Raw genomic sequence first — 111,687 nt, 5'->3', positions numbered from 1 at the left:
AGTCCTAGGCCCGAAGTTGCCGGCGTCGATCAACGTGCGGCCTAGGACTTTTTTTCGATTTCACAGTAGACAATGCTGCGGTTTGAGCCGGACCAAACAGACATCTTCGCATCCGTCCCAGTCACGCTTTCACCGGCGATCAAGCCCATTTCGCGTTCTGAGCGCAACAGTAGCGCCCAGTTCATGAATGTCTCCATATAACCGTCGACATCCGTTTCCGGGGAGAAGTTGGCGAAGAGGAATGTGCCGCCGGGCTTAAGCATGCCGACGCACTTCCTGGTCAGTTTGACGGCCACCGCGTCCGGCAAATAGTCATAGAGTCCTGCGGCGTAGATGAAATCGAACATTCCCAGTGCATGCCTTCCACCGAGCACGGATTTGACCGATCCGTTCACCGCCTCGACCGACGTGCCGGCGAAATCGCGGGCGACTGTTCCGACGCTCATCGGGTCCTGATCCAAAGCGACCCAGCGTTTGATCGCGCCGGCGCCGAGCGCGCGCGACAAAGGCCCTTCCCGAAGATGCCCCGAAGCGATGGCCAGAACTTCGATGGAACCAGGCCGAGCCGAAGCGATTTCGTCGACGCGGCGCGCCAGAATGTCTCGACGCTCCCTTACCGCGACGGATGACGAAGCATTTCGAGTATAGGCGTAGATCGAACGTCCCAAGTCGCTCGATGATGCGACTGCGTTCTCGATCTCAGGCCTGCCGTAGATGAAGTCGAGAAGGCGTGCGTCGCCGGAATAGCCGCGCGGCTTCTCAAACGACCAGCGGGTCAATGGATCCTGATGCAGATAGTGAGCAACCGGATGAGATTGCGCGATCGGAACGATGACGTCCCACACGTCAGGATGAATGCGACGCCGTAGCTGATGCAGGGCCTCGGTGAGCCGCTCGATTATCGCACCTGGCTCGACACCGGATTTGAACTGGCGGATCGACACGTCAAGGCTGACGGCAAGCTCGGCTTTGGCAACTATAAAGTCGCCCGGCTTTGGCGGTGCAAACCTCCGTGCTGCCTGGCGAATTTCACCGGGCGCAACCAGACTTTCACCATCCAAGACAAGACTTCGTACCATTTCGAGACCCCCTTGACCTAGCGTTAAGCATAATCAACCTCGGAATGGGATGCGACTGGAATCTACACGGGATAAGGGTAATTCTACTATTGCGGGTCGGAACCTCCTCCTCTACGAACATTAAATAACAAGACAAACCCGTTGCAGGTTGCCGAACGAAATTTTGGAGGGCGCCGAAGCATGGCTTACAGTTTATCTTCGTTAGATCGTGGCCAGGCTGGCATCGTTACATGAGCGCGGCTTTCGATACCGTGCAGCGCGACCAATCAACCGACAGCTTTTCATTTTCCGAGGCCTGCAAGTCTCTGGAAGCTGAAAATGATGCTATCCGAAGGCAAAGCTCACGGCATGGCCTTTGGATCGCGGTCGCCGTTTATGTGGCCTTTGCACTTCCCGATCAATGGCTGATTCCCGATGTTGCGCCTGTGACAATCGCCGCGCGATTCGTCGTCGCAACGATGGCGCTGCTGACTTTCGAAGCCTTGCGACTGTCAAAAGCGAAAACCATCTGGCTCGATATTACATGCGCCTCTGCACTGATTGCGGGCTATTTGGCCTGGCTCTGCCCGGCGATTGGCACCCGTGACGTCACCGCCATGTCTTACTACATGATTTTTGGCGCCATTTTCATGATGGGCGCAAACCTCTTTTTCACTTTCACATTTCGGCTGTCGGTCATCACCTCCAGCTTCGTGCTCTGCGCATTTTTCGTGACGATCGAGGCGTATTTTCCTTCAAGTCAAATCTACAAACTGGCCTTCGGCATGTTCTACATTTCCTGCTTTGTCTTTACGTCTTCCATCAATTGGCGATTGAATGTCGAGCGTCGAAACGTGCTGCTGAATGCGGCGGAGGCTCGCTATCAGCACTGGGAAGCCTCCGAGCGCGGAAGGTCGCTGCTCGAGCTTTCAAATACCGACTATCTGACAGGCATAAACAACCGACGCGCGCTGGATCTGCGGCTTGACGAATGCTGGGCCGCCTGGAAAGACGAAGGCTGTGACTTCGTCGTGTTCCTCATCGACGTCGACTTTTTCAAACGCTTCAATGATCGCTACGGGCATCAGGAAGGAGACCGATGCCTGACTGTCGTCGCCAATGCGCTGAAGGCGGTTGTAGAGTCGTCCGGTGGCATGATCGGCAGGTACGGCGGCGAGGAGTTTATCGTGGTCATGCCGGCTGAAACTCCCTCGATCGCGATGAGCCTAGCCGAAAAGATCAGAATGGAAGTCGAGTTTCTGGCGATTGCTCATGACGAGCGACCAGATGATAGCCCGATCGTAACCGTCAGCATCGGCGTCGCTTTCACCCGCGAGGGCGTTGGAGAGAAAGTGGAGCGAATAGTGCGGGAAGCCGATCTTGCTCTCTACAATGCCAAGGCCAATGGCCGAAATTGCATTCGTAGGTTTGATCCCTCGTTGCCTCGCCCCGACGATAATGCTGGTAAACTCGTCCCGCTGCTGACGGCGGCCATTGACCGCAAACTGGTCTCGCTCGTTTACCAACCGATCTTCGACCTGACGAACGAGAGAGCAAAAGCCGTCGAGGCTTTAATGCGCCTCAGGATGCCTGATGGCACCGCGGTTTCGCCGAGGACATTCATTCCGGTTGCAGAACGAACGGGCGCTATCCTCGAATTGGGTAAGTGGGCGATCGAGACGGCATGCCGTGACATACTAATGACAGATCGAATGGCCACCGTCAGCGTCAACGTGTCGCCCATACAACTGCGGTCACCCGGCTTCGCCGCGAGCGTCGCTGATATTCTTGCTCGGTGCGGCGTCCGCGGGTCGCGGCTGGCCTTAGAAGTCACCGAGGGCCTGGACATGGATATGCAGTCGGAGGTGCTGAAATGCATTGCGGATCTGCGGGCTCTCGGCGTCGAAATTTGGCTTGACGATTTCGGCTCCGGCTTCGCGGGCCTCTCTTGGCTGAGGGCGATCGAGTTTCAGACGGTCAAGGTCGATCGGACCTTTCTGCACGACTGCTCCAACCCACGCGGGTTGACGATGCTTCAGGACATGGTCTCTCTCATCCGCAATCGTGGGAATACGATCCTGGTGGAAGGCGTCGAAACGGCAGCACAATTGTCCCTCCTCAAGGATCTTCGCATTGACCGCGTCCAAGGCTTTCATATGGGAATGCCGGTTAGCGCCGAACGTCTGAACGCGGCATAAGTCGAGCTCAATGTTTCCAGAAGACCGGTATCTTTTGCCGATCGTCTGGGATTTGGCCAATTTCGCGGATCACTTTTGTTCAAGAAGCGTCGCGGGAAAACTGCTATATCCGCCCGATGCAGAATATTTCCCAGGAACAGGCGACCGAAGCCATGCCACTCGCTGGAGCAGAGACGACGCGCTTTTGGCGCGATCCGCGCTTCGGCGGCATGGAATGCCTGAGCGCGACCTTCCTGACGCATGAGTTCGCACCGCACGCCCATGATACGTTCAGCATCGGCGCCATCGAGAGCGGCAGCCAGATCGCCACGATCTGCGGTGCTCGCGAGGCCTCCGGTCCCGGCGATCTCTATTTGATCAATCCGGGCGAGACGCATGACGGGGCGCCGACCGATGGCGGCTATCGCTATCGCATGATCTATCCCGACCTGTCGCTCTTTCGCGAAATCCTCGAGGATGTCACCGGCCGCAGCTTTCACGGCACGCCGGCCTTCGGCAAGCAGATTCTTCACGATCCCAAACTGGCCGCGGCGTTTCTTGGTGCCCACCGGACCTTGGAGGCCGGAGTCGGGGCGCTGGAGACCAGCCAGAGCATGTTCCTGGTGCTCGACGCAATGTTTCGCCAGCATGGAAGCTCGATCATCGTGCCGACCGACACCTCGGAGCGTTCGGCGGTTCGGCGCGCGCGGGATTATCTGACGGAACACTATGCGACCGATCTGGGGCTGGAAGAACTCGCCGCCGTCGCCGGGCTTAGCCGCGCGCATCTGATCCGCGCCTTCCGCAAGGAATTCCATATCACGCCGCACGCCTTCCTTACCGATGTCCGCGTCAGGAGCGCGCGCCGCAGGCTGCGGGCCGGTGACCTGCCGGCAGAGGTCGCGCTGGAATGCGGTTTTGCCGACCAGGCCCATTTCACCAGGCACTTCAAGGCGCGCACGGGATTAACCCCTGGCCAGTATCGGGCGCGATAATCACTTTCGTTCAAGACGTCGCTTCGGCACGGCTCTATGACCTCGGCATCAAGCGGAGGTTCGAACGTGCGCAAAAATGAAATCTGGGCGGAATTTTCAGGCGGAATGCGGGCGATCGCGCCACTCGTCGCCGCCGTCATCCCGATTGGGCTGGTCTTCGGCGCTGTCGCCGCAACGAAGGGGCTTTCGCCTCTTGAAGTCGGCCTGATGAGCGCGTTCGTGTTTGCCGGCGGCTCGCAATTCGTGGCGATGGATATCTGGACACATCCCGCCTCTTGGACAAGCCTCGGCTTTGCAGCCCTTCTCGTCAATATCCGCCATGTGCTGATGGGAGCATCGATCGTCACAAAGATGCAGTCGTTTTCACCGCGCGCCCGTTATCTCTCGGTGCTCTTTCTGGCCGATGAAATCTGGGCGATGGCGGAATTCCGCGCCCGTGTGGCGAGGCTGAAACCGGCATGGTTTGCCGGGCTGGCAGCGCCCTTCTACCTGGCATGGGTTCTGTCAGGGCTGGCGGGCGCCATCCTCGGCACTTTTCTTGGCGAGCCCGCAAAGCTTGGACTGGACTTTGCTTTTCCGGCCGTCTTCATCGTGCTCATTATGGGATTCTGGAAGGGACGCGAGACTGGCGCCGTTCTGCTTGCGAGCGCCGCGGCGGCCGTGCTTACCCATCACTTCATACCCGGCGTCTGGTATGTCGCGGCCGGTGCTGTTGCCGGTGTCGCCGCGGCGACCCTCAGCGGTATGCGCCGCCTGGAGGTGACGCCATGACGCTCGACCTGCAGGCCCTGCTCGCCATTCTGGCCATGGCGGCTGCGACAATCCTGACGCGTGTCAGCGGGCTCTTTCTGCTGCGCTATGTTTCGCTGGACGGCGGCAGGCGCAAAGCGATCGAATCCATTCCGCCCGCAGTGCTGATGGCCGTGGTGGCGCCGACCGCTTTTGCAACGGGGATCGCGGAGAGCGCCGCCTGTGCCGTTACTGCGCTCGCGGCCCTTCGCTTGCCGATGCTGGTCTCCGTCGCGGCCGGCGTCGTGTGCGTAGCGTTGCTCAGGGCGATCGGCCCGAACTGAGCCGTTGCGGCAAGATCTCGCTACTCCTTCACCGCCCCCGTCATCGACGACACGTAGCAGATGACGAAGAAGGAATAGAGGATGACCACAGGCAGCGAGCCGAAAGGCGCGCCCGCCATCAGCGGCCACCATTCGAAGAGGTCGCCGGACACCAGTTCGGTCAAGACGCCGACCGGAATGGTCTTGATCCAAGGACTGGATGAACGTGAGCGCATAGATGAATTCGTTCCACGACAGATTCTCTTACGCAAGCGCGTTCCGCTTCAAACGAGTGGGATATTCTCGCGAAAGATGATCCGTGGCTCGATGTTCTTCAAAGACAAGGTCGGCGTGCTTGCCGCGATCGAACCGAGGAGCCTGATGACAACCTGCTCGCCGATCAGGCGCGCATTCTGGTCGATCACGACGTCGATCAGATCTTCTGCCAGCCATGCCCGCGTCGCGTCAGTGAGGTCATGCATGATGACGAAGGGACGCTTCTTTCCTTTCGCTGCTTGCAGAACTTCGGCGATGCCGGCCCTGCCTGCCCCGACGCAATAGACGCCGACGAGATCGTCGGTGTCGCGCAGCATCCGTTCCATCGCCGGCTGGGACAGCTTGTTCTCGTCACGGGTTTCGATGGCAGGAAGGATCGTCAGATGCTTGAATTGCTCCTCCAGCAACGTCCGGAATCCATATTCCCGCTGCTGGTGTCCGTGGAGCGTTCGCGAGCCGAGGAACAGTCCTATCGATCCCTTCTTCTCACGCGACGTGAGGCCCATGATCAGCGCCGCGGTTCGCCCCGCCACCAGATTATCGACGCCGACGAAGGCAGAGCGTGGGGTCGAGAGAACATCCGTCACGATGGTCACGACGCGGACGCCGGATTCGCACAGGCGGCGGATCGCATGCCGTGTCTTCGGGTGATCGACGGCAATCACGCCGACGCCGTTGGTCCGGAGCGGAAGACCTTCCAGCGCCGCTACGAGCGCGTCAGGGTCGATGCCGTCGAGTGCCGTGACATTGCACGACGCCACCAGCGGCAGGGATGACGCGAAGCTGGTGATCTTCCTGGCGACGTCCTGCATGAATGAGTTGTGCGCAAAGGGGATGAAGAACTCCAGATGCGCGGGGCGCGTGGGCAAGGGAAGCATCCCCTCGGTCGGCAGATAGCCAAGTTCCTTCGCGGCGCGAAACACCCTCTGGCGATTGGCGGCAGTGACACCACCACGGTCGTTCAATGCTCGATCGACCGTTGCAGTCGAGAGGCCAGCCTTCCGGGCGACATCGGAAATGGTCGTTTTCTTCATGATCCTTCCCTTTGCGCAGTTGAGGGAAATGCCGTTTTGTCACATCAAAACATGAGGCTAATTACATCATATACCACCTGCAACATATTTAGGTACGGCGGAAATGAAATAAGCGTCTCAAATACAAATAATTACCAAAGGTTCTGCGAAATTCCAATCAGCAGGGGAGGAAGCAGCTGATGTGATTTGATGTGATATTGAGTTGCGAAGCTTCTATCGGCAGCCCAGTTTGGCATCAGCAGGATCATTACGGGTAGCAGACCGATCTCGCGGCGGCCCGGCGTGATGAATATGGATGTAGGGGCGAACAGGTGATGTGTCCGGAGCGATCCGAGGTGCCGGCGGCAATCCTGGTGAACGGCCTGAGCGGGACCGGTCTGTCGCTTTCAGCGCAGCATTTGTTCCCGCCACCGGAGATGATCGCATGAGCGCCAATTCGGCTAATACCGAAACATGCGGGCAGCCTGCCGCCCGCCCCCGCGACTACGGTTTGACCGGTGCTTCCGCTAGACAAGCCGTCGAGGCGGGGCTGGTGGCGGCCGAATGGTATCACACCGAGGTGCCGCGCAAGCTGATGAAGGAGTTGATGCAGCGCAGCGACCAGCCGGCGATCCGCGACACGATTTTATGGGCAGTTCTCCACGTGGCTTTTGCCGCTGGCGGCATCTGGTTCTGGGGCAGCTGGTGGGCGGTGCCATTCTGGTTTGCCTATGGGGTGATGTATGGCTCGGCCTGCGATGCACGCTGGCACGAATGCGGCCACGGCACCGCCTTTCGCACGCGCTGGATGAATGACGTGCTTTATCACATCTGCTCGTTCCAGGTGGCACGCAACCCGGTGAACTGGCGCTGGAGCCACGCCCGCCACCATACCGATACAATCATTGTCGGCCGCGATCCCGAGATCGCCTGGATGCATCCGATCGCGCTGACGCTGAAGGCGCTCGCCTATACCGGCGTGGTCGAGGTCTGGCAGAACCTCAGGACCCTGGCGCGCAATGCGGCCGGGGCCCTCTCGCCGGACGAGAAGGACTATGTGCCCGAGAGCGAATGGCCCAAGGCGGTGTTCTGGGCGCGGGTGCACATGGCAATCTACGCAGCCGCTATGCTGACCAGCATAGGCATGCTCATCGCCGGTGCCGGTTGGAAGTCGGCGATCCCGCTTCTTCTGATCGGTGGTCCGCGCATCTATGGCTGTTGGCATATGGTGATGACCGGCCTCCTCCAGCACGGCGGGCTCGCGGAGGACGTACTCGACCATAGGCTTAATTCGCGCACCGTCTATATGAATCCCGTCAGCCGCTTCATCTATTGGAACATGGGCTATCACGTTGAACACCACATGTTCCCGATGGTGCCTTACCATGCGCTGGCAAGGCTGCACGAGGCGATCAAGCACGACCTGCCGCCCGCCAACACCTCGATCTGGGACGGCTATCGCGAGATGTTTCAAGCGATCATTCGGCAGAGACGGGAGCCCGGCTATTATCTCAAGCGTGCCTTGCCGCAAGGGGCAAAGCCTTATCGCGAAGAGCTGCATGCGGCTGTGCCGGAAAGGTCCCTCGCATGATCGCCCCGCCATCAGAGATTCCGATTGAACATGGAAACGAGGACCATATGCCCTGGATTGCTGCCTGCGCCGAAGACGACATCGAAAAGGAAGACGTTTTGGGCTGGGTCCATGGCGGACGGAGTTTTGCAATCTTTCGCAGCCCTGACGACGAATTCTTTTGCACCGATGGGCTCTGTACCCATGAGCAGGTGGAGCTCTCAGACGGATTGGTGCTCGACTATCTGATCGAGTGTCCCAGACATAATGGCCAATTCGATTATCGAACGGGAGAGGCCAAGCGCTCGCCTGCCTGCGAGAACCTGCGAACCTACTCCGTTCGGCGCGAGGACGGGCAAGTCCTGGTGTGGGTCGAATGACAGAGTTGAGGAGAGAGGAGAGCCGGGGCGCCGCATCACGCCGTTTGCCGACGGTGGCGGACCTGCGCGCCTGGAAAGGCCGGCGCCAGTTGACCATGCTGCGCTATTTCAGCCTCGATGAGGCGGCAGCCGCCGAAGCAGCGGGGATCGATATCGCCTCCGTGCCGGCCGAGATCGTCCTTGATCCACGCTACCGCGCGGTTGCGCCGACGGTCTTCTCGATGACCGGGCAGACCCATCTCGAGATGGGTACGCCGGACGATTATCTCCGCTGGTGCGGCAATGCGCTGAGCCGCGGCGCCGACGCGGTCTACTGTTCGGGCTCGCTGAAGACGGTCGAAAAGCTCTCCCGTGAATATTTTCCCGTCGTTGGTCACGTCGGGCTGGTTCCTGCCCGCGCCACCTGGACCGGTGGCTTCAAAGCCGTCGGCAAGACTGCCGAGGCGGCGTTGCGGCTCTTCAAGGAGGTCAAAGCCTATGAGAGCGCCGGTGCCTTCGCGGTCGAAATCGAAGTGGTGCCCGCCGAAGTCGCAGCTGAGATCGGCAAACGGGTCGAAATCCTGTTGTGGTCGATGGGTGCCGGGGCTGGCTGCGACGCGCAGTATCTCTTTGCCAACGATATACTGGGCTACACCGAAGGCCACGTCCCGCGGCACGCCCGAACCTATCGCGATTTCGGTGCCGAATATGCGCGGCTGCAACGCGAGCGGATCGCAGCTTTCACCGAATATGCAGCGGACGTCGCCGGTGGGGCCTTCCCGCAGGATCGTCATCTGATCCGCATGGATCCGCGCGAACTGAAGAAGTTCATCGACGGGGTCGATCGGCAATGAGGAGGCCGCCCGCCGCCACGTCGCGCGTCATACAACAGCTTTCACCGGCCGGGAGGAGCTAGAGACCGGCCAAACCAAAGGGAGGAAACGGGACATGCTGAGACGGACTTTTCTGGGCGCGGTGGCCGCATTGGCGCTGATGCCGGCAGCAGCAATGGCGCAGAGTGCGGCGAACAAAACCTTTTACTGGATATCGCACGGCTCCCCGACCGATCCGGTCTGGACCTACTTTCTTCAGGGTGCCGAGAAATTCGCTGCCGATACCGGCGTGAAGGTCAACACGTCCTTCCATTCGAATGATGTACCGAGCCATCAGGAAGCCATCCGCGCCGCCATCGCCGCCGGCGCGAACGGCATCTGCACGACGAGCCCGGGGCCTGGCACCTTGGTGGATGTTGTCAACGAGGCCAACCGGGCCAACATCCCGGTCATCAACTTCAACACCAAGGATCCGGCGCCGGCCTGGAGAGCCTATGTCGGCGTCGACCTCAAGGTCGTCGGCCGCACGTGGGCACAGTATCTGGTCGACCATAAGCTGGTGAAGAAGGGGGATTTCGTCTGGATGCCGCTCGAAGTTCCGGGTGCAGGCTACGGCGAAGAGGAATCAGCGGGTGCCGACGAAGTTTTCAAGCCGCTCGGGATCACCTGGGAAATCCAGGATGCGTCCTACGACCAGGCCGAGGCCATCAACCGGATGACCGACTACGTGACCGCCAACCGTAAGAAGATCAATGCCGTCATCGGTCTCGGCGATCTCGTAACCGGTTCTGTCAAACGCGTGTGGGATCAGGCCGGCATCGCCAAAGGCGAGATTCCGGTGGTGGGATGGGGCAACTCGTTGGATACGACCACGGAGGTCAGCGAAGGTTATGTGAATGCCGGAATGTGGCAGGATCCGTTGGCAACTTCATACATGTGCCTCTCGGCGCTGATGGCTGAAGCGAACGGCATCCCGATCAACTTCGACATTATCACAGGCGCACTCTACGAGGCCGATAAGGCGCCGTTCTACGCTAAGATCATGGGCGGCAAATCAGTATGCCATCCCGGCATCCGCGGTACCTTGCCGCGGATGCCTGTTCCAGCCCCAACGCGAGAGTCAACCATGATCGAGCAAAGCAGCGACGCTCTTACTCCGCAACGTGACAGGCCTAGCCTGGTCAGGACGTTTATCGCCTATCCGGAATTCGGGCCTTTCGTCCTTCTGATCGCGATGCTGGTCGTTTTCACGGCGATCAACCCCGCCTTCCTGTCGCTGATCAATGTCGGCAATGCCCTGACTTTCACGGTTGAACTCGGCCTCATTGCGCTCGCAATGACCCTTCTGATGACCGCGGGGGAATTCGACCTTTCGGTCGGCTCCGTCTTCGGCTTTGCCCCCGTTGTGATGTGGACATTGTTCAATGCGGAGCTGCTTCCCCTGCCGCTGGCCTTCCTTGCGGGAATAGCCGTCGCTCTGGCGATCGGCCTTTTCAACGGCCTCTTTGTCACCCGTCTCGCCATCCCTTCATTCCTGGTAACGCTGGGAACGCTGCTGGTCATCCGCGGCACGGCCTTGTGGCTGACGGCCGGCTTTCCGCAGCGCACGTGGAGCGCCGGAGAGCAGTGGTTGGCGCAATTGCTGGTCGGCGACTTCTATATCGGCAACCTGCGTGTCTTCATGAGCCTGATGTGGTTCGCGGCGCTGGCATTGGCACTCCACTACGTCTTGACCCGTACCCGGTTCGGCAACTGGATACAGGCGACAGGCGGCAATCCCAATGCCGCCCGAAACCGCGGGGTGCCGACTGCCAAGGTCAAGGTGATCCTGTTCATGCTGTCGGCGGCAATGGCGGCCTTTGCCGGCATCGTCTCGTCGATCCGGGTCTCGGCCGCCAACCCGAACGCCGGGACCGGCTATGAGCTCGAGGTCATCGCGATGGTCGTGATCGGCGGTACGGTGTTGACCGGAGGGCGCGGGACGATCCTCGGGACCATGCTCGGCGTCCTGATCCTGCGACTGATGCGCAACGGGATCGTCCTGATCGGGGTGCCCGGTCTCGCCTACAATATTTTCATCGGTGCGATCATTCTGGCGATGATGGCGCTCCATGCCGGCCTCGAGCGCCGGCACAATACGGGGGTCTGAGGATGAGCGGTACCGAAACCCTCGTCGAGATGCGACACATTGAGAAATTCTATGGTCGCGTCCACGCTTTGCGCGATGTCAACCTCACCATAAGAAAGGGAGAGATCGTCGGTCTTCTCGGCGATAACGGCGCGGGCAAGTCCACCCTGATCAAGGTGCTGTCGGGCGCGGTTCCATACACGTCCGGCCAAATCTTCATCAAGGGCCGCGAAGTGCGGTTGCGCAGTACCAACGACGCGATTGCGAGCGGCATCGAAACCATCTACCAGGACTCCGCCCTGGTCCCACAGCTTTCCATCGCCCGCAATCTCTTTCTTGGACGGGAGCTCAGAACAGGCCCCCGCTTCCTCGACCGGCTGGACCAGGAGCGGATGAACGCGGTTGCCGCCGATCTTCTGAAGCGAGTCGGAATTTCAAAGAACATTCCGCCCACTACGCCGATCGGATCGCTTTCCGGTGGGGAACGGCAGGCGGTGGCAATCGCGCGCGCCATGTATTTCGACAGCGACCTGATCGTCCTTGACGAACCGACCAACAATCTCGGCGTTGCCGAAACCCAGGGTGTGCTGCGTTTCGTGCGCGAGGCACGCGACACCGGCCACTCCTGCATTTTCATCGCGCACAACATCCATCATGTCTTCCAGGTGGTGGACCGCATGGTGGTGATGCGACGCGGCACCGTCGTCGCCGATGATCTAAGCCCCGCTACCTCATCGATCCAGGAGGTCGAAAATATCATCACCGGCGGACATATCGCGGCATGATCGAGATCCGTGCCAAGGGAATCCGCTTCGGCTTCGATGCACGGACCGGTCTCCTCGACGGCTTTTCCGTGGAAGATGAGGGGCACGAAATCGCTCTGCTGCACCGTGCGCCATGGGTCGGCACGGAGGAGACAATGCCGCCCGGTACGCCGCCGCATCTGATGGCGCTCGGCGGCGATTTCTTCTGCGCACCCTTCGCAGGCAGCCAAGAGGGATCACCCCTTCATGGCTGGACCGCCAATTCACCCTGGGACGTGGTCGAACAGGAGGCCGGGCGGCTGCGGGCCAAGCTGCAGCGCACCGTCTGCGGCGCGACCGTCACCAAGGAGCTCGAGGTTGAAGACGGGCACGCCTGGGTCTATCAGCGCCATGTCTTCGCCGGCGGGAGCGGCCGCATTGCCATTTCGAACCATGCCAACGTGTCGCTGCCTCGGGGCGGACTCATCAGTTGCTCCCCCAAATCGGCATGGGAGACGCCGCCGGCGCCGCCCGAAGTCGATTCCGCCCGTGGGCGCTCCGGCCTGCGCTATCCCTCGCGGTCAACGGCGCCCGACCGCTTTCCTGGGATCGACGGATCGGTGGATCTGAGCCGGTTCCCGTGGAACCCGCGGCATGAGGATGTCGTCATCGCCATAGAAGGCTGCGAACACAGCTTGGGTTGGACCGCGGTGACGCGGCCGGCCGAGGGAGATCTGTTTCTTTCCCTCCGGAATGCCCGCCGCTTGCCCATGACTATTTTCTGGCATTCCAACGGCGGCCGCGACTATCCCCCGTGGTCGAGCCGACACTTCGGCTGTTTGGGGGTCGAAGAGAGTGCGGCCGCAGCCTTGCTCAGCCACTCCAGCGAAAACGACCTCTCAGGTCCCGGGGCACTCACCCTCGTCCGGGACGGGCAAGCCGAAGTAAGGCATGCCATAGGCGCCATCTCGTGGCCCTCCGGCGAGCGCGTCGAGGATATTCGCGTGGTGGACCGTGCCATAGAAGTTTGCGGCGATCGAGGAGGGTTCCGGCGCCTGGCTTTCCGGACGCACTTTCTCGACTGAGGCGAAGGACGCAAGTCGGTGGCCAGAGCCCTTGCCGAAAACCGCGCCACTCAGCATCGGTTGGAGCGAAAATCGCACTGATACCCGCACTCTCAGGCTGCGTGCAGAGCAGCGTCGACGGCAAGGCAAAAATGACTTGCCTTGCCCGTTGCCGTTAAGCCGGTCCGGGCGCTACTCCTTCACCGCCCCCGTCATCGACGACACGTAATAATCGACGAAGAAGGAATAGAGGATGACCACAGGCAGCGAGCCGAACAGCGCGCCGGCCATCAGCGATCCCCATTCGAAGACGTCGCCGCGCACCAGTTCGGTCAAGACGCCGACCGGAATGGTCTTGTTCTCCGAGGACTGGATGAAGGTCAGCGCATAGATGAATTCGTTCCATGACAGCGTGAAGGCGAAAATACCGGCCGAGATCAAACCCGGCACTGCAAGCGGCAGGATGATCTTGACCAGGATCTGCCAGCGGTTGGCGCCGTCGACCAGGGCGCTCTCCTCGAGTTCGAACGGGATCGAGCGGAAATAGCCCATCAGCAGCCAGGTGCAGAAGGGAATGAGGAAGGTCGGGTAGGTGAAGATCAGCGCCAGGCGCGAGTCGTAGATGCCGAGCTTGAAGACGATGAAGGCGAGTGGGATGAACAGGATCGACGGCGGGATGAGATAGGCGAGAAAGATGACGAGGCCGATCTGCCGCGAGCCGGTGAAACGCACGCGCTCGATCGCATAGGCGCCGAAGACCGATGCCACCAGCGACAGCGCGGTCGATCCCACCGCCACCAGCATCGTGTTCCACAGCCAGCCGGGGTAGGACGTTTCGAGGAAGAGGTATTTGATGTGGTCGAGCGTCGGCCCGATCACCCAGAAGGGACTGTAATTATTGTAGTCCGTCAGCTGCTCGTTCGGCTTCACGGCGGTGATCGCCATCCAGTAGAAGGGAAAGAGCAGCACGAAGACGAAGACCGCCATCGGCAGATAGAGCATCACCACGCGGCGCGGCAGCCGGTTCAGATAGCTCATGCCCTCGGCATTGTCGGTCAGGACCTGATCGGCGGTTTTGAGATTGGTCGACATCGTTATTCCCCTAATCCTGGCCACCCTGCTGCCATTTGCGGCGTTGCAGGCCGAAGAAGCTGAACATGATGGCGCCGAGCAGGAAGGGCACCATGGCGACGGCGATGGCTGCCCCTTCGCCCAGCTGCCCGCCGGGAATACCGCGCTGGAAGGAGAGTGTCGCCATCAGGTGCGTGGCGTTGACCGGCCCGCCCTTGGTCAGCACGTAGATCAGCTGGAAATCCGTGAAGGTGAAGAGCACCGAGAAGGTCATGACGACGGCGATGATCGGCGTCAGCATCGGCAGCGTCACATAGCGGAAGCGCTGCCAGCTCGTCGCGCCATCGAGCGAGGCGGCCTCCTGTAGCGAGGCCGGGATGGTCTGCAGGCCGGCGAGCAGCGAGATCGCCACGAAAGGAATGCCGCGCCAGACATTGGCGACGATGACCGAGATGCGTGCATTGGTTGGATCGCCGAGGAAGTTGATCGGCGCGTCGATCAGCCCGAGCTTCATCAGCGACCAGGAAATGATCGAGAACTGGGAATCGTAGATCCACCAGAAGGCGAGCGCCGAAAGCACCGTCGGAACCACCCAGGGCAGGAGCACAATCGCCCGGAAGAAGGATTTGAACGGCAGGTGCTGGTTCAGTAGCAGCGCCAGCCAGAGGCCGAGCGCGAATTTCAGCGCCGAGGCGATCACCGTGTAGAGAATGGTATTGAAGACCGACAGCCAGAAGACGGCGTCGTCGGCGAGGAACTGGTAGTTCTCCAGGCCGATGAAGATACCGTCACGGCCGATCCGCGTGTCGGTGAAGCCAAGCCAGACGCCGAGCCCCAGAGGATAGGTCAGGAAGCAGACAAGGAACACCGCGGCCGGCAGCATGAACAGGAAGCCGAGCACATTGTTATTCTGCATAAGCGAGGAGATCGGTCCACGCGTATCCCCGGATTTCAAGGTCGACATTGCTTGTCTCCAGATTGCATTCAGTTCTTGAGAGACGGACGGCATGCCGGCTGCCGGCATGCCGTCCGCCTGACTCTGGATCAGACGCGGTAGTAGCGGTTCGCTCGGCGTTCGGCTTCCTTCATTGCGTCCTCAGGCGACTTCTGGCCGGTAACGGCGGCGGCATACATGTCGACGAGCACATAATCGGCCATGGTCGCCGCCGAGGCGTAGCCGAGCGGGCCGGCATAGCCGTTCGGGCGCAGCCTTTCCGAAGCGCGCGCATAGGGCGCGTGGACCGGATCGGCGGCCCAGACCGGATTCTTGGCGAAGGCCTTGAGAGGCTGGCAGCAATAGGCGCTGGAGCCTTGGATCCAGGCGTTCATCTGGTCGGCTTCCATCATGAACTTGATGTAGGCCTTGGCCGCTTCCGGATATTTGGTGTGCTTGAAGAGCAGCAGCGAGCTCGTCTGGAAAAGCTCGACGCTCTTGCCGACCGGTCCGATCGGGAAGTTCGTCGTGCGCATGTCCTTGGCGATCTCGGCGAGCTTCGGGTCGTTCTTGGCCGTGTAATAGACCGAGACGCCATTTGCGATCAGCGATACCTGGCCCGCCAAGAAGGCGCGGTTGTTGTTGACGTCCTGCCAGCTTTCCGTGCCCGGAATGAAGGTTGCGTAGAGCTCCTTGGCGTAGTTGATCGAGGCGAGCGTTTCCGGGCTGTTGATCGTCACCGTGCCGCTTTCATCGACCATCTTGCCGCCATGGCTCCAGAGCAGCCAATGGGCGTAGTTGTTGCCGTCGCCGACCGCCTTACCATGCGGGAAGCCGGCGGGCGTGCCCTTCGCCTTCATGGCCTTGCATAGCTCGAGGAAGCCCGCGGTATCGTTCGGAAATTCGTTGAAGCCGGCCGCCTTGACGTGGCTGTCGCGATAGACAACCGCATTGCCGATCGCCGTCAGCGGCATGGCGATGAACTTGTCGTCGCGGGTGGCGTAACCCTTCACGCCGTCGTACCAGCCTTCATATTTGTTGCCGAGATAGTTGCCGAGTTCGGTGAGATCGACCAGCTTGTCCGGATATTGATGCGCGTCGTCGAACCAGCACATGATGAGATCGGGACCGGAGCCGACATTGGCCGCGACGGCTGCCTTCGGACGAATGTCCTCCCAGCTTTCCTTGTCGATGCGCACTTCCACGCCTGTGGCTTCGGTGAATTTCTTGGTATTGGCGATCCAGGCATCCTCATCGCCCTTCACGAAAGGCGTCCAGCGCAGGAGCCTGAGGCTCGCGCCGCTTTCCGGCGTGTAGGTCGGTTCGGCCTGCGCCAGAGATGGCCTGATGCCGAGACCGGCAACGCCGGCAACGGCTGCCGATGCGGCAAGAAATTCACGTCTCTTGATCGTCATGAGATTCCTCCTCATTGAAACAGCGGGAGCAATTCTCCGGCATCCACCTCCCGCTTGGTGAACGGCGGCCTGGCATCTCCGGGGGAGCTTTTGCTCCCGGGACGCTTGCTCTCCGGCGGCAGGGAGAACTCCTCCTCTCCCGTGCCGCCGCCGGATGGCATCAGTCGGTCAACCTCTTGCCGCCTTCGGCATCGAAGAGGTGAACATGCGCGGCGTCGATCGCCACGCGGATGGCTTCACCCGGGCGGGCATCGACACGCTCGCGGAAGACGCAGCTGACCTCGCTGCCGCCGAGGCGGACGGTCAGATGTGTTTCATAACCGGTCGGCTCGATCACTACGATCTCGGCCGGCAGCCCATTCGGATCGAGCGAGATATATTCGGGGCGCAGCCCGTAAACGAGGTCGCGGCCCACAGCACTCGCCGGCGGATTGGCGACCGGCAGCCGCGTGCCGTTGGCCGCGACGAATTGACCGGGATTTTCCGGATCGAGTCTGCCGTGGATCATGTTCATCGCCGGCGAGCCGATGAAGCCGCCGACGAAGAGATTGGCGGGACGGTCGTAAAGCTCGAGCGGCGAACCGATCTGCTCGACGATGCCGTCATGCATGACGACGATCTTGTCGGCCATCGTCATCGCCTCGATCTGGTCATGGGTGACGTAGACGGTCGTCGTCTTCAGGCGCTGGTGCAGTTCCTTGATCTCGGCGCGCATGGCGACGCGCAATTTTGCATCGAGGTTGGAGAGCGGCTCGTCGAACAGGAAGACTTCAGGATCGCGCACGATCGCGCGGCCCATGGCGACGCGCTGGCGCTGACCGCCGGAAAGCTGGCGCGGATAGCGGTCGAGCAGCTTGTCGAGGCCGAGAATACCGGCGGCATATTTCACCCGTTTCTCGGCTTCCGCCTTCGGCGCCTTGTTGAGCATGAGCGAAAAGCCCATGTTCTGCTCCACCGTCATATGCGGATAGAGCGCATAATTCTGGAAGACCATGGCGATGTCGCGGTCCTTGGGCGGCAGCGTGTTGACGACGCGCCCGCCGATCTTGATTTCGCCGCCGGAAATGTTCTCGAGCCCGGCCAGCATCCTCAAAAGGGTCGACTTGCCGCAGCCCGAGGGGCCGACGAGGATGACGAATTCCCCATCGGCAATATCGATGTCTACCCCCTTGATAACGGGATGCGCGCCGAATGATTTCCGGACATCTTCGAATTGAACGTTTGCCATACTCCCTCCTCCCAGATCATGAGCATTACGCAAGCACTGTATCTATGTCGTTTGCGGCCGGCGGCAGCCCGCCTTCTCACCCCCGCCCGACAAAAGGCATCTTCGTTGCCATCACTGTCATGGTCAGCACATTGGCGCTGAGCGGCAGGCCCGCCATGTAGACGACCGCATCGGCAATATGGGCCGGATCGATCGTCGCTTCCGCCGCGATGCTGCCGTTTGCCTGCAAGACGCCGGCCGCAATCCTCGTCGTCATGTCGCTTGCGGCATTGCCAATATCGATTTGGCCGCAGGCGATGTCGAATTCGCGCCCGTCGAGAGCGGTGGATTTCGTCAGCCCCGTTATGGCGTGCTTCGTCGCCGTGTAAGGCGCGGAATTCGGACGCGGCGTCGTGGCGGAGACGGAGCCGTTATTGATGATGCGCCCGCCGCGCGGGTTCTGGCTCTTCATCAGCCGGAAGGCCTGCTGGGTGCAGAGAAAGGCGCCGGTGAGATTGGCGGCGACGATGGCGCTCCACTGCTCAAAGGAAACCTCCTCCAGCGGCACCCCCGGCACGGTGACGCCGGCATTGTTGACCAGCAGGTCGAGCCGCCCGTGTTTTTCTGAGATGGCGTCGAAAAGAGCCCGTACCGAAGCGGGATCGCCGACATCGGCGGAAACCGCGAGGAACTCCGCGCCGGTTTCGCCGCCAAGCTCGCTCGCCGCTTCTTCAAGCACGTCGGCCCGCCGTCCTGAAATGACGACCGTGTAGCCGGCAGCGCCGAGCCCCCGCGATATGGCACGCCCGACGCCGGTGCCGCCGCCGGTGACAAGCGCGATCCTTGCCTCTCCGCTGGCCGATATGCTCATGCGATCCTCCCGTCGAGCTCATCCTCGATATGGACTTTCAGGATCTCGTCGAAGCTTGTCTCCGCCTTGAAGCCGAGCGAAGACGCTCTCTCGGCGTCGAACTGGGTCGGCCAGCCGGCGACGATGCGTTCGATCATCGGATCGGGGACGCGTTTGATGAGGGCGACCGCCTTGTCGCCAGCCACGCGGCGCAAGGCTTCGATCTCTTCGGAGACCAGCGCGGAAAGACCCGGCATGGTGAGGTTGCGCCGCGCGCCGATCCTTGCCGTATCGACCGTCGCGGCATGGACGAAGAAGCCGACGGCCGAGCGCGGACTTGCGAACCAGTGCCGCACGTTGTCGCTGACCGGCAGCACCGCTTCCTCGCCGACCAGCGGTTCGCGCAGGATGTTGGAGAAGAAGCCCGATGCGGCCTTGTTCGGTGCGCCGGGCCGCACGCAGATGGTCGGCAGCCGTATGCCGATGCCGTCGAAAATGCCGCGGCGGGAATAATCGGCGAGCAGCAATTCTGCGATCGCCTTCTGGGTGCCGTAGCTCGTCAGCGGCGTCGTGAAGAATTCATCGGGAATGACCTCGGGAAACGGCGTTCCGAAGACAGCGATCGAGGACGCGAAGACGAGGCGCGGGACATAGGCGCTGGCGGCGAGACCGGCCTGGCGGATCGCATCGAACAGCGCGCGCGTACCGTCGAGATTGACGGCATAGCCCTTGTCGAAATCCGCTTCCGCCTCTCCCGAAACGATGGCGGCGAGATGGAAGATCAGGTCCGGCCGGCCTTCGATCAGCCTGTCGGCGGCGCCGGCACCGGCGAGGTCGACCGTCAGCGCCGTTGAAACGGACCGGAGCGATTCCGGCACCGGCGGCTGAAAGGCGTCCGCCAGCGTCAGCCTGGTGACGGGCCGGCCGAAAGCCAGCGGCTCGCGCGCGATCTTCTCGATCAGCTTGCGACCGACCATGCCGGCTGCGCCCAAAATCATCACATGCATGGCGGCTCATCCTCCCGTTCGGCCGGTGTCTTCGGTAAGAACGCACCGCTCGTCGCATTGTCCTGGCGGTCACGGCCTGTCGCAGCTGGCACCGCGATCGGAATGTGTCCGATCGAATTCAGATAGGTCTACAACCTGCAGGTCAAGCCGGATTGGCTGATCAGCAGATCTTGGCAGTCAAACTTTGCTACGATGCCGGACGCCCGAAGCTTTGTCCGTCCCGTTTCTGATCCAGGTTTTGACCGCTGGTATCGATACCGGTATCGGTAACAACGCCTATTTTGAGCGCATATGTCAAGTAGTACGTGTTTTCCTTTTTTGGAAAAGAGCCTATGAATCTGGTGTTGGCCGCTGGCGAGGCAATTCGACTAAGGAATCGGTTCGATGCGTAAATCCACATTGGAAGAGGTTGCCGCCGCAGCCGGCGTCAGCAAGATGACGGCATCGCGCGCCCTTCGCGGCGCGGCCGACGTCTCCAAGAAGACGCGCGAAAAAGTACTCCAGCAGGCCGAGCGGCTGAGTTATGTCGGCAACCGGCTGGCGCTCTCGCTGTCATCGCAGCGCACGAACCTCGTCGCCGTCGTTGTTCCCAGCATGTCCAACATCGTCTTTCCCGAAATGCTGGCGGGCATCTCGGCCGGGTTGCGGGGATCCGGCATGCAGGCGGTTTTCGGCATCTCCGACTACGACATGGCGAAAGAGCGCGAGATCATCCGCGACATGCTCTCCTGGCGGCCTGCCGCCATCATCGTGACGGGTCTCGATCAGCCGGCAGAAACGGTCAGAATGCTGCAGAATGCGGAGATCCCGGTGATCCAGCTGATGGACCTCGACGGCACGCCCATCGATTTCAACGTCGGGCTTTCTCATGGCAAGGCGGGAGAGGAGATGGCAAAGGCGCTTTTGGCAGCCGGCCGGCGGCGGTTCGGCTATATCGGCAGCGCGATCGACCGAGATTTGCGTGCCGGCAAACGAAGAGCCGGCTTCGAGAAGGTGCTGCGCGAGAGTGGCCTTTCATTCGTGGCCGAGCGGATCAACGCCCCCTATTCCTCGGTGGCGCACGGCAAGCGGCTGTCGCTCTCCATGCTCGCCGCGACCCGGGATCTCGATTGCATCTATTATTCTAATGATGACATGGCAACGGGCGGCGCTTTTGCATGTCTGGAGCTCGGCATTGCCAGCCCCACGGAAATCCTGATCGCCGGATTCAACGGGTTGGATGTTGCCAGTGCCCTCCCCGTCAGGATCGCGACCTCGATTTCGCCACGGCGCCAGATGGGCGAAACCGCCGCCGCGCTTCTGCTCGCTGCGAGCAGCGGTGACGAAAGCCGCATATCCGAGAAGATTATTGCCTTCACGCCGGAGATCACCGGGATCGGCTGATGTCATTACGCCGGGTCATCGCCTCAAGCGCGTTGGTCAAGCGTCGGTGCGCGATTTGCAGTCTCTGAAAATAGAATAATGGAGCAAGGCCGCGATCATTGCTCTCTACCGAGCTGCTTGAGGAGGTCGGCAATCATTGCCCGCTGGCCCTTGAGGATCTTGATCTCCGCCTCTGCGGCTGGAAACCATTCGGCGCGGTCGACCTCGGGGAAATTCTGGATGCGGCCCGTTCGCGGTGGCCATTCGATCTGAAACTCCGAACTCCGTATCTCCTCGACACTCAGCGTGGCGTTCGCCTCCACTGACCAGACGACCACGACTTTTCCGCTGGGCTGGCGATATTCTCCGAGCCGGGCGAAGGCTCCTTGAATTTCGACGCCGAGCTCCTCCTGCGCCTCCCGGATCGCTGCCGGCAGCTCGTCTTCACCGGACTCGATCAATCCTTTCGGGATCGACCAGGCGCCCTCGTCCTTCTTCGCCCAGAAGGGACCGCCGGGATGGACGAGCAGGACTTCCAGCCGCGCCTCGAAAAGGCGGTAGATGAGAAGTCCGGCGCTACGGACCGGCATCGGCAACTCCCCGGATGATCATGGTCATTCCTCGATGACAACTTTCCGCGCGGTGGTGCGTTAGGGATGACAGCCACACAGACGCACGGAGAATATCATGCCCAAAGGATTTCGTTTCGACTTGCTTGCGAAGAGTGGTTATGTGGCGCGGGGCGCCGTATTCCTTCTTGTGGCGGGCTTGGCCCTCTTCTCCGGTGTCGCCGGGGGAGAGCCGGAAACGAAGTCGGCACTTTCAACGCTTCTCGGACAGCCCTTCGGCCGCGTTTGGGTCGGGCTCATCGGCCTTGGACTTCTTGGTTTCGTCGGCTGGCGACTGGCGCAATCCCTGGCCGACAGCGACGGCCACGGCAGCAACGCCAAGGCTGTCGCCATCCGCACCGTTCTCTTCGGTAGCGCCGTCGCCTACCTCGGGCTTGCCGGATACGCGCTGGGACACGCACTCTTCAGCGGCGGCGGAAGCGAAGGATCGGGTGAGAAGGGAATGGCCCAATGGATCATGTCGCAGCCGTTCGGCGCCTATCTCGCCGTAGCCGTCGGCCTCAGCTTCATCATCGGCGGGGTCGTGACGGCAGCCAAAGGTATCACCAAGAAATTCGAGCGCTATCTCAGACTTGCCGACGCCAGCGGCGTGGTGACCACGGTCTGCATTTACGGGCTCGTCGCACGTGGAGTCGTTTTTGCGATCATGGGAATTTTTTTCGCCTATGCCGGTTTCCGCGTCCATCCGCAACAGGCGGGCAGCATGGCGGACGCGCTTGAGTGGGTGAGACAGCTCCCGTTCGGCTCGATCCTCTATATCGCCGTCGCGATCGGACTGGCAGCCTTCGGTGTCTATAACCTCATCGAAGCGCGCTATCGCATCGTGCGCAGCCCTTCCCTTGCCGATGTCAAACATCCGATCCCGACACCTGGCCATTAGCAACGGCTTTTCAACGGAGGGGACTGCGCCATCTCTGTCAGATGATCTATTTCACCGGCGATACCCACTTTGCAGATCCGCGCGTCCTTCGCATCGACCGACGCCCCTTCCCCGACATGACCTCGCATGACGTGACGCTGATCCGGAACTGGAACGAAATCGTTGGTCCGAAGGACGACATCTGGCACCTCGGCGACGTCATGTCGTTCCGGGGCGGGGACTGCGACCAGCTGCTTTCCATGCTGAATGGGCGCAAGCACCTCATCGTCGGCAACAATGATCCGCCGACGACGACGGAGGCGACGGGATGGGCAAGTGTTCAGCACTACAAGGAGATGACGCTGGACGATCATCTGCTGATCCTGTGCCACTACCCGTTCCGCACCTGGAACAAGATGGGCAAGAAATCGATCAATCTGCACGGACATTCCCACGGCCGTCTGAAGCCCCTGCCCCGCCAGTACGATGTCGGTGTCGATCGGCAGGGCCTCAGGCCGGTGTCGCTGGAAGCCCTGTTGTCAACGAAGCGCGGGCTTTGATCTCGCCGTATCGATAGGGAATGATCGGGCCGGTGGCGCCGCCATTTCTTCATGGTGGGCGAGATGTTCGGTTGCGTGACTGGAAACGGATGGAAAGCATGGGTCAGCAGGACGAGATGAAGACCTGGTTCTCTTCGCTGAAGCCTGTCCGGCCGGTCGAGATGATCGGCTTGTGGAGGGGTTCGGGTATTCCGTCCGATCACCCGCTCGACGGCGTTCTCGAGAACCTTGGCTGGTTCGGCAAGCGGTTTCACGCGGACATGCGCGCAGACGCCCTGCTCTTTCAATGGCGTGCGGATCGGCTGGTGGCCATTGAACCCCGGTTTTTGCCAATCGGACTGGCCATCAAGGCCGCACCGTTCGGCCGCACAAGGATCGCGCGGAACTGGTTCTCCTATCTGCAGAAGGCATTGCGCGCGCGAGGCACGACCGCGTCGCTTGCACTTCAGACCTCGGGGGACGGCGCCACCGCGGCAATGCGTTACGACAAACAGCCGATCATCGATTATTTTCGCCGGATGAATGAGCAAGACCTGGCTGGAATGATGTGTGTTGAAGGCGATGCCCGTCGTTATTTCTTCAAGCTGCGAAGAATCGATGCCATCGCAGCGACGGAGAGGTAAGTCGTAAAGCGCCGGCCTGCACGGGCAACAAAAGCGATCCGACGCCGGGAACAATCTGCCATGCTGGCCGGTTGTCCGAACACGCAAACTGGGGGGCTACCATGCGTATTATCCTGATCGCAACTTTGCTCTTGCTGCCTTGTCTGCCTGTCGGGGCAATGGCGTCGGAGGTCGGTTTTTTGCAGTCTTTGGCCGGCGACTGGAGCGGGACTGGAAAGGTGCTCACGCGGATTGGCGGCACGAACCTGAACGTCTCCTGCACCCTGCGATCTGATGCGAGCGCATCCACCGTTTCGATGAACGGGAAGTGTCGTGGCCTTGCGGTTTTCACCAGAACCTTCTCGGCGACCGTCAAGGCTGCCGGAGAGCGTTATACCGGCAATTATGTCGGGCCGTCAGGACTGCCGTCGAAGCTTGCAGGCAACAGGAAAGGTACTGCCCTCAACCTGCGTGTGACCTGGGCGCGGCTGGTCAACGGTGATCGAGACGCAGTTTTGATGATCGAGAAAGTCGGGCAGAACCGGCTTCGACTGCAGACCGTCGACAAAGATCCTGCTTCCGGCCAGTCGGTCGTGACCAGTCGCATCGATCTGCAGAGGCCCTCGACGGCTGAGAGATAGCGGGCCGCGCAACATCCCGATCGCGGCCTTGGCTTCAGTGCTTTTTGGCGTGATGGTCGCCGCGATCGCCTTCTCCGGGCTTCGCATCGTTCTTCGCCTTGCGCCGCTTGTCGGCCGAGAGCGAGCGGCCGACGTCCGCCGACTCGGTGAAGCGGCCCTGATCGTCGCGGCGGACGTAGCGCTTGTCGGTGCCTGTATCGATGAGCTCACGTTTTGACATGATGTTCTCCTGCTGTTGGATCAGGGAAACGCACGAGATTCCAAAAGGATGCATTGGCCGCTGCATTATCAGGCGGCGTGCCTCGGCTCACCTATCAAGCGGCCATTCTGACGAGCGCGTCGCAGAGCTGCCGGGTATCGTAAGGCTTTGGGAAGAAAACGCCACGCTCGGGCAATTCATCTTCCCCCGGCTGCTTCATGCCGGAGACGATGATGATTTCGACCGGCGGCCAGCGGTTGCGGACGGCCTTTGCGAGTTTCAGACCGTCCATGCTGCCCGGCATGTCGATGTCCGTGAAAAGGATCCGAATGCCGGGCACGCTTTCGAAGAGGATGAGAGCCTCATCGGCATTGTGTGCTTCGAGCGCTTCCAAGCCTGCTTCCTCGACGATGCCGACCGCCATCATCAGCAGCAAAGCTTCGTCCTCGACCACGACTACCTTGGTTTTCATGTTTCGCTCGCATGCATGTCATCTTACCCAGGGTCAACTTCGCCTTTCGCAACCGGTTCCGCGATCGAAAATATAACTTCGAAGACGAGTCCATCGGGCCTGTAGTCCGAGCTGGAGCGCGCCTGCGCCTTCGCCGGGAAGGCCCGTTCTATCAGTATCGAGCCGAAGCCCTTTTTCGTCGGTGTCGAAACCGGTGGCCCACCCGCCTCCGTCCAGACGAGAAGGACGCGTCCGTCATCGTGCTTCCACTCGATGGTGACTGTTCCATTTTCGCTTCCGAGACTTCCATACTTGGTTGCGTTGGTCGCCAGTTCGTGCACCACGAGCGAAAGCGGCAGGGCGGTGTCTGCGGGAAGAACCACTTCCGGGCCATCCAGGCGAATGCGCTCGGCCTGCGAGGCGACGTGGGCGCGCAAGGCCGCGGAGACAATCTCCCTGACGGACGACGCCGATCCCTCGCGCGACAGGATGAGATCATAAGTGCCGGCGAGCGCTGCGAGCCTCTCGGCGAAGGAATTGTATCTTTCCGGATCGGACCGGGAGAAGGTTTGCCGGGCAATCGCCTGAACGAGGGTGAAGCCATTCTTGACCCTATGCGCCAGTTCGCGGACAAGGAGGCTGCGCTCCTCCTCCGCCTCCTGGCTCTGGCGTCTTCGTTCATCGAGTTCGTCAAGCAGCCGGTCGAAGGTCGCACCGACCACACCGAGCTCGTCCGGTCCTTTCATGCCGGTGCGCGCCGTCGTTTGACCGCTGCGCCACTTTTCCATCACATCCGCGATCCTGGAGATCGGCACGAGGATGAAGCGGTTGCCGATGAAGATCGCGGCGAGAAAGGCAAAAAGCGCACCGCCGACAATGGCGAGCGTATTCATCGTCGTCGCCCGATTGATCGGCGCGAAAGCTTGCTCCTTGGAGAAGCCGGCGCTGACATAGAGAGGGCTGGAGGGCAGCGCGATCGGGCGATAGCCGAGGATGCGTTCGGTGCCGTCCTGGCTCACCACATCGATCACGTCGGGCTGGTCGGCATGGATCAGGCGCTCAAGGGCATCGGGTATGACGGTGCCGACGAAACGCTCGGGCGAGGGAACGTGCGCAACGATCGTTCCATTGCCGTCGGCTATCGTCACCGCGTTGCCGGGAGCAACGCCGCGCTCGGTGATGCGGTTCTGCAGCCAGTCCAGCCGGATTCCGCTGACGATGACGGCCTTCATGGCGTCGCCCTCCATCAGGGGCATGGCGAGCGGCAGGACGGGTCTGTCGACAAGGCGGCTCTGCGTATAGTTCCCGACGACGAAAGCATTGGTCTTGAGCACCTGCTGGAAATAGTCTCGATCGGAGAACGTCACGCCCTCGGGAAAAGCCATGCTGCCGCAGACCGGCCGGCCGTCGAGGCCGACGACGAAGATGGTGCGGATGTTCGGAATGCTTTCGGCGACCGATTTGAGAGCTTCATTGCAGCCTCGGACGTCGAGGTGCCGCACGGACGGCATGGCGGCGACGGAGACGAGAAGGGCGTGCAGGCCCTCTATGATCCGTTCGACTTCCGACGAGGCTTGTCTGGCCACTTGTGCCGCGGATGCGCGCACCTCTTCATTGCGCTGGTGGCGCAGCGCGACTTCGTTGTAAACGAGCATCGCCACCACCGGCGCCAGCGCCGCGACCGCAACTGCGACCAGCTTAAGTCTCATCCTGTTTCCTCTCGGAATAAGGTAGGTAGCATGTCCGAGAGGGTCTGGCCCAGATCACGCGGTCAAACTTGTTTACAAAATATCAACGCAGGAATCCGGACGTCCGCGCGGCAGCCTTGCCGAGTTTCCGATTGCGGCTAGATAGAGCAAAGATGAATGATGCCAAAAGCATGTCCTTCGAAGGTTCTGCAGCCGGGTCCTTTTCGCCGCGGCCGCTGACCGGCGCGATGGCGGATGAGGTCGAACGCCTTTTATCGGGCCGAACCCGCGATATTCGCCTGACGGGCGAACTACAGCGCCGGTTCGACGAAAGGTTATGGCGCCAGAGGGCGAAAGTCATCCGTTCCTGGATGACTTGGGTCGCCTTCGTCGATGTTCTGACCCTGGCGCTGAATGCCATGCTGCTTCCACGTGAGGTTGCCCTGTTGATGGTCGCCCCGGCCTGCCTGCTGCCGCCGGCGGCGATTCTGACGGCGTTCATCTGGACCAAGCCGCGCCCGGTGGCGATTCAACGCGCATCGCTCCTCGGTGGAATGTGCGTCATCCTGCTGTCGGTCGCACTCGTCGGCGTCTTTGCGGGGGGCGAATTCTACGAGCGCCATTTGACCATCATGCTGTTCGTTGCCACGAGCGCTATCACCATCTTCAGCGTGCCGCTTGCCTGGACGATCGCAATCGCCTGTTATGCCCTCTGCCTCTATTTCACCTTTCAATGGTACAACCCGCTCGTGGACGCGGGCAGCGTCATAGCCGGGACTCTGTTCTTTTCCTGCGGGATCATCGCGACCGTGGTCGCCAGGCGAACGATGAACATCCTGGCGCAGAAGACATTTCTCCTCGACTGCAGGGATCAGCGCCGCGTCGCGGAATTGGCCGATGCGAATGCCCGATTGGAACGGCTGGCCAGAACCGATCCGCTGACGGGGATCGCCAACCGCCGTTGGATGATGGAAACGCTCGAGAGCCTCTGGCGGCACGGCCGTGAAACCGGCATCGTCGCCATGCTCATGTGCGACATCGACCACTTCAAGGCGTTGAACGACAAGCTTGGGCACGGTGAAGGCGACCGCTGCCTTGTGAAGGTCGCCGGCATTATCCAGAGCTGCGTGCGCGCCGATCGCGACCTCGTCTCACGACACGGCGGCGAGGAATTTCTCATCGTCCTTCCGGATGTGGATGAAGAAGAGGCTGTCGCGGTGGCGAAGCGAATACGTGAAAGCGTGGAGGCGGCCGCCCTTCCGAACCCGTCTTCCGGCGTCGGCCCGTCGGTGACGCTGAGCGTCGGGGTGGCGTTCAAATCGGCGGCCGACACCGGCGTTTCCCTGGCTAATCTCCAGCACGAAGCCGACGTGGCACTCTATCGCGCCAAGGAGGCGGGCCGCAACCAGGTCTGCGTCTTCCACCGTCCGCCACCCGCTGCCGAACAGATCGCCGCCCGCCGCTGAAGGCGCAGCTGGCGGGAAGTTTCGATCGACGCGCATCGGCGCAATCAGCTCAGCGGATCACCAAAACCGCCGCCATGGCGACTGCCGAGATGAAGCCGGCGGCGCTGAGCCCGAACGTCAGATATTCTGTCGCTCTTTGTCGGTGGCCGAGCTCGACACTTCCAAGGACGGCCGCAATGCCTCCCGCTATCCAGCTCGCCAACGTCAGTGCGCCGAAGAAAAGCGCCCACTGCGTTGCTGTCTCCATGATTTTGCTCCCTTTTCGGCCGCCGCCCGGCAGGAACATTCCTGCGCGGGTCTATCAGTAACAAAACTGGGCCTGCTTTGTTTCCACATGGCGTTGCACTTTTTCGAACCACTCGGCACACCCGCGACACCGTGCTGCTGCATCGTTCGGCAATCGCGGTCGCGGCAGAGAACGGCTGGGGAAGGAGCTGTTCGATCCGTGCGACCGCTACGCTGCCGCCGCAGCCGCTGACGACGATCGGCGCAAAGATTCATCTCGCCTGGCGCGAATGGCGCGCCGGCAGGTGTGACACAGGCTTCTAAAACGTAAGCTGTACCTTACAGGCGGCCGTCCGGTCGCCGGCCAGTGTGAAGGCTGTCGTGGCCTCTTCGAGGGGCAGGCTGTGGCTGATGATCGGCCGGACATCGATTTCGCGACTTGAGATCAGCTCGACGGCGGCGGCGAATTCCTCGTGGAAACGCTGCGTGCCGTGGATATGGAGTTCCTTACCGACGATGGCGTTGAGCGGGATCGGGATCTCTCCTGTGACACCGACCTGCACGATCGTGCCGCGCGGCCTGATGGCGGCAATGGCGCTGCGGATGGCGGGTGCGGCGGCCGAGCATTCGAAGACGAGATCGAAATAGCCCTTGCCCGTCTCGAATTCGGCAAGTGCTGCAGCCTCTCGAGACACATTGATCGTCCGGCTCGCGCCCATCGCCTCGGCTCTTTCCAGCGCCGCATCGGCAAGATCGGTCACGACGATCTCGGCCGCGCCGTGATAGCGAGCGGCGGAAACCATCAGGCAGCCGATCGGGCCGGCGCCTGTGACAAGGACGCGCTTGCCCGCGATCTCACCCGCACGCGATGCCGAGTGCAGGCAAACGGCCAAGGGCTCGCTGCAGGCGGCTTCCGCAGCCGTCGTCGCCGCTCCCACTTCGAAGCACTGCTTGGCTGGCACGACCAGCCATTCCCGGAACATGCCCTGCTCATGAGGCAGGCGCATCGCGCTGCCCATGAAGCGCATGTCGAGGCAGTGGATGGGCAGTCCCTTCGCGCAATATTCGCAATGGCCGCAGGGCTGGCTGGGGTTGACCGCCACCAGCGTCCCGGGTTTCAGGTCGACGCCCTCCCCTGCCCTCTCCACGATTCCCGAGGCCTCGTGACCGGGTATGATCGGCTCGCGCACCCGGATCGGTCCGAAGCCGCCGTCCTGATAATAATGCAGGTCGGAGCCGCAGATGCCTGCGGCTGCCATTTTCAGCAGCACCTGGCCTGAACCGGGGAGCGCAACGGTGTCGGCCTCGATCCTGAGATCGCCCTTTTGGTAAAGTCGAGCCAGACGTGTCCGCATCGGGGCCCTCCTATCTCAACAGTCCGAGCTGCTGCGGCAGCCAGAGCGATACGGCTGGGATGAAGGTGATCAGGATCAATGCGAGGAAGAGCGGCACCAGCCAGGGCAGGATCGCCATGGTGGTTCGTTCGACCGAGAGTTTCGCCACTCTGGACAGCACGAACAGCACCATGCCGAGCGGCGGATGCAGCAGGCCGATCATCAGGTTCAACGTCATGATCAGGCCGAACTGAACCGGATCGATACCGAATTTGGCGACGATCGGCAGCAGGATCGGGACGAGGATGGTGATTGCCGCGATCGTATCCAGGAAGCAGCCGACGAACAGCATCAGCAGGTTCACCAGGATCAGGAACACCCATTTATTGTCGGTGATCGAAAGGATCGCATCGGACAGCAGCTGCGCGGCCTGGCTGACCGTCAAGAGCCATGCGAAGACGGAAGCCGCGGTGACGATGAAGAGAACCGATGCCGTCGTCTCGATCGTATCGAAGCTGGCCTTGGCGAGCGTCGAGAACGTCATGGTGCGGTAGCGCACCAGGCCGAGGAACAGAGACCAGAGCACGGCGGCGACCGCGGCTTCGGTCGGCGTGAACCAGCCCATCGTCATGCCGCCGATCAGGATGACCGGGGTCATCAGCGCCATGACGGCGGAAAAGCCGAAATACCAGTCGAGTGCCAACAGCACGAGAAGGGCGATGCCCGCCGCCGCATTCATCGACAGGCCGGCCCGCATCATCAGATAGATCGCCACCGGCACCAGCAGGACGACGAGGATCTCCAATCCGGCCGACAGGAGTTGTCTGACATCGAACGGCGCGTCCGAGCCCCAGCGCTTCTTGTAGGCAAAGGCGGCGACGGTAATCATCATCAGCAGCGTCATGACGATGCCGGGTAGGATGCCGGCCATGAAGAGCGCGCCGATCGAGACGTTCGCCATCATGCCATAGATGACGAAAGGCAGCGACGGCGGAAAGATCGGGCCGAGCGTGGCAGATGCCGCCGTCACGCCGACCGCGGCTTCGACCGGATAGCCGTGATCCTTCATCGCCTTGATCTCGATCGTGCCGATGCCGGCCGCATCGGCGAGTGCCGTGCCCGACATGCCGGAGAAGATAACCGAGCCGATGATGTTGACCTGCGCCAGCCCGCCCTTCATCCAGCCGACCAGCGCGACCGCGAAGGAATAGATGCGGCCGGTCACACCCGCCGAGTTCATCAGATTGCCCGCGAGAATGAAGAAGGGCACGGCGAGCAGCGGGAAGCTTTCAACGCCGGCGATCATGCGCTGGGCGACGATAATGTCCGGAGCGATGCCGTAGAGCACGATGTAGAGCACGGAGGCGACGGCCATCGAGATGGCGACGGGCACGCCGATCAGCATCATCACCAGAAAGGAGCCAAGAAGCAGCAGCATTGGATCAACCCTCGACGGTCTGGAATTCTTCCGGGCGCTCCAGAACGGAGTAGCCGCGGCGCATATTGGCGATGAAGACGATCACCGCGCGGATCAGCATCAGCACGAAAGCGACCAGCACCGAGTAGAAGACGATGTTGCGCGGCAGTGCGATGGTGACCATCTCCTCGTCGGCGACGATGCCGACGTAACGCCACATCAGATAACAGCCATAGGCGAAGAAGCCGATCCGGATGATATCGACGAAAGTGGCGAGCACGCGGGCCAGCCCCGCCGGCATGTAGTGATAGAACACGTCGACCTGGATATGCCGCGACGTGCGCACGCACATCACGGCGCCCAGAAAGACGACGCCGATCAGGCAGTTGATGGCGATTTCCTCGGTCCAGGCATAGCTGTCGTTCAGCACATAGCGCGTGAAGAACTGCAGGAAGACGCAGCCGGCCATCAGCCAGAAGACGATCAGCGTGATCCAGTCCTCGATCGCATAGTCCGAGACTTTTGCGGTCGGCGCATGGCCTTCGAATTCGTGGCCGATTTCCTCGGCCGTAATCGGCGTGTGAATTTCTTGCGACATGATCGGCCTTGTTCCTGTTGGCGAAAGAGGAGCGGCGCTTATTCATCCTCGGCCTTGTGCCGAGGATCTGCTGCCCTATCGAACGGTGGCAGATGCTCGGGACAAGCCCGAGCATGACGAAGAGTAGTTGGCGGCCCTTTCAGTTCGTCGACAAACCTCGTTCATTGCTCGGCGGCGCCTGCCCCTCATCCGGCTGCCGCCACCTTCTGCCGTAAACGGGGCGAAGGGGATATGCCGCGACCCCTCCGTCCCTCGCCAACGTCTCGCGAGGCACGTCCCCTCTCCCGTTTTTACGGGGAGAGGGTTAGGGTGAAGGGCAGCCGTAAGCGCGAACCGAGCGGGCTGTTACTGGATCGCCCGGATCGCTTCCCAATCGGCCTTCTCGTAGCCGAAGTCCTCGAACTTGACCTTCTCCATCACAGTCTTTTCGAAATCGGCCTTATCGACCTCGGTGACGTTGATGCCCTTTTCCTTGAAGGTGGCGACGAGGCTGTTTTCCTTGCCGGCGATCGTCTTGGTGGTGCGCTCGGCGGCCTCCTGCATCACTTCGCCGAAGATCTTCTTGTCTTCGTCGGAAAGGCTCGCCCACCGCGTCTTCGAGATCACCGTGTTGAGGTGGTCGACGATGTGGCCGGTGAGGATGATGTTCTTCTGGACTTCGTAGAACTTTTTCGCCTCGATCGTCGTCAGCGGATTTTCCTGCGCCTCGACCGTGCCGTTCTGCAGAGCGAGATAAACTTCGGCAAAGGCGATCGGCGTCGTGTTGGCGCCGCAGGCGCGCGGCATTGCGAGATAGGCCGGAACATCGGGCACGCGGATCTTCAGACCCTGCATATCGGCGCATTTGGCGATCGGCTTGTTCGAGGTCGTATGGCGCGTGCCGTAATAGCTGACGGCGGCGATGTGGTTGCCGGTCTTGTCCTCATAGCCCTTGGCGAGGCGCTTGAAGACGTCGCTCTTGGTATAGGCGATCAGGTGCTCCGGGCTGCGGAAGATATAGGGGAAATAGGTGACACCGATCGGCTTGTAGTCGCGCGCCGCAAAACTCGATCCCGAGATGATGATGTCGACCGTGCCGAGCTTGAGGCCCTGGTTGATGTCGGCTTCCTTGCCGAGCTGCGAGGCCGGATACACCTCTATCTTGTAGCGGCCGGCGGTGCGCTTGTTGATTTCTTCCGCTGCCCAGACGGAATCGGTGTGGAAGGGCTCGGACGTTTCATAGACGTGCGCCCATTTCAGCACGGTCTGGGCGTGGGCGATCGCTGTACTCGCCATGATCGCGGCTGCGGTGCAAAGTATCGTTGCCAGTCTGCTCTTCATCGCTCTCTCCTCCGAGCTCGGTTAAGTCTTGGCCGTTCCTTTCGCGCGCCCCTTGTTGTGGCCGCGCTTCTCTTCTCCCGAGAACTCCTCCCCGAAGCTCTCGGAAAATCTCTTCTGCGACATGGTGAGATGGGTGCGCATGGCGGCCTTTGCGCCCGCTGCATCGCCGGCGGCGATCGCATCGCGAATGGTCCGATGTTCATCGAGAGCACTGCGCCATGTATTCGGCCCCTCGAAATGGCTGGCGAGCCTGGCGAAATAGGGGGTCATGCGCATGTCGAACATTTCGCCGGTCACGCGGATCAGCGTCGCATTGCCGACGATGGCGGCAATGCCGGTGTGGAAGGCCCGGTCGGCGGCAAGCACCGCGCTCGCATCATTGACGCCGCCGCTCATGCGCATCAGCGCCTCGTCGAGCCCGGCGATGCCGTCCGGCTTGGCGCAGCCCGCCGCTTCCTCGGCAATGGCACATTCGATAATGGCGCGCGCCTGCAGCAACTCGAAAGGTCCCTCAACCGGCTCGCGGTCGCTTGCTGCAGCCTTGGCGGCATGCTGGCGCACCACATAGATGCCGGATCCCATGCGAATGTTGACGAGGCCTTCGACCTCCAGGACGATCAGCGCCTCGCGTACCGTCGGGCGTGATACGGACAATTGCTCCGCCAGATCGCGCTCGGCCGGCAGCCGCTGGCCGACGGCAAGCTCGCCGCTCGCGATCATCACACGAATCTGGTCCGCCGCCTGTCGATAGAGGCGGCGGGATTCAACGGGCGAAAACATCATGCCTCCCTGGCGGCTTCTCCTCAAGCCGCGGCTGGTCAACTGGCCTGACCAATTAAATGCATCGATATCATCCGCCGGGTTGTGCGTCAATGCGCCGCATAAACGTAAAGCACGAGTTTTGGGGGCGCCCGGAGAATGTCGGCGGTTTTGGAATGAGGCCCTATAAGGCACGCAAATTCGGCTGGAGCGGTGCGACAGGGTTTATTCTGCTGCAGCCGGTGTACGGGCCGGACGGACGATGTCGGGCGCGCAGACGCCCGGAAGCTCATAGGCATCGGCCGCGAAAGCTTCGAGGGCAGGACGGTTGCGGATAATGACAAGGCCGCGACTGGCATAGACGAGATGTTCACCTTCCAGAATGTGTAAGGCGTCGGTGACGCTGGACCGTCTCACGCCAAGCATCGTCGCCAGATCCTCATGCGTGATCGCGATCTCCTCGCCGTCCAGCCGGTCGTGACACATCAAGATCCACTTCGCCAACCAGATATCGATCTTATGAACGACATTGGAAAGCGCGGTGTGGGCGACCTGCGCGAAGAAGGTATGGAGAAAGTGGGAAAGCAGCGGCAGGATTGCGGGGTGCTCACGCAGGTATCCTTCCAGGGCGGCAACCGTAACACGGCGTCCATGGCCGGCAATCCTCATAGTGACCTGGAAGGGAGATGGCTTCCCCTGCATTATCAGGGCCGGCGGCGACACCCCGTCCCTGCCGACCAAGCCGATCTCAGCCCTCCTGCCCCGCGGACTCGCCGCCACCATGGACGCGATGCCATTTTCCGAAAAATAATAGTGGCTCACGGCCATTCCGGCATCGACGAGATCCAGATCGCGCGGAAGCATGAGTGGCTCAAGAATAGTCTCCAGAGCCAGAAGCTCCGTACCCGTCAGATGCGATAGGATGAGATTTCGGGTTTCAAGGCGTCGCACGGCCCTGCCCCTTGTTTCGCAAGAGCACATCCTCTCCCCAGCCGCCAGCGCCGTAAAGTATGCTGACGGTAGCTGGAATTATGGACCCCTGGATCACTCTTGCAAGGCTCTTGACCCAGCCCTCCGCATCGACCATCAAGCCACCCTCCCGACTTTTGTACGCAAACGCACGTCGCAGAGAAATCGCCGTATCAGGTGGTAATGTCGGCAAAGCGAAATTCCGGGAGTGCGCTGGCATGAATCAATATGCCTTTCCGGGCGACGACACTGAAATCTATCGCCACATCGTCGAGAGTGCGCTGGACTATGCGATATTTGCCATGGATCTCGACGGCACGGTGGTGACATGGAGTGTCGGCGCAGAACATCTCTTCGGCTATTCAGCACGTGAAATCATCGGGCAGAACAGCGCCGTCATCTTTACCGTCGAGGATCAACTCGCCGGCGCGCTGCTCAAGGAGACGAGGCTTGCTCTTGCCACCGGCCGCGCCGACGACGTTCGATGGCACGTCAGGAAAGACGGCAGCCTGTTCTGGGCGTCCGGGCTGATGATGCCGCTTCGCAACGATGCCGGCCAGGTGTACGGCCTGATGAAGGTCGTGCGCGACCGGACACGAAGGCTGCAGCAAGACGAAGCGCTGCGCGCCAGCGAGGAGCGCCTGCAGCTCATCCTCAAAAGCGCGATCGACTATGCGATTTTCGCCTTCGACCGGGACGGGCTGATCATCAGCTGGAACACGGGAGCCTGCCGGATCTTCGGTTATGAGGAACAGGAGATTCTCGGGTGTGACGCGCGCATTCTCTTTCTGCCGGAGGATCGCGAAGAAGGCGCCCCGGAACGCGAGATCAAATGTGCGTTGGAGCACGGCCGTGCAGAAAACGAACGCTTTCACTTGCGCAAGGACGGTACGACGTTCTGGGGCAGCGGACTGACGATGCCGCTGCGCGCCCAGCATCATCGCGCCGGCTTTCTCAAGGTGCTCCGGGATGACAGCGATCGGCATTTTGCCCAGGAGCATCAGCAGATCATGATGCGGGAGATGAGCCACCGCATCAAAAACAGCCTGGCGCTAGTGGCGGGAATGCTTGCGATGCAGGCGCGATCGGCGAGAGAGCCGGAGGTCGAGCAGGCTCTTCGCGACGCTGAGGCGCGCGTCGGCACGATCGCCCAGGTGCATGATCAATTATGGCGGCAACCGCATATCGAAACGGTGGATCTCGCGGATTTTCTGTCGAGCCTGTGCCAACGCCTTGAACAGTCGACCTCCCTTCACACCGTCTCCGTCGATGCGGATCCATGCATGGTCGATGCGGATCGTGCAATCCAGATCGCCCTCCTGGTCAATGAGCTGGTGACCAACGCTTTCAAGCACGCCTATCCCGATGTCGGCGGCGCCGTCTGCGTCATCGCGCGCAACGACGGCGGTGACATCCGCCTCGAAATATCAGACGGCGGCAAGGGCCTGCCTCCGGAGTTTTCCTCCGACGAAAACGGCGGAAAAAGCCTGGGAATGAAGGTGGTGCGCGCGCTGGTGCAACAGCTGAAGGCCGAGCTGCAGATCGAAGATCGACGGCCGGGCACGGGCTTTGTCATTCGATTGCCGAGAGATGTCTGAGCGCCCGCTCAACACGTCATTTGCAGCTTTACTCTTAACACCTTGAATTCACACGTGTGATCACGTTCCCCTGCCCATTCGCCGGTTTTGTCAAAACCGCACAGAACCGCCCACGAATATGAACATGCCGGCTGTTTTGACGCATAAGCTGTTCATTACCGCGATCATGAAGGCTGCCGGTATGAGCACGGGCTCCCTCCCCGAAGGAGACGGTCATGGCCGCACCGGATCAGCGCCATATTCACAATCTGCTGTGAAGGCTTTGCCTGTCGTCGCCTTCGACGTGCTGCTCTCCGCAGGGCTGAGAGCCATCAGGTCGAACCGCGCGAATGGGAGGATTCAACCGGGGAGATCGTCGGCGGAAGTCACGGCGATCCCGAGCGGGCGATTGATCGGGTTGCCGATCTGGCGTCCGGTCAGACCCGGGTGATGGCAGGCTCGGACGCCGCTTGGAGGCGCCGTCGCAGGGGTGCTGAAGCTCGCCGACGATCTGGCTCAGGGCAATCCGCCGATTTGGAAAGCTCAGACGGAGGAACAGACCGAATCCCTGCGCCGGCTCTCTAGCCATCATGGCATGCGCACTGGCCGGCTTTCGCGGCTGGGCGCGAGACCGTGCCCGATGCATCTGTTGAGGTCGGCAAGTCTTTCACATCCAGGTGCATGTGGCGCATCAGGCCCGCGAGCTTATGCGGATTGCGGATGCCGCATTCGAACCAGGAGACGAGTTCCCGCGCAACATGCTGTGCCGCCGGACCGCCGATTTCGCAGGATTTTTCCCGACACCACCCTCTGAGCACGGCATGCAGCATGGCTATGTCATCGGGCTGCAGCGCGGGCTTCGTAATTCCTGAATGCTTGCTCATCTGCATTCCTCCCCATACTTGAGCCGATCCTAATCTTCGGATTTTCGTTTTCAACTACGGGTACGGAAGCGTACGGATGCGAGCGGTCCGTAGGCTTCCTGCCTCAAAGCCGTGGAACCAACGAGGTCGGATCAGGTTCGGCAGGAACGACGAATGAACGTCGCACGGCGGGCTTGAATGTGTTACGCACGAGGAAGCGGATCGTCTGGGTTTGAGTCGCCATGGAACAGCGTGAGCACCGTCCAAACCAAGGCTATTGTGGGCATCCGCCATGAAATCGCTCAGTCCGGTCGCCGGCAAAAAGATACTAATCATCGGTGAGCCGGGCTTCCTCTCGGACGACGCAAGACAGGCCTTGATAACCTGTCAGGCTTCGATTGCCGGGCCGGTCGTCGTCGCCAGCGCGATGGAATGCTTGAGTGAGGGGCTTCTGTTCGAGGCCGCGATCATCGACGTCAGGATCTCCGATCAGGCTATGCTCTGGCTGAACGAATGGTTGGAGAACCGAGGCATACCCTTTGTCTTCGCGCACGATGAGCGGTCCAAAGCGCCGCCCGGCGGCTTTACTCTCAGCGGCCGACCTGCCGATATCGAGGCGATGATCGCAGCATTATTCGGGCCGGACCTGTCCTATTATCATTGAGGGTGTTCGTTTGCGGACAATTCGTCGGGGAGAGTTGAATCGAGCTTCGTCGAGTCCCATTATTAGAGGGTGCTAATGGGACGCCCTGGCATCAGGAACGGTGCTATGCTCGACTGTCAGTCTATTCATCTGAAAGCATTGGATTCGGCCGATCTCAGTCGATTGCGGGCCATCTTGAATGTGATCTGCTCCGAAACCGGTGAACCGCTGCGCGGGGCAGCGATGCAAAAGATAGCGGTATTGCTGATCGGACTCTATCGTCATGGCGTGACGGACCATGACAGGTTGCTGTCGGTCGGTCGTCTGGCACTTACGCAGAACACGCCTGACGTGACCGCAGCGGTCATATCGGGCGCCGGCAGGCCAGAAGGCGGAATGGCCGGATCGTGACGCGGAGTGCGAGGCGGCGGCTGCGCATCGACATCAACGCGCAAGGTGCCTGCCGATCAAACGCCGATATTCATCCTCGGCTGCGCCGTAAGAGCCGTGCGCCTCTTCGATCAGTCCGCGCCGATTGAGAATGACGATCTGCCGCCGGGTGGAGCGGATCAGGCCTTTGCCTTCGAGCAGGTGCAGTGCGACCGTGACGCCGGCGCGGCGAACGCCAAGCATCACGGCCAGGAATTCGTGGGTCAGCCAGATGGTGGTGCCGTCGGTCCGGTCATGAACCATCAGCAACCAGCGGGCAAGCCGCTCCTCGAGCTTGGCGTGACCATTGGCAAGGACGGTCGATGTCGTTTGCGCGAGCAGCGCCTGGACATAGGCAAGAAGCAGGCCGCGCAGGGCGCGGCTTTCTTCCATCGCAGCAGAGAGGATACGCGCCGGCAATTTGAAGCCGTGCCCAGAGACCTGCATGAATGTGCGGTTCGCTGATTGGTCGCCGCCGAGCACGACCGAGGCGCCGGTCATGCCCTCACGGCCGACGTTCCCACTTCAATATCCCGTCCGCCCGGAAATCTCGCCACGATCGAGGTAAGGCCCGACTCCAGGAGGTAGACATCACCGACCGGGGTATCCTCCATTTCCAGGATCAAGGGGATGTCCAGGGTAACGGGCTCAAGATGAGGCAGCAGAAGCTCGCGCTCTTGCGGCCCCATGGCGCGCAAAAGTTCATTCCGAAAATTCAATTGTTCGTCTTCCATCTCCATCCACGCAACGATGATGATGCGATCGTTGTCGCGGGCGAACCTAACCATCTAGAATCGTTAAGCAATACACTGTGCAATAGCGTACAGACGTGCTCGGCGGCCTCTGCCCGCAAAGAAATATCCGCGCGGATCAGTCGGCAGCGGTGCGGCGATGACGGGAACTAACAAAGGGCCGGTGAGTTGGGCTTGGGCGGACGCAGCTTGTCATCGGGATTCGATTGTCCTGTCTGTAGCATTCCGTGCGTGCCGGAGGGCAAATAATGGCAGAAACCATGATGCGGCCGACAGAGAATCGCCTGCTGGGTCTCTTGCCGGAGGACGAGTATACGGCAGTCGCTGCTCATCTCGAACCCTGTGCCATCCCCCGCGGTCACATTATCGTCCCGGCAGATGCGGTGATCGAGCATGCCTATTTTCCATGCTCGGGCATAGGCTCGGTCATCAATATTTCGCCTGAGGGCAATCGCGTCGAAGCGGGATTATTCGGCCGCGACGGCTTTGCACCGGTCGCGGCGGCGATAGGTGCAGGCGTCAGCGTCCCTGAGGTCACCGTCCAGGTGCCGGGTTTCGCCTATCGTCTGCGGCAAACCGCACTGCTGGATCTAATGAAAACGCAGCCGGTTTTCGCCAGCCTCCTCCACAAGGCTGTTCATGTTCTAGCGACGCAGGCCGGCTTCACTGCGCTCTCCAACGCCGTCCATGAGATCGATGAGCGGTTGGCCCGCTGGATATTGATGTGCCACGATAGAATCGACGGCAATGAGCTCGCGCTGACACACGAATTCATTGCCTTGATGCTGGCGGTGCGGCGACCGAGCGTCACCACCGCCCTGCATCTGCTCGAAGGCTACCGCTTCATCCGCTCCGTTCGCGGCCTGGTGATCATCAGGGATCGTGCCGGCCTGGAGGACTTTGCCTCCGACGCCTATGGCAAGGCGGAGGACGAATATGAGCGGCTGATCGGGCCTCTCAGGAGATCGAGACGCGGTCTCACCGAGATAGCTTCCACACACCCGGCATGAACAGGCGCATCGAGGCCTGCCGGTGACTTATATCCCGGCATACCATTCGTAGCCGCGATCCTCCCAGAAGCGCCATTGCCGCCGTAGAGCTGCGCGAGATCGGCGACCGCCTCGATGCCGGTCAGATATTTCGCCTGCTTATAGCCGTCAGGGTGCGGGCTGATTGCCGTCCACCGAAGACATCGGGCCGCCCATCGATCGTCGCCATAATTGCCGCCGTTTCAGCGGCCGCGGAGACGCGAAACGCCTACTTCATCGCCTCGCAGGCCTTCATCATGTCGGCCTTTTTCATCGCATCCTTTTCCATGCCGGCCCTGTTCATGCAGTCGGTCTTGGGCCCCGATGTCTTCATGGTGTCCTTCGACATGGCGCTGCTCTGCATATTGTCCTTCTTCATCGTATCGGACTTCAAGGCGTCAGCCGAGGCGATACCGGCAGTGCAGGCGGCGAGACAGGAAAAAAGCTTGGTCATAGAACTCTCCTGAATGGATTTGTCGTGTCCGCCGGCGGCCTGCCGATGGCTCACATCCGGTATTCGCAGGGGTGCCGGGATGCGTTACAGCTTCACGCGCATGTGGTAGAGCTGTGATGCCGAAATTGTTTTGATCTTTCCTGTAACCGATTGGCCGCTTCCAGCGAATGAACTCGTGACAGCATGACAACCGCCCATTCGGAAGAAGCCCTGAAAGCATTGATGCTTCTCTCCCTTGACGGGGACGAGGCTTCCTATCGGCGTTTGCTGACGGCTTTGCGTGTGCTGCTTGTCGGTTACTACAGCCGCAGGATGGCTGCGGCGACGAAAGCGGATATGGAAGATCTGGTCCAGGAGACATTGCTGGCACTGCATTCCCGCCGGTCCACCTATGACCGGGAAAGACCTTTCACCGCCTGGTTCTTCTCGATCGCCCGCTACAAGCTGATCGACCATCATCGCTGCCGCGGCGGGCGCAGACTGGCTGAGACCGAACTGGGCGAAGAGATCGAAAGCGATTTCAGCGAGGAAGCGGTGACGGCCCGCATGGATGTCGAGCGGTTGCTCGACGGGCTGCCGCCGAGACAGCGGGAGCTGATCCGGCAGGTGAAGCTCGAGGGCCAGTCGGTCGCCGACACCGCGAACCGCACCGGCCAGTCTGAATCGGCGGTGAAAGTCGGCATCCACCGGGCGCTCAAGGCGCTAGGAGAAAGATTGCGAGGCGCATCGTGACAGAGACGGACGACATTATCGAACAGCTGGCAGGGGACCTGAAGCCGGTGCCGCGCAACGCGCTGCGGCGCCGCTTCACGCTCGGCATCGTGCTGTCCCTCGCTTTCTCTTTGCTGCTGATGCTGATCATTCTTGGGCTCAGGATCGATATGCCCGACGTGCTGATGCTGCCGGTTTTCTGGATCAAGTCGGCCTATAATGCCCTGATCGCCGCGGCCGCCTTTGCAGCCGTTTCCCGGCTTTCCCGCCCCGAGGGTTCCGAGGGAAGCTTTTTCGGTCTGCTTGCCGTGATCTTCGCCGCCATGGCGGCGGTCGCGGCCATCCAGCTCATGACGGCTCCGGTCGATGCCTATCCGGTGCTGATCCTCGGCTCCTCAGCGCTCCATTGCCCGGTGCTGATCCTCGGTTTCGCGCTGCCCGTTTATGCCGGTGTCGTCTGGGCACTGCGCCGGGCGGCACCCGCTGATCTCAGGTTGACGGGTTTTGTCGCCGGCATCGCCGCCGGCGCTGCCGGCGCCTGGGTCTATTCCTGGTTCTGCACCGAAAACGGCATGCCCTTCGTGCTGATCTGGTATTCGCTCGGCATCCTGCTCACCGCCGCGCTGGGTTCGCTCACCGGGCCCCGCCTGCTCCGCTGGTAAATCCTTTCTCATCTCGTTGAGAGGAACATTCCGCCTTTCGGCTGGTTCAAGGGTCGAAGGAGAGGAAGATGAGCCAGCAATCGGATCGCCGTGCTTTCGCAATCTATATCGGAGCCATCGTCTTGGTCGGGCTTTTGATCGTGCTCGGCGCTACGCTCTCCTGGAACGCGGGCAGCAGAAGCGATCAAAGCACACCGTTTTCACGGGAAGCCAAGCCGTGATGGAACGGCCGATGAATCGACCGTGGGGCGCTCAGTCGACGAGGTGGTTGCCGAGCATTGCCAGCAGCGACGCGCGGGCGCGGCTTACACGGCTTTTCAAGGTGCCGATGCGGCACCCGCACATCCTGGCCGCATCCTCGTAGGTCGTTCCGGCAGCCACCAGTGTGAGAGCACGGCGCCTGTCGTCGGAAAGCCGTGTCAAGGCCCGCTGCAGCTCGTGCTCCCGCAGCGTCCACTCCTGGGTTGGCGCGATCGCAACCTGTTCCATCGCCGCATCCATCCCTGCCGGCTCGCGTTTTTGCCGGCGGTAATTGGTGCAAAACGTATTTCGAAGGATGGTGAAAAGCCAGGATTTGAGCGAGGTGCCGGGCTGATAGAGGTGCAGCGAGTTCAGCGCCTTCAGCAAGGTCTCCTGGACGAGATCATCAATGTCGTCGTCACTGCGCAGAAACCTGCGGGCAAAGGCGCGCAACGCCGGCGTCAGTTCGACGATCTCACGCTCGATTGCGGACGTTTCTTTGCAATGCGACGTAGGCCGTACTGAAGACGAGGAAGTCATTTTTCTCTCCTGGAATGAGAGAGAAAGTTCCAGCAGTCCTATTCGTTGCCGTACGATATCGGACAAACCGAGCGGTTCAGCCTGGACCGGCGGCAATTGGCCGATCGGTCACGACCTCGCCCGCGGCACGCTGAGGGCCCTATTGCCCGCGCCGCACATTCGGAAGCCGGCTTTCTGCAGCCCGTGCTTTGCCCCGGCTCCTCCGGAAATCAAAGACCGAGCTGCCAGATTTCGGCGGCGATGATATTTCCCTCGGGTGCGGTCAGACGCACCGCACTCACGCCCTTGAAACCGGGTAGCCGCTTGGTGCCCGTCCAGCGGCCATCGTCGGCGAAGACCTCGATCGAGCCTGCATCGAGAAAGATCCGGATGGTCGACGGGCGCGCGCCGGCGGCGATATAGCGGGGCGATGCCTTGGTATTCGCCACCGAGAAGGGAATGCTCAGCCCGTCGTCGTTCAGCTGAACCGCGACCGTCGCCTCGGGATGTTCGAGATCGAGGCGGAAAGCATTGCCGGCCTGCCTGAGGGTGAGCAGGATTTCGACGGAGCCGTTGGCGAGATCGACGGTCCGGCCATCCAGAAGAGCTTTGGCGTCCAACTGGCGCCGACGCAGGCTTTCGACACCCGACACCGGCGGCGTGATCAGCGCATCGCTCTGCAATGCGAGCCGGCGCGGCAGGGTCATCGCCGTCGGCATATCGATCTCTTTTGAGATGTCCGTCCAGTTCGCAAGCCAGGCAATGCCGACCGGGCCGCCCTCGTCGACAAAGGCCTGGAACGCGTAGGCGTCGGTGCCGAAATCCAGTTCCTGCTCGAATTCCACGGAGAAGCCGCGGCCATCGAAACGGCCGACGGTCGCAAGCGTCATGTTGCGGCGGCCGGTTGCCGGGTCGCGGCTGGTCAGCAGACCGAAGATCAGGGCCCAGCGCGTCGCCGGGTCGTTGGCGGGACCGTCGAGCGGCAGCATGCAGGGGCACTCCGCCGCCGTCATCCCGAAGCGGTTCTCGCGGTGAAGCGTGCCGAGGAAGGTCCATCCCGCCGCTGCGGCTGGATCATCGGTCTCGTAGAGCAGGATGACGCCGCCCTCGCGGTCTCGCGTGCCGAGCAGCATCTTCCATTTGCCGTCGGGGCCTGAGAAGACGTAAGGGTCGCGGAAATCGGTCGTCAGCCCGAGCCCGGTAGGACGCGCCGGCAGGATGAGGCTCGCCGGCTCGACATTGACAAGATCGCGGCTGGTAGCGGTGAACTGAACCTGTTCCTCCGGTTCCCGGTCCTTCATATGCTCGGTGAAGAAAATGCGAAGGCCGGCTTCATCGCCGGGAAGAGCGATCGCGGAGCCGGAAAATGCCCCGCCCCGCCCGTCGGCCCGGGCGGCAAGTTCATCCGAAGGGAAAAGAAAGATCGGGAGATGCGTCCAGCGAAGGTAGTCCTTCGAGACCGCATGGCCCCAATGCATGTTATTCCATCGAAGGCTGTGGGGATAGTGCTGGTAGAAGAGGTGCAGCTTGCCGCCGAACCTTCCAAACCCGTTGGGATCGTTCATCCAGCCGAAAGGCGGGCGGAAATGATAGCTGCCCGGTACTTCGGGGGTGGCGTTGGCAGGGCGGGCATGCAGCAGCCGGATACCTTCTTCGAGAACCCGAGGCTCAAGGAAGGCGTAGAGAACCGAGACCTGGGTCGTTGCAGGATTGTAGGAGAAGGCGGCTTCTCCGCCTCTTTCAAGCGTCAGCGGCCGAAACGCGAATTCATCAGGATTTGACGTTTCGACGGCGCCGGCTAAGCCTCCATCGACATGCGCCGTCAGCCTTGCTGGGGCGCCGCCATGCGACGCCTTGAGCCAGGCGTGGATTGTGGTCCCCGCGGGCAGGACGGCGCTGATCGTCTCCAGCCGGGCTTCATCCGAGGGCGAGCTCGCTTGGCTTGTCATCAATTCAACCTTTCACGGCAGAGCCGATAAAAGAGCTCACGAACCAGCGCTGGAATGCGAGGTACAGCCCCAGGATCGGGATCATCATCAAAACGGAGGCGGCCATCGCCCGATCCCAGTAGATGCTGTCCTGTCCGAAGAAGGTGGCGATGGCCACCGCGATCGGCCGGGCATAATCGGACTGCGTCACGAGGATCGGCCAGAGATACTGGTTCCAGGTCTCGATGCCCATGAGGATCGACACGGTCGCGAGGGCAGGCAGGCTGAGCGGCAGGAAGATGGAGCGATAGGCCCGGAAAAAGGAGGCGCCATCGATCTCGGCGGCCTCAAGCAATTCCTTCGGCAGCTGCGCGAAGAACTGGTAGAACAGGAAGATGTAAAGCGGGCTTGCGACCCAGGGCACGATCTGCACCGCGAAGGTATCGGACATACCCGCTCGCGAAACCATGATCACCAGCGGCATGATGATGCTTTCCTGTGGGATCACGTAGAGCGCGATCACGACAGACAGGATAACGGCGCGGCCCCTGAGCGATCCCCAGGCCAGAACGAAGCCGGCCATCGAATTGACGATCAGGCCGGAGCAAACCGTGGTGACGAGGATGATCAGCGAGTTGATGAGATAGCGTCCGAAGGCGAGCTCGCCCGAGAGATGGCCGACTTCTGCATAATTCGAAAGCGTCGGATTCGATACCCAAAAGGCCCGGAAGCTGCCCATGTCGGCGAGAATCTGGAACCGGTCGTCCTTGAGGCTGGCAACGACCAGCAGCAGCAATGGAGAGACGATCACCAATGCGATGATGAAGATACTGACGGCTTGGATGGCGCGGAGAACCCTGGCGGCGGAACGGGGCCGTGCGGCGCGGGCTTGCGGGATCGAGAGAGCGATATCAGACATCGAAGCGCCTCAGGAGCTGGCGCTGGATCAGCGCGATGACGAGAACGATCACGAACAGGATGACCGAGACGGCGGAGGCATAACCCATCTTCTGCTCTTCGAAGCCGGCCCGGACCATGTAGTGCACCACCGTTTCGGTGCTGCTCTTTGGCCCGCCCTGCGTGAGGATGGCGACCTGGGTATAGAGCTTGAAGGCCTGGATGGTGGTGATGACAAGCACGAAGACATGGGTCGGCCGCAGGCCGGGCATGGTCACATGCCAGAAGCGGCGGAAAGCGTTGGCGCCATCGATCTTTGCGGCATCGTAGAGTTCGTCAGGAATGCCCTGAAGGCCGGCGAGGTAGACGATCATCTGGAAGCCGTAGGCCTGCCAGGCCGAGAGCAGCACGAGCGAGAACATCGCCCATTGCGGATCGCCGAGCCAGTCGATCGGCTGGATCGCCCCGCCTGAGAGGAAGCCGAGGATCTGGTTGAACGGTCCCGTGGGATACTGGAACAGCGTGCCCCAGATGACGCAGACCACGACCATGGAGGTGATCGCCGGCAGGAAGAACATGCCGCGCAGCAGATTGCGGAACGGCAGCTTCTGATGAAGCAGCAGCGCCGTCGCGAAAGCGAGGCCGCACTGCGCCGGAATGATCCAGATGGTGAAGCGCGAGACGTTCCAAAGCGCCGTCCAGAACAGGTCGTCCTGGAAGATGCGGATGAAATTGTTGAACCAGACGAAGCGGACCGGCGTCGGGCGCGGCACCAGGGGCTGGTTGGTCATCGCCGTCCAGAAGGACAGGAGAAACGGCAGGATCAGAAAGAGCGTCAACAGGATGACGGCCGGCGCAAGCATGGCCGCTTCCTGCACAAGCCGTCCCTTGTCATGCCGGCGTGCCGGAGCCTTTCGGACGGATGTCGAAGATATCGATTGTTGCATGGCCATTGGCTCCTCCTCTCCAGTCTCGATCGCCGGTCCCGCCCTGCAATGTCCGGCGGGGACATTGCAGGGCGATCGAGCTTATTGCTCGTCGCCGAACGGCGGATAACCGTCATTGTCCTCGATATCCTGGTCGATCTTCTCGGCGGCCGCTGTCAGCGCTTCCTTCGGATCGCCGCCATTGAACACTTCGTCGACCGCCTGCATGAAGGCGGAGGTGATTGTGGGATAGGCTGGATGGGGCGGGCGGGCGACGGCCGTCTTCGAGGCCTGCTCGAAGGCGATCGCCATCGGGCCGCCGGGAGCATAGAGCGGAGATTCGGCGGCGAAGCTCTTCAGGCCGGGATAGCCGGACTGGCTTGCGACGTAGGTGCGGAACTCCTTGTCCTTCAGCAGGAAGCTGACGAACTTGCCTGCGATATCGGGATGCGCCGACGTTTTGGTGACCGCCCAGATCCAGGTGCCGTCGGGGCTCGCGCCCTTAGCGCCGAATTTCGGAAGCGGCAGCACGACGATGTTGTCCTTCATAGTCGCGGCGGCCTCCGCATAGACCCAGTGTCCGCCGAGCGCCAGCGCGGCCGGATTGCCTTCGGCGAAGAACTGGTTGGTTCCGGCCGATTGCGGCACGACCCAGCCGTTCTTGACCCATTTCTGCATCATCGCGAGCGCATCGACGCAGGCGTCGCTGTCGAGCGTGCCTTCGGATTTCCAGGCCTTGCGGTCGATCAGATCGCAGCCGGCCGATTGCAGGATCGGGCCGTAGGCATAGGTGATCCATTCGGTCTTGATGCCGTAGCCGCGGAAGGTGTCGATCGGCCACTTCACGCCATCGACTTTGGAAAGCTTCTCGAGATAGGTTTCGAACTCCTCCCGGGTCCAGGCATCCTCGACGGATTTCGGAATGCGGGCGCCGATCGCCTCGAGATATTTCTTGTTGCCGTAAAGAACGACCGACGAGTCGGTCAGGCCGATGGCGTAGAGGTCCTTGTCGATCGGATATGTGCCCTGGGCGACGTTGGACTCTGTCATGTCGTCGAGGAGATCCTTGTCGATCAGCGGCTTGATCGGCTGAAGATAGCCCGACCAGACGTAGTTGGCGAGGAACGGCGCATCGAGCTCCATAACGTCGGGCAGCTGCTTGGCCATGACGGCGGCGCTGAACTTCTCGTTATAGGCATCGTGCGGCGCATAGATGAACTGCACGTCGACATCGGGGTTGGCGGCCTCGAACCGTTCGGCGACCTTGCCATAGGCTGCGACGAAGCCGGGGTCGCCCTGATGCATGACCTGGATTGCGGTTTTCTCGGCTGCCTGCGCCCCTATGGCTGGTAGTGCCGAGGACAGGATCAGTGACCAAAGTAAACGTTTACCCATTAGAATTCCTCCTCAATTGAATGGGCCTATTTCAATTCATACGGATGCCCGCTCCACCAGCTGGAACGGCAGTTTCTGCACCCCGCCCGGGATCCGGTCTTCGGCAAGCAGGATTTGCGCGGCCTGGCGGCCCATGGCGCGATGGGGAAGCGCCATGGTGGTTAGCGGCGGGTCGAGACGCGAGGCGATCTCGACCTGGTTGTCGAAACTCGCCACCGCGACGTCGTCGGGAATGGTCGCACCCGCCCGGCGCAGCGCGGCATAGATGTCCATGGCGACGCGGTCGTTGCCGCACAGGATGGCATCGGGGCGCCGGGGGCCGTTCATCAGTTCATGCACATGCGCGCCCACGAGGCTGTGAGCCCGGTCGCTGTAGATCGCCTTGCTGACGGCAGGCAGCACGATGGCGCCGGCTCCGTCGATGCCGGCCTGATCGAGCGCCTGACGGAAGCCGAGCTCACGGAGTTCGCCGGCGAGCAGCCCGGGCAGATTGATGAAGGCGATGTTGCGGCGGCCGGCATCGATGAGATAGTTGGTAATCTCGAGCGCCGCGCCCGTTTCATCGGGCACCAGCGAGGTCACGCGGTCGTTGGCATCCCGGCAATTGATCATGACGCCGACCGCATCGGCGAATTCGGCCGGCAGGTCGACGCTCTTGTGATACATGGCGGCATAGGCGATCGCCCGCGGGCGAAAGCGCCGCATCTCGTCGAGGATCGAGGCGATGCTCCGGTGGCCGCTGAGCGTCATGGCGAAGACGGCCATGTCGGCCGCGCGAACCGCGCCGTCGAGCCCCCTGATGATCTCCGTCGCGAAGGGGGACGTGATCAGATCGTCGGCGACAAGGCCGACAAGCGGCATCCAGCCCTGTCGCATGCTGCGCGCAGCGAAGTTGGTGACATAGCCGAGCTCCTCGGCAATCTCCTTGATCCGCTGCCGGGTTTCATCAGACATGCGCGCGGAGCCGCCATGCAAGGCGCCGGAGACGGTCTTGACGGAAACGCCTGCACGGGCGGCTATGTCGTTGAGGGAAGCGGTCACTGGCTTGCTTTGGGTTATCGATTACCCATACCGGTATCAATCCCTTTTCGATGAGTCAAGCGGGTGCAGTTCGCCGCTATGGATCTCACATGGAGGAAGGCATGGGGCGCGTGCGCTGCAGACCGGCCCTTTACGTCATCTTCGCTCCCTCGCCGGGTTGCGGCATCCCCTCCCCGGGCGGCATGGGCGCGGCGTTCTCCAACGCAGCTCGGCAACGGCGAGAGTAGCTTCTCTGAGACCCGAACCCCGCCGAAGCGGGGTTCCTGGGCAGGCAAGCCGTCAATTGTTATGGGCTGCGCAGGCTTCGTCCATCGGAGTAGCATTGCTCCTGCCGCCCTGCGTCTGGAGATTGTCGGAATTGTTCACCGGATCGGGGCACTTGACCTTGTCCGTCTTCATCGTGCCGCCGGTTGTTGAGCCGGTTGTGGTCGTATCGGTGGCCATCGGCTTCTTGGCTTTCATGTCGCCGCTCGCGCCACCGCCTTGATCGGCCGCATTTTTGTCTATCGTGGCGCCGGCCGGCGCAGGATTGGATTGGGCGAAGGCCGATGTGGCCATGCCGATGGCAAAAAGCGAAGCTGCTACGAGTTTCATATGCATTGGGATATCCTCCTTGGGGAATTTTGCCTTATTGGCCTATCCACAACCTCACTGGCAGGTCATTGTTCCGCAACGGCTGCTGACAAATATGTGGCAGGTCTGGAGGCTTCGACCGGCAGACGCAGCAGCAATTGAACGCCTGATCGGGCGTGTCAGATCGTCCGGTCGAAGAGCGCCAGCGACCGGGTGTCCTTCAATCGGAAGACCTGGGCGGGCCGGTTGCTCGCCCGGCGCATTTCGCCCTCGACCGGCTCCAGGAAATCGGCTTCGGACATGCGCTTTCGAAAGGCCGATTTGTCGAGCTTGCGGCCGAGAAGAGTCTCATAGACCGTTTGCAGCTCGCTCAATGTGAAACGGACGGGCAGCAGATGACCGGGCAGGCTCGAATATTCGACCTTTCTGCGGATGCGGCCGAGCGCCTCCTTGAGGAGGGATGCATGGTCGAAGGCAAGGGGGAAGCCGACGCCCTCGCCCTCGATCGGCCGCCATTCAGCCTCCCCGGCCATTCCACCCTGCCGTTCGGCGACGTGATCGGCTGATAGCAGCGCGATATAGACGATGCTGATGCTCCAGCCCCTCGGGTCGCGGGTGCGGCTGCCGGTGGTTTGCAGCTGTTCGAGATAGGGTGTTTCGACCCCGGTCTTTTCCTTCAGCACGCGCCGCGCCGCAGCCTCCAGATCCACATCCTCGTCGATATGGATCCAGCCGCCGGGCAAGGCCCAGTCGCCGGTAAAGGGCGCGCTCGCCCGCCGCACGAGAAGCACGGAAAGGCCCGCCGGCGACAGCGAGAAGATCGCGAGATCGACGGTCGCGATCGGTTTGAAGGCGTCATTGTCATGCGATGTCATGATGCGAACATAGCATGTGCGAGCCTTAGTGTAAATATTCAACTAAGTTAGTTGACATTTATCACTAAGTCATGTTTTCTCCAGTTCGACACGAGCAGGGGCTCGCGCCAGCAACAGGGAAACGGTCATGTTCGGACTGCGCTTTATCAAGACGGAACCTACGCAATACGTCATCCAATATCAAAACGGCAAAGCCGTCCGCGAAGGCGCCGGACTGGCCTTCTGGCATTTCGCGCCGTCGAGCTCGCTGGTCCTGGTGCCGACGGCGAGCGTCAACGACCCCTTCATCTTTCCGCTGGTGACGTCGGACTTCCAGGAAGTGACCGTGCAGGGGCAGATCACCTACCGTATCGCCGAGCCGCGCCGCACGGCAGCGCTCCTGAATTTCACGCTCGATCACAAGGGCCGCTATGTCTCGGAGGATCCGCAGAAGCTTTCAACCCGGGTGATCGACCGCGTGCTGGTGGCGATGCGCGCCGAGGTTCAGACGCTCTCGCTCAAGGAGGTTCTTGCCTCCGGTGAGGCGCTCGTCGCCGGCGTGGCGGATGCCCTCAAAGTACATCCGACGATCGAAGCGCTCGGCCTTGAAATTCTCGGCCTGTCGCTGCTCGCCGTCATGCCGAAGGCCGAGACCGCCAAGGCGCTGGAGGCCCATGCCCGCGAGGCCCTGCTCCGCCAGGCCGACGAGGCCATCTATAGTAGGCGCAATGCCGCCATCGAGCAGGAGCGGACGATCAAGGAAAACGAGATCGCCACCGAGATCACGCTGGAGAACAAGAGGCGCCAGGTGCGCGAGGCGCAGATGGAAGCCGAACGCGCCGTGCAGGAACGGCAGCTGCAGATCCGGCGGGAAGAAATGGCCGGCAAGATTGCGCTGGAAGAGCAGAACCGCGATCTGGTGACGCTTGCCGCGACCAACGCCAAGGCTGAGGCCGATGCCCAGGCCTATGCGCTGACGGCGATGATGAAATCCTTCGAGCAGGCCGATCCGAAAGTGCTGCAGGCGCTCGCCTCGGTCGGCATGAAGCCCGGCCAGCTGATGGCGCTCGCCTTCCGCGACCTCGCCGACAATGCGACGAAGATCGGCCAGCTCAACGTCTCGCCCGATCTTCTGCGCGAGATATTGCAGCCGCAGGAGGGCAAGGACCGTGCCGGCCACTGACGAACGCAAGATCATCCTCGTCGTCCGCCCGACCCGGCTCGACGAGCTCATCGCCCGGTTCAACACGGTGCAGCAGGCGCAGTTCTATGTCGAGCATCTCGGCGCCGATTTCAGCGATTACCTCGCCGAGAAGAAGCGCTATGAAACGGCGATCGCCGAGGTGGAGGCCAGCCTGCGCGCCGTCGCCCGCGTGCAGCGTCTCGACCGCCGCTACCTTCCGAACTTCGTCTTCGGCCCCGACGATGTCGTCGTCGTGCTTGGCCAGGACGGACTGGTCGCCAATACGCTGAAATATCTCGACGGCCAGCCGGTGCTCGGCGTTAACCCGGATCCGATGCGCTGGGACGGCCTGCTCCTCCCTTTTAACCCGAAGAGCCTTCCGAGGGTGATCGGCGAGGCGCTGAGGAACAAGCGGCCGATCAAGCGCGTCAGCATGGCCAAGGCGACGCTGAACACCGGCGCCGTCATCCACGCGGTCAACGACCTCTTCATCGGCCCGCAAAGCCACGTCTCGGCCCGCTATGTCCTGCAGGCCGAAGAGCGCGAGGAGCGCCAGTCCTCCAGCGGCATCATCGTCTCGACAGGCATGGGCTCGACAGGCATGGGCTCGACCGGCTGGCTGAAAAGCCTCTATTCCGGCTGCCTCGGGGCCGCGAGCGCGCTCGGCCTCGAACCTACCGACAGGACGATCGACATGTCCTTCGCCTGGGACGCGGATTACCTGCGCTATTTCGTCCGCGAACCCTTCCCGAGCCGCACCACCGGCGCCACCATCGTCTCCGGCCTTGTATCCCAGGACCAGTCTTTGACCATCGTCTCCGAAATGCCGGAACACGGCGTGATCTTCAGCGACGGAATCGAGGCGGACTTCCTTGAGTTCAACGCCGGAACGCGGGCGGTGGTGACCGTCGCTGAAAGGCAGGGCGCGCTGGTGGTGTGAGGGGCCTCGGTGAACATATGCATGTGGCCGCCGATCGGGGCGTTGCGACATATGAAAGATCACCTATGCTGCGGATCCTCAGCGGACAACTGGAAAGCTGACACTGTCATGGGCGTTTTCGTTTTGCAGATGGGCTTCCCCGGCGTCGGGAAACTGACGATTGCGACTGAATTGAGCTCGCTCTTTCCTGCAAAAATCATCGACAATCACTGGTTCAACAATCCGATACTGCGTCTCCTGGACCACGATGGAACAACGCCTCTTCCACCGGGGGTGTGGGAATATACGGCACGGGTGCGCCAGGCGGTGTTGGATGCTATTGTCGCTTATCGGCCCTCTCCGGCGAACTTCATTTTCACGCATGCCGGTATTGCCGGTGACGAGCGCAGTGCTCGCACGTTTCAGCAGATCTTCGATGCCGCCCGACAATGCGAGGCGTTGCTGGTGCCGGTCAGATTGCTTTGCGATGAGGAAGAATTGGCGCGCCGTGTTTCAACGCCCACGCGCCGCGAGCGGTTGAAGTCAACGGATGTGCACGCGTCCCTAGACAAAAGCAGACAAGCGCGGGTTCTCGATCCCAAACATAAGCTTACCCTGGATCTGGATGTCACTTCCAAAACGGCGCAGGCGAGCGCGGCAGCGATCCTGAACCATGTCACACGCGTCATCGCCGGCGACCTCCGTTCTGTCGTTGCCTTGAATGAATATAAGACGTTGATTTGATTGCCATGTCAGGCGGTGCGGAAGCAATCATGGCGTTTGGTTTCCGCTACATCGCGGCAAGGGCCCGGATCGCCGTTGCGATCGGGGCCTTGGATAGCCCGACCCGGCGACTATTATGAAATCACAGATGATCTGCCCTGGAAACGAACAATAAGATCTTCGGCAATTGATCCTATTGGCCGCCGAACGTGTTTCGAACGGCGAACCTAAATAAGACTTGGGCTAACCGGCATCCGATTCATGATCATCCGGGTCGGGTGAGACCAATCCGCGCTGTGCATGCTTGATGTCGTCAGACAGCTGGAACCACTCGTGCGAATTGTCCGAAGAAGGAAACCGAGGGCGGGGGAAAGGCCGGGTGCGCAAAGGCGCCGACGGCCACGACGCAGAGGTTCGGTTGAAATCGCCTTCCCAGTATAAGGATGTCCCGCAATTCGGGCAGAAGTGAAACCGAACGGTGCGCCCCTGCGCCGCGTCGCGCACGAAAACCATCCGCTCACCTTCAATCGTCACCTGCGTTTTCTCAGAGATCGCGTCGCTGCCCGCCACCGCGCCAGTCCTGCGCGGGCAATCGCGGCAGTGGCACAGGCTCACCATCAGCGGATCGCCCGCGGTCTTCGCGCGGAGTGACCGCAGTGGCATTGTGCAAGTCCTTCCATGTCCGATCTCGCTTGCTTCGCTGTTGGCCCTGTTCGATGTCCGACGGGCATTCGATGAGGGATGCCGGAGAGTATAGGGTCTGGCGCTCAAAGCCCAACCGCGGGTTCGAAGGGTGGAGAAAGCGCTGGTGCTTTTCGGAGGGGTAGAAGCCCGGTGCGGGAGAAGGCGCCGGGCTTCAATAGTGATCGACAGCATGGGAGGAGGAGTGCTGTCCATCGGGCCGACGCAGCCTAGGAGGGGTATGGCGCGTCGGTTCGTTACGAGGTAGTGAGGCAATACGGCGAATTCAAGCCTGGGGGTTGCGTCAACACTGCGCAGGCGCAAGGCGCTCCATGGGCGCGACTATGTCAGCCGGTTCGGTGCTGCGTTGTCCGCGGACAACTATCCCGCTGCCGCCACAATAGGCAGGCCCTTTTGCTCCGGCAAACTGCCATCCCAGTCCTTGTTGTCCGCGGACAACCGGATGGTCAGCGCCCCTCCGTCTCGTGCAACCGCTGCCGCCGATCAACGTTTCGGTTCGCTGTGCCATCATAAGTCGGCGCGCCGGAGGTCGATGTAGTGGTCTATAGGTCGCCACTTGTTTATGTGCTAACGTTTGGCACGGCGTCTTGTGAGGGGCACATGGAGAGGAAGCTTGCGGCCATCCTTGCGGCTGACGTCGTCGGATATTCGGCGCTGATGGAGCGTGACGAGACCGGGACGTTCGAGCGTCTCGTCGGGATTCGAAAAGAACTAATCGAGCCGGAAATCGCGAAGCGGCGCGGCCGCATCTTCAAGCTCATGGGCGACGGGTTGCTCGCCGAGTTCGGCAGCGTCGTGGATGCCGTCGAATGCGCGGTGTCGCTGCAGGGCGCGCTCAAAGGGCGCAACGCCGAGGTGAAGGAGAACGAGCGGCTCGAATTGAGAATAGGGCTCAATCTCGGCGAAATCATCGTCGATGGCGAGGACTGTTATGGCGATGGCGTCAACGTGTCGGCGCGTTTGCAGCAGCTCGCCGATCCTGGCGGTGTCTGCATCTCCGGCAAAGTCGCGCGTGAGGTCGAAAAGACGCTAGCCTTCGGGTTTGAGGCGATGGGTGAGCAGCAGGTCAAAAACATCGCCGAACCGATCGCGGTTCACCGCCTCGTGCAGGAAGGGACCTCCCCGAAAGAGCGGCTGTCCAGGCCGCCTACTCTGCCGAACAAGCCGTCGATAGCCGTGCTGGCCTTTGCGAACATGAGCGGTGATCCCGAGCAGGAGTATTTTGCCGATGGGCTGGTCGAGGATGTCATCACCAATCTCTCGAAGATTCCGAGCCTGTTCGTCATCGCCCGAAATTCCACCTTCGCCTACAAAAACGGGGCGACCGACGTCAGGCAGATCGCCAGAGAACTGGGCGTCCGCTACGTGCTGGAAGGCAGCATCAGGCGGGCGGCAAGCCGTGTGCGCATCAGCGCGCAATTGATCGAGGGGAAGAGCGCCACCTATATCTGGGCCGACAAGTTCGAAGGTGCGGCCGAAGACATTTTCGATTTGCAGGATCAGTTGACCGAGCGCATCGTCGGGACGCTCGAACCGACAATCAGGCGTGCGGAGATAGAGCGGGCGCGCCGCAAGCGGCCTGACAGTCTGGACGCTTATGACTTTTTTCTTCGCGCATTGCCGCACAGCTATGCCAATACCCCCGCGGACACCAACGAAGCATTGCGGCTACTGGCCGAAGCTTTGCGTCTTGATCCCAACTATGCCGCCGCGCACGGTTATGCCGCCTGGGGATACGAGCAGCGCTTCCTGCGCGGCGGCTTCGATCCCAGAGACAGAGCCGCGGCGCTCAGCCACGCCGATGCGGCGCTCGCCACCGGCTCGGACGATCCGCAGGCGCTCTGCCTCGGAGCCTTCGTTCATGCCACGATCACCCATGACTACGAGCGCTCGATCAACGCACTCGACAGGGCTTATGCTGGACAGCAATTCGTCGCTCGCCTACGGACTGAGTGCGATGGTGCATATGTTCAACGAGACCTATGACCGGTCCCGAGATCACGCATTCAAGGCCCTTCGGCTCAGTCCGCTCGATCCGATGAACTATCATTCCTATCTCGCATTGGCATGGGTCAGCCTGTTTACCGGGCGGTTCGAGGATGCCGTGAAATACTCGGCCTTGGGCGTTCAGGTGAGTCCGGGCTTCAGCATTCTCCACGCTAGCCTGGTGGCAAGCTACGCCAATCTCGATCGTTTGGAGGCTGCGCGAGCGGCCGCCGCGCGATTGCTGAAGCTTGCCCCGGACTGGACGATCGGTGGTTTCGTGCGAATGGATGTCGTGCGGCCGCAGCTCATGAAAGGGCTGGCGTCGGCGTTGCGCAAGGCCGGCCTCCCGGAATAAGGATTTCCTGCCTGATCCTCTCCTGTATCGGTCCGGCAGGCCACATCCCGCCGCTCGAGGAGCCGAATGTCGTGGATAACAGGAGCGGCTATTGCTGGCCGTCGCCGGCGGCGCTATTGATGTGTCTAGGGACTTTTTCGCCTGTCGGAATTCAGCCTCAGGCCGCGTTTTCGGAGGCATAATTCCTCCTCTCAGGACCTGAGGGCGCCACACTCTGGCTCCTGTTGATATAACCCAAACACAGCAGTAACGAAACCAAAGTCCGGTTTTGTTTCCGTAATGCGGCAGGATTTCAACAAAATCAGCGGCTTATAATTTGCCAAACCCTAATGGGTCTGGTCTTTTTAGGGCGTCAGCCCTCCCCTGCCCCAGGAATTTCCGCAGGAAAGCAAAGGCTTGCATCCTTTAGCGGCAATCGGCGTTATCCACCAGCAAATCGGAGGATAGGGTAATGGCAGATGCGTTCCGCCTCAAGAGATTCTCGATCGCGGCGACGGTGATGGCCGCGGCGATCGGCGCGTTTGTTGTCCTCCAGGCAAGGCAGCGCGGTGCTGTTGCCCTGTCCAGCGATGCCGCCTGGGGCGGCGACGATCATGGGCGTAGCGCGGCGACGCCGGAGGCCATTCCGCTCAGCGGTCTTCGTGACGTGTTCTGGCGGGTCTTCCACGAGATCCTGAACGACCGGGTCACGCTCATTGCCGCCGGCGTGACCTTCTATTTGCTGCTGGCGATATTTCCGGCGCTGGCGGCGCTCGTTTCCCTCTATGGACTGGTTGCCGATCCGGTCACCATATCCGAACATCTTCGTGAACTGGTCGTCCTCCTGCCGCCGGGGGCCTTCGATCTTCTCGCCGACCAGCTGAAGGCGCTCATCGAGCGACGTGAGAGCACGCTCGGAATCACCTTCTTCGTGGGTCTCGCCATCGCGCTGTGGAGCACACATAACGGCACGCTCGCGATCTTCGATGCGATGAACGTGGCCTATGAGGAGGATGAGAAACGGAGCCTCGTGAGACTGAATCTGATCGGCTTCTGCTTCACCTTATGCGCAATAGTCTTCGCCGTCCTCATGGTTGCCCTCGTCGGCGTGATGCCGCTTGTGCTCTCCTTTCTGTGGCTCGACCAGTTCAAGGAGCAAATGGCGCTCCTTCTCAGATGGCCGCTGCTGCTGCTGGTGGTGGTGGTTGCGGTCATGCTGGTCTATCGCTTCGGCCCCAGCCGCGAGCCTGCCAGAGTGCGGTGGATGACATGGGGCGCAGCTCTGACGACGCTTGCCTGGGCCGTCATGTCGCTCGGCTTCTCGTTCTACCTCGAGCATTTCGCCAACTATAACGCGACATACGGCACGCTCGGTGCGTTGATCGGCTTCCTCATCTGGATCTGGCTTTCCGTCGTCATCCTCATCGTCGGTGCGGAACTGAACGCCGAGCTCGAGCATCAGACGGCCAAGGACACGACGACGGGGCAGCCGCTGCCGATGGGCGCGCGCGGGGCCTATGTGGCGGACACTTTGGGCGAGACCGTGAGCTGATCGTTAAGGAGCGGCATTGATGCCCGCTGCTTCGATGCGGTTTTGATGTATTTTATGCTTCGGCAGGTTCGACAGAGGAGACGATCATGACGGCCCCGCATCCTTCCAAAACGCATATCGGTAACCATGCACTGCATCCCGAAACGCAGATGCTGAACTACGGCTACGACCCCGAGTTATCGGAAGGGGCGGTCAAGCCGCCGGTATTCCTGACCTCCACCTTCGTCTTCAATTCTGCCGAGGATGGCCGGGACTTCTTCGATTATGTCTCGGGCCGGCGCGAGCCGCCGGCGGGCAAAGGGGCAGGCCTCGTCTATTCGCGCTTCAATCATCCCAACAGCGAGATCGTCGAGGACAGGCTCGCCGTCTATGAGAAGACGGAGAGTGGCGCGCTGTTTTCCTCAGGGATGGCGGCGATCGCCACGACCTTGTTCGCCTTCGTCCGGCCGGGCGATGCGATCCTGCATTCGCAGCCGCTTTACGGCGGCACGGAAACCTTGCTGGCAAAGACCTTCCTCAATTTCGGCGTCGCCGCGGTCGGCTTTGCCGATGGTGTCAGCGAAAATTCGGTGCAGAAGGCGGCCGACGAGGCGGTGGCCAAGGGCCGCGTCTCCGTCGTTCTGATCGAGACGCCCGCCAATCCGACCAACAGCCTGGTCGATGTCGCGATGATCCGGCGCGTTGCCGATGCGATCGGCGCAAAGCAGGGGCATACGCCGATCATCGTCTGCGACAACACCCTACTCGGGCCGGTGTTCCAGCGGCCGATCGAGCACGGCGCCGACATCTCGCTCTATTCACTGACAAAATATGTCGGCGGTCATTCCGACCTCATCGCCGGCGCCGTTCTCGGCCGTAAGGCCGTCGTCAGGCAGGTCAAGGCGCTGCGCGGCGCGATCGGCACCCAGCTCGATCCGCATTCGTGCTGGATGCTCGGCCGTTCGCTGGAAACATTGCAGCTGCGCATGGAGCGGGCAAACAGCAATGCCCGCGCGGTCGCCGATTTCCTGCGCGATCACCCGAAGGTCGAGACGGTCCACTATCTCCCCTACCACGATGCGGAATCGCCGTCCGGCCGCACCTTCGCCGCGCAATGCAGCGGCGCCGGCTCGACCTTCTCCTTCGATATCCGCGGCGGCCAGCCGGCCTCGTTCAAATTCCTGAATGCGCTGCAGGTCTTCAAGCTCGCCGTCAGCCTCGGCGGCACGGAGTCGCTCGCGAGCCACCCCGCGACCATGACGCATTCGGGGGTGCCGGCGGATGTACGTGAGCGCATCGGCGTGCTGGAATCGACGATCCGCCTGTCGATCGGCATCGAGCATCCGGATGATCTTATCGCCGACCTGGAACTGGCGCTGCAGGCGGTTTGACTCGGCAGCGCAACCGATGCCCGGCGGCGCCGGGCATCGGGCGTGACGTCATTTATCGTCGATCGTCAGTTCCGTCTCGTTCGTATCCAGCACGAAGACCGCAAGCAGTTTTGCCGGCTCGGTCGCGCTGGCGTTGGCGCTGACGCTGTGGTGATCGCCGGGGAATTCGGCGAAGCTTTCTCCTGCTTTATAGGTCTTTGTCGGGCCGTCGTTCACCGCGCTGCGGATCGAACCTTCGAGAACGGTGGCGTAGATGAAGGCCGAATCCGGATGCGTATGGCCGGGCGACGTGCCGCCGGGCTGATATTCCACCAGCACGCCCTTCATGCTTTTGCCGGGAACATTGGGAAGCTTCTGGTCGAAAACGACGCTTACCTTCGCTTTCTCGCCTCCAGCGTGAAGCTGGGTGGCGGCGGCAAGCACAAGGGCGAAGGTCGTTGCCGAGGTCATTTTCCTGAACATATCTGGTCTCCTCAGTTCATAGGGCGCGGCCTTGCTGTCAGGCGCTTTTTTTCTGGGGCGGCTGCTGGCGCAGCCAGTCTTCGAAGCGAATCCGGCCGAGCCGCGCATTGGCGCCGGCCACGAGCGAATCGTCCTCGAGTTCGACGCCGAAATAGCGGGCGTGCGGATCGGTCACCACCTGGCGCGGGTCGTTCGTCGCCTTGAAGAGGCGCGTCACGATCTCGGTGAGGCGGATCTTCTCAGGCCCGCCGATGTCGAGCGTGCCATTGACGGGTGCGGCAAGCGCCACGTCGGCCATGACATCGGCGACGTCGTCCGAAGCGATCGGCTGCAGATAGGCCGGCGACAGATGCACGGTCTGGCCGAGCGTGTTCGACTGGGCGATGCCAGCCATGAATTCGTGGAACTGGGTGGAATGCACGATCGTATAGGGAATACCGGAGCCCTTGATCAACTCTTCCTGCGCCATCTTGGCGCGCATGTAGCCGCTGCCCTGCAGGCGCTCCATGCCGACGATCGAAAGCGCGATGTGATGCTTCACGCCGGCGGCAGCCCCTGCCTCCAGCAGGTTGCGGCCCGAGGTCTGGAAGAATTCGAGAACGGCCTTGTCCTCGAAGGAGGGCGAGTTCGCAAGGTCGAGCACCACTTGAGCGCCTGCCAGCGCTTCGGCCACGCCCTTTCCGGTAATCGTGTCGACGCCTGTATTCGGCGAGGCGGCCAGCACCTCATGCCCCTTCTTGCGCAGTCTCTCCACGGTCTTCGAGCCGATCAGGCCGGTGCCGCCGATAATGACGATCTTCATGGGTAGTCTCCTTCTCCTCTGCGAGGTTTTCCTTTGTTGACTGGAAGATGGCTGCCGATATCGCCTCCTCGACGAGGCAGGCGACTTCATCGGTACGGGTCCTCACCGCGCGAAACTCCCGGCCGCGGGCGGTCGCCACCGATGCGCAGGAGAATGCGCCGGATCGCGGCCGCGAACCATTCTCCCTGCGTCGCTGTCACCCTATGCGAAGGCAGTAGGGCGGCTGGTCTTGCGTCGAAACTTTTTGCGGATATGGAGGATTTGGCCGCCGCCGGCATCAGCCGCCGGCGTCAAAAACGCGCGCGTCTCACGGGATAAGCACCAGACCGCGCTGTGTGATAAGCTTCGCCGGCTCACTTGTCGTCGAACCTGGTTCTCGACTCGCCGTCATCCTCGCCTTGTGCCGAGGATCTGCTGCCCTATCGACCGAAGGCAGATGCTCGGGACGAGCCCGAGCATGACGAAAGAGGAGTTGGGTTTGTTATCCGCTTGAGCGACAGGCGGACCATTCCCAGTGAAATGGACGCTATGATGTCGTTTATTGGCTTAAGGGTAAGCGGAAAACAATTCGTCCCGTGATCTCACTCGGATGCCCGTCACCTAATCACGAAAGCCGGACCACCTCGAAAAGCGCCGTCAGCCCGATGCCACCGCCGATGCCGATCATCGCTAGACCGGTGGCGCCGGGAGTGCCGCTGCGGACCAACTGGCTGTAGAGACGGGTCACGAGGATCGCGCCGGATGCGCCGAAGGGATGGCCGAGGGCAATAGCGCCGCCTTCCCGGTTGACCGTATCCGCTGGGATTTCGAGCTGATCGAGCGATGCCAGAACCTGGGCGGCGAAAGCCTCGTTGAATTCGATGGCGCCGATCCCGGAAAGCGAGAGGTCGGGCTGGCGCTGCAGCAGCTTTTTGGTCGAGGCGACCGGGCCGATGCCGAGCAGGTTGGGGTCGACGCCGGCCGCCGCGCTGTCGATGAAGGCGAGGCCTTTTTCGATGCCGAGACGTCTGGCCATTCCGCGGCTGATGACGAGCACCAGGCAGGCGCCGTCATTGAGCGGGCAGGCATTGCCTGCCGTCACCGAGCCATCGGCCAGGAAGACGGGCTTGAGGTTTGCCAGCGCTTGCATCGATGTCGTGGGGCGCGGGCATTCGTCCCTTTCCACCAACCCCTGGCCGGTGGAAATCTCGACGATTTCCGGCCGGAAGAGGCCGGCTTGGGCTGCCTTGACGGCGAGCCGGTGGCTGCGCAGGGCGAATTCATCCTGCCTCTGGCGCGTGATGGCAAATTCGCGGGCGACGTTTTCGGCGGCGACACCCATCTCGGGATCGCCGATTGCATCGGGGGAAAACCGGGCGCGGCCGTAGAAGCGCGGCAGGGCGCCATTGGCTTTCGGCCTTTCCACCCGCCATGGCGCGGTGCTGACGCTCTCGACGCCGCCGGCCAGAAAACAGGAACCGGCCTTTGCCTGGATCAGCCGGGCAGCCATGAGGATCGCTTCGAGGCCGGAGCCGCATTGCCGGTCGATGGCGACGCCGGGAACGGCGATCGGCAGGCCGGCGGAAAGGGCGGCGAGGCGGGCAATGTTGCCGCCGCCGCCGGCGGCATTGCCGACCAGCACGTCGTCTATGGCCTCGGGCGCGATGCCCGTCTCGGCAAGGATGCGTCGGATGACCGGCGCGAGCAGGTCGTCGGTGGCGACCGTCGCAAGCGAGCCGAAGGCCCGGACGATCGGCGTTCGGTAGGCGGCGACCACGACCGGCTGCCAATCCTCGTCAGGCTGATAGGCGTAGGACAAGGCCGTCTCCCGAAATGACCGATGCCTGCACCTGGCCGCGCGCGATCTTGCCGCTGCTCGTCATCGGCCAGGCGCCGATCTGGTAGAATTGCCTGGGGATCTTGAACCTTGCAAGCTTGCCCGCGCAATGCTCGGCCAAGATTTGCGCGTCGATCGCCTCGCCGGAGACGACGGCGACGATCCTCTGGCCGTAATAGTCATCCGGCAGCCCGAAGACGACGGCTTCCTCGACGCCGGGGCAGGTCTTCAGCGCGCTCTCGACTTCGGCGGGATAGACGTTGTTGCCGCCCGAAATCATCATGCCGCCCGCCCGGCCGATCACCTGCAGCATGCCGTTGGCGTCGATCTCCCCGAGATCGCCGACGGTGGCGCCGGCCGGTGTCACCCGGAACGCCTGGCCGTCGTCGCCCCAGAGATAGCCGTCGGCGATCAGGTCGCTGTTGACGAAGATGGTGCCCGGCACGTCGATGCCGACATCGTTTTCTTCAGGGTCGCGGATGGAAATCTCAACGCCGGGATAGGCTTGCCCCACTCGGTCGATCGGAAAATCGGTCTCGCCGCCGGCAAGCGTCGAGACCGTCATGAAGCCGATCTCGGAAGCGCCGTAATATTCCCGGACGCGAGCCTTGGGAAAGAGGCGGCGCATGGATTCGACCTCGTTGAGGTTCAGCTTGGCGCCGGCGGTCAGCACGTCGCGCAGGGAGTCGAGCGCGGGCTCGCCTGCCCATGCCCGGGCAATCCCGGCTATATGGGTCGGCACGGCGACCAGCCGTTCGATCTCTTCTGAGCCGAGGGTGCGTGCGACCGCGCCGGCATCCCACCTCCGCACCGAATGAAACGTCGCGCCGGCATCGAGGGCTTCCACCAGGGCGTAAAGCGCCATGCCATGCGCCAGAGCGCCGGGACAGAGGGTCGAGGGCGCGTTCTGGAGGTCGAAGACCAGACGCCCCCGGTCGAGGCTCCGGCGCCACTGTTCGCGCGAGCGGTAATAGGCTTTCGGCTCGGCTGTGGTGCCTGAGGTGAAGCCGATCAGGAAGATGCCTTCGGCATCCGGCAGGTCCTCGCCCGGTGCGGTGAGATCGAAGGGCTCGGCTCCGGCGATGACGACCGATATGCCGAGCCGGCGGCCGATCTCCGCACTGGGGCTCGCCTCGCCGTCGACGACAAGCACGTCGGGCGCAAGGCGCTCCAGGATGCGCTCGATCCTTTCCGCCGGCATCATCGGATCGATGACGGCGCAGGCATCCGGCAAGGCGGTGGCGGCGACGAAATATTCGGCGAAGCCGAGATGATTGCCGAGGCTGAGCGCAACGAGCTTCTGGACGCCGGGCAGATCGATCGTGCGGCGGTTCGTGACGGGAAGCTCTTGGAAAAAGCGATAGATCGCCCGCGAGCGCGCATGAAGTTCGCCATAGGTGAGCGCGTCGCCGTCGATCACCACCGCCGGCTTGTCTGGTCTCTCTGTGGCGTGTCGCAGAAGCTCTGCATGGATCGGCATGGATCAGCCCTGCGACAAGGCGGCTCTGGTCGCCTCGGGGATCGGCGTCGGGCGGTTGTCGGAGAGGCCGACGCAGACCCAGACAAGGCCGGCCGTTGCGCAATGGGCGCCGTCGCGCCGGCGAAAGAGTTCGATTGCAAAGGCGAGGCTGGTGCGCCCGATCTTCTCGACGGCGACCTTCGCCTCGACGACATCGTCGACGTCGATCGGGTTGTGAAAGGTAATCTCCGCTTTCTTGACGTGATAGGCGACACCTGAGGTGGTGTGGCGGAAATGGCCGAGGATCTCGCGGTGGCGCAGAAACTCGACGACGGCATCCTCGCAATAGTCGAGGTAGACCGAATTGTGGACATGGCCATAGATGTCGATGTCTCGCATCGAGACCCGGAACGATGCTAAAGGCCTGTCGTCAACGCTCATTCGATCACCCAAAATTGGTGGGCTGTTCTAACCGCGAGTATGTGGGGGATGCAAATGCAATATCAGGCGGTCGTGCGAAAATTCGGCCCGGCCCCGGAGGTCGCCGGGATCGAGCGGACGCCGCTGCCGGCGCTGCGGCACGACCAGGTGCGGGTACGGCTGCTCGCCCGCTCGATCAACCCCTCCGATATCATCACCATATCAGGCGCCTATGCCGGGCGCACGACCCTGCCCTTCATTCCGGGCTTCGAAGCCTGCGGCGTGGTCGAAGCCTGCGGCGAAGCGGTCTATGGGTTGAAGCGGGGGACGCGCGTGCTGCCGGTGCGCAGCGCCGGCGGGTGGCAGGAATTCAAGGACACCGATCCCAACTGGTGCCTGCGCGTGCCCGACGCGCTCTCCGATTTCGAGGCGGCGACCAGCTACGTCAACCCGATGACCGCCTGGCTGATGCTGCATGGGAAGATCGGGCTGAGACCGGGCATGCGCATCGCCGTCAATGCTGCCGCCTCTTCGATCGGATCGATCCTGATCAGCCTCGCAAATGCTACTGGCGTCGAGCCGGTGGCGATCGTCCGCAGCGAGAAATCCCGCCAGCGCCTGCGCGGCCGGCTCGAGACGGTTATCATCGACAGGGAGGACAGCGATCTGGCAGCCGGCCTCGCCGGCCGGCATGGGCTCGACGCCGTGCTCGACTGCATCGGCGGCCCGCGCGCCTCGGTGCTTGCGGATGCGCTCAAGCCGGGTGGCCATTTCGTGCATTACGGCCTGCTTTCTGGCCAGAGCATCCCGAATTCCTTCTGGTCCTCCCATCCCAATATCACCTTTTCCTTTTGCCACCTCCGGGAATGGGTTCATTCCGAAACGATGGACAATGTCCAGCGCGCCTATTGCGAGGTGGCGGCGCAGATCGCCGCGAAGGTGATCGCAACCGAGGTGCGGGAGGTGTTTCCACTGGAAAGGATCGGCGAGGCGCTGCAAGCCGCCCTTCCTTTCCGGACTGGCGGCAAGGTGCTGCTCGCCTGATGGGGCCGGGTTGACCTCAGCCCTTGGTCATCCGGCAGTCAGACGAGCGACAGCTGCGCCGCGCACCAGTCCCATACCGCGTCCACGGCGTTTCGCGGCGATGACAAGCGTTTGCGGACGAGGAAGTAATCGGCGCCGACGGACGCCGTTACATCCGTCACTTGTACCAACCGCCCGGCTTCGAGATCGGCCATCACGAAGGCCCGGCAGGCGAGCACGACGCCCTGGCCGGCAAGTGCGGCGTCGAGCGCCAGCGTCGTATGGTTGAAGGCCACGCCGGGCAGCTTCTCGCGGATTCCGAGGAACGTCCCCAGCGATCATGCGAGTCATGCAGAAGCGGCAGCTTGCAAAGTTCTTCCCCGCTCAACGGGAGGGTAAGGCCCTTCACCAGATGCGGGCTTGCGACCGCCACCAGTTCCTGGCGGAACAGCAGCTTCGCCTCCAACGTCGCCGGAAAAGCCTGGCCGGTCAGGCGCACGGCGATATCCACCTGGTCGCGGTCGAAATCCGCCAGCGTCTCGGTGGCGACCGTCCGCAGATCCACATCGGGAAGGGCGCTGTAGAACTCGCCGAGGCGCGGGATCAAAAGCTTGGCGGCGACGGTGGGGGTGACGCTGATCGTCACGGTTTCCGGCCGCGCGAAAAGCCGTCCGGTCGCCTCGCCAAGCATATCGAAGGCGCGGGTGACGTCGGAGAGATAGGACGCACCCTGCGCAGTCAGCGCAAGGCCGCGAGGCTGGCGCTGGAACAGCCTGAGCCCGAGCTGATCTTCCAGCGCGCGAACCTGCTGGGCGACCGCGCCCTGCGTGACGCCGAGCTCCTCGGCGGCGGCGCGGAAGTTCAGCCTGCGGCCCGAGGCTTCGAAGGCGCGCAGGGCATTCAAAGGCGGCAGCGCGCGGCGGGATTGTATCATCGGGGCCTTCCAGTAGATTTTCTACAGTCTCGCATGTTTCTTTCTCGCGCGAAACTGAGGATTACATCTGCCATAATGCGCCGCAAATTCAGCTGTCGGAGGTTTCTATGTCTGAAGGAAAAGTCGCTCTCATCACCGCAGGCGGATCCGGCATGGGCGCCGCGGCCGCGCGTAAACTGGCCGCGGACGGCTATCACGTGGCCGTGCTCTCCTCCTCCGGCAAAGGCGAGGCGCTGGCAAAGGAACTCGGCGGAGTCGGCGTCACCGGCTCCAACCAGTCCAACGACGACGTGAAGCGGCTCGTCGATCTCTCGATGGAGCGATGGGGGCGCATCGACGCGCTGGTCAATTCCGCCGGCCACGGCCCGCGCGCGCCGATCCTCGACATCTCAGACGAGGATTGGCACAAGGGCATGGAGGTCTATTTCCTGAGCGCGGTGCGCCCGATCCGGCTGGTGGCGCCGATCATGGAAAGCCAGGGCGGCGGCGCCATCGTCAATATTTCGACGGCATGGGCTTTCGAACCCTCGCCGATGTTCCCGACCTCGGCCGTCTTCCGGGCGGGGCTGGCGAGCTTCACCAAGATCTTCGCGGATAGCTATGCGGCCAAGAACATCCGCCTGAACAACGTCCTGCCCGGCTGGATCGACAGCCTGCCCGCCACCGACGAGCGGCGCGACAGCGTTCCGATGCACCGCTACGGCACCAGCGAGGAGATCGCGGCGACCATCGCCTTCCTCCTGTCCGAGGGAGCGGGCTATATCACCGGCCAGAACATCCGCGTCGACGGCGGCATCGCCCGTTCCGTCTGAGCGGGGGCCACCGGTGGATCTGACCGATATCGACGCCTCGGCATGGGCGGAGCTCGAAATGGCTGCGGCGGATCCGCAGTCGGGTTTCCGCTATCTCAACCTCTGCTCCGTCGATGCCGAGACGAGGCCGCAGGCGCGCATGGTCGTGCTGCGGGGCGCCGACAAATCGGCGCGGCGTCTCGAGTTTCATACGGATACGCTGAGCCCGAAATGGCGTGAGCTTTTCGCAAATCCTCATGTCACGGTCCTCAGCTTCAGCGCCGAAAGCCGGCTGCAGCTTCGGCTTCAGGGAAAGGTCGAGCTTCATGGGCCGGGAAGCGGAGCGGCAGACGCCGCATGGGACAAGCTGCCCGCGCGGACAAGGATGACCTATACGGGCGGCCCGCCCGGGGAGGAACGCGTCTTCGAAACGATCGACACGGCGGAGCCTGCGGATGAGGCAGAGGCAAAGGCACGCTTCGGCGTCTTGATCTTCCGGGCTTGGACGCTGGATTGGTTCCAGTTGCGGCAGCAGGACAATCAACGCGCCCTGTTCTGTTATGACGAAGCCGGCGCCCTCTCCGATTGCCGCTGGGTCAATCCCTGACCTGAAATCGCCGCGCTTTCGGAGGTTGAGCGGAGGGCGATCAATCGATCCTGGGACGTGCCGGCTCCTCGATGATGCCGGAGAAGTAAAGGTCCGACCGATCCGGCAGGGAGATCCCGTGTTCACCCCACACGGGATCTCTTGATTGCTGGCCTCGTTCGCTATGGGCGGGCGCTCGGCACAAGGCCAAGGATGGCCGAATAATACCGACACGCGACACCTTATCAGGAGCTTTGACAGCCAGGCGGGATCGGGTAGCATCTTGGGCAGCGGCGAGCCGGCAAAGCGGCCGCCCGGGGAGATGCCATGATGAAGCACAGATTTTTGATGTTCGCGGTGCTCACGATCGGCTCGGCATGGCCGGTGTCCGACCTCGCTGCGGCGCAGCCGATTTTCTGGAGCACCTTGCGGCCGGCCGATCAGGCCAGGGCGACAGTTCCGCTGTCGCCAAAAACGGTCAGCGGCCCGCAGGGGGAAACGCTCGTCTGGCGTGACGAGGGCCATCCGGTCGAATTGACGGGCTTCGTCCTGCCGATCGATCAGGAAGGCGATCTCGTCTATGAATTCATGCTGGTGCCCTGGGCCGGAGCCTGCAGCCACATGCCCTCTCCGCCGCCCAACCAGCTGGTGCGCATCGTTCCGCAAGAACCTTTGCACCTTGAAAAAATCTACGAAACCGTCACTGTGACGGGCACGCTGCGGCCCGGCCTTGATCAGGCGCAGTTCTTCATGATCGACGGCGTCCGCGTCCTGTCCTACGGCTACAGCATGGCCCATGCCGAGGTGGCGAAGGCGACGTTGACGAAAGATCCCGATCTGCTGTCGCTATCGCCTTTCGGGGTTGTGCCGCGTTAGCGGAAACCGCAGAGATTCTTGCGCGAACGCCGTCGATCGCGTATATACTATGAAGTATATACAAAATCGCGGAGACCTCTCCATGCCGCAATATGCGCGCGTCTTTCAATCCGGCAATTCGCAGGCCGTCCGGCTGCCGAAGGAATTCCGCTTCGATGTCGACCAGGTGGAGGTGACGCGTGAAGGAGATGCGGTCATTCTGCGGCCGCGCGCCGATCCCGGCACGCGCTGGGCGTCGCTGAGGAGCGCTCTCGAACGCGGCCTGAGTGACGATTTTCTGGCGCAAGGACGGGAGCAGCCGGAGGATCAGGAGAGGCCGGATCTTCAGGACCTCTTCAAGTGATCACGCATCTTATCGACACCAATGCGGTAATCGCGCTGATCGGCAGAAAGTCCGGCGCGCTGCTGAAGCGCGTGGTCGACAGCGACGAAGGATCGATCGGGCTTTCGACGATCGTCATGCATGAGCTCTATTACTTCGCCTATAAGAGCGCGAAAATCTCCTACAATCTCGAAACCCTGCGCCTGTTCATGGCGGATTTCCCCGCCGTCGGTTTCGAGCGCGAGGATGCGCTGGCATCAGGAGAGATCCGCGCTGCATTGGCGGCAAAGGGAACGCCGATCGGTCCCTACGATGTGCTGATCGCTGCCCAGGCGAAGACCCGTGATCTCATTCTCATCACGAACAATGTCGGCGAGTTCCGGCGCGTGGATGGCCTGGACGTCGAGGATTGGACGGTCTGATGAAAGCGCTGGAAGCCGGCTCGGCTTCCCACGCAATCAGCCTATCCGGAGAGGGGCGTGCCCTCTCCGGACATACGGCCTCGTGTCAGATATCAAAGGAGCTCGGCAGGATCACGACGTCGCGCATGGTCACGTTGCGCGGCCGGGTCAGCATAAAGACCACGGCTTCCGCGACATCTCGAGGTTCAATCAGCGCGCCCGCCTCTTTGCCTCGAGCAGGGTCTCCGCCGGCCCGTCTTTCAGCAGAGCGCTGCTGCTGCGTCTTGGCAGGGACGGTCTGAGCGCCGAGGACTGATGGGGCAGGCCGGAGCGCGGAAACGACTCAGGAAAGAATGGCTTCGTTGGCAGTGCCCTGCGCCCGATCAACCATCAGGCGTCTGGAGAATTGAAAGGCCGGGCGGTCGCAGCGACCCAGGAGTCTCGCGTAAAAAACCCGGGCGCAGCCGAAACTGCGCCCGGGCAAAATTTGTGGAACCGATCAGACGAGGTCGAAGCGGTCGGCGTTCATCACCTTGTTCCAGGCGGCGACGAAGTCCTTGACGAACTTCTCCTTGGCGTCGGCCTGGCCGTAGACTTCGGCGAAGGCGCGCAACTGCGAGTGCGAGCCGAAGATCAGGTCGACGCGAGTGCCGGTCCACCTGGCCGCACCCGTCTGGCGGTCGCGGCCTTCATAGACGCCTTCCTTGCCGGCGGGAACCCACTGTGTGGCCATGTCGAGCAGGTTGACGAAGAAGTCGTTCGTCAGCGTCTCGGGACGGGAGGTGAAGACGCCGTGCTCGGGGTTGCCTGCTTTCAGCACGCGCAGGCCGCCGACGAGGACGGTCATCTCGGGACCGGTCAGCGTCAGCAGCTGGGCGCGGTCGACGAGGGCTTCTTCCGGCTTCATGAACTGTAGGCGCTGGCCGTTCACATAGTTGCGGAAGCCGTCGATGCGCGGCTCGAGCGCTGCGAAGGAATGCGCGTCCGTCTGGGCTTCGGAAGCATCCATGCGGCCCGGCGTGAACGGCACGCTGACGGCGGTGCCGCCGGCTGCAGCAGCCTTTTCGACGCCGGCAGCACCGGCAAGCACGATCAGGTCGGCGAGCGAGACCTTCTTGCCGCCGGTCTGGGCGGCGTTGAAGTCTTTCTGGAGGCCTTCGAGGACGCCGAGCACCTTGGCGAGCTGGGCCGGCTGGTTGGCCTCCCAGTCCTTCTGCGGAGCAAGGCGGATGCGGGCGCCATTGGCGCCGCCGCGCTTATCGGAGCCGCGGAAGGTCGAGGCCGAGGCCCAGGCGGTCGAAACCAGCTCCTGCACAGAAAGGCCGGTGGCGAGAACCTTGGCCTTCAGCTGGGCAATATCCTTGTCATCGACGAGCGGATGGTCGACGGCCGGGATCACGTCCTGCCAGATCAGGTCTTCGGCCGGAACCTCGGGGCCGAGGTAACGCACCTTCGGGCCCATGTCGCGGTGGGTCAGCTTGAACCAGGCGCGGGCGAAAGCGTCGGCGAACTGATCGGGATTCTCCAGGAAGCGGCGCGAGATCTTTTCGTAGATCGGGTCGAAGCGGAGCGAAAGATCGGTGGTCAGCATCGTCGGAACATGCTTCTTCGCGCCGTCATAGGCATCCGGAATGGAGGCTTCGGCGTTCTTCGCCCGCCACTGATGCGCGCCGGCCGGGCTCTTCGTCAGCTCCCACTCGTAGGCAAAGAGGTTTTCGAAGAAGTAATTGCTCCACTTGGTCGGCGTCTGCGACCAGGTGACTTCGAGACCGGCGGTAATGGCGTCCTTGCCGACGCCGGTGCCGAACGAGCTCTTCCAGCCGAGGCCCTGGTCCTCGATCGCGCCGCCTTCCGGCTCGGCGCCGATGAAGGACGGATCGCCGGCGCCATGCGTCTTGCCGAAGGTATGACCGCCGGCGATCAGTGCTACGGTTTCCTCGTCGTTCATCGCCATGCGGGCGAAGGTTTCGCGAATGTCGCGCGCTGCAGCGACCGGGTCAGGATTGCCGTTCGGGCCTTCCGGGTTGACGTAGATGAGGCCCATCTGCACGGCGCCAAGCGGTTCGGCCAGCTGGCGTTCGCCGCTATAGCGCTCGTCGCCGAGCCAGGTACCTTCAGGACCCCAGTAGAGTTCTTCCGGCTCCCAGACGTCGGCGCGGCCGCCGGCGAAGCCGAAGGTCTTGAAGCCCATGGATTCGAGCGCGACGTTGCCGGTGAGGATCAGAAGGTCGGCCCAGGAGATGCTGTTGCCGTATTTCTGCTTGATCGGCCAGAGCAGACGGCGGGCTTTGTCGAGGTTGGCATTGTCCGGCCAGCTGTTCAGCGGCGCAAAACGCTGCTGACCCTGCCCGGCGCCGCCGCGGCCGTCGGTGATGCGATAGGTGCCGGCGCTGTGCCAGGCCATGCGGATGAACAGGCCGCCGTAATGGCCGAAGTCGGCCGGCCACCAATCCTGCGAATCGGTCATCAACGCGTGAAGATCCTTCTTCAGCGCGTCGAGATCGAGCTTCTTGAACTCTTCGGCATAGTCGAAATCCTTGCCCATCGGATCGGCGCGGCCGGAATTGTGATGAAGAATCTGCACGTTCAGCTGGCCCGGCCACCAGTCACGATTGGCTCGGCCGCGCGGCGTATTGCCATGGGCCACAGGACATTTGCCTGCGGTGTCAGTGGGGTTGTCCATGATCGTCTCCTTCATTGCTTGATCTGTCTGCGGTTCAAAAAGATGAGCCGAGCTGGCGCCCCACTCTCTCCCTTGCAGTCTTCATATCGGAAGCGTTCAATAATTTTAAGTTGGATTTACTGATTGCTGCGATAAGCTGAGCTTATGAAAAATCTTACCCTGAAACAGCTACGTTATTTTGAAGCCCTGGCAAGGGATGGTCGCTTTCGCCGTGCCGCCGATACCTGCGCCATCTCCCAGCCGGCGCTCTCCATGCAGATCAAAGAACTTGAGCAGGAGTTGGGCAGCGAACTCTTCGAGCGCAGCGCCCGTGAGGTGAAGCTCACCCCCTTCGGCCAGACCTTTGCGCTGCGCGTCCGCGATATCCTGCGCGCCGTGGACGAGCTCGGCGAGTTTGCCCGCGCCTCCCGCGACAGCTTCCTGACGCGCCTGCGCATTGGCATCATCCCGACGATCGCACCCTATCTGCTGCCGGCGATTATAAACGATCTCAACAAAAGCTTCGCGGGGATTCAGATCGAGGTGCGCGAGACGCAGACGGCCAAGCTGGTTCAGGAACTGGCGCAGGGCCAGCTGGATATGGCGATCGTCGCGTTGCCGGTGTCGGAACCCTCGCTGACCGAACTCGAGCTGTTCAAGGAAGAGTTCGTGCTGGTCAGGCGGCACGAGGACGGCGGCAAACCGGTGCCCGAACGCGAGGCGTTGCGCGAAATGCGGCTGCTGCTGCTCGAAGAGGGCCACTGCTTCCGCGACCAGGCCCTGTCATTCTGCAAGGTCGGGCCCGCCCGCCCGCGGGAAATCATGGAAGGCAGCTCGCTCTCCACCCTCGTCCAGATGGTCGGCGCCGGCATTGGCGTCACCCTGATTCCGGAGATGGCCGTTCCCGTCGAAACGCGCTCGGCCCGCGTCTCGATCTCCCGCTTCCCGTCACCCCGGCCATCGCGAACCATCGGCATGGTCTGGCGCAACTCCACGCCGATGGCCAAGCAGCTGCAGGAGGTCGCCGAGGCGGTGCGCCGCTCGGCGGAGACGATGCGCGAGAAACATGCCGGTGGGGCGGCAGCTTTCGCGATAACTGCGTGAGCCGCAATGTATCCGACACGAACCGTACAACCGGCTCTGATTGTGGATATCCCGCGCGTTTGAAGCGCGGGCGCCCTCGCCTTACGAGCGGCGTTTGAACGTATGTTCGGCTGCCGGGAACTTTCGCGTGCGCACCTCGTCGGCATAGGCGGCGGCGGCGTCTGCGACCCTCTTGCCGAGTTCATCGTAGCGCTTGACGAAACGCGGCTTGAAATCGTTGAAGAGGCCCAGAATGTCGTCCGATACCAGGATCTGGCCGTCGCAGGCGGAAGAGGCGCCGATGCCGATGGTGGGTATGTGGATGCCTGCGCTCACCTCGCGGGCGAGCGGCTCGACCGTGCCCTCGACGACAACGGCAAAGGCGCCCGAGCCGCCGATGGCATGGGCGTCGCGCCGGATCTTCGAGGTCTCGTGTTCGGAGTGCCCTACGGAACGATAGCCGCCGGCAGTTTGAACCTGCTGCGGCATTAGCCCGATATGCCCCATGACCGGGATCCCGCGCTTCGTTAGAAAGGCGATGGTCTCGGCCATCTCCTCGCCGCCTTCCAGCTTGACGGCGTCGCAGCCGGTTTCCTGCAGGAGGCGCACGGCATTGCGGAAGGCAATCTCCTTTGATTCCTGGTAACTGCCGAACGGCATGTCGACAACGACGCAGGCCCTGGCGACGCCGCGCATCACAGCCTTGCCGTGGGCGATCATCATATCGAGCGTGACGCCGATGGTGGTCTCCATGCCGTAGAGCACCATGCCGAGCGAATCCCCGACCAGCAGCAAGTCGCAATGCTCATCGAGCAGCCGCGCCATCGGCGTGGTGTAGGCGGTCAGGCAGACAATCGGTTTGCCGCCCTTCATGGCTGAGATGCGGGCTGGGGTAAAACGCTTCTGGGATCCGACCGCACTCATCTGCTCACTCCCTTTCCCGGCAAGCCTCGCTCGCCAACAATTCTGTCGTTCCCGACGACCCTGTTGTCGAGGAGCCGCGTCGACCCGACCCGTACGAAGAGCGCCACGACAACCGGCGCCGTGATCGAGGTGACCGGCTGCAGCGTCGAGGCGTCCCTGACCGCAACGACCTCGGGCTTTGCCAGCGGTTCGCGATTGAGAAACGCCGTCAGCTTCGCCTCGAGTTCGCCGGGATCCGCAACGCCGCCGGCGACGAGACGCTCCGCCTCGTCGAGGGTCTGAGGGATGATCACCGCGGCCCGCCGCTCCGCCTCGCTGAGATAGACATTGCGTGACGACAGGGCGAGCCCGTCGCCGTCCCTTACGGTCGGCACGGCAATGACACGCACTGGCAGGGCGAGATCGTCCACCATCCGCTTGATGATGACGACCTGCTGGTAGTCCTTTTCTCCGAAGTAAGCGGTCTGCGGCTGCACGATGTTGAAAAGCTTGCAGACGACAGTCGCCACGCCGGCGAAATGCCCGGGTCGCACCGCGCCTTCCAGCTCGCCGCCGAGATCGGGAAGATCGACGACGGTCTGCATCGGGCGGGGATACATGTCCTCGACACCGGGCGAAAAAAGGAAATTGACGCCGGCCTGTTTCAGCATGGCTGAATCGCGCTCCAGATCGCGCGGATATTTGCTGAGATCTTCCGCCGGGCCAAACTGCAGTGGATTGACGAAAATCGAGACGACGACGATGTCGTTCTCGGCGCGGGCACGCGCGACAAGCTGCATATGACCGGCATGGAGATAACCCATCGTCGGCACGAGTCCGATGGTGCGCCCTTGCCGCTTCAGCGCGTCGAGCGTGTGGCGCAGCTCGTCAATGCTCGAGAAAACCCGCATGTATCCTCCCGGCCGGTCACTCTTCTTGGGCGCGGATAAGAAGTGTAATCGATGCGAGAGGTCAATGCACATTCCGCAATAAAAACGATTATATAGAATGGCACTTCGATAGGGCCGGGCCATATCAGCGGGGAAATGGCAGCGTGCTGCGGGACTAGCCATGTGCGAGCAGTGGCGCTATTGGCACCGTCCGTCAAGATACCATCACAGTCGGCAGTTATGGAGAACGCATGGAAACACCCTGGAAGATCAGCCGCGGGCCGATTGCGGCGACCGAGCTCGACGTGCAGAAGGCCAACGCGATCAACAGCATGTTGATCCGGCCGGTCGGCGTGCTTCCGGCCAAGCCAGGCGATCCGGTCCTCCCCTTCGCCGTCGGCCTGTTCAACGAGCTGCGCCCGCTCTTGAAGCCCGATGCCGGCGTGACGACGCTCCGGCGCGCGACTGCTGCCTATGTCCATTGCCGGCGTTATTATTTCGCCAGCGCCCAGCCCGATTCCATGCGCCACAACATCGACGGCCAGCCGGTCGAGCCTTTGTCGGTGGAAGATCGGCTGGTCGCGCAGAAACGCTTCCTGAGCCTCAAGCAGAGCGTCAAGGCCGAGGCGCCCGAACCGGCGCCGGCTCCCTCTCCCGTCCCGAGCAAGAACGAACAGATCCGCGCCGCCCTTCTGCGCGGCAGAAAGAGCACCGTCAGCTAGCAATGTCGATTGGCGGATCCTTCGCCCGCAAGAGCGCCATCAGCATCGGGCCGAGCGCGAATTCACCGCGTCCGGCGCGTCGCGTGAGATCCCTTAGATAGCCGCCGGCGGAGTTGATGCACCCTCCCCTTTGCAGGATGCAGGCCATGATGGTGGCGGCATTTTCCGGCCCCATCACCGAACAGGCTTCCACATAGGCCGGCGGGCTGACGCGCAGCATCGCGCGCACGGTGACCGCCGCCACCATGAGATCCCGCCAGCTGCCGATGGCCCCGCCTGGACCGTAATCGATGATATCGGGGCAGGCCTGCAGCACCTTGCCGAGCGGGAAGGAGTTCAATCTCCTGGCATGCGTCCGGGATACGGCCTGCAACCCCTGCCCGCCGTCCCCTCGCCTGCCCTGCTGATGGTTTTTCAGCTCTGCTCTCGGCTGATCGTCCGGCCTCGCCTCCTGCCCCGTCTCCAGGCCGAGTTCAGATTCAGATAGGGATTCGGGATTCGAATTCTGTATGTGGCGCTCAAACTGGGATTCATTGGTGCTCGCCATTTGTACTTTCTCACGCGATTCCAATGTGTTGATGATGGTGAGGCGGAGCATCTCCAGCTTTTCGAGGACAGGTGGCAGATTGTCGAGCGTTGCCGCCTTCGGGTTGCGCTGCAGCAGCGCGTGAAACAGCGAAGAGATCCGCTCCCACTCGCCGGGAACGGCCTCCTCGACGGCCGCGGCGAGCAGCTTGGCGATATCGCGCCGGCAGATCGTCAACCGCTCCTTCATTGCCCGCAGCATATGCCGGTCGGCGGCGAGTCCGGCCGCCATCGCCTCGATCTCCGAGGCGCGGGCCAGAAGCGGGGCGAGACTGAAACCATAGGCCTCGTCGATCCCGCCTGCCCTGCCGCGGCGGACATAGCGCTTGCCGTTCGGGCTGTCCTTGCGGGAGATCAGGCCGGCCTCGACCAGCACCGCGAGATGCCGGCGCAGCGTTGCGGCGGCCATGCCGCGTGCCCGGAGCGAAAGCTGAGCGTTCGAGGGAAAGACCACCAGCCCCTTTTCGCTGGAGAGCTCGTCCTCGGGATAAAAGCTCAGCAGCGCATCGAGCACGGTGAGCGCCCGGTCGGTCACGTGGAGCCCTGCCCGCGCTTCGCAGACCGATCTGAACAATTTCCACTTGTTGCGCGTCGTTCCGGCCGCGATTGCTTCGCCGCGCCGCTGTTTCAGCAGCAGGGCAAGCGACATCGGCCGCCGCCCGAAGGGCGTCGTCACAGATTCACTCTCCATTTCCTTCACCTCTATTCAGGCAAAAGAAATCCGCTCACCAAAACGATGCGAGGGTTGAGGCTACTGCAGCGTCATTGCCGCATCTGAAAAGACACGGGCGGGCGCTTCAGGACTCTTGACGGGGATTCGGGAAAATGCGATTCTCTGTCTTGCTTAAGGATGTGAGAAGGGCTTCCACGACTCGTTCGTTTGGGGGCCTTTTTCTTTTGCGGTTTCAGTCTCCTTATTTGCCCTCCTCAGCGAGGAATTGCTCATAGAGCGCATCCAGCCTGCCGGAGAGAAATTCACCGAAGCGGCCGGCATTTTTCGCCTTCATCGAGAGCGAGAACGCCTTGCCGTCATTCTTCATTTCCGCCTGCACCGCCTTGTCCAGCGGCTGCCATGTCACCTTCCTGGCGGCGGTGGTCTTCTTCACCGGCCGCGCGCTTTTGTTCAGCGCCGCATAGAGCGCTTCGAAACGTTTGTCGGAAGGTAACTGATGAAAGTTGTCCTCTTCGAGGACCTTGGCGACACTTGCCGTATTGGCCGATTTGCCGGCGAGCAGCGATAGTTCCACCCAGCGCTCGCGCCCGACGCCGGGCGCGGGTCCGATCGCCTGGACGACATCCTGCGACAGGCGGCCCATGACCGACAGCATCTTCGAGACCGAAGCCGCATTGGCGGCGAGCGCCGTCGAGATGACCTCCCTGTCGTAGCCGAGCTCTTCCAGCCGCCTGGCAAAAAACGCGCGCTCGATGAAGGTGAGGTCGGCGCGCGCCGAATTTTCCTGGCCTTGGGCGATGACATGGGTCCGGTCGTCCATCGTCTTGACGACGGCGCGGACATTGCGGCCGAGTGCGCGGGCGGCGCGCAGGCGCCGGTGGCCGAAGACCACCTGATAACGCCCCTCGATCCTGGTGTGGGGACGCACCAGGATGGGCGTGTCCTGCCCACGCGCGCGGATCGCTTCGACCAATGCTTGGAAGTCCTCGTCATCCTCGGAGAGGCGGTCCTTGACGAAGGAGGCTTCGACGAGATCCGGGTCGAGGTCGACAACCGCCTCGCCCTCCAGGAATTTTTCCGCCTGCTTGGCGAGTTCATCCAGAGAGCGGACGAGTGACCGGCCTGCGCCGCGCATCGCATAATTCGGCGCGCCCGCGTTTTCATCGGGCATATCGGCGAGCCCCTCCAGCAGATTCTTTCGTGCCATCAGCTTCCTCCGATTGCGGTCATTGCATTGATTCGGTTCAAGGAAACGGCGAACTTGTCAGCCGACAAATTCACCGCCCCCATGCCTGGTGAATGAGGCCGGCGATCTCCGCATTGACGGCGTCCATCGCCTCGATCGCGCGATCATAGGTTCCCCGGTTCATCGAGGATCGCTCGACCTCGTAAAGCGTCTGCTTGGTGATGCCGGCATCCGAGATCGCCGTCGATTTGACCATCTGGCTCTTCAGCATGAATTCGTGGAACATGGTCGACATGAACCCGACCATTTGCGCCTGCGGCACGTCGGTCGGCTCATAACGGGTAATGAGATAGCGGTACCAGGAAAGGTTCACCTCGGCGCCGGCCGCGCGAATCGGCTTCAGGATGCCGCCGAGCATGAGCAGGAACTGGCCCATCGACATGACGTCGAGCATCTGCGGATGGATGGTGATCAAGACGCTGGTCGCAGCCGTCAGCGCTGTCAGCGTGAGGTAGCCGAGCTGCGGCGGGCAATCGATGACGACGACATCGTAGCGATCGTCGACCTCGGCAAGCGCCCGCGAGATGCGCGTGAAGAAGGTCTTGCCGTCATTGCTCGATTTGTCGGCCATGGCGAGCGGCGTGTCGTATTCGTATTCCTGCAGATCGAGATTGGCCGGCACGATATCGAGGCCGGGGAAATTGGTCTTGTGGATGATCTCCGAGAGCTTCTTCTTCTCGCCGTCATAGCGGATCGCCTCATAAAGCGAGGAGGCCTGGTCGAATTCCGGCTGGAAGCCGTGCAGGGAAGAGAGCGAAGCCTGCGGATCAAGATCGACGGCGAGCACGCGGTGGCCGGTCAAGGCCAGATGCTGGGCGAGATGGGCCGCCGTCGTCGTCTTGCCCGAGCCGCCCTTGAAGTTGACGACGGCAATGACCTGCAGCTTCTCATGGCCGCGGCGGTGAGGCACATACATGCGGCTCTCGGAGCGGCCATGCGCATCGAGATAGCGCCTGAGCTCCAGCATCTGCTCGGCGCTGTAGGAGCGGCGGCCGGAAGGCGAGGTCTGCGGGCAGGGGCCTTTGCCTTCGAGATGCAGTTTCTTCAGCGTGCTCTGCGACGCCCCGACGTAATTGGCGACCTCGGCAAGAGAGAAGCTGCGGAGCGTCTTCTTCGCGTTTGGCGGAAAGCGCTGCACGCTCAAGAGATGCAGCTTCTTCGAAATCACGTCGCCGTGCTCGAGAATCTGATCCTCGAAATGCGGCGGCGCGGCCTTCAAGGCGTTCGAATTAGCGTTCATCGGCGGCAATCTCTCGGATAACGATTTTCGGGATCAAAAGCCCCTGTAACCGTTATTATCCGCGATTCTCCGATGCCGGCCAAGAAATTTAAGGTTAACGGATATTAACCTTTTCGGTGCTCGTTCAAGCACTTGGCGCTTGCTGCATGATGTCTGAAGGGCCTGAGCCATTGGGGGCCGGGGGCGCGGACAACGCGCCCCCGGCGGCGCCCGGCCGAAGGGGAGGGGCATTCGGCGGGCTTAACTCAACGGCGTTTCGCCTGTGGTGATCCGCTGCTCGTCCGCGCCGAAGAGGTGCACGGCATCGTGGATCGGCGCGATCTTCAATATATCGCCGGGCGCGGCCCTGATCCGCTCGCGGAAGACGCAGGTGAGCGTCTGCGCTCCCAGCCGGACGAGGACAAGGGTTTCCGAGCCCGTCGGTTCGACGACGATGGTTGTCACCTCGATGCCGTCGGGGGCGAGCCTGATATGTTCGGGACGGATGCCGTAGATGACGGCGTTTGCCGGGCGGCGCTCGCTCGGCAGCAGCAGGCCATCCTCAGTGCGGAAGCCGTTCTCCGTCATGCTGCCTTTGATGAAATTCATCGCCGGCGAGCCGATGAAGCCGGCGACGAAGAGATTGCTCGGCCGGTCGTAAAGTTCGAGCGGCGAGCCGGACTGCTCGATCAGCCCGTCCTTCATGACGACGATCTTGTCGGCCATGGTCATGGCTTCGATCTGGTCGTGGGTGACGTAGATCGTCGTTGTCTGCAGCCGCTGGTGCAGTTCCTTGATCTCCGAGCGCATCTGCACGCGCAGCTTGGCGTCGAGGTTCGACAAGGGCTCGTCGAACAGGAAGACGGCGGGATCGCGCACGATGGCGCGGCCCATGGCGACGCGCTGCCGCTGGCCGCCGGAAAGCTGCTTCGGATAGCGCTCCAAGAGATTTTCGAGGCCGAGGATCTTTGCCGCATTGCCGACCCGTTTGTCGATTTCCGTCCGCGGCATCCGTTTCAGCCGCAGCGAGAAGCCCATGTTCTTGGCCACCGTCATATGCGGATAGAGCGCGTAGTTCTGGAACACCATGGCGATGTCGCGATCCTTCGGCGCAAGCTCGTTGACGATATGCCTGCCGATCTGGATCTGGCCCGAGGTGATGCCCTCCAGCCCGGCGATCATCCTCAGAAGCGTCGATTTCCCGCAGCCGGAGGGGCCGACCAGCACGACGAACTCACCGTCGCCGATATCGACCGACACGCCTTTGATGGCTTTGAACGCGCCGTAATCCTTGCGCGCATTGTTGACCGAAACATGGGCCATGAAACTCCTCCAGAATTCGCCGTCAAAGTCCGTTCAAGACGCTTTTGAGAAAATCGAGGCCAAGGCGCTCGCCTTCCTTGCGCGCATGGAGATCCTTGCCCGGCCAGCCATAGGCGGCATCCTCATGCTCGATCGAGAGTGTGCCATCGAAACCATGGCCGCGGGCCTGGCTGAGGAAACGCGGCCAGTCGAGCAGGCCGAGCCCCGGCAGCTTGTATTGCCACCAGCCCCTGCCGTGATAGCCGATCGCCTGCAGCGCCTCCTTGTCGATCGCCGTATCCTTGGCATGCAGGATGGCGATGCGATCCTTCACCGCCTCCATCGCCCGGTAGGGATCGACGCCGATGCGGATGAAGTGCGAGGGATCAAATTCCAGCCCGAAGCGGCGATCCGGGATTCTGGCGAAAAGCTCCTGCCAGCCCTTCGGCGTCGTGCCGATGAAATTGTCTTTCGGTCCCGGCCAGTTTTCGATCGCGAAGGTGAGGCCGGAGGACCGCGTCTCGGCGATCAGACCGTTCGCGAAGTCGGCGAAGTCGTCATAATTGGCCTCATCGTTGGCGCTGTCGTCCCGGCCCGGGAAGATCACGAAGATCGGCACGCCGGTCTCGCCGATCGCCTGGGCGAACTCCGCCGTCCTCGCCCTGAGCTCGCGGCGCTTGTCGCGATCGGCATCGAGCTGGTTGCCGAAATAGGTGATCGAGGAGACGAAGAGGCCGCGGTGCCTCGCAAGCGCGACGGCGTCCGCCACCCGGTCCGGCGTCTTGATATGGCCGACATCGATCTCGATGGCGTCGAAACCGGCCGAGGCGCCGAAATCCACCACTTCCTCCAGCGGGCGGTCATTGAATGTCGAGGTATAGAAGCCGATCTTCACCATATCCTCCGATCCTCATCAAAATCCGGGGGCCTTGCGGCCGTTTCAACTGTTCAGCCGATCCATGTTTTTCAGCGGCGAGCGCGTGCGCTGCGCCACATCCGCCGATGCGAGCATCAGCGCCGCCGCCATCGGCATGGCGGCCGCGCCGATCGCCGAGGCGTCCTCGCCGATCGAGGCCCGATGCAGCGAGGGAAGGTTGCTATCCCCGGCATCGAGATGCTCGTGCACATAACGCAGCAATTCATCGACGATGCGGATCGGCAGCCTGCCGCCGACGAGCACGGCGTCGGGATCGACGATCATGGCGATATGTTTGACGGCGACCGCCAGATGCGCGCTCATTTCCTTCAGCCACTGCGAAACGAGACGCCTTCCATGTGCGTCGAGCGTCAGCAGGTCCTGGGGAACGCTTACCTCGATGCCGTGTTTGGCCAGGAAATCATAGAGGAAGAACAGCGAGAAGATCTCGCCGAGAAGCTGGACCTTCTGGCCCTTGCCGTCGCGGCCATCGGCGATCGGCAGCCAGCCGATCTCGCCGCTAAGGCCCATGGCGCCGCGATGGCCGTTGCCGTCAAGCACCAGGCCGCCGCCCGGGCAGGCATTGACGGCGATATAGAAGAAGCTGCTGCTTTCGGCGCCGAGGCCGTAATCGAGCTCGGCAAGGGCTGCGGCATTGGCTTCGTTCTCGATGAAGACGGGATGTGGCGTCAGGTTCTCGAGGGCGGCGCGCACATCGAATTCGGTCCATTCCTGATAGGCATCCGGCTTGCCGAGCAGCGAGATTTCGCCCAGCCAATCCGGCACCGCAAGGCCAATGCCGCAAAGGCGCGCATCGTCGATCAGCCGGCTGCGCTGAAAATGCGAGATCGCATCCGATGTCAGCTGCATGAATTCGCCGGGCAGGATGAAGCGTTTTTCGTGATGTACGCGGGCTCGCACGTTGCCAACGGCATCGACGGCGAGGATCGTCAGATGGTCGCGGTCGATATTGACGCCGATCGCGTAAGAGGCATCCGGGTTGATCTCCAGCTCGATCGCCGGCTGGCCCCGGAGGCCATGTCGCCGACGGGCTTCCATGATCAGGCCTTCGTCGAGCAGGCGGTCGACGATGCGGGCGATGGCCGGCTTGGTAAAACCGGTGCGCCGCGCGATTTCGGCCCGCGATATCGGCGCCTGGCGGTGGATGCAGCGGAGGACGACGGCCCTGTTGTGCTCGCCCGCATCTTCGACATTGGCCCCCGTCAGATCCGGGGAGAGCCTGGTGCCGAGTGTCTGGTTCATGCGTTCGATCCTTCCTCACGCGTGAAGAATGAAGCAGACCGTCTCATCCCTTCACCGCGCCGCTGGTCATCGCGCCGAGGATCAGCCTCTGCAGCGACAGGAAGGCTACGATCGCCGGAACGACCGAGATCAGGCAGGCGGCGGCAAGCAGCTGGATGGACGAGTCGGTCTGCATGCCGCGGAAGTTAAAGATCCCAACGCCGATCGGCATCAGGTCATTTTTGGTGAGCAGCAGGAAAGGCACCAGGAATTGCGACCAGCCGGCAATGACGGTGATGATGAAGACGGAAGCGATGCCCGGCGCCGACAGGGGCAGAATGATCCGCCAGAAGACCGAGAACCGGTTGCAGCCGTCGATCATCGCCGCCTCGTCGAGGCTGCGCGGAATGCCGTCGACCGTGCTTTTCAACAGCCAGGTCGCCAGCGGAACACCGAGCGCGATATAGACCATGACGACGGCAAAATGCGTATCCAGCATTCCGAGCCGGTTCATGTAGCGGTAGAGCGGCACCATGATGACGAGCGGCGAGATCATCTGGAAAAGCAGCAGCCCCATCATCGACAGGCCCTTGCCGCGGAAATTGAAGCGGGAAAAGGCGTAGGCCGCTGGCAGCGCCACGATCAGCACGCCGAAGCCGCTGAGCGCCGCGAGCTTGAGGCCATTCCAGAGATAGATCGGGAAATAGCTGTTGTTGAGAACCGTGATGAAGTTCTGGATGGTGGGATTGTCGGGAATATAGCGCGCCGCGCCGCGATAGATCTCGCGCTTGTCGCGCATCGCCATCGACAGGAGATAGGTGAGGGGGCCGGCGAAGAAGATGAACATCGCCAGCATGAAGAGATAGCTCATGGCATCGCCGAGCCGGCTTCCGGTGCGTTGGCTCATTGCTCTTCCTCCTTCGGCAGGAACGACGCATAGACGAAGGCGAGCCCGAGGCTGATGACCAGCATCAGCACGGAGAGCACGCTGCCGCCGGAGAGATCGTAGTTCCGGAAGACGATGTTGAAGACGTAGAGCGAGATGACCTCGGTCGCCCGCCCGGGACCGCCGCCGGTCAGCGTGATGATCGCATCGAAGGTGTTCACCGTCTGGATGGTGATCAGGATCATGTTGACGAGGATGGCGGCGCGCAACTGCGGCAGCGTGACGAAGAAGAACTGCTGCGAGGCGGTCGCGCCGTCGACCTCGGCGGCTTCATAAAGCGAGGGATCGATCGCCTTCAGCGCCGCATACATGACGACCATGGAAAAGGCCGTGCCGCGCCAGATGTTGGAGATCAGCGTCGACCATGGCGCGATAGCGGGATCCGAAAGCCAGGCAACGGTCGGCATGTGCATCAGCCTCAGAATGCTATTCAGCGCGCCGTAGGGCGCTTCGGAAAACAGCATCTGCCAGATGATGCCGCCGGCAATGCCGGGCACGACCCAGGCGACGAGCGCCGTCGTTCTCAGGATCGTCGTGCCGAACAGGCCGCGCTTTTCGCCGCGAATGACGGTGACGGCGACGGCAAGGCCGAGGATCTGCTGGCCGATGACGCTGCCGCCGACGAAGATGAGGGTGGCCCATAAAATGTCGGGCAGCTGCGGCGAGCTCAACGCATTGGTGATCGAGCCCAGCGTATAGTCCTGATTGTCGCCGATCAGCGTCGCATTGGTGAAGGAAAGCCGGAAAACATCGATGACGGGGTAGAGATAGAATATGCCGATGACGATGATCACGGGCATGATCCAGGGCAGCGGCGCACCGGCGAACCGGCGCATGAACGTTCTGCTTTGAGGCGGGCTGTCGGCCTCGATGGCAATAGGGCTCATTGGCTTCTCTGTCCTGATTTGGCACTGTCGACGGCGCCTGCTGACAGGCGCTGTCGCGCTCAGAAGCTGCCCCTCACCCTAGCCCTCTCCCCGTAAACGGGGAGAGGGGACGTGCCCTGCGAGGCGCTGGCGAGGGACGGAGAGGTCGCGGCTTGTCCCTTCGCCCCGTTTACGGGGAGAAGGTGGCGGCAGCCGGATGAGGGGCTGGCCGCGGCTAGCAACATCACAGACGCTTGTAAGCCTCCATCGCCGCGCTGAATGCGGCATCCAGGGCTTCTTCCGGCTTCTTCGTGCCCGAAAGCACGTCCCCCATCATGATCTGGATCTGGTTCGATATTTCAGGATAGATCGGCACGCCGGGGCGGGCCTGGCCGTTGACCAGAGCCTGAGCGAAGGTCTTGTTGGCTTCAGTGGAGAAGACCTCGTATTTGTCGAACAGCGATTTGCGGGTCGGCAGCTGCTGCTGCAGCGCGTTGGCCGGGCCCATATAGACCTCGCGGGCGAGGTTGGCGCACATCTCGATCTTCTCCTTGTCCTTGCTGAAGGAGGCAATCGTCCAGCCGCCGGTGCCGGTGGAGCGCTGATCGGCCGTCGGGCCGGGGATCGGCGAGAAGGTCCAGTTGGCGAACTCGTCTTCCTCCAGCGTCGTCTTCAGCTGCGCATATTGCCAGTTGCCGCCGATGAAGAGGGCGGTTGTGCCGGCTGCCGCCGCAGCGTTCATGTCGTCGTAATTGGCGATGGTGCTGACGCGTTTGGGAGCCGCGCCGGAATCGACGAGATCCTTGAAGTAGTTCAGCGCCTTCAGGAATTTCTCCTTGTTCTCGCCTTCGCCGAACACCGGCTTGCCGCTGTCGTCGACGAGCTTGCCGCCGAGCGCCCAGTAATTGGCGAGCCAGTCGAAGGTCGTGCCTTCCCAGCGCCCGCCATTGAAGAGCACGCCTTCCATGCCTTCCTTGGTGGAGGTAAGGGCGGCCTTCTTCAGGTCGTCCCAGGTCTCAGGCGCATCTGCTACAATCGATTTGTTGCGGTAGAGCACGCGAAGGTCCGTATCCCACCACCAGGCGCGCACCGTCTGGTCCTTGTCGGTGATGCCGGCGCGGATAAAGGGGAAGAGATCGTCCACTTCTTCCTTGGAGAAGTAGGGGGTGAAATCGGCCAGCACCTTGTTGACCATGAACTGCGACAGCACGAAGGAGTCGACGGCGGCGCAATCCGGCGCATTGCCGGCCTTGGCCTGCTCCAACATCTTGGCCTGTTCGGTGCCGATGTCGGAGGACATGAACTGCATCTGCATTTTCCATTCGGGATGCTTCTTGATGAATTCGACGAACAGTTTCTGATAGCCCTCCGCAATGGCGGGGTCGGAATTGTTCGGGCTGTCGTTGGTCAGGCGGACGACGAGGGTTTTGGCCGCATCGGCAAGGCCGATCCGGTCTTTGGTGGCAAGTTCCTGGGCAAAAATGGCGGATGCTGAAAATAAGATAGTGCTCAGCGCCAATGCGCTGACGGTCGCGCTCTTCATGATGGGTCTCCTCCCCATTTTGAACGATTACAGCCTGGCGGTCAGTTGACCTCTCCTCATTTCCGTGCTGCATTAATTAGATTAAGTTACTTTGATTTGATGTCAAGCCAGAGCTTTGGGAGGATCAAGATGCTGGCGACATTCAACACCAGCTAGCGCGCCGCCGACGAAAATCGAGTCGACTTCGCGAGGTGATGCGCCGGATCGAGGTGATGGAGCGTCTCTCCTGGACGCGCGGCGCATCCACCGCGCAATTTTCCCGAGGAAGAGCCCGAGCGATCGCGGATGACCGTGACCGTAAGCGGCGGTTTTTGCCCGGCGGCAGCCGGAAACCAACTCTGTGGAGGAGAAGATGCGTTTACTCATTCTCGGCACCGGCGGCATGGCCAACCAGCACGCCGCACGCTTCAAGGCGATCGAAGGCGTCAGCGTCGTCGGCGGTGTCGATGTCGTTCCGGAAAGGCTCGCGGCCTTCTGCACCGAACATGGCATCGCCAATCATTTCCTCTCGCTCGAGGATGCGCTTGCCTGGGGCGAGTTCGATGCGGTCGCCAATGTCACGCCCGACAGCATCCACCACCCGACGACGCTGCAGGCGATTGCCGCCGGCAAGCATGTCTTCTGCGAAAAGCCGCTCGCCACCGACGCGGCGAAAGCCATGGAAATGACCGAGGCGATCGAGCGGGCGGGCAAGGTCGGCATGGTCAACTTCACCTACCGCAACTCGCCGGCGCTGCAGAAAGGCCGGCAGATGGTGCTCGCCGGCGAGATCGGCGCGGTGCGCCATGTCGAGGCGTCGCACCTGCAAAGCTGGCTGGTCGGCCGCCACTGGGGCGATTGGAAGAGCGAAAGCAAATGGCTGTGGCGGCTGAGCAAGAGGCACGGCTCGAACGGCGCGCTCGGCGATATCGGCATCCACATCGTCGATTTCGCTTCCTACGGCTCCGACCTCGACGTCGCCCATGTCTTCGCCCGGCTGAAGACCTTCGACAAGGCGCCGGGCCATAAGATCGGCGAGTACGATCTCGATGCCAATGACAGCTTCACGATGAATGTTGATTTCACCAATGGCGCGATCGGCACGATCCAGGCAACGCGCACCGCCGCCGGCCAGATGGATCAGCTGCGCCTCCGGGTCTATGGCGAAACCGGCTCGGTCGAGATGATCTATGACACCGGCAAGTCGACCCTGCGCGCCTGCCTCGGCGAGGATGTGCACACGGCAACCTGGCGCGACGTGCCCTTCGATCCCGTCGAGACCAACTATCAGCGTTTTGTCCAGGCGGTGCGGGCGGGCAAGACGCAGGAACCGTCCTTCCGCCGCGCGGCGAATATCCAGAAGGTGCTCGACAAGGCGCTGGCCTCAGACCTCAGCCACAAGGACGAGGCGCTCACTTAGGCCGAGGCCGGCGGCAGCAGCAGCGTGTTGAGGAAGGGCAGCAGCGCCGCACCGAGCGCCACGCCGCCGCCGCTGAAGCTTGCCGGCCGCATCGGCGAAATCCACGGCGTGATGATCGGTCGCGTCGACGTATCGCGCCGCTCGATGGAAAGCTGGTGTATCAGCGCCTCGATCACCCCCTGCGGCAGGTCTCCGCCGACCATGACGGTGCTCGGGGCGAAGAAACCGGCCATGGCGATGATCGGATCGAGCAGATGGCCTGCCGCCTCGCGGATCCATTGCGACAGCAAGGGACAGGCGAATTCCTCGCCCTTCATCAGCCGGGCGAAATCCTCTTCGCCGATGCGCGCGCGTAGCGAGCGGAAGCCGACGACGGTGTTGAGCTGGACATTGTCGGGCCCGGTCAGCATTTCGCCGATGCTGCCCGCCCGTCCGTGCACGCCGGAGTAAGGAACGCCGCGGATGAGGAAGCCCGCCTGTACGTCCTCGTCGATGATGATCATTGCGAGCCCGCCCTCCGGCAGGGCACTGCCGATCGTCCGCTCGGCAAGAAGGCCCGCCGTGCACTCGTTCTCGACATAGGGCCGCGCAATCGTCGACATTGCGGCAATTGCGTCGCTCTCGTCCTCCGTCCAGTCGTTGGCGGCGATGCCGAGCCCGATGACCGGCAGGACGGCGTGCCGGTTGACCATGTCGCGAGCGGCTGCATGCACTAGCTGAACCCTTTCAGCCCGGTCCACCTCGAAATAGGCCCGCTCATGCACCTGGCCGCTCAGATCGACGAGCACGATCTCGCCGCGCCGTTCGCGAAGCTTGACGCCGACCGAAAAGGCGCCTTCCGGCCGCAGCGCAAATTCCATCGCCGTCGCGCCGCCGCCAAGCCCGATGCGGCGGTTCGAGGTGACGAGCTTCTCCTCCGCCAGCCGCCGCAGAATATTGGTTATGCCGGGCCCGGTCAGCCCGCTGTGGTGCCCAAGCTCGGTGCGCGTCAGTGGCCCGTGCCGGCGGATCGCTTCCAGGATGACGCGAATATTCCGGTCAGCGATCTCGCCCGACCTCAGACCCACCGTTTTGGCGCGCGGACCGCCCATCTCCTGGGTGTGAAGCCGACGCGGCCCTGACCGAAAATACCGCATGAGCGTCTTTCCTAGAGCACTATCTCGATTGTCTATCACGCTTGCAGGTGTTCGTAACGATTTTCCGGTAGATGCTTGTAACCAAGGGCCGCGCTCTACACAGTTAAAGTGCGGGCGGAATTACTTACGTGGAGAGTTGAATTCAACAGATGACCGATGAACATTCTCCCGCCACCGACCGCGACCCAAACGCCACCCATCCAATTCTCGTCTTGCGAGGAAGCGTCAGATACCTCTTCATGTTCCTTTGCGTCTGCCTCTCACTTGTCTCCCTTGGGCAGATCGAAATGAGCAGACCCACGAGTGGTATCGGAGAGGGCCTGTTCGCGATCCTGTTCCTCGGCGTCATCGTTTATGTTGCGGTAAAGGCCCGGCAGGCGGATTTCACGAAGCCCTTGATGGTAATCGGACCCCACGGCATCACGGGTCAAAAGCTGCCGAAGCTCATCCCTTGGTCAATGATCGAGCGTGTTGATATGCCCCGGGCCTGGTGGGCGGGGCTGATCTATCTGACTGTGCGCAAGGATGCTGATCCGGAAATACTTGAACAACTGCGCAAGCGGCAGCCTCTTGAAAGGACCGTCGCGATACCGCACAGATGGGTTCCGGGGTTCCGTTCAAGCGAAGTCAAGGACATCGTAAATCGCTACATTGAACGCTCGCACTAAAGCTGAAGCCGAATGAAATGTCTGCCTCAGACGGTGTATCCCAAGGTCGCCCCGACCGGCCATACATTCAGTAGCTGCAAGGCCGATCGTTGCCGAAGCCATCGCGGCAGGCAGGTCTGAGACCATAGTCGACGCTGCTATATCCAACCGAGCCAGTTTGCACCGAGTCGGTTGAGCTGGTCGTGCAGGAAGGCAACGAGACGGCAACCGCGATGACGGCTGCTACGGCTGCCAATGATTTGCGAATCTGCAACATCCCTATCCCTCCCCATCGCCAGCCGAGAGCCGGCGTCGTCAGTGTGATTACCGCGCAGATAGGCCGATGCGGCGATCGGTAAACTGTTGTGCCCGATCAAGATTTCGTTATTCGTTGAAAGGCGGTCGACTTTGTGCCTTTCCCCACCGAGCCAATGATACCTGATCGCGTTGCATGACCTCAACAACGCTGCAACCCCATGACAAAGCTGCTTTCCAAGTTGCGGAAACCAAAGCGCGAACTTCGGCTGGGAAATGAGGCGCCGAGGAGGCGGATCGTTTCAAGCGCCTGCTTTTGCACAGGACTTAAACCGGCGCGACTGTCTTGGGCCGCGATTCTAGACAAGTGTCTCGGCGGAGCTCCGGTGCTAAGGCGACCTGAACATGTATGATATTATTCTTCTTTTCCTGGCCGGCTTGTTGGCAGGCAGCATGAATGCGCTGGCGGGCGGCGGGTCGTTCGTATCCCTGCCTGCGCTGATATCGGTCGGAGTGCCGTCGGTTGCCGCAAACGCGACAAGCACTTTAGCCTTGTTTCCCGGCGGTATGGCGAGCTCGTGGGTCTACCGTGATGGGGTTAAGAGTGTGTGCGGTATCAATGTCGTGGCCATCGCTATCGTGACAGTGTTGGGTGGTGTGGCCGGAAGTGTTTTGTTACTTCTAACCCCATCCAGGATCTTCGATGGAATCCTGCCATTGCTTTTGCTGGTGGCGACATTGATGCTGGCTGCAGGGCCAAGGCTCAGCGCAAAGCTTCAGACGCAGGCACGTCCGCGTGTTCTGGCCTTCGCAATGGTCCAGTTCTTTCTCGGTCTTTATGGCGGCTATTTCGGCGGCGCAGTAGGCCTTATGATGCTCGCGGCATGGAGCGTGCTCGGAGGCGGGGAGATCAAGAGCCTCAATCCGACAAGAATGGTGATGGTCACTGCCGCGAACGCGGTCGCCGTCGTCGTTTTCGTAGTGGCCGGGGCAATTGTATGGCAACAGTGCGTTTCCATGACATTGGGAGCCATTATCGGCGGGTGGATCGGAGCGCATGTCGGACGCAGGCTGCCATCATCGATCGTCCGGACGGTAACCCTCGCGGTCGCTCTCTTGACGACCGCGGTGTTCTTTTCCCGAGCTTACCTTTGAGCGGAGGCCCGGCACCCTCGACGAATCTGAGGACCTAAATCCAACAGACTGAAGACGCGGGTTCCGATTGGAGGGCGCCCTTCAGCGCGGCATCATGTTCGTCCATGTTAGAGAAAACACGCCGATGCCGGGCAAATGCATCCTTCCCGCCGTTTGCCGGCCGCCCCTTTGGGACGATGATTGGCGTTGCGGCCGGCTCGCCATCGTCATTGGCGGACAGTTCGACAAGCCGGCCTGCCAACGCCACCGGTTGAACGTCAGTCAGGCCGCGGTCGCGGTCAGCCCGGTATCGTTGGATCACGGGCTCCTGGCTTGCGGAGGGATTCGACTTCTTCAGAAAGGCGATCCTTGATTTCGTCGTGAGCGTCGGATGCAACCGCGACCGCGTGTTGGTAGGCATTGGAAGCGATGGCGGTGCCTTGATCGACAAGTTCGGAGGTCTGTTCGCTTATCGCTTCCTTGGTGGCATCCGATGCTTCGCCAGCGAGTTCATCTTCAATTTCAGTGCTCGGAAGCGCCGCGCCGACCGCGGCTCCGACTGCAAAAGCCAATGCGCCGCCGACCAGCGGTTGATCGCGGAACTGGTGGAGGATCATTGTATTGAGCTTGTTTGTCTGTTCTTGTAGGTTCGTTACGGCAGAAGAGGCTTGGCCGGCGAGCGCACTCGCCGTTTCCGTTGCGCGGTCGGAAATGCCTTGCACAGCAGTCTTTGCTTGCTCCCACTTTTCGGCGGCCCAACCGGATGCAGCGTCCAGCACAGCCCCGGTCTCATCGACAATCTGGTCGACCCGCTTGCCGCTGGCATCGACGAAACCGCGATAGGTCTTGCCGGTTTCATCGACAAAATGACCCGCACGGCGTCCCGATTCATCAGTGAGAGCCTTAAGCGTCTTGCCGGTGCTGTCGGAGAAGTGGCTGTATCGAACGCCCCCGACGGAGGTCGGCGGCCCAAGGCGGCGCACAGGCCCCTGAACGGGATAGAGGTCATATTCCGGCTCGGTTGACGTCGTTGAGCCGATCGCCGTTGAAGGAGTGCCTTTGGCCATCAGCCAGGCGAGGCTGATGCCCATCAGCGCCACCGGAAGCGGATTTTCCTTAAGCGCTCGGCCGAGGTTTCCGACGAATTCGCTGCCGCCGCTGTTTTTGGCGTAGGCGATAACCTCGTCGACCAGTTGGCCAGGTGACATCCTCTCCTGGATTGCATTGATACGTTCCCCAAGTCGCTGGCGATCTTGGTCGATTTCGCGCTGAAGCTCCAGCGACGACTTGTCTGAAGACGTTTCCATCAGAGTTTATCCTTCACGGTTTGCACGTCTCGACGAAGCGAAGTCGTGGTGCGTTCAAGAGCCAAATTGCTGCGGCGGAAGGCCGCAAGGCCCCGCCTGATCATGATCCATGCGATAAGGCCGATGACCACGCTGACGATGATCGCAGCGAGCGCACTGGCCGTAGGCTCTGTGAACCCTTGCGCCACGAACAGCGCGGCGACACCGCTGACGACGGCGCTCAACAGCACGCCGACGGCTCCGATTGCCAGGATCGTTCCTATGAGCAGGATTTCGACGCCGCTTAAGGCAGCCGACAGCTTTTCCGATGCTTCCGCTTTGGCGAGGTCGATCTCCTTGCGCAGCAGACCAGCAACGTCACCCAAAAGCCCGCCGATCAACTCGGCCAGTGATGTGTTTTCAGATGGCTTAGCCATTTTGGTTGTCCTTGCTTCCCGAAACAAATGCCGTTGCAGACGGAGCAGTTGTCCGAGCCTTATTATTCTGGGCTTGGTTGGTCCGTTTCGCGGAGGCGGTCAGAAACCGGCTTGCAGTCAGCCCGGCGAGGGCGGCAATTCCCAGAAACGCGATCGGCTGCCTGCGACCGAAATCCTCAGCCAGGATAGCCATCTCCCCGAGGTCCTTGCCCTCCACCCGTCTTGCCGCACTGGCAACGCTGCGACCGAGTTCCCGAGCGTAGCGCCCGACGTGCCGCTGATCGGAGCTTTCGAGCTCCGCCCCTACCTTCTCCAATGCAATTGCAATGCCGCTCAGCTGATGAGCGGCAAAGTGCACCTGCTCGGAGAACACCTCTTTTGCCTTATCCAGGCCGGCGTCGGATGCCTCCTTCACCATCTCCTTGGTCGAGCTGATATCGTCGCTGATCTTGTTTTTCAGATCAGTGGTCGGAGAGGCGTCCGCAGGCCGGCTTCGTTCTCCTTCCGGCGCGGAAAATACGTCAGTCATTGAGGCCTCCATAGCTTGTAGTGTGTGTCAGCGCCGAACCTCAATCTTCCCGCTTTGTTCCAGGAGGATGAGAAGTTCCTCGGCCCCGGCGTATCCTGGCTTTGTTCCATTCTTCGACACTTCGTCGATGAGACACAATTTCCAAGCCATCACGAATGAACGGAGGCAATCATCCCCTTGCAGGCCACGAGTTTTCCGGGAAATATTTCGGGATGGGCGGGATAAGCGCAACCTGAAGGAGCATTTCTGCGACAATGGAACTAACCGCCTCGGCCGGCGTTCGACGAACTCCTGAGGTTTCAAGCGGAGGGGAATTCCTTTGAGCGAGCTGCAACGTGAGTTCCTCCTGCAAAGAGAGTTTCTGCCGGGACTCAAGGAGGATGGGCGCCTTGAGCCAAAGCATGCGCCGCCGTCGGCGGTCTGTCCCGGAAACCTCGAAACGTTACTGCAGCCTTGCCCATTGGTGGTTGATCTGGACGGCACCCTCGTACGATCAGATCTGCTGATCGAAACTGCTTTCGCCGAACTGGCTCGTCGCCCTCACTCGGTTGTGGATCTCGTCAAGGCCCTGTGCGGTGGAAAAGCCCGTCTGAAACACCGTCTTTCACAACCGGTGGATTTCGATCCGGCTCTCCTTCCCTATGACGAGGAGGTCTTGACGGTGATACGGGCCGCAAGGGAGGGGGGACGACCTATCTATCTCGCGTCAGCGAGCCATGAGCGTCTCGTTTCCGCAATCGCCGAACATCTCGGCCTTTTCGACGGTTGGTTTGCAACCAACGAAACAACGAACTGCGCTGCCGATGTCAAAGCGGAACAACTCGTCGGCGCTTTCGGAAAGAGTGGGTTCGACTATATCGGCAACGATGTGGCTGATCTTCCTGTCTGGCGCCATGCCGCCAAATCCTATGCAATACGGACATCGCCCGCGGTCGCGCAAAAACTAAGCCGTCAGTGCGCCAACGTCCAACATCTTCCGTGTGAAAAGGCGACCTGGCGCACCTGGGCGCGGCTGTTGCGTATGCATCAGTACGTCAAGAACGGGCTGGTCTTTGTCCCGCTTCTGATAAATCAGCTGTTCGATCCCCACAGTATGGTCAACGCAGGTCTGGCTTTCCTCGCATTCTCACTCTGTGCTTCCGGCGTCTATATCCTCAATGATCTGGTGGATCTCCAGGATGACCGCGGCCATCGCACGAAATGCCGCAGGCCTCTTGCTTGCGGTGACATCCCGCTTTCAGACGCCATTGCCGTCATCCCAATCCTGCTTCTCCTATCGCTCATGGTCGCCGTCATGGTGACGCCAGGGTTCGTTCTTGTGTTGGCGGGGTATTTTGCATTGACAACCGCCTATTCGTTTTTCTTCAAGCGCAAAATGATCCTGGATGTCGTGGCCCTTGCATCTCTCTATACCACGCGGGTGATCGGAGGGGCCGCAGCCCTCTCTGTTTGGCCATCGCCTTGGCTCCTGGCCTTCATGATGAGCTGGTTCCTCTCGCTCGCTTTGGTCAAACGGTACACCGAGTTGATCGGACGTCGCGCCGCGCGCCTGCCGGACTCCAAGGGCCGGGACTACAGGAAGGCCGACATCGGCATGGTGGGTGCCTTGGCAGCGGGGGCGGGGATGAATGCGCTGACGCTGTTTGCCCTGTATGCCGCGAGCGACAACGCACGAGACGTCTATGAGCGGCCGGGGATGCTATGGTTCGCCGGTCCGGTCCTTGCCTGCTGGATCGCGCGCATCCTCATGCTCGCCCATCGGGGGCAGATGCATGATGATCCGGTGGTCTTCGCTATCAGGGACAAGGTCAGTCTTGCCACGCTAGGGGCCGCCAGCCTGTTCGTCTTTGCCGCGATGTGAGGTGGTCACGATGGGCTCGCAGTTCCAGCAGCGAAGCACTTCCACCGGCGTCGCGCTCCGCTATGTCGCCTTCGCGGTGCTCTCCACCGCCGCCAATTTCTTGGTCCAGGCGATCGTTCTCCAAATAGCGCCACGGTCGGGCCTGATGCCATCGATCCTCGCGGGCACCGCCGCCGGCTTCGCCCTGAAATATGTTCTCGACAAAAATTGGATCTTCTTCGACCGTTACTCCTCGCATGGCGACGAGATGTCGAAGGTTGCGCTGTACGGCTTGTTCGGCGTGCTGACGACGCTCATATTCTGGGGGTTCGAAATTGCCTTCTGGACACTCTGGAAGACGGAACTTGCCAAATACACCGGCGGGGCGATCGGCTTGGCGATCGGCTATGTCTCGAAATACGCTCTCGACCGAAAGTTCGTCTTCAAGCCAAGGGAGGCGTGACGGACGATGGAGGGCTGGGGACGTTATCCGCGTCATGAGAGCGAGGTGTTGAACTGCCGGGTTCCGGAGGCACTGAGCGGGATTGTAGCATCGCACCCGGGTTTGATCGCTCGCGGCAATGGCCGCTCCTATGGTGACGCTGCGATCGGCGAGCATTCCACATTGATGTGTGGTGGATTGAACCGGATGAAAAAGTTCGATGCTACCGATCACGTCCTCACCGTAGAGGGGGGCGTTATGCTTTCCGACGTCCTGCGCTCGATGGTGCCCCGCGGCTATTTTCCGCCGGTGGTTCCGGGCACGAAGTTCGTCACGATCGGCGGGATGGTCGCATCAGACGTTCACGGCAAGAACCATCATTGCCACGGTGGATTCGGCGATCACGTCGACGAATTCAAGTTGGTGACCGCCAGCGGCGAGATCCTTACCTGTAGCCGCTCGCAGAATACGGAACTTTTCTCAGCGACCGTCGGCGGGATGGGCCTGACAGGCATCATTGCCGAAGCAACCTTTCGCTTGAGGCCGATCGAGACCGGCTGGATCACCCAGAAGACGACCGTTGCCGAGAACCTCGATGAAGCATTGAGGGCGCTGCGGCAATCGGAGGACGCGACCTATTCGGTGGCTTGGATCGATTGCCTATCGAAAGGCGCTTCTCTCGGACGTTCGCTGATTTTTGCGGGTGAGCACGCTACACAGGAGCAGGTCAGTGAGACGCCGAAGGCCGATCGCTTTCCTTCGCCCTCCAGCGCGGCCCTTTCCCTGCCGCTCGATATGCCGGCTTGGCTCCTGAACAAGGCGAGCGTTTCCGCCTTCAATGAGCTCTACTTCCGGTCCGGCATTCGCAAGTCGGCCAAGCCCTTGTTGGTCCATTGGGATAACTACTTCTTCCCTCTCGACCGCATCCTTCAATGGAACAGATTGTACGGCAAACGAGGCTTTCTCCAGCATCAATGCGTGGTGCCGGACGCCGATGCACTCCAGGTCCTCACGAGCATCCTCGACCGTTTCGCGCACTCGGGCAAAGGTTCGTTTCTTGCCGTTCTCAAAAGGCTGCGAGGCAGTGCTGGTCTGCTCTCCTTTGCTGCGCCGGGCTATACGCTCGCGCTCGACCTGCCGGCCACACAGCACGTGTTGCGGCTGCTCGACGAAATCGACAAGCTGGTTGTCAAGGCAGGGGGGCGCCTCTATCTCGCCAAGGATGCGCGCCAGTCCCGCCTTACATTCGAATCCGGCTACCCCAGACTGGACGCGTTCAAGGAGCTGCGAAGAGCAACCGGGGCCGATCGTCGCTTCAATTCCCGCTTGGCAAAAAGGCTCGGCATATGAAGGGGACCGGCAAGACACTGCTCATGATCGGCGCGACCTCGGATATTGGTCGGGCGACGGCAATTGTCTATGCCGAGGCAGGCTGGGCAATTCATCTGGCGGGACGGACGCGCGCGGCCGTTCAACGCGAAGCCGACGACATCGCCGCACGGACGGGAGCAGCTGTCACCGTTCATGAGCTCGATATCCTGGAGACTGCTCGCTTCGAGGCCTTCCTCGGTGCCGTCTCACCCTTGCCGGACACGGTGGTCTGCGTCGTCGGCGAACTCGGTGAGCAGTCCCGGGCTGAACAGGAGCTCGAATATGCCGCCATGGTCATGCGGACGAACTTCGAGGGGCCGGCTTTGCTTCTTGGTCTTCTGGCCGAGCGTTTCGAGGCGCGCGGATCGGGCACGATCGTCGGAACGAGCTCTGTTGCCGGCGATCGCGGACGAGCGTCGAACTATGTCTATGGCGCCGCCAAAGCCGGTTTGACCGCCTTCTTGTCTGGCCTGAGGAACAGGCTGTCCCGATCCGGCGTGCGCGTGCTGACCGTAAAGCCCGGCTTTGTTCGCACGCGCATGACCGATGGGATGAAACTTCCGCCGCTTCTCACGGCCGAACCGCAGGAGGTGGCGCAAAAGATTTTCGCGGCCGCCGAGGGCGGGAGCAGCAGTGACGTCCTCTACGTCAGGGCGGTCTGGCGACCGCTCATGACGATAATCCGGTCAATCCCAGAGTCCATCTTCAAGAGGTTGCGGCTGTGACGGAACCCACAAATCAGGCAGCCTATGCGGCCATCGGAGCGGGAACTCGTGCCCACACGCGACCTGCAACCTGGATACGGCGACTGCTGTCGGCGGAAGGCGCGATCATCGTCGTCGCCTTGGCCTGTGTCGCCATGCTCGCGCTGCCGGGCAGGACCATCAATGCCGCCTTCATCAACGACGTGCTGATCTTCATCGACGGTGCGCATCGCATCGCCTTTGGCCAGGTGCCGAACCGCGATTTCCACACCGCGCTCGGGCCACTCGTCTTTTACATTCCGGCTGCGGGATATCTTCTGTCAGGAAATTTCGGGGCTGCCATACCTCTGGGCATGGCGATCGTCCTTGTCGCTTTCATCCCCGCGATGATCCGCATCCTTGGGTCTCGCCTCGCACCTTCATTGGCTGCCGGGCTCGGCATATTCCTTCTTCTCATTCTCGCGGCTCCGATCAATCTCGGCAGTTCCATCTGGTATCCTTCCTTCGCGATGTTCTATAACCGCATCGGTTGGGTCGCTCTCGGCCTGTTGGTGGTTATGTATCTGGCACCGCGGTCGCCAGCCAGGCGCAATGATATCGCCGATGCTCTCGCAGCCGTCTTCCTGTTGCTTGTCTCGTTCTATACCAAGGTGACCTATGGGCTCGCCGGGATCGGCCTCATCGCAATCATTCTCTCCGATCGGCGGCAACGGCGCTGGAGCGTGACGGCTCTGATGGTGACGGGACTGGCGATGGTCGCAATCGAGTTCTTCTGGCGCGGAACGGTCCAGCACATTGAGGATCTGCGGGCGGCGGCGCGCGTCAGCGGCGGTCATGATTTCGGCAGCATTCTGAAGAATCTCCGCGAAAACTTTTCCGATCTCACAGTATTCGCGGCCGTCGCTTCGCTCGCCCTCTGGCAAAGCCGCAGCCTTCGAGATCTTGTCCTCTGTGGCTTTTGCATCGGCGCCGGCGTGGCGCTCATCAATCAGAATGCCCACAGCTGGGGGATCATCACGCTCTATTGCGGTGCAATCGTGCTGGCGCAGAAGGCGGCCCGGGTTGAACCGGGCAATGAAAGCCGCTCAGCAGGACGCTTGGCTCGTGCCGCCGGCGCCCTGCCGCTGATCGGCATCTTGTTCCTGTTGCCTCCGATCGTGCACCACAGCGCGGCCGTCGCCCTGCATACGGCGCTCGCGGCCGGCAAAGCGGGGCAGTCTCTCGGGCTGCCGCAATTTGAAGATGTTCGGGAAGTCGATCCGCCGGGCGGCGAGCCCGATTTCATAAGACGCTACCTCGATGGCATCGTCAGCGGTGGCGCGCTTCTTCAATCTCTGCCGGATCCAGCCGAACGGGTTTTCGTCCTCGATTTCGCAAACCCCTTTTCGGCCGGATTCGACATTCGCCCGCCTGCCGGCGATACCGCCTGGCTTCACTGGAACCGCAACATCAATGAAAGGTCCTATATCCCGCCGGACGTGCTCTTCGCCGACGTCAAGATCGTCATGGTGCCCAAAACCGGCATCAACAGCCTGCCGCTGCAGGAGCTGTATGGTCCATTCCTTTCGGCGAATTTCGATGTCGTGCGGAAGACATCCGAATGGACGATTTATCAGTGGCGCCCAGGCAAAGGCGCAAAGTGAGGCACGGTGACGCAAGCATCGACGTCGATACCGGAGAAAGCTACATCGCGACCGGCCGTTCAGTTGAATTGGTGGCGTGCCATTGTCCCCGGCATCGGATTGCTTCTTGCCGGTCTCCTCGCTCTGCCGGGCGCAACGGTCACGACCAAATACGTCAACGATCTATTCGTCTTTCTTGATGGCGCACATCGGATCGCGGCTGGACAGGTGCCGAACGTTGATTTCCACACACCTCTCGGGCCGCTGACATTTTATATCCCGGCTGCCGGCTACGCTCTGTCCGGTAGCATGGGCGCGGCAATGCCAGTGGGACTGTCCCTGCTGATCCTGTTGTTCTCCCTCGTCGCCGCCGAAATCGTCGGCAGCCGAATGCATTGGACGCTCGGGCTGCCGCTGGCAAGCTGTCTGCTTCTGGTGCTCGCGGTACCTGCAAACCCGGGCGAACGGATCGGGGAACTTAGCTTTGCCATGTTCTACAACCGGATCGGCTGGGCGTCACTTGGCTTGCTGCTGGTTATGTACCTGTCCCGATTGCCGGGCGCCAGCAGCGGCAAAGGCGCGGACGCAGCATGTGCCAGCTTCCTCGTGCTGCTGATGCTTTACACCAAGATCACCTATGGTGTCGTGGGCCTTGCGTTTCTGATGTTCATGCTTTTTGACCGCCGCCAGACCGGCTGGGTGGCGCGCGCGTTTGGGATCGTCGCCGCGAGCATCCTGGCGATTGAGATGGTCTGGGGCGGAGGGGTCAACTACCTCCTCGACATCAGTCTTGCCGGGAAGAACAGCGGCGGGTTCCCGACGATGACGGCTATCGGCCACGTGGTACGGCATAATTTCGCCGACCTTCTTGCTTACCTGGCTGTCGCCGTCATCCTTTTCAGCCTGACACCAACCTATCGGCATCTGCTCTTTGTCGGCTTCTGCATGACATCCGGAATCCTCCTGATCGAGCAGAACTTCCAATTCTTTGGGATTCTGACGCTTGGCGCAAGCGCTGCCGTGCTGTCGGAAAGTGTCTTTCGCGCCGAGCTTCGCTCTCGGAATGCAAGAGCGCGGATCGCCATGCCGCTGCTCGTAGCATTTCTCCTCATGCCGGCTGCGGTCGGCAATGCTGCGTCGCTTGCCATTCATGCCTATTATTCAGCCGTCGGACGAGGCGAAGCTATTCCGCTGCCTGCCTTTTCCGGGGTTCGGCTGGTGGAGATGTGGAGTGCCGGCCAATTCGAATATTTCCAGGGATACAACCGCACGATCGCCGACGCCTCGGCCGCCCTTTCGCAATTGGATGCTGGGTCTGAGCGTGTTGCCGTTCTGGATTTCGTTAATCCGTTTTCCGCCGGTCTCCGCCTCACGCCGCCCGCCGGAGATAGCGTCTGGTATCATTGGGGACGCACTCTTGGGCCTGAGTATCGTCCAGCCGCGGAAGAGATGTTCGCCGACGTGGACCTGATCCTCGATCCGAAGTGGCCCATAGAAATCTGGACAGGGAACGGCATGCGGGACATCTATGCGCATTATATAGCCCGCCACTATGATCTCGTGCGGGAGACAGCGGATTGGCGCATCTACCGCAGAAACCCTTCCTGAGCTGGAGCAGATTGTCTTCCGCGTTCTGAAATGATCAGACCAGCGAGCACCAGCACGAGCGCCCACGCGTACACTGACCCTGCCGTCAGTTGGATCAGGCGGGGAGCGCCGAAGTAACCGAGTATGATTGGGACCGGTATTATCAGCGCGGTACCTGACAACCATGCCCACGGTCTCTGCCAATGGTGCAGCAGGACGGGCAGCAGGAAGAGCGTGTAGTGGATCCATCCCAGAGGGGAGGCCAGAAGGGAAGCAACCAGCGCCAGCCCGCTGACGGAGATTGCCGGCGGACGGCGGAGGAATGCCCAGGCGGCGAGGACAAGCAGCAATGAAACGGCAAGAACTGTGCCCACCGCCGGGAAGCCGGCACGCGCGGCCAGACCTGCAAAAGAAGCATTGGTGAGAAAGAATGCACGTTCGCCGTCCGTAGCGACGAGACGCAGCCAGTCGAGATAGATTGCGGGACCGAAAATTGCGAGTGGAATGACGGCAATGACGGCCGCGGTGGCTAACGATATTAGGCCCGGTAGCCGATGGCCGGCAAGAAAGAGCAGCACCGGCCAGACTGCGAAATTCGGTTTCATCGAAATGAGCAAGCCGATCATGATGCCGGCGAATATTTTATCGCCTCCTTCCAGGCGGAGCCAGGCGATGACGGCGATCAAGACAAGAGGCATGTAGATCTGACCGAGGTAGAGCGTGTCCCAAAAGCCGGCCAATGCGAAAGCCCAGATGGCGATCAATCCGTGGTGCAGGCCGTAGCTGTAGCGTCGCAGCAGCAAGGCGACCGCAGCGATGTAGCTGGCAATCGAAATCACCCACCAGATACGCAGCGACCACCCGGGCTCCGCGATATCGAAGGCTTGGAATAGAAGTGCGGAGATCGGAGGATTGAGGTTGGGGTTCCAAGCTTCAAATCCCGGAAAGATGACGTGCGGCGTGAGAGGAGGATATATGCCATAAGGGTCCAAGCCAGCAGCTGCCGCGCGGCCGGAGGCGAGGAATGCGCCGAAGTCCCAGAGGCCGTGATCTGAAACGACACGCGGAAATTCAGTGCGGATCACCCACAAGCATATGCCGGCAAGAGCGATTGTCGCGAGCAATTGAAACGGTTTATCGCGGGGTTCAGTAGAAGCAGAGCCTTCCATCGAGAGACCTCCATCAATGCGCCGAACATCAGGTGGTGGGAAGCGAAAGACTGCTCTGAAGCAACCTACCAATGATATCGAGTGCTTCGTCGCGACGCGCGCCCCGAGTCCTGATCGACTTGCGGAAACGACCGTGTCATCGCTAATCGACGCCCGCTAACCTTTCGCCGAGGCGGATGTTCCATGCGGGCGGCACCAAAAAGCGTTGGACTACGTTTTCCTGGCTTGTTAGTCGGTCTGCTTCTCGTGGATGTCCGTGGCATTGTGCTGGACCTCGCGCAGGCCTTACCGAAATGATAGCGTTCGATGCGGGCTTCCGAGGTGTCGTATATTCTGCGGCCACGCTCTTGTTGCGGAGGCATCGACGTTCTCCAGCTTTGTCCTCACCGCCACCGCTACTGCGTTTCCACCCGTCGAGGTTCGATCGATGCCGGTTCTGCGATTTGTATTGCAGAACGGCTACCGCTTGGGTGTAAATAGGCAGACTGGCGGAGATTATCCGGGGGCTAATACACTTCGAATTCTCGATCGTGGGAGTGGCAGGCAGACAAGCAACGTTCAGGCTTTGCACCGATGGTTTCGGGCATGGTCTTCTCATTGGAGCGACAGTGATGGTTTCCATATCTGCGCAGGGGCGAGGCCCGCGTTTGTTTATCTGCCTATTTCTGCTGATCGCGTGTCAGGTCTTCGCGGGATCTGCTCACGCAGAAAAGCGCGCGGCGATCGTCATCGGCAATAGTGACTATCCTTTTGCGCCGTTGAGCAATCCCCAGAATGACGCCAAGCTGATCGCCAATACCCTGACCGAATTGAATTTCGACGTACTGTTGTTTTACGACCTGAAGAAAGAGGCAGTCGGAGACCTAAAAGAGACCGTTCGGACCCATCTGGTCGGTGCCGATATAGCCGTCTTCTACTATGCCGGCCACGCCTTGCAGGCCAATGGCCGCAATCTCCTACTGCCCGTGGACGTCGATACCAGTTCTGCACAGCGGGTCGTCGCCGATGCACTCGTGCTCAATGACCTCATCGATATCGTCAAGAACGATCCTGTCGGGCTGAAGCTCTTCATTCTTGATGCCTGCCGAAACAATCCGGCTGCAAATTTCCAGGGTCTTCGTCAGGGGCTGGCGGACACTGAGGCGGGAAGCGGGCAGGTCCTGGTGGCCTATGCAACCAGCGCCGGTGAAGTCGCCTATGATGGCACCGGGCTGAACAGCCCCTATTCGGCGGCGCTCGCCAATGCCCTGCAGCGACCAAACCTGGATGTTTACGATACGTTTCGCACGGTTCGCGGCGATGTCAGGCAAGCGACCGGCAATGCCCAAATCCCTTGGATCACCGGCTCGATCGAAACACGGTTCGTATTCCGACCACAGGCGGCAATCTTGAACGCGGAAGCCGTTGTTCCGCCGACCGAGACCTCGAGCCCGGTTGCTATCGACGAGGTGCTGTGGACCTTCATCAAGGATAGCCCAGATCCTGCCGATTTCGAGCGCTTTGCCAAGATCTTTCCCCAAAGCGCGCACGCGGCCGAGGCGGAGGAAAAGAGCCGTGTCCAGGTTGCCGCCCTTTCGAAACGCGGGCTCTATGTCCGTGAAAGCCTTGTCGCCTCATCCATTGCCGGCCAGGTGCCAAGTACGGACGACGCCGAGGCTAAGGAGTTCGTCTTCCAGCAATCGGGCGAGCGAGCGGTAAGCGAAACGTTCAGGATGTGGCCGGGTGTACTGCCCGAGACGGCGGGCGGGATGCGCAGTCTTGTGACGGAATGCGATCTGTACGCTGCCGACCCGAACGATCCGCAGCGACAGGTCCCCGGCGTCAGCAATGGTCTCGTCAACGTGCGCGACGCTTTGCGGGCCTGCGCCTTCGCCCTAGCCGCAGATCAGAACAATCCGCGGCTGCAGTATCAGCTTGGTCGTGTTCTCGAGATAGCCGGTCGATACAACTGGGCGGAATACTTCTATAAAGTCGCGGGCGGCCAGCAGTATAGCGCCGCTCTCGTCAATCTTGGCTATATGGCTCGCATGGGGATCGGTCGGAAGGTCGACTATGATCAGGCTCTCTCCTACTACATGGCGGCCGCAAAAATGGGCAACCTGCGCGCACGCACGAACGTCGGCACAGCCTATATTCTTGGCCAGGGTGTGTCGAAGAAGCCGGAAGAAGGCATTCTCTGGTATCGTCTTGCCGCTTCCAGCGGATGGGCCAACGCGATCACGGCGCTGGGTGACTGCTACAGGCTGGGCACAGGTGTAAAGCAGGATCCCTCGCAGGCTGTAGCACTTTACATGGCAGCAGCCGATACGGGCCAGATCGACGCCATGGCAAATCTGGGGCAGGCCTATATCAGTGGAGAGGGCACCAAGAAGGATCTTAGACGTGGCTTGGAAACCCTGCTCAAGGCAACGGACATGGGCAATAAATACGCCCCCTATTATGCCGCGAGACTGTATCTGAAAGGCGCCGAGAAGCTTTCTGCTGATCGAAACCGCGCGCTTTCCCTTTTCAAGCTATCTGCCAATCGCGGCCTTGAACTGGCCAATCTGGATCTTGCCTTCGGTTACGACAAAGGCAGCTTCACGGGAAAGGCGGATGTGCCGCTTGCCTATTATTATGGGGTGCTGGCCGAAAAGCTTGGCGTTAATCGAGCCGATGAAGCGCGCGCGGCGATCGGCAAGAAACTTGACACAGCAACACGGCAAAAGATGGAAGCTCAGGTCGATCTCTTCTTGGAACAGAACGGCAAATGACGGACGGAGCTGACCTAAACGGGGAGCATCGGCATGGGGATGCAGTATCGCTCGATATCGGATCTTCACAAAGCCATCGTCAACGGGTTGCACAAGCTGCCTCGCGAGATCGATCTGGTCGTCGGTATTCCACGCAGCGGCCTGCTGGCCGCCAACATGCTCGGCCTTGTCGCCAACCTACCGATGACCGATCTGGACAGCTTCATCGAAGGCCGCGTTTATTCCTTCGGTGCGACAAAGAATACAGCTTCGTTCAGGAGAGCATCGGACGTTCGAAAGGTCCTTGTCCTCGACGACAGCATCAATACCGGTGGCGCCATGCGCGAAGCCAAAGCCAAGTTGATGGCATGCGAAAGACGCGCTGAATTTGTCTTTGCTGCGGTCTATGGTCTGTGCGACAGCGTCGAGGGTGTCGACTTCATATTCGAGGTCGTCGAACAGCCAAGGCTATTCCAGTGGAATTTCATGCATCATGGCCTGTTATCGAAGGCGTGCATCGACATTGACGGGGTGCTCTGCCTCGACCCGACCGATGCGGAAAATGACGATGGTCCGGCCTATGAAGCCTTCTTGAGAAATGCACGGGCGCTTCATAAACCGACGCGCTTCATCGCCTATCTCGTTACCAGCCGGCTCGAAAAGTACCGGTCCTTGACCGAAACCTGGCTTCGTACAAATGCGATCGACTACGGCAAGCTCATCATGCTCGATCTGCCGAGCGCGGCGGAGCGTCGGCGGCGGGGCACCCATGCAAGGTTCAAGGCCACCTTCTATCAGCAGTGTGATGCCGAGATCTTTGTCGAGAGTAATCTTAGGCAGGCGAACGAGATTGCCAGGATATCGAACAAGCCAGTCCTTTGCACGGAGACCCACCAGATGGTTTTACCGACCACCCCTTTGCGCAGCTTGTTCAATATGAGAATGCCTTTCGACGCATTCGCGTTTTTCAGGCGAGAGCAGACTATGCCCGAGGAACTCCGTTATACGATTACCGACGCGAACAACCGCGCAAAATCTCGTACTCTTGTCACCTGGCTCGGGCCAAGACCAGACGGCTTTCTCGAAGCCATTGAGTCCATCCGCAAGATTTGCACAGCCAAGAACGAATATCCGATCATCGTTCTTTCCGATTTTCAACAGGAACTCATGTCCCGGGCAGAGACGCCGGCCGAATTCATTCCGCAGGTGCACCACCTTCCATCGCTTTCGTCCGGCCAATATCAGGACTATGTGCGCAGGCGCTACGACCTTGTGTTGCGAAAATGGGCGATTTCGCGTGAGGTGACGCTGGGGCTGAGCTTGGAGGAATTCCTCGCCGAACAGTTGTCATTGCGAAAGGGCGGCGCACTTAGACAAGCCGCTGATTAATCTCCAGTTGAAACGTACATCTATTCGTTGCTTGAAAGCCGGAGAAGTCCTTCAAGGATGCATCGGACAATCGAAAAATACTGAGTTTCACCTTGCGGGCATTGACTTTCGTAGTTTGTGAATGCTTACTAAAATAAGCTGCGGGGAGGGCAATATATGCTTCGCAAAATATCTATCCTCGGAACGCTGATACTTGCCTCATGCACCTCTCAAGGCTCGAATATGACGCTGGCGTCAATCATCAGCGGTTACCGAAATGCGCCGACCGCCGCTGAAGAAGTGGCTTGGCGCAACGCACGGCGAAGCAACACCGATCGAGCCTATCGCAATTTTATCAGCAGCTATCCGAACAGTTCCTATGTCCCGGTCGCGGCATCAAGGATCACCCGGTCGGTCAAGCCAAAGCCCGTTGCTGTAAGGAATTTGGACCGTCCCGAACGGAACCCGTCGTTCGGCCGCAGCGGCAGCGCTTATTGAAGCAACAGGCCTGACAACTGAGAATTGACTCTGGTAACATTGATAGACCCAATCTGGCTTTCGAATGCATTTTGATATTGTCCATGCAGCCGATCCTCGATTTTATGGCGGCTCCTCATCGGCGGTGCGGATCGAGATCCAGTCCGCTCGGCAATTTGGCCTCTCGACGGCTCTGATTCCATTTCTCGGCGTTTCCGACATCCGTTCCAGACGGTTCGAGGAACGTCTTCTCGACGTTCTTGAGCGTCAGGAAGTGCCGTGGCTGACGGGCGAGGAGGCAGTCGAGTGCGACATTCTTTTCGCGCATAATCCCCTGGCGTTCGCGCACATGCCGATACGGCCGCTGCGCGTCAGATCGAAGGTCGTCCTCCTTGCGGTCCAGCATCCGCCCTTCGACGGAGCCGGCAATGCGCAATATAATTTCGACGTGGTGAAACGAAATTTGGAGAGACTGTTCGGGGCGCCCGTCATCTTCGCACCGGTCGGCCCCAAGGTGCGCAATCAATTCGAAGACATCATCGCCGGCAGACCTGAGCTCTTGCGTCATGATCTTTTCAATCTGATCGACCTTGACGAGTGGCCGATCAGGACCGTGCCGCCGCCGCGCGAACGTGCGGTTATCGGCAGACATTCACGTCGCGATCTCCTGAAATGGCCGGATACCGAGGCTGAATTGCGCGCGGCCTATCCCGATCTTGGTAATGTCCAGATCAAGGTCATGGGCGGTGTGCCAGAACAAATCTTGCCTTTGATTGGATCCAACTGGAACATCTTGCCCTACTCGAACAGCGGTGTGCCTCAGTTTCTGAACAAGCTTGATTTCTATGTGTTCTTTCACAGCCGGCGATGGGTTGAGGCTTTTGGCATTGGCATTGCGGAAGCGATGGCGAGCGGGCTTGTGACCATCTTGGACCCATCGTTTCGTGACCTTTTCGAAGACGGTGCGGTCTATTGCCGGCCCGAGGAAACAGCCGGCGTTCTGGAGAGATTTCTCGCCTCTCCCGAGGCCTTCAGCGCTCAGTCGGCAGCCGCGCGCACATTGGTCGAGAAGAAGTTTTCGAAAAGCCGATACCCGGAAAGAATGCGTGCGCTCTATGACGAACTCGGGCTTTGCTCGCCTGCTGCGCTTGCCACGGTCGGCAAGGCGGTTGGCGCTGACGCGTTCTGCGAGTCGAGCGGACACTCATCGGTCCGTTCCGGGCCGCGAAGATCGCAACGGTCGCTGATGGGACGGCGCCGCGTCCTGTTTGTCGCGACAAACGGCATAGGCCTTGGCCATATCACGCGATTGATGGCAATCGCCGAGCGCATGTCGCCTGACATGGAGCCCGTTTTCCTGACAATGTCGGCCGGATCTTCGATTATCGAGGCACGTGGGCACCCGGTCGACTACATACCGTCCGCCCCGAAGATCGGTGTGACGGACGATAGCTGGAACGAGGTCTTCGCACAGGAATTGCTGAACGCCGTGGAGGTGTTTGCCATCAACAGCGTTGTCTTCGACAGCAACCATCCCTATCCTGGCCTGCTGAAAGTGCTGGCCGCCCGTCCCGATCTGAACTGGGTCTGGATCCGCCGCGGGATGTGGGCTTCCCGTCATAGCCTCGATCCATCGATGCAGCATCGGTTCGACATGGTGATCGAGCCGGGTGAGTTCGCCGCGGACGAAGACCACGGCATCACCGCGCAATTGCGCGCTGGCGTGATCGGCGTTTCGCCGATCCTCCTTGTTGACAATGACGACAGGCTCTCGCGGGCAGAAGCTGCATCGGCTCTCGGTGTCGATCCTGCCGGTCTTGTCGCGGTGGTGCAGCTCGGTTCGGAACGAAATTTCGACGTCAGCCGGCTGCGGCCGGCGATCATCAACGGACTGCTCAAGCATGGCGTCCAGGTCGTCGACGCGGTCAATCCCCTCGCACCGAAGCGAGAGGATCATATGGGGGGCACCGTGCAAAAGGCGATCTACCCGATCGCCAGATATTTCAACGCCGTCGACCTGATGATCACGAATGCCGGCTACAACAGCTTCCACGAATGTATTTATGGCGGCATGCCCGCAATCTTCGTTCCGAATGAAGCGCCCGAGATGGACGAGCAGGCCGTACGAGCAGCCTATGCGCAAAGCTCCGGATTGGGGCTATGTTTGAGATCGCTGGATGCCGAACGAGCGCATGAGGCAATCGAACTCGCTCTGTCGGAGGATTTTCTTGCCCAGCATCGCACGCGAGCAAGCCGCATCGTTTTTGCCAATGGGGCGCGGGAAGCGGCACTGGCAATCGAAGAGCTCGCATTCTCTGTCAGGACTGATCGAGGGCTCGGGGGATCGATCGCACGCGTATGACATTTTCGCACCGCCCCGATTGCGCAGGTCAGACCGATCCTCTCCTTTCGGGCGTGTCTTGCGGTCGACCGGACGGCCAGGCGACAGGCATCGGATTGTTGCACTGTCGATGTCACTTCCGAGGCGAGGGGCCTTTGTGCTAGGCTTCTCAATCAGGATCGCCGGCGTCACGAGACAGGGGCATTCTCCGCATGGCTGATGATCGCAAGACAACCGTCCAGACGCCGCTCGGATCCGAAGCGCTGACCTTCACGCATCTCATCGGCCGTGATGAGGTCAGCCGGTGTTTTGCGTTCACTATCGGCTTCATCAGTTCCGACGAGAATGTCGACGCACTGAAGTTGCTCGGAAAGCCCTTGTCGGTAGAAGGAGAAAGCGGAGACAAGAAACGCTGGTTCAGCGGGCTGGTCACCGATTTTCGCCTGACGCGCATCGAAGAGAGGTTTGCTTACTACGAGGCGGAGGTGCGACCTTGGCTTTGGCTGCTCGGCAACAGCACCGATTGCCGTATCTTCCAGAATATGAGCGTCGTCGAAATCGTCGAGAAGATATTCTCGAAATACAAGGCGGCTAAATTCGAGAAGCGGTTGCAGGGTTCCTACGAGGCTCGGGAATACTGCGTGCAATATGACGAAACCGATCTCGACTTCGTGCAGCGGCTGCTCGAGCACGAAGGCATCATGTATTTCTTCGAGTACGATGAGGGCGAACACACACTCGTGCTTGCCGATGCCATGAACAAGCTGAAGCCTGCACCAGGCTATGGCAGCGTCAAGTTCCGGGCCGAGGGCGATCCCGTGCGCCGGGATGAGGAATATATGACAGACTGGGTCGCGACCAGTTCCGTCCTTCCCGGCACCTTCGCCCATACGGACTATGACTTCACCAAGCCCGGCGCCGACCTCATGGCACAATCGGCGCAACCCTTCTCTCACGCGGAGGCACAGGGCGAACATTACCGCCATCCCGGTGCGCATCTGACGGTCGGTCGCGGTGATGCAGTGGCTGTCGTGCGGCGGGAGGAAATACAGGCGGCGCATCAACGGATCGCTGCCGGCGGCACAGTGCGGGGTCTGGCTTCCGGCTGCACTTTCAAGCTCGAGAATTTCCCGCGCAAGGACCAGAACGCGGAATATGTCGTGCTGCGCGCCGACTATCGTTTGTTCGATCCGGGGTACCGGCCCGCGGCCCATGCAGAGGAAGAAACCTTTCGAGCCACATTCCAGGTGGCTCCGACCTCCATCAGTTATCGGCCGCCTCGCAACACGATCCGGCCGATCATGCGCGGGCCGCAGACTGCGACCGTGGTCGGCCCCGCGGGCGAAGAGATCTTCACCGACAAGTATGCACGCGTGAAAGTGCAGTTCCACTGGGACCGTCTCGGCAAGAAGGACCAGAACAGTTCATGTTTCGTGCGCGTCTCGCAGACCTGGAGCGGTGCGGGCTGGGGGTTTATTCAGATCCCCCGTATCGGTCAGGAAGTGATCGTCGATTTTCTCGAGGGTGATCCCGACCGGCCGATCATCACCGGCAGAGTCTATAACGGCAAGGAAATGCCGCCCTACGAACTGCCCGGACATGCCACCCAATCCGGGTTGAAGACGAATTCGTCTCCTGGCGGGGGTGGCTGGAACGAATTTCGTTTCGAAGACAAGGCTGGATCGGAGGAGGTCTATTTTCAGGCGCAGAAGGACCACAACCTCCTGGTCAAACACGATCGCAGCAAGCTCGTCCAACACGACCAGTCGGATCGCATCGACAACAACGCCAAGCACTCCGTCGGCGTGAACCTCGACGAGGATGTCGGCAACAACAAGACGACCAAGGTGGGTGTCGACCGCACCGTCAATATTGGATCGAACGATACCGAGACGGTGGGGGTCAATCGATCTCTGACGGTCGGCGCCAACGAGACGATCAGTATAGGCTCAAACTCGACGGAAACCATCGGTGCCAGTCATACCCAGACTGTCGCAATCGTCCAGACGGTGACGGTTGGCGCGGCACGCGTCGATACCGTCGGCGGGCCGGAGACACGATCGGTCGGCGCGACGCAATCGAACACGATCGGCGCGTCCCGTTCCGTCAGCGTCGGTGCCGGCCAGAGCCACGAAGTGGGCTCCTCCGACAGCTGGAATATCGGTTCCGACCAGAGCGTGTCGATCGGCGGTGGGCAGACGAGCAGCATTGGCAAGGCGCGTAACGCCAAGATTGGCGATGACGATTCGACGGAGATCGGCGGAAGCAGGGCGGTGAAAGTCGCCAAGGGCAGTCTTGTCGAGGTGGGTGAAGACGGAGCGATCAAGATCGGTCAGGACCTGCTGATCGAAGCGGGAGACTCGGTCGTCATCAAGTGCGGCTCGGCAAGCATCGCGATGAAGAAGGACGGCACGATCTCGATCGAAGGCAAGGACATTTCGATCAACGCCTCGGGCAAATTCAACGGTAAGGCCTCGGGAGAGGTCACATGGAAGGGCAGCAAGATCAATCATAACTGAGGACGGGTCATATGTCCGACATTCTGGAGCGGATTGAGGGAGTGGTCATCGGGCTGTTGCTGGGTTTCGATGCAGGCGTGCCACTGGTCGTCTTTCCCGGCAACCCCGAGGAGACAGCGCTCCGTGCGAAAAGCTTGGCAGAGCTCACGTCTGCCATGGTCGGGGCTGAGGTAGCGTTGCTCTTCGAGGGTGGGGACCCGTCTCGGCCGCTGATCGTAGGGCGCATCGTCGATCCGGCGCGCGGGGCGCCGACGCCGAATGTCGTTCGTGACGGCGAGCGTGTGCAGATCACAGCCGGAGAGCGGATCGAGCTCCGTTGCGGCAAGGCGACGATCATCATGGAAAAGGATGGGCACATCACAATCCGCGGCACCTATGTGACGAGCCACGCAAGTGCAGCCAATCGCGTCCGTGGTGGATCGGTGAACCTCAACTAATGCCAGCCGCGCCCGTCCTTCGCGAAATCGTCCGCCAACACGCCGAAATGGCGGCGTTCTTGTGGACCGTCTATGACTACCATTTGCTTCATCCGGACGAAAATCCTGACATGGATGAGGAGCGGCTTGCTCGGCTGGTCGAGCGGCTTGAGGCCCATCTGGACGGGCTACGGGTGGCGGGGGAGGCAGGGCAGGAGATCGCCAAGGAGCGATATGCGGAATTTCCCGAGGCGGGCGAGCTATTTGTGGTGCGGATGCTGAGCGCCAGACGATTGATCCCTGTGAAGGAACTGGACCTCGATAAGGTCCGGGAATATCTGACCGTCAACGGCGCAAGCGCTCAGAGATAACGCCTGCTCATGTCGATGACCTGAATATATAGCTGTCCGTCGTAGCCAAATTCGAACCCCGACCAGGAATTTCCGTCAAACACGAAGATCTCTTTCCATCCGGTGACGACGAGCAAATCGGGC

The 111,687-nt window shown here is 61.3% G+C and carries 110 protein-coding genes and 6 pseudogenes (1 of these 116 only partly in view); 55 read left to right on the top strand and 61 right to left on the bottom strand.

The features are described 5' to 3' along the window. Positions 1–41 precede the first annotated feature (41 nt). Positions 42–1,079 (bottom strand): class I SAM-dependent methyltransferase, encoded by a 1,038-nt coding sequence (locus A7X77_RS18085; protein WP_064684214.1) that lies wholly within the window; start codon positions 1,077–1,079, stop codon positions 42–44. Between the two features lie 230 nt (positions 1,080–1,309). On the opposite strand from A7X77_RS18085, the gene A7X77_RS18080 reads away from it, so the two are divergent. The 4 genes from A7X77_RS18080 to A7X77_RS18065 all read left to right on the top strand — a co-directional run bounded on the left by A7X77_RS18080 (position 1,310) and on the right by A7X77_RS18065 (position 5,303). Further along, entirely contained in the window at positions 1,310–3,256 is a 1,947-nt protein-coding gene (locus tag A7X77_RS18080; protein ID WP_064684213.1) for a putative bifunctional diguanylate cyclase/phosphodiesterase, read from the top strand. A gap of 116 nt (positions 3,257–3,372) precedes the next feature. Continuing rightward, the gene (locus A7X77_RS18075) at positions 3,373–4,230 is read left to right on the top strand and encodes an AraC family transcriptional regulator (protein WP_064684212.1); all 858 of its coding nucleotides are present in this window, start codon (positions 3,373–3,375) and stop codon (positions 4,228–4,230) included. Between the two features lie 36 nt (positions 4,231–4,266). Beyond that, positions 4,267–5,001: an AzlC family ABC transporter permease gene (locus A7X77_RS18070; protein WP_064684211.1), complete on the top strand. Its 735-nt coding sequence runs from the start codon at positions 4,267–4,269 to the stop codon at positions 4,999–5,001. Continuing rightward, positions 4,998–5,303, top strand: a complete 306-nt coding sequence (locus tag A7X77_RS18065) for an AzlD family protein (protein WP_064684210.1) — start codon at positions 4,998–5,000, stop codon at positions 5,301–5,303. The genes A7X77_RS18070 and A7X77_RS18065 overlap by 4 nt, the downstream gene beginning before the upstream one ends. A gap of 20 nt (positions 5,304–5,323) precedes the next feature. Here the strand turns inward: A7X77_RS18065 and A7X77_RS18060 are convergent. Continuing rightward, a pseudogene (locus tag A7X77_RS18060) lies at positions 5,324–5,540 on the bottom strand (carbohydrate ABC transporter permease); the annotation flags it as partial. A 26-nt stretch (positions 5,541–5,566) separates the two neighbouring features. Next, the gene (locus tag A7X77_RS18055; RefSeq protein ID WP_064684208.1) at positions 5,567–6,592 is read right to left on the bottom strand and encodes a LacI family DNA-binding transcriptional regulator; all 1,026 of its coding nucleotides are present in this window, start codon (positions 6,590–6,592) and stop codon (positions 5,567–5,569) included. Between the two features lie 424 nt (positions 6,593–7,016). Between A7X77_RS18055 and A7X77_RS18050 the strand changes: the two genes are divergently transcribed. From A7X77_RS18050 to A7X77_RS18020, 7 genes and pseudogenes are all read left to right on the top strand, one after another. Then, positions 7,017–8,162 (top strand): fatty acid desaturase family protein, encoded by a 1,146-nt coding sequence (locus A7X77_RS18050; protein WP_064684207.1) that lies wholly within the window; start codon positions 7,017–7,019, stop codon positions 8,160–8,162. Between the two features lie 47 nt (positions 8,163–8,209). Beyond that, complete coding sequence (locus A7X77_RS18045; protein WP_064684246.1) at positions 8,210–8,521, top strand: MocE family 2Fe-2S type ferredoxin; 312 nt, start codon at positions 8,210–8,212, stop codon at positions 8,519–8,521. Then, positions 8,518–9,354 carry a 3-methyl-2-oxobutanoate hydroxymethyltransferase gene (locus A7X77_RS18040; protein ID WP_064684206.1) on the top strand — a complete coding sequence of 279 codons (837 nt, stop codon included), beginning with the start codon at positions 8,518–8,520 and terminating at the stop codon, positions 9,352–9,354. The genes A7X77_RS18045 and A7X77_RS18040 overlap by 4 nt, the downstream gene beginning before the upstream one ends. A 94-nt stretch (positions 9,355–9,448) precedes the next feature. Next, a pseudogene (locus tag A7X77_RS18035) lies at positions 9,449–10,387 on the top strand (substrate-binding domain-containing protein); the annotation flags it as partial. 72 nt (positions 10,388–10,459) lie between these two features. After that, positions 10,460–11,482, top strand: coding sequence for an ABC transporter permease (locus A7X77_RS18030; protein ID WP_064684245.1), 1,023 nt, complete (start codon positions 10,460–10,462; stop codon positions 11,480–11,482). A 2-nt stretch (positions 11,483–11,484) separates the two neighbouring features. Then, a complete protein-coding gene (locus A7X77_RS18025) occupies positions 11,485–12,246 on the top strand; it encodes an ATP-binding cassette domain-containing protein (RefSeq protein WP_064684205.1) in 762 nt (253 codons plus the stop codon). Beyond that, positions 12,243–13,289, top strand: a complete 1,047-nt coding sequence (locus A7X77_RS18020; protein ID WP_064684204.1) for a hypothetical protein — start codon at positions 12,243–12,245, stop codon at positions 13,287–13,289. The genes A7X77_RS18025 and A7X77_RS18020 overlap by 4 nt, the downstream gene beginning before the upstream one ends. Positions 13,290–13,460: 171 nt before the next feature. Here A7X77_RS18020 and A7X77_RS18015 read toward each other — a convergent pair whose 3' ends face one another. From A7X77_RS18015 to denD, 6 genes are all read right to left on the bottom strand, one after another. Then, on the bottom strand, positions 13,461–14,360 hold the full coding sequence (locus tag A7X77_RS18015) for a carbohydrate ABC transporter permease (protein WP_064684203.1): 900 nt from the start codon (positions 14,358–14,360) through the stop codon (positions 13,461–13,463). A gap of 10 nt (positions 14,361–14,370) precedes the next feature. Then, positions 14,371–15,303, bottom strand: coding sequence for a carbohydrate ABC transporter permease (locus A7X77_RS18010; protein ID WP_064684202.1), 933 nt, complete (start codon positions 15,301–15,303; stop codon positions 14,371–14,373). 80 nt (positions 15,304–15,383) lie between these two features. Next, entirely contained in the window at positions 15,384–16,688 is a 1,305-nt protein-coding gene (locus A7X77_RS18005; protein WP_064684201.1) for an ABC transporter substrate-binding protein, read from the bottom strand. A 160-nt stretch (positions 16,689–16,848) separates the two neighbouring features. Further along, complete coding sequence (locus A7X77_RS18000) at positions 16,849–17,916, bottom strand: ABC transporter ATP-binding protein (RefSeq protein WP_012489698.1); 1,068 nt, start codon at positions 17,914–17,916, stop codon at positions 16,849–16,851. 76 nt (positions 17,917–17,992) lie between these two features. Further along, entirely contained in the window at positions 17,993–18,766 is a 774-nt protein-coding gene (locus A7X77_RS17995) for an SDR family oxidoreductase (RefSeq protein ID WP_064684200.1), read from the bottom strand. Further along, positions 18,763–19,752 (bottom strand): D-erythronate dehydrogenase, encoded by a 990-nt coding sequence (gene denD / locus A7X77_RS17990; RefSeq protein WP_064684199.1) that lies wholly within the window; start codon positions 19,750–19,752, stop codon positions 18,763–18,765. Before denD ends, A7X77_RS17995 begins: the two co-directional genes overlap by 4 nt. Before the next feature lie 384 nt (positions 19,753–20,136). Here denD and A7X77_RS17985 point away from each other — a divergent pair, with 384 nt between their 5' ends. Further along, entirely contained in the window at positions 20,137–21,135 is a 999-nt protein-coding gene (locus tag A7X77_RS17985; protein WP_082928831.1) for a LacI family DNA-binding transcriptional regulator, read from the top strand. A gap of 95 nt (positions 21,136–21,230) precedes the next feature. On the opposite strand, the gene A7X77_RS17980 is transcribed toward A7X77_RS17985, so the two are convergent. Next, positions 21,231–21,704, bottom strand: a complete 474-nt coding sequence (locus A7X77_RS17980; RefSeq protein ID WP_064684198.1) for an NUDIX domain-containing protein — start codon at positions 21,702–21,704, stop codon at positions 21,231–21,233. 97 nt (positions 21,705–21,801) lie between these two features. Here A7X77_RS17980 and A7X77_RS17975 point away from each other — a divergent pair, with 97 nt between their 5' ends. From A7X77_RS17975 to A7X77_RS17960, 4 genes are all read left to right on the top strand, one after another. After that, the gene (locus A7X77_RS17975; RefSeq protein ID WP_064684197.1) at positions 21,802–22,623 is read left to right on the top strand and encodes a DUF1206 domain-containing protein; all 822 of its coding nucleotides are present in this window, start codon (positions 21,802–21,804) and stop codon (positions 22,621–22,623) included. 41 nt (positions 22,624–22,664) lie between these two features. Beyond that, a complete protein-coding gene (locus A7X77_RS17970; protein WP_064684196.1) occupies positions 22,665–23,162 on the top strand; it encodes a hypothetical protein in 498 nt (165 codons plus the stop codon). Between the two features lie 89 nt (positions 23,163–23,251). Further along, on the top strand, positions 23,252–23,785 hold the full coding sequence (locus A7X77_RS17965; protein WP_064684195.1) for a GXWXG domain-containing protein: 534 nt from the start codon (positions 23,252–23,254) through the stop codon (positions 23,783–23,785). A 101-nt stretch (positions 23,786–23,886) separates the two neighbouring features. After that, the gene (locus A7X77_RS17960; protein ID WP_064684194.1) at positions 23,887–24,405 is read left to right on the top strand and encodes a hypothetical protein; all 519 of its coding nucleotides are present in this window, start codon (positions 23,887–23,889) and stop codon (positions 24,403–24,405) included. Positions 24,406–24,439: 34 nt separating this feature from the next. On the opposite strand, the gene A7X77_RS17955 is transcribed toward A7X77_RS17960, so the two are convergent. The 3 genes from A7X77_RS17955 to A7X77_RS17945 all read right to left on the bottom strand — a co-directional run bounded on the left by A7X77_RS17955 (position 24,440) and on the right by A7X77_RS17945 (position 26,764). After that, a complete protein-coding gene (locus A7X77_RS17955) occupies positions 24,440–24,625 on the bottom strand; it encodes a hypothetical protein (protein ID WP_064684193.1) in 186 nt (61 codons plus the stop codon). A gap of 94 nt (positions 24,626–24,719) precedes the next feature. Then, positions 24,720–25,076, bottom strand: coding sequence for a response regulator (locus tag A7X77_RS17950; protein ID WP_064684192.1), 357 nt, complete (start codon positions 25,074–25,076; stop codon positions 24,720–24,722). Positions 25,077–25,099: 23 nt separating this feature from the next. Continuing rightward, entirely contained in the window at positions 25,100–26,764 is a 1,665-nt protein-coding gene (locus tag A7X77_RS17945) for a sensor histidine kinase (protein WP_064684191.1), read from the bottom strand. A 152-nt stretch (positions 26,765–26,916) separates the two neighbouring features. On the opposite strand from A7X77_RS17945, the gene A7X77_RS17940 reads away from it, so the two are divergent. After that, a complete protein-coding gene (locus A7X77_RS17940; RefSeq protein ID WP_064684190.1) occupies positions 26,917–28,209 on the top strand; it encodes a GGDEF domain-containing protein in 1,293 nt (430 codons plus the stop codon). Between the two features lie 49 nt (positions 28,210–28,258). Here A7X77_RS17940 and A7X77_RS17935 read toward each other — a convergent pair whose 3' ends face one another. The 7 genes from A7X77_RS17935 to A7X77_RS17905 form a co-directional block, all read right to left on the bottom strand. Next, positions 28,259–28,456, bottom strand: a complete 198-nt coding sequence (locus A7X77_RS17935) for a hypothetical protein (RefSeq protein WP_170965015.1) — start codon at positions 28,454–28,456, stop codon at positions 28,259–28,261. Positions 28,457–28,754: 298 nt separating this feature from the next. Continuing rightward, complete coding sequence (locus tag A7X77_RS17930; RefSeq protein ID WP_064684188.1) at positions 28,755–29,789, bottom strand: L-idonate 5-dehydrogenase; 1,035 nt, start codon at positions 29,787–29,789, stop codon at positions 28,755–28,757. A gap of 10 nt (positions 29,790–29,799) precedes the next feature. Then, positions 29,800–31,206 carry a TRAP transporter large permease gene (locus A7X77_RS17925; protein ID WP_064684187.1) on the bottom strand — a complete coding sequence of 469 codons (1,407 nt, stop codon included), beginning with the start codon at positions 31,204–31,206 and terminating at the stop codon, positions 29,800–29,802. Between the two features lie 4 nt (positions 31,207–31,210). After that, the gene (locus A7X77_RS17920; protein WP_064684186.1) at positions 31,211–31,783 is read right to left on the bottom strand and encodes a TRAP transporter small permease; all 573 of its coding nucleotides are present in this window, start codon (positions 31,781–31,783) and stop codon (positions 31,211–31,213) included. Positions 31,784–32,128: 345 nt separating this feature from the next. Continuing rightward, positions 32,129–33,103, bottom strand: a complete 975-nt coding sequence (locus A7X77_RS17915; RefSeq protein ID WP_064684185.1) for a sialic acid TRAP transporter substrate-binding protein SiaP — start codon at positions 33,101–33,103, stop codon at positions 32,129–32,131. 21 nt (positions 33,104–33,124) lie between these two features. Continuing rightward, positions 33,125–33,883: a FadR/GntR family transcriptional regulator gene (locus A7X77_RS17910; protein WP_064684243.1), complete on the bottom strand. Its 759-nt coding sequence runs from the start codon at positions 33,881–33,883 to the stop codon at positions 33,125–33,127. Positions 33,884–34,087: 204 nt separating this feature from the next. Then, positions 34,088–34,726: a Crp/Fnr family transcriptional regulator gene (locus tag A7X77_RS17905; protein ID WP_245293767.1), complete on the bottom strand. Its 639-nt coding sequence runs from the start codon at positions 34,724–34,726 to the stop codon at positions 34,088–34,090. Positions 34,727–35,049: 323 nt separating this feature from the next. On the opposite strand from A7X77_RS17905, the gene A7X77_RS17900 reads away from it, so the two are divergent. Beyond that, positions 35,050–36,429 carry a sensor histidine kinase gene (locus tag A7X77_RS17900; protein ID WP_064684183.1) on the top strand — a complete coding sequence of 460 codons (1,380 nt, stop codon included), beginning with the start codon at positions 35,050–35,052 and terminating at the stop codon, positions 36,427–36,429. 560 nt (positions 36,430–36,989) lie between these two features. Here A7X77_RS17900 and A7X77_RS17890 read toward each other — a convergent pair. Then, positions 36,990–37,292 carry a hypothetical protein gene (locus A7X77_RS17890; protein WP_064684181.1) on the bottom strand — a complete coding sequence of 101 codons (303 nt, stop codon included), beginning with the start codon at positions 37,290–37,292 and terminating at the stop codon, positions 36,990–36,992. Between the two features lie 271 nt (positions 37,293–37,563). On the opposite strand from A7X77_RS17890, the gene A7X77_RS17885 reads away from it, so the two are divergent. Both A7X77_RS17885 and A7X77_RS17880 read left to right on the top strand, forming a co-directional pair. Next, positions 37,564–37,935 (top strand): hypothetical protein, encoded by a 372-nt coding sequence (locus tag A7X77_RS17885; protein ID WP_064684180.1) that lies wholly within the window; start codon positions 37,564–37,566, stop codon positions 37,933–37,935. Between the two features lie 105 nt (positions 37,936–38,040). After that, positions 38,041–38,325: a hypothetical protein gene (locus A7X77_RS17880; protein ID WP_064684179.1), complete on the top strand. Its 285-nt coding sequence runs from the start codon at positions 38,041–38,043 to the stop codon at positions 38,323–38,325. A gap of 33 nt (positions 38,326–38,358) precedes the next feature. Here the strand turns inward: A7X77_RS17880 and A7X77_RS17875 are convergent. Beyond that, positions 38,359–39,077 (bottom strand): annotated as a pseudogene (locus A7X77_RS17875) (Crp/Fnr family transcriptional regulator). Between the two features lie 266 nt (positions 39,078–39,343). Between A7X77_RS17875 and A7X77_RS17870 the strand changes: the two are divergent. Then, on the top strand, positions 39,344–40,105 hold the full coding sequence (locus A7X77_RS17870; protein WP_064684178.1) for a Crp/Fnr family transcriptional regulator: 762 nt from the start codon (positions 39,344–39,346) through the stop codon (positions 40,103–40,105). Positions 40,106–40,132: 27 nt separating this feature from the next. Here A7X77_RS17870 and A7X77_RS33120 read toward each other — a convergent pair. Both A7X77_RS33120 and A7X77_RS17865 read right to left on the bottom strand, forming a co-directional pair. Further along, positions 40,133–40,251: pseudogene (locus tag A7X77_RS33120) on the bottom strand (molybdopterin-binding protein); the annotation flags it as partial. Positions 40,252–40,352: 101 nt separating this feature from the next. Next, complete coding sequence (locus A7X77_RS17865) at positions 40,353–40,577, bottom strand: pentapeptide MXKDX repeat protein (protein ID WP_064684177.1); 225 nt, start codon at positions 40,575–40,577, stop codon at positions 40,353–40,355. Positions 40,578–40,760: 183 nt separating this feature from the next. Between A7X77_RS17865 and A7X77_RS17860 the strand changes: the two genes are divergently transcribed. The 3 genes from A7X77_RS17860 (at position 40,761) to A7X77_RS33540 (ending at position 42,171) form a co-directional block, all read left to right on the top strand. Beyond that, positions 40,761–41,309, top strand: a complete 549-nt coding sequence (locus A7X77_RS17860; RefSeq protein ID WP_064684176.1) for a sigma-70 family RNA polymerase sigma factor — start codon at positions 40,761–40,763, stop codon at positions 41,307–41,309. Continuing rightward, positions 41,306–41,950 carry an NrsF family protein gene (locus A7X77_RS17855; protein ID WP_064684175.1) on the top strand — a complete coding sequence of 215 codons (645 nt, stop codon included), beginning with the start codon at positions 41,306–41,308 and terminating at the stop codon, positions 41,948–41,950. The genes A7X77_RS17860 and A7X77_RS17855 overlap by 4 nt, the downstream gene beginning before the upstream one ends. Positions 41,951–42,018: 68 nt before the next feature. Beyond that, positions 42,019–42,171 carry a hypothetical protein gene (locus tag A7X77_RS33540; protein ID WP_170964818.1) on the top strand — a complete coding sequence of 51 codons (153 nt, stop codon included), beginning with the start codon at positions 42,019–42,021 and terminating at the stop codon, positions 42,169–42,171. A gap of 31 nt (positions 42,172–42,202) precedes the next feature. Here A7X77_RS33540 and A7X77_RS17850 read toward each other — a convergent pair whose 3' ends face one another. From A7X77_RS17850 to A7X77_RS17815, 8 genes are all read right to left on the bottom strand, one after another. Further along, the gene (locus A7X77_RS17850) at positions 42,203–42,730 is read right to left on the bottom strand and encodes a sigma-70 family RNA polymerase sigma factor (protein WP_064684174.1); all 528 of its coding nucleotides are present in this window, start codon (positions 42,728–42,730) and stop codon (positions 42,203–42,205) included. Between the two features lie 209 nt (positions 42,731–42,939). Further along, positions 42,940–44,658: a GH32 C-terminal domain-containing protein gene (locus A7X77_RS17845; RefSeq protein ID WP_064684242.1), complete on the bottom strand. Its 1,719-nt coding sequence runs from the start codon at positions 44,656–44,658 to the stop codon at positions 42,940–42,942. 4 nt (positions 44,659–44,662) lie between these two features. Next, complete coding sequence (locus tag A7X77_RS17840) at positions 44,663–45,556, bottom strand: carbohydrate ABC transporter permease (RefSeq protein ID WP_064684173.1); 894 nt, start codon at positions 45,554–45,556, stop codon at positions 44,663–44,665. Further along, a complete protein-coding gene (locus A7X77_RS17835) occupies positions 45,549–46,487 on the bottom strand; it encodes a carbohydrate ABC transporter permease (protein WP_064684172.1) in 939 nt (312 codons plus the stop codon). The genes A7X77_RS17840 and A7X77_RS17835 overlap by 8 nt, the downstream gene beginning before the upstream one ends. A 75-nt stretch (positions 46,488–46,562) precedes the next feature. Continuing rightward, entirely contained in the window at positions 46,563–47,855 is a 1,293-nt protein-coding gene (locus A7X77_RS17830; RefSeq protein ID WP_156668125.1) for an ABC transporter substrate-binding protein, read from the bottom strand. 36 nt (positions 47,856–47,891) lie between these two features. After that, a complete protein-coding gene (locus A7X77_RS17825; RefSeq protein WP_064684171.1) occupies positions 47,892–48,896 on the bottom strand; it encodes a LacI family DNA-binding transcriptional regulator in 1,005 nt (334 codons plus the stop codon). Between the two features lie 279 nt (positions 48,897–49,175). Then, complete coding sequence (locus tag A7X77_RS17820) at positions 49,176–49,496, bottom strand: hypothetical protein (RefSeq protein ID WP_064684170.1); 321 nt, start codon at positions 49,494–49,496, stop codon at positions 49,176–49,178. Between the two features lie 152 nt (positions 49,497–49,648). After that, positions 49,649–50,344, bottom strand: coding sequence for an NUDIX hydrolase (locus A7X77_RS17815; protein ID WP_064684240.1), 696 nt, complete (start codon positions 50,342–50,344; stop codon positions 49,649–49,651). Between the two features lie 127 nt (positions 50,345–50,471). On the opposite strand from A7X77_RS17815, the gene A7X77_RS17810 reads away from it, so the two are divergent. The 3 genes from A7X77_RS17810 (at position 50,472) to A7X77_RS17800 (ending at position 53,169) form a co-directional block, all read left to right on the top strand. Beyond that, positions 50,472–51,506 carry an SPFH domain-containing protein gene (locus tag A7X77_RS17810; protein WP_064684169.1) on the top strand — a complete coding sequence of 345 codons (1,035 nt, stop codon included), beginning with the start codon at positions 50,472–50,474 and terminating at the stop codon, positions 51,504–51,506. Next, entirely contained in the window at positions 51,493–52,446 is a 954-nt protein-coding gene (locus A7X77_RS17805; RefSeq protein ID WP_064684168.1) for a hypothetical protein, read from the top strand. Before A7X77_RS17810 ends, A7X77_RS17805 begins: the two co-directional genes overlap by 14 nt. A gap of 108 nt (positions 52,447–52,554) precedes the next feature. Continuing rightward, positions 52,555–53,169 (top strand): hypothetical protein, encoded by a 615-nt coding sequence (locus A7X77_RS17800; protein WP_064684167.1) that lies wholly within the window; start codon positions 52,555–52,557, stop codon positions 53,167–53,169. 222 nt (positions 53,170–53,391) lie between these two features. Here A7X77_RS17800 and A7X77_RS17795 read toward each other — a convergent pair whose 3' ends face one another. Beyond that, positions 53,392–53,811 carry a GFA family protein gene (locus A7X77_RS17795; RefSeq protein ID WP_245293766.1) on the bottom strand — a complete coding sequence of 140 codons (420 nt, stop codon included), beginning with the start codon at positions 53,809–53,811 and terminating at the stop codon, positions 53,392–53,394. A gap of 639 nt (positions 53,812–54,450) precedes the next feature. Here A7X77_RS17795 and A7X77_RS17790 point away from each other — a divergent pair. The 4 genes from A7X77_RS17790 to A7X77_RS17775 all read left to right on the top strand — a co-directional run bounded on the left by A7X77_RS17790 (position 54,451) and on the right by A7X77_RS17775 (position 59,092). Then, the gene (locus A7X77_RS17790; RefSeq protein WP_064684166.1) at positions 54,451–55,836 is read left to right on the top strand and encodes an adenylate/guanylate cyclase domain-containing protein; all 1,386 of its coding nucleotides are present in this window, start codon (positions 54,451–54,453) and stop codon (positions 55,834–55,836) included. Beyond that, positions 55,817–56,191 (top strand): hypothetical protein, encoded by a 375-nt coding sequence (locus tag A7X77_RS17785; RefSeq protein WP_064684165.1) that lies wholly within the window; start codon positions 55,817–55,819, stop codon positions 56,189–56,191. The genes A7X77_RS17790 and A7X77_RS17785 overlap by 20 nt, the downstream gene beginning before the upstream one ends. Before the next feature lie 451 nt (positions 56,192–56,642). Beyond that, positions 56,643–57,722, top strand: a complete 1,080-nt coding sequence (locus A7X77_RS17780) for a YihY/virulence factor BrkB family protein (RefSeq protein ID WP_064684164.1) — start codon at positions 56,643–56,645, stop codon at positions 57,720–57,722. 86 nt (positions 57,723–57,808) lie between these two features. Then, positions 57,809–59,092, top strand: a complete 1,284-nt coding sequence (locus tag A7X77_RS17775) for a cystathionine gamma-synthase family protein (protein ID WP_064684163.1) — start codon at positions 57,809–57,811, stop codon at positions 59,090–59,092. Positions 59,093–59,140: 48 nt separating this feature from the next. Here A7X77_RS17775 and A7X77_RS17770 read toward each other — a convergent pair whose 3' ends face one another. From A7X77_RS17770 to A7X77_RS17750, 5 genes are all read right to left on the bottom strand, one after another. Continuing rightward, positions 59,141–59,554, bottom strand: coding sequence for a cupin domain-containing protein (locus tag A7X77_RS17770; RefSeq protein WP_064684162.1), 414 nt, complete (start codon positions 59,552–59,554; stop codon positions 59,141–59,143). A gap of 37 nt (positions 59,555–59,591) precedes the next feature. Beyond that, entirely contained in the window at positions 59,592–60,356 is a 765-nt protein-coding gene (locus tag A7X77_RS17765; protein WP_064684161.1) for an SDR family oxidoreductase, read from the bottom strand. Between the two features lie 604 nt (positions 60,357–60,960). Beyond that, positions 60,961–62,154, bottom strand: a complete 1,194-nt coding sequence (locus A7X77_RS17760; protein ID WP_064684160.1) for a thiolase family protein — start codon at positions 62,152–62,154, stop codon at positions 60,961–60,963. Beyond that, positions 62,132–63,652 (bottom strand): class I adenylate-forming enzyme family protein, encoded by a 1,521-nt coding sequence (locus A7X77_RS17755; protein ID WP_064684159.1) that lies wholly within the window; start codon positions 63,650–63,652, stop codon positions 62,132–62,134. The genes A7X77_RS17760 and A7X77_RS17755 overlap by 23 nt, the downstream gene beginning before the upstream one ends. 3 nt (positions 63,653–63,655) lie before the next feature. Next, positions 63,656–64,072 carry an acyl-CoA thioesterase gene (locus A7X77_RS17750; RefSeq protein WP_064684158.1) on the bottom strand — a complete coding sequence of 139 codons (417 nt, stop codon included), beginning with the start codon at positions 64,070–64,072 and terminating at the stop codon, positions 63,656–63,658. A gap of 54 nt (positions 64,073–64,126) precedes the next feature. On the opposite strand from A7X77_RS17750, the gene A7X77_RS17745 reads away from it, so the two are divergent. Then, on the top strand, positions 64,127–65,095 hold the full coding sequence (locus tag A7X77_RS17745) for a zinc-dependent alcohol dehydrogenase family protein (protein ID WP_064684157.1): 969 nt from the start codon (positions 64,127–64,129) through the stop codon (positions 65,093–65,095). A 38-nt stretch (positions 65,096–65,133) separates the two neighbouring features. Here A7X77_RS17745 and A7X77_RS17740 read toward each other — a convergent pair. Then, positions 65,134–66,008: pseudogene (locus A7X77_RS17740) on the bottom strand (LysR substrate-binding domain-containing protein). Between the two features lie 107 nt (positions 66,009–66,115). On the opposite strand from A7X77_RS17740, the gene A7X77_RS17735 reads away from it, so the two are divergent. The 5 genes from A7X77_RS17735 to A7X77_RS17715 all read left to right on the top strand — a co-directional run bounded on the left by A7X77_RS17735 (position 66,116) and on the right by A7X77_RS17715 (position 69,005). Then, entirely contained in the window at positions 66,116–66,820 is a 705-nt protein-coding gene (locus A7X77_RS17735; protein WP_064684156.1) for an SDR family oxidoreductase, read from the top strand. A gap of 13 nt (positions 66,821–66,833) precedes the next feature. Continuing rightward, positions 66,834–67,406 carry a pyridoxamine 5'-phosphate oxidase family protein gene (locus A7X77_RS17730; RefSeq protein ID WP_064684155.1) on the top strand — a complete coding sequence of 191 codons (573 nt, stop codon included), beginning with the start codon at positions 66,834–66,836 and terminating at the stop codon, positions 67,404–67,406. A 306-nt stretch (positions 67,407–67,712) separates the two neighbouring features. Continuing rightward, positions 67,713–68,261: a DUF3299 domain-containing protein gene (locus tag A7X77_RS17725; RefSeq protein WP_064684154.1), complete on the top strand. Its 549-nt coding sequence runs from the start codon at positions 67,713–67,715 to the stop codon at positions 68,259–68,261. Positions 68,262–68,343: 82 nt separating this feature from the next. Then, a complete protein-coding gene (locus tag A7X77_RS17720) occupies positions 68,344–68,604 on the top strand; it encodes an AbrB/MazE/SpoVT family DNA-binding domain-containing protein (RefSeq protein ID WP_064684153.1) in 261 nt (86 codons plus the stop codon). Continuing rightward, the gene (locus A7X77_RS17715; protein WP_064684152.1) at positions 68,601–69,005 is read left to right on the top strand and encodes a type II toxin-antitoxin system VapC family toxin; all 405 of its coding nucleotides are present in this window, start codon (positions 68,601–68,603) and stop codon (positions 69,003–69,005) included. Before A7X77_RS17720 ends, A7X77_RS17715 begins: the two co-directional genes overlap by 4 nt. Before the next feature lie 85 nt (positions 69,006–69,090). On the opposite strand, the pseudogene A7X77_RS34015 reads toward A7X77_RS17715, so the two are convergent. Next, positions 69,091–69,257 (bottom strand): annotated as a pseudogene (locus A7X77_RS34015) (glucose dehydrogenase); the annotation flags it as partial. Between the two features lie 226 nt (positions 69,258–69,483). Next, positions 69,484–71,667 carry a catalase/peroxidase HPI gene (gene katG / locus A7X77_RS17705; protein WP_064684239.1) on the bottom strand — a complete coding sequence of 728 codons (2,184 nt, stop codon included), beginning with the start codon at positions 71,665–71,667 and terminating at the stop codon, positions 69,484–69,486. Positions 71,668–71,811: 144 nt separating this feature from the next. Between katG and A7X77_RS17700 the strand changes: the two genes are divergently transcribed. Beyond that, positions 71,812–72,750, top strand: a complete 939-nt coding sequence (locus A7X77_RS17700) for a hydrogen peroxide-inducible genes activator (protein WP_064684150.1) — start codon at positions 71,812–71,814, stop codon at positions 72,748–72,750. An 81-nt stretch (positions 72,751–72,831) separates the two neighbouring features. On the opposite strand, the gene panB is transcribed toward A7X77_RS17700, so the two are convergent. Together panB and panC are read right to left on the bottom strand one after the other, a co-directional pair. Continuing rightward, positions 72,832–73,653, bottom strand: coding sequence for a 3-methyl-2-oxobutanoate hydroxymethyltransferase (gene panB / locus A7X77_RS17695; RefSeq protein ID WP_064684149.1), 822 nt, complete (start codon positions 73,651–73,653; stop codon positions 72,832–72,834). Then, complete coding sequence (gene panC / locus A7X77_RS17690) at positions 73,650–74,543, bottom strand: pantoate--beta-alanine ligase (protein WP_064684148.1); 894 nt, start codon at positions 74,541–74,543, stop codon at positions 73,650–73,652. Before panC ends, panB begins: the two co-directional genes overlap by 4 nt. 230 nt (positions 74,544–74,773) lie before the next feature. Between panC and A7X77_RS17685 the strand changes: the two genes are divergently transcribed. Continuing rightward, positions 74,774–75,244 carry a ProQ/FINO family protein gene (locus A7X77_RS17685; protein ID WP_064684147.1) on the top strand — a complete coding sequence of 157 codons (471 nt, stop codon included), beginning with the start codon at positions 74,774–74,776 and terminating at the stop codon, positions 75,242–75,244. On the opposite strand, the gene repC is transcribed toward A7X77_RS17685, so the two are convergent. The 9 genes from repC to A7X77_RS17640 form a co-directional block, all read right to left on the bottom strand. Continuing rightward, a complete protein-coding gene (gene repC, locus A7X77_RS17680; protein ID WP_064684146.1) occupies positions 75,237–76,520 on the bottom strand; it encodes a plasmid replication protein RepC in 1,284 nt (427 codons plus the stop codon). The genes A7X77_RS17685 and repC overlap by 8 nt on opposite strands. Positions 76,521–76,743: 223 nt before the next feature. After that, positions 76,744–77,709 carry a plasmid partitioning protein RepB gene (gene repB, locus A7X77_RS17675; RefSeq protein WP_064684145.1) on the bottom strand — a complete coding sequence of 322 codons (966 nt, stop codon included), beginning with the start codon at positions 77,707–77,709 and terminating at the stop codon, positions 76,744–76,746. Positions 77,710–77,779: 70 nt separating this feature from the next. Further along, complete coding sequence (gene repA / locus A7X77_RS17670; protein WP_064684144.1) at positions 77,780–78,988, bottom strand: plasmid partitioning protein RepA; 1,209 nt, start codon at positions 78,986–78,988, stop codon at positions 77,780–77,782. 240 nt (positions 78,989–79,228) lie between these two features. Continuing rightward, positions 79,229–80,290, bottom strand: coding sequence for an ABC transporter ATP-binding protein (locus A7X77_RS17665; protein WP_064684143.1), 1,062 nt, complete (start codon positions 80,288–80,290; stop codon positions 79,229–79,231). A gap of 22 nt (positions 80,291–80,312) precedes the next feature. Continuing rightward, the gene (locus A7X77_RS17660) at positions 80,313–81,164 is read right to left on the bottom strand and encodes a sugar phosphate isomerase/epimerase family protein (RefSeq protein ID WP_064684238.1); all 852 of its coding nucleotides are present in this window, start codon (positions 81,162–81,164) and stop codon (positions 80,313–80,315) included. Positions 81,165–81,209: 45 nt separating this feature from the next. Next, a complete protein-coding gene (locus A7X77_RS17655) occupies positions 81,210–82,448 on the bottom strand; it encodes an ROK family transcriptional regulator (protein WP_064684142.1) in 1,239 nt (412 codons plus the stop codon). Between the two features lie 43 nt (positions 82,449–82,491). After that, entirely contained in the window at positions 82,492–83,334 is an 843-nt protein-coding gene (locus tag A7X77_RS17650) for a carbohydrate ABC transporter permease (RefSeq protein ID WP_064684141.1), read from the bottom strand. Then, positions 83,331–84,260, bottom strand: a complete 930-nt coding sequence (locus A7X77_RS17645; RefSeq protein ID WP_064684140.1) for a carbohydrate ABC transporter permease — start codon at positions 84,258–84,260, stop codon at positions 83,331–83,333. The genes A7X77_RS17650 and A7X77_RS17645 overlap by 4 nt, the downstream gene beginning before the upstream one ends. 223 nt (positions 84,261–84,483) lie before the next feature. Further along, entirely contained in the window at positions 84,484–85,782 is a 1,299-nt protein-coding gene (locus A7X77_RS17640) for an extracellular solute-binding protein (RefSeq protein ID WP_064684139.1), read from the bottom strand. A gap of 352 nt (positions 85,783–86,134) precedes the next feature. Between A7X77_RS17640 and A7X77_RS17635 the strand changes: the two genes are divergently transcribed. Beyond that, positions 86,135–87,181 (top strand): Gfo/Idh/MocA family protein, encoded by a 1,047-nt coding sequence (locus A7X77_RS17635; protein WP_064684138.1) that lies wholly within the window; start codon positions 86,135–86,137, stop codon positions 87,179–87,181. On the opposite strand, the gene A7X77_RS17630 is transcribed toward A7X77_RS17635, so the two are convergent. Next, positions 87,178–88,317 carry an ROK family transcriptional regulator gene (locus A7X77_RS17630; protein ID WP_064684137.1) on the bottom strand — a complete coding sequence of 380 codons (1,140 nt, stop codon included), beginning with the start codon at positions 88,315–88,317 and terminating at the stop codon, positions 87,178–87,180. The two genes, A7X77_RS17635 and A7X77_RS17630, sit on opposite strands and share 4 nt — an antisense overlap. Before the next feature lie 149 nt (positions 88,318–88,466). On the opposite strand from A7X77_RS17630, the gene A7X77_RS17625 reads away from it, so the two are divergent. Continuing rightward, complete coding sequence (locus A7X77_RS17625; protein ID WP_064684136.1) at positions 88,467–88,985, top strand: hypothetical protein; 519 nt, start codon at positions 88,467–88,469, stop codon at positions 88,983–88,985. A gap of 67 nt (positions 88,986–89,052) precedes the next feature. Here A7X77_RS17625 and A7X77_RS34010 read toward each other — a convergent pair whose 3' ends face one another. Further along, positions 89,053–89,241 carry a hypothetical protein gene (locus tag A7X77_RS34010; RefSeq protein ID WP_010056880.1) on the bottom strand — a complete coding sequence of 63 codons (189 nt, stop codon included), beginning with the start codon at positions 89,239–89,241 and terminating at the stop codon, positions 89,053–89,055. Positions 89,242–89,624: 383 nt separating this feature from the next. Between A7X77_RS34010 and A7X77_RS17620 the strand changes: the two genes are divergently transcribed. Then, on the top strand, positions 89,625–90,374 hold the full coding sequence (locus A7X77_RS17620) for a sulfite exporter TauE/SafE family protein (protein ID WP_064684135.1): 750 nt from the start codon (positions 89,625–89,627) through the stop codon (positions 90,372–90,374). 278 nt (positions 90,375–90,652) lie between these two features. Here A7X77_RS17620 and A7X77_RS17615 read toward each other — a convergent pair whose 3' ends face one another. From A7X77_RS17615 to A7X77_RS17605, 3 genes are read right to left on the bottom strand one after another with little or no spacing between them, the layout of a single operon-like run. Next, positions 90,653–91,660: a DUF3618 domain-containing protein gene (locus A7X77_RS17615; protein ID WP_064684134.1), complete on the bottom strand. Its 1,008-nt coding sequence runs from the start codon at positions 91,658–91,660 to the stop codon at positions 90,653–90,655. Further along, positions 91,660–92,076, bottom strand: a complete 417-nt coding sequence (locus A7X77_RS17610; RefSeq protein WP_064684133.1) for a phage holin family protein — start codon at positions 92,074–92,076, stop codon at positions 91,660–91,662. Before A7X77_RS17610 ends, A7X77_RS17615 begins: the two co-directional genes overlap by 1 nt. Next, positions 92,069–92,605, bottom strand: coding sequence for a hypothetical protein (locus tag A7X77_RS17605; RefSeq protein ID WP_064684237.1), 537 nt, complete (start codon positions 92,603–92,605; stop codon positions 92,069–92,071). The genes A7X77_RS17610 and A7X77_RS17605 overlap by 8 nt, the downstream gene beginning before the upstream one ends. Before the next feature lie 319 nt (positions 92,606–92,924). Here A7X77_RS17605 and A7X77_RS17600 point away from each other — a divergent pair, with 319 nt between their 5' ends. The 6 genes from A7X77_RS17600 to A7X77_RS17575 are packed head-to-tail and all read left to right on the top strand — an operon-like array spanning position 92,925 to position 100,192. Continuing rightward, positions 92,925–94,466 carry a UbiA family prenyltransferase gene (locus tag A7X77_RS17600; protein WP_082928830.1) on the top strand — a complete coding sequence of 514 codons (1,542 nt, stop codon included), beginning with the start codon at positions 92,925–92,927 and terminating at the stop codon, positions 94,464–94,466. Between the two features lie 10 nt (positions 94,467–94,476). Further along, complete coding sequence (locus A7X77_RS17595; RefSeq protein WP_064684132.1) at positions 94,477–94,908, top strand: GtrA family protein; 432 nt, start codon at positions 94,477–94,479, stop codon at positions 94,906–94,908. Between the two features lie 6 nt (positions 94,909–94,914). Beyond that, complete coding sequence (locus A7X77_RS17590) at positions 94,915–96,237, top strand: FAD-binding protein (RefSeq protein ID WP_064684131.1); 1,323 nt, start codon at positions 94,915–94,917, stop codon at positions 96,235–96,237. Then, positions 96,234–96,983: an SDR family oxidoreductase gene (locus A7X77_RS17585; RefSeq protein ID WP_064684130.1), complete on the top strand. Its 750-nt coding sequence runs from the start codon at positions 96,234–96,236 to the stop codon at positions 96,981–96,983. The genes A7X77_RS17590 and A7X77_RS17585 overlap by 4 nt, the downstream gene beginning before the upstream one ends. Beyond that, positions 96,980–98,605 carry a hypothetical protein gene (locus A7X77_RS17580; RefSeq protein WP_064684129.1) on the top strand — a complete coding sequence of 542 codons (1,626 nt, stop codon included), beginning with the start codon at positions 96,980–96,982 and terminating at the stop codon, positions 98,603–98,605. Before A7X77_RS17585 ends, A7X77_RS17580 begins: the two co-directional genes overlap by 4 nt. A 6-nt stretch (positions 98,606–98,611) precedes the next feature. Next, on the top strand, positions 98,612–100,192 hold the full coding sequence (locus tag A7X77_RS17575; RefSeq protein WP_064684128.1) for a hypothetical protein: 1,581 nt from the start codon (positions 98,612–98,614) through the stop codon (positions 100,190–100,192). Here A7X77_RS17575 and A7X77_RS17570 read toward each other — a convergent pair. Then, the gene (locus tag A7X77_RS17570; protein ID WP_082928829.1) at positions 100,171–101,340 is read right to left on the bottom strand and encodes a glycosyltransferase family 87 protein; all 1,170 of its coding nucleotides are present in this window, start codon (positions 101,338–101,340) and stop codon (positions 100,171–100,173) included. The two genes, A7X77_RS17575 and A7X77_RS17570, sit on opposite strands and share 22 nt — an antisense overlap. 611 nt (positions 101,341–101,951) lie before the next feature. Here A7X77_RS17570 and A7X77_RS17565 point away from each other — a divergent pair. The 3 genes from A7X77_RS17565 to A7X77_RS17555 all read left to right on the top strand — a co-directional run bounded on the left by A7X77_RS17565 (position 101,952) and on the right by A7X77_RS17555 (position 105,938). After that, complete coding sequence (locus tag A7X77_RS17565; protein WP_064684126.1) at positions 101,952–104,093, top strand: caspase family protein; 2,142 nt, start codon at positions 101,952–101,954, stop codon at positions 104,091–104,093. A 33-nt stretch (positions 104,094–104,126) separates the two neighbouring features. Beyond that, a complete protein-coding gene (locus A7X77_RS17560; protein ID WP_064684125.1) occupies positions 104,127–105,461 on the top strand; it encodes a phosphoribosyltransferase family protein in 1,335 nt (444 codons plus the stop codon). Positions 105,462–105,617: 156 nt separating this feature from the next. After that, positions 105,618–105,938, top strand: a complete 321-nt coding sequence (locus A7X77_RS17555; protein WP_040142296.1) for a hypothetical protein — start codon at positions 105,618–105,620, stop codon at positions 105,936–105,938. 115 nt (positions 105,939–106,053) lie between these two features. On the opposite strand, the gene A7X77_RS34005 is transcribed toward A7X77_RS17555, so the two are convergent. Further along, entirely contained in the window at positions 106,054–106,569 is a 516-nt protein-coding gene (locus A7X77_RS34005; RefSeq protein WP_245293765.1) for a hypothetical protein, read from the bottom strand. Next, positions 106,570–107,121: a hypothetical protein gene (locus tag A7X77_RS34425; RefSeq protein WP_245293764.1), complete on the bottom strand. Its 552-nt coding sequence runs from the start codon at positions 107,119–107,121 to the stop codon at positions 106,570–106,572. It lies immediately after the preceding gene. Between the two features lie 42 nt (positions 107,122–107,163). Between A7X77_RS34425 and A7X77_RS33995 the strand changes: the two genes are divergently transcribed. The 4 genes from A7X77_RS33995 to A7X77_RS17535 all read left to right on the top strand — a co-directional run bounded on the left by A7X77_RS33995 (position 107,164) and on the right by A7X77_RS17535 (position 111,564). Then, entirely contained in the window at positions 107,164–108,279 is a 1,116-nt protein-coding gene (locus tag A7X77_RS33995) for a glycosyltransferase (protein ID WP_245293763.1), read from the top strand. Between the two features lie 191 nt (positions 108,280–108,470). Further along, on the top strand, positions 108,471–110,777 hold the full coding sequence (locus tag A7X77_RS17545) for a type VI secretion system Vgr family protein (protein ID WP_064684123.1): 2,307 nt from the start codon (positions 108,471–108,473) through the stop codon (positions 110,775–110,777). 11 nt (positions 110,778–110,788) lie between these two features. After that, positions 110,789–111,214, top strand: coding sequence for a DUF6484 domain-containing protein (locus tag A7X77_RS17540; protein ID WP_004678716.1), 426 nt, complete (start codon positions 110,789–110,791; stop codon positions 111,212–111,214). Continuing rightward, complete coding sequence (locus A7X77_RS17535) at positions 111,214–111,564, top strand: hypothetical protein (RefSeq protein WP_064684122.1); 351 nt, start codon at positions 111,214–111,216, stop codon at positions 111,562–111,564. Before A7X77_RS17540 ends, A7X77_RS17535 begins: the two co-directional genes overlap by 1 nt. Here the strand turns inward: A7X77_RS17535 and A7X77_RS17530 are convergent. Continuing rightward, on the bottom strand, positions 111,555–111,687 hold the final stretch of the coding sequence (locus A7X77_RS17530) for a hypothetical protein (RefSeq protein WP_064684121.1). It continues 797 nt past the right edge of the window; the window shows 133 of its 930 coding nt (coding positions 798–930); its start codon lies beyond the right edge, outside the window; it ends in the stop codon at positions 111,555–111,557. The genes A7X77_RS17535 and A7X77_RS17530 overlap by 10 nt on opposite strands.

The organism is Rhizobium bangladeshense (assembly GCF_001662075.1).
Classification (GTDB): Bacteria; Pseudomonadota; Alphaproteobacteria; order Rhizobiales; family Rhizobiaceae; genus Rhizobium; species Rhizobium bangladeshense_B.
Note: the sequence above shows the minus strand (reverse complement) of the source record. Positions and strands in the feature narration are given on the sequence as shown.

Coding starts and splice junctions, on each gene's coding strand:
- A7X77_RS17845 (WP_064684242.1), bottom strand. CDS start 44,658: ATGACAAGCCAAGCGAGCTCGCCCTCGGATGAAGCCCGGCTGGAGACG.
- panB (WP_064684149.1), bottom strand. CDS start 73,653: ATGAGTGCGGTCGGATCCCAGAAGCGTTTTACCCCAGCCCGCATCTCA.
- A7X77_RS17880 (WP_064684179.1), top strand. CDS start 38,041: ATGCTCGACTGTCAGTCTATTCATCTGAAAGCATTGGATTCGGCCGAT.
- A7X77_RS17700 (WP_064684150.1), top strand. CDS start 71,812: ATGAAAAATCTTACCCTGAAACAGCTACGTTATTTTGAAGCCCTGGCA.
- A7X77_RS17745 (WP_064684157.1), top strand. CDS start 64,127: ATGCAATATCAGGCGGTCGTGCGAAAATTCGGCCCGGCCCCGGAGGTC.
- A7X77_RS17985 (WP_082928831.1), top strand. CDS start 20,137: ATGCGTAAATCCACATTGGAAGAGGTTGCCGCCGCAGCCGGCGTCAGC.
- A7X77_RS17765 (WP_064684161.1), bottom strand. CDS start 60,356: ATGAAGATCGTCATTATCGGCGGCACCGGCCTGATCGGCTCGAAGACC.
- panC (WP_064684148.1), bottom strand. CDS start 74,543: ATGCGGGTTTTCTCGAGCATTGACGAGCTGCGCCACACGCTCGACGCG.
- A7X77_RS18070 (WP_064684211.1), top strand. CDS start 4,267: ATGACCTCGGCATCAAGCGGAGGTTCGAACGTGCGCAAAAATGAAATC.
- A7X77_RS17865 (WP_064684177.1), bottom strand. CDS start 40,577: ATGACCAAGCTTTTTTCCTGTCTCGCCGCCTGCACTGCCGGTATCGCC.
- A7X77_RS17590 (WP_064684131.1), top strand. CDS start 94,915: ATGGAGGGCTGGGGACGTTATCCGCGTCATGAGAGCGAGGTGTTGAAC.
- A7X77_RS17535 (WP_064684122.1), top strand. CDS start 111,214: ATGCCAGCCGCGCCCGTCCTTCGCGAAATCGTCCGCCAACACGCCGAA.
- A7X77_RS17850 (WP_064684174.1), bottom strand. CDS start 42,730: ATGACTTCCTCGTCTTCAGTACGGCCTACGTCGCATTGCAAAGAAACG.
- A7X77_RS17920 (WP_064684186.1), bottom strand. CDS start 31,783: ATGTCGCAAGAAATTCACACGCCGATTACGGCCGAGGAAATCGGCCAC.
- A7X77_RS17555 (WP_040142296.1), top strand. CDS start 105,618: ATGCTTCGCAAAATATCTATCCTCGGAACGCTGATACTTGCCTCATGC.
- A7X77_RS18030 (WP_064684245.1), top strand. CDS start 10,460: ATGATCGAGCAAAGCAGCGACGCTCTTACTCCGCAACGTGACAGGCCT.
- A7X77_RS17890 (WP_064684181.1), bottom strand. CDS start 37,292: ATGAGCAAGCATTCAGGAATTACGAAGCCCGCGCTGCAGCCCGATGAC.
- A7X77_RS17560 (WP_064684125.1), top strand. CDS start 104,127: ATGGGGATGCAGTATCGCTCGATATCGGATCTTCACAAAGCCATCGTC.
- A7X77_RS18085 (WP_064684214.1), bottom strand. CDS start 1,079: ATGGTACGAAGTCTTGTCTTGGATGGTGAAAGTCTGGTTGCGCCCGGT.
- A7X77_RS17935 (WP_170965015.1), bottom strand. CDS start 28,456: ATGGAGACAGCAACGCAGTGGGCGCTTTTCTTCGGCGCACTGACGTTG.
- A7X77_RS17565 (WP_064684126.1), top strand. CDS start 101,952: ATGGTTTCCATATCTGCGCAGGGGCGAGGCCCGCGTTTGTTTATCTGC.
- A7X77_RS17970 (WP_064684196.1), top strand. CDS start 22,665: ATGATCTATTTCACCGGCGATACCCACTTTGCAGATCCGCGCGTCCTT.
- A7X77_RS17980 (WP_064684198.1), bottom strand. CDS start 21,704: ATGCCGGTCCGTAGCGCCGGACTTCTCATCTACCGCCTTTTCGAGGCG.
- A7X77_RS18005 (WP_064684201.1), bottom strand. CDS start 16,688: ATGACGATCAAGAGACGTGAATTTCTTGCCGCATCGGCAGCCGTTGCC.
- katG (WP_064684239.1), bottom strand. CDS start 71,667: ATGGACAACCCCACTGACACCGCAGGCAAATGTCCTGTGGCCCATGGC.
- A7X77_RS17780 (WP_064684164.1), top strand. CDS start 56,643: ATGGCAGATGCGTTCCGCCTCAAGAGATTCTCGATCGCGGCGACGGTG.
- A7X77_RS17610 (WP_064684133.1), bottom strand. CDS start 92,076: ATGGCTAAGCCATCTGAAAACACATCACTGGCCGAGTTGATCGGCGGG.
- A7X77_RS17595 (WP_064684132.1), top strand. CDS start 94,477: ATGGGCTCGCAGTTCCAGCAGCGAAGCACTTCCACCGGCGTCGCGCTC.
- A7X77_RS17820 (WP_064684170.1), bottom strand. CDS start 49,496: ATGCATATGAAACTCGTAGCAGCTTCGCTTTTTGCCATCGGCATGGCC.
- A7X77_RS17955 (WP_064684193.1), bottom strand. CDS start 24,625: ATGTCAAAACGTGAGCTCATCGATACAGGCACCGACAAGCGCTACGTC.
- A7X77_RS17915 (WP_064684185.1), bottom strand. CDS start 33,103: ATGAAGAGCAGACTGGCAACGATACTTTGCACCGCAGCCGCGATCATG.
- A7X77_RS17630 (WP_064684137.1), bottom strand. CDS start 88,317: ATGCGGTATTTTCGGTCAGGGCCGCGTCGGCTTCACACCCAGGAGATG.
- A7X77_RS17620 (WP_064684135.1), top strand. CDS start 89,625: ATGTATGATATTATTCTTCTTTTCCTGGCCGGCTTGTTGGCAGGCAGC.
- A7X77_RS17975 (WP_064684197.1), top strand. CDS start 21,802: ATGCCCAAAGGATTTCGTTTCGACTTGCTTGCGAAGAGTGGTTATGTG.
- A7X77_RS18075 (WP_064684212.1), top strand. CDS start 3,373: ATGCAGAATATTTCCCAGGAACAGGCGACCGAAGCCATGCCACTCGCT.
- A7X77_RS17645 (WP_064684140.1), bottom strand. CDS start 84,260: ATGAGCCCTATTGCCATCGAGGCCGACAGCCCGCCTCAAAGCAGAACG.
- A7X77_RS17960 (WP_064684194.1), top strand. CDS start 23,887: ATGCGTATTATCCTGATCGCAACTTTGCTCTTGCTGCCTTGTCTGCCT.
- A7X77_RS17725 (WP_064684154.1), top strand. CDS start 67,713: ATGATGAAGCACAGATTTTTGATGTTCGCGGTGCTCACGATCGGCTCG.
- A7X77_RS17910 (WP_064684243.1), bottom strand. CDS start 33,883: ATGTTTTCGCCCGTTGAATCCCGCCGCCTCTATCGACAGGCGGCGGAC.
- A7X77_RS17840 (WP_064684173.1), bottom strand. CDS start 45,556: ATGTCTGATATCGCTCTCTCGATCCCGCAAGCCCGCGCCGCACGGCCC.
- A7X77_RS17665 (WP_064684143.1), bottom strand. CDS start 80,290: ATGGCCCATGTTTCGGTCAACAATGCGCGCAAGGATTACGGCGCGTTC.
- A7X77_RS18010 (WP_064684202.1), bottom strand. CDS start 15,303: ATGTCGACCTTGAAATCCGGGGATACGCGTGGACCGATCTCCTCGCTT.
- A7X77_RS17750 (WP_064684158.1), bottom strand. CDS start 64,072: ATGAGCGTTGACGACAGGCCTTTAGCATCGTTCCGGGTCTCGATGCGA.
- A7X77_RS17685 (WP_064684147.1), top strand. CDS start 74,774: ATGGAAACACCCTGGAAGATCAGCCGCGGGCCGATTGCGGCGACCGAG.
- repA (WP_064684144.1), bottom strand. CDS start 78,988: ATGAACGCTAATTCGAACGCCTTGAAGGCCGCGCCGCCGCATTTCGAG.
- A7X77_RS17720 (WP_064684153.1), top strand. CDS start 68,344: ATGCCGCAATATGCGCGCGTCTTTCAATCCGGCAATTCGCAGGCCGTC.
- A7X77_RS17770 (WP_064684162.1), bottom strand. CDS start 59,554: ATGTTCAGGAAAATGACCTCGGCAACGACCTTCGCCCTTGTGCTTGCC.
- A7X77_RS17790 (WP_064684166.1), top strand. CDS start 54,451: ATGGAGAGGAAGCTTGCGGCCATCCTTGCGGCTGACGTCGTCGGATAT.
- A7X77_RS17625 (WP_064684136.1), top strand. CDS start 88,467: ATGACCGATGAACATTCTCCCGCCACCGACCGCGACCCAAACGCCACC.
- A7X77_RS18025 (WP_064684205.1), top strand. CDS start 11,485: ATGAGCGGTACCGAAACCCTCGTCGAGATGCGACACATTGAGAAATTC.
- A7X77_RS17785 (WP_064684165.1), top strand. CDS start 55,817: ATGTTCAACGAGACCTATGACCGGTCCCGAGATCACGCATTCAAGGCC.
- A7X77_RS34010 (WP_010056880.1), bottom strand. CDS start 89,241: ATGTTGCAGATTCGCAAATCATTGGCAGCCGTAGCAGCCGTCATCGCG.
- A7X77_RS17995 (WP_064684200.1), bottom strand. CDS start 18,766: ATGAGCATATCGGCCAGCGGAGAGGCAAGGATCGCGCTTGTCACCGGC.
- A7X77_RS18050 (WP_064684207.1), top strand. CDS start 7,017: ATGAGCGCCAATTCGGCTAATACCGAAACATGCGGGCAGCCTGCCGCC.
- repB (WP_064684145.1), bottom strand. CDS start 77,709: ATGGCACGAAAGAATCTGCTGGAGGGGCTCGCCGATATGCCCGATGAA.
- A7X77_RS17930 (WP_064684188.1), bottom strand. CDS start 29,789: ATGCGGACACGTCTGGCTCGACTTTACCAAAAGGGCGATCTCAGGATC.
- A7X77_RS18055 (WP_064684208.1), bottom strand. CDS start 6,592: ATGAAGAAAACGACCATTTCCGATGTCGCCCGGAAGGCTGGCCTCTCG.
- A7X77_RS18040 (WP_064684206.1), top strand. CDS start 8,518: ATGACAGAGTTGAGGAGAGAGGAGAGCCGGGGCGCCGCATCACGCCGT.
- A7X77_RS17605 (WP_064684237.1), bottom strand. CDS start 92,605: ATGACTGACGTATTTTCCGCGCCGGAAGGAGAACGAAGCCGGCCTGCG.
- A7X77_RS18000 (WP_012489698.1), bottom strand. CDS start 17,916: ATGGCAAACGTTCAATTCGAAGATGTCCGGAAATCATTCGGCGCGCAT.
- A7X77_RS17830 (WP_156668125.1), bottom strand. CDS start 47,855: ATGGGTAAACGTTTACTTTGGTCACTGATCCTGTCCTCGGCACTACCA.
- A7X77_RS17835 (WP_064684172.1), bottom strand. CDS start 46,487: ATGGCCATGCAACAATCGATATCTTCGACATCCGTCCGAAAGGCTCCG.
- A7X77_RS18065 (WP_064684210.1), top strand. CDS start 4,998: ATGACGCTCGACCTGCAGGCCCTGCTCGCCATTCTGGCCATGGCGGCT.
- A7X77_RS17635 (WP_064684138.1), top strand. CDS start 86,135: ATGCGTTTACTCATTCTCGGCACCGGCGGCATGGCCAACCAGCACGCC.
- A7X77_RS18015 (WP_064684203.1), bottom strand. CDS start 14,360: ATGTCGACCAATCTCAAAACCGCCGATCAGGTCCTGACCGACAATGCC.
- A7X77_RS17815 (WP_064684240.1), bottom strand. CDS start 50,344: ATGACATCGCATGACAATGACGCCTTCAAACCGATCGCGACCGTCGAT.
- A7X77_RS18080 (WP_064684213.1), top strand. CDS start 1,310: ATGAGCGCGGCTTTCGATACCGTGCAGCGCGACCAATCAACCGACAGC.
- A7X77_RS18020 (WP_064684204.1), top strand. CDS start 12,243: ATGATCGAGATCCGTGCCAAGGGAATCCGCTTCGGCTTCGATGCACGG.
- A7X77_RS18045 (WP_064684246.1), top strand. CDS start 8,210: ATGCCCTGGATTGCTGCCTGCGCCGAAGACGACATCGAAAAGGAAGAC.
- A7X77_RS17885 (WP_064684180.1), top strand. CDS start 37,564: ATGAAATCGCTCAGTCCGGTCGCCGGCAAAAAGATACTAATCATCGGT.
- A7X77_RS33540 (WP_170964818.1), top strand. CDS start 42,019: ATGAGCCAGCAATCGGATCGCCGTGCTTTCGCAATCTATATCGGAGCC.
- A7X77_RS17545 (WP_064684123.1), top strand. CDS start 108,471: ATGGCTGATGATCGCAAGACAACCGTCCAGACGCCGCTCGGATCCGAA.
- A7X77_RS17755 (WP_064684159.1), bottom strand. CDS start 63,652: ATGCCGATCCATGCAGAGCTTCTGCGACACGCCACAGAGAGACCAGAC.
- A7X77_RS17615 (WP_064684134.1), bottom strand. CDS start 91,660: ATGGAAACGTCTTCAGACAAGTCGTCGCTGGAGCTTCAGCGCGAAATC.
- A7X77_RS17655 (WP_064684142.1), bottom strand. CDS start 82,448: ATGAACCAGACACTCGGCACCAGGCTCTCCCCGGATCTGACGGGGGCC.
- A7X77_RS17640 (WP_064684139.1), bottom strand. CDS start 85,782: ATGAAGAGCGCGACCGTCAGCGCATTGGCGCTGAGCACTATCTTATTT.
- A7X77_RS17900 (WP_064684183.1), top strand. CDS start 35,050: ATGAATCAATATGCCTTTCCGGGCGACGACACTGAAATCTATCGCCAC.
- A7X77_RS17800 (WP_064684167.1), top strand. CDS start 52,555: ATGGGCGTTTTCGTTTTGCAGATGGGCTTCCCCGGCGTCGGGAAACTG.
- A7X77_RS17775 (WP_064684163.1), top strand. CDS start 57,809: ATGACGGCCCCGCATCCTTCCAAAACGCATATCGGTAACCATGCACTG.
- repC (WP_064684146.1), bottom strand. CDS start 76,520: ATGGAGAGTGAATCTGTGACGACGCCCTTCGGGCGGCGGCCGATGTCG.
- A7X77_RS17540 (WP_004678716.1), top strand. CDS start 110,789: ATGTCCGACATTCTGGAGCGGATTGAGGGAGTGGTCATCGGGCTGTTG.
- A7X77_RS33995 (WP_245293763.1), top strand. CDS start 107,164: ATGGGACGGCGCCGCGTCCTGTTTGTCGCGACAAACGGCATAGGCCTT.
- A7X77_RS17585 (WP_064684130.1), top strand. CDS start 96,234: ATGAAGGGGACCGGCAAGACACTGCTCATGATCGGCGCGACCTCGGAT.
- A7X77_RS17735 (WP_064684156.1), top strand. CDS start 66,116: ATGTCTGAAGGAAAAGTCGCTCTCATCACCGCAGGCGGATCCGGCATG.
- A7X77_RS17650 (WP_064684141.1), bottom strand. CDS start 83,334: ATGAGCCAACGCACCGGAAGCCGGCTCGGCGATGCCATGAGCTATCTC.
- A7X77_RS17795 (WP_245293766.1), bottom strand. CDS start 53,811: ATGCCACTGCGGTCACTCCGCGCGAAGACCGCGGGCGATCCGCTGATG.
- A7X77_RS34005 (WP_245293765.1), bottom strand. CDS start 106,569: ATGTCTGCCGATAACCGCACGTTCGCGCGGCGGCGGCACGGTCCTGAT.
- A7X77_RS17945 (WP_064684191.1), bottom strand. CDS start 26,764: ATGAGACTTAAGCTGGTCGCAGTTGCGGTCGCGGCGCTGGCGCCGGTG.
- A7X77_RS17965 (WP_064684195.1), top strand. CDS start 23,252: ATGGAAAGCATGGGTCAGCAGGACGAGATGAAGACCTGGTTCTCTTCG.
- A7X77_RS17860 (WP_064684176.1), top strand. CDS start 40,761: ATGACAACCGCCCATTCGGAAGAAGCCCTGAAAGCATTGATGCTTCTC.
- A7X77_RS17905 (WP_245293767.1), bottom strand. CDS start 34,726: ATGCTTCCGCGCGATCTGGATCTCGTCGATGCCGGAATGGCCGTGAGC.
- A7X77_RS17950 (WP_064684192.1), bottom strand. CDS start 25,076: ATGAAAACCAAGGTAGTCGTGGTCGAGGACGAAGCTTTGCTGCTGATG.
- A7X77_RS17925 (WP_064684187.1), bottom strand. CDS start 31,206: ATGCTGCTGCTTCTTGGCTCCTTTCTGGTGATGATGCTGATCGGCGTG.
- denD (WP_064684199.1), bottom strand. CDS start 19,752: ATGCATGTGATGATTTTGGGCGCAGCCGGCATGGTCGGTCGCAAGCTG.
- A7X77_RS17940 (WP_064684190.1), top strand. CDS start 26,917: ATGAATGATGCCAAAAGCATGTCCTTCGAAGGTTCTGCAGCCGGGTCC.
- A7X77_RS17570 (WP_082928829.1), bottom strand. CDS start 101,340: ATGGAAGGCTCTGCTTCTACTGAACCCCGCGATAAACCGTTTCAATTG.
- A7X77_RS17870 (WP_064684178.1), top strand. CDS start 39,344: ATGGCAGAAACCATGATGCGGCCGACAGAGAATCGCCTGCTGGGTCTC.
- A7X77_RS17810 (WP_064684169.1), top strand. CDS start 50,472: ATGTTCGGACTGCGCTTTATCAAGACGGAACCTACGCAATACGTCATC.